Source organism: Streptosporangium sp. NPDC000563, assembly GCF_040299985.1.
Lineage (GTDB): Bacteria > Actinomycetota > Actinomycetes > Streptosporangiales > Streptosporangiaceae > Streptosporangium.
On record NZ_JBEPDA010000009.1, the window covers coordinates 172,984 to 265,288 of the forward strand.

General features: G+C 70.1%; 92 protein-coding genes, 1 pseudogene and 1 riboswitch (1 of these 94 cut by a window edge). Of the genes and pseudogenes, 54 read left to right on the plus strand and 39 right to left on the minus strand.

Going from position 1 to position 92,305, the window contains the following annotated elements; genetic code table 11:
* The 7 genes in view from ABT352_RS22075 to ABT352_RS22105 are tightly spaced (at most 25 nt apart) and all read left to right on the plus strand, a layout consistent with a single transcriptional unit that may run on beyond the window.
* On the plus strand, positions 1 to 1,415 hold the 3' portion of the coding sequence (locus ABT352_RS22075) for a Na+/H+ antiporter subunit A (RefSeq protein ID WP_350946757.1). Its footprint begins 1,378 nt before the window's first position; 1,415 of the gene's 2,793 nt are visible here — the last part of the coding sequence; its start codon lies off the left edge, out of view; its stop codon occupies positions 1,413 to 1,415.
* A complete protein-coding gene (locus tag ABT352_RS22080) occupies positions 1,412 to 2,233 on the plus strand; it encodes a Na(+)/H(+) antiporter subunit C (protein ID WP_350946758.1) in 822 nt (273 codons plus the stop codon). The genes ABT352_RS22075 and ABT352_RS22080 overlap by 4 nt, the downstream gene beginning before the upstream one ends.
* Positions 2,233 to 3,834 carry a Na+/H+ antiporter subunit D gene (locus ABT352_RS22085; protein ID WP_350946759.1) on the plus strand — a complete coding sequence of 534 codons (1,602 nt, stop codon included), beginning with the start codon at positions 2,233 to 2,235 and terminating at the stop codon, positions 3,832 to 3,834. Before ABT352_RS22080 ends, ABT352_RS22085 begins: the two co-directional genes overlap by 1 nt.
* A complete protein-coding gene (locus ABT352_RS22090; protein WP_350946761.1) occupies positions 3,831 to 4,391 on the plus strand; it encodes a Na+/H+ antiporter subunit E in 561 nt (186 codons plus the stop codon). The genes ABT352_RS22085 and ABT352_RS22090 overlap by 4 nt, the downstream gene beginning before the upstream one ends.
* Positions 4,388 to 4,648 (plus strand): MrpF/PhaF family protein, encoded by a 261-nt coding sequence (locus ABT352_RS22095; RefSeq protein ID WP_350946762.1) that lies wholly within the window; start codon positions 4,388 to 4,390, stop codon positions 4,646 to 4,648. The genes ABT352_RS22090 and ABT352_RS22095 overlap by 4 nt, the downstream gene beginning before the upstream one ends.
* Positions 4,645 to 4,977 (plus strand): monovalent cation/H(+) antiporter subunit G, encoded by a 333-nt coding sequence (gene mnhG, locus ABT352_RS22100; RefSeq protein ID WP_350946763.1) that lies wholly within the window; start codon positions 4,645 to 4,647, stop codon positions 4,975 to 4,977. Before ABT352_RS22095 ends, mnhG begins: the two co-directional genes overlap by 4 nt.
* A 25-nt stretch (positions 4,978 to 5,002) precedes the next feature.
* Positions 5,003 to 5,902, plus strand: a complete 900-nt coding sequence (locus ABT352_RS22105; RefSeq protein WP_350946764.1) for a hypothetical protein — start codon at positions 5,003 to 5,005, stop codon at positions 5,900 to 5,902.
* A gap of 8 nt (positions 5,903 to 5,910) precedes the next feature.
* Here ABT352_RS22105 and ABT352_RS22110 read toward each other — a convergent pair whose 3' ends face one another.
* Complete coding sequence (locus tag ABT352_RS22110; RefSeq protein ID WP_350946765.1) at positions 5,911 to 6,894, minus strand: MBL fold metallo-hydrolase; 984 nt, start codon at positions 6,892 to 6,894, stop codon at positions 5,911 to 5,913.
* Between the two features lie 307 nt (positions 6,895 to 7,201).
* A complete protein-coding gene (locus ABT352_RS22115) occupies positions 7,202 to 8,083 on the minus strand; it encodes a serine hydrolase (RefSeq protein ID WP_350946766.1) in 882 nt (293 codons plus the stop codon).
* Positions 8,084 to 8,371: 288 nt separating this feature from the next.
* On the opposite strand from ABT352_RS22115, the gene ABT352_RS22120 reads away from it, so the two are divergent.
* The 3 genes from ABT352_RS22120 (at position 8,372) to ABT352_RS22130 (ending at position 11,298) form a co-directional block, all read left to right on the plus strand.
* The gene (locus tag ABT352_RS22120) at positions 8,372 to 9,370 is read left to right on the plus strand and encodes a LysR family transcriptional regulator (protein ID WP_350946767.1); all 999 of its coding nucleotides are present in this window, start codon (positions 8,372 to 8,374) and stop codon (positions 9,368 to 9,370) included.
* 404 nt (positions 9,371 to 9,774) lie between these two features.
* The gene (locus tag ABT352_RS22125) at positions 9,775 to 10,227 is read left to right on the plus strand and encodes an ATP-binding protein (RefSeq protein WP_350946768.1); all 453 of its coding nucleotides are present in this window, start codon (positions 9,775 to 9,777) and stop codon (positions 10,225 to 10,227) included.
* 372 nt (positions 10,228 to 10,599) lie between these two features.
* On the plus strand, positions 10,600 to 11,298 hold the full coding sequence (locus ABT352_RS22130; RefSeq protein WP_350946769.1) for a DsbA family oxidoreductase: 699 nt from the start codon (positions 10,600 to 10,602) through the stop codon (positions 11,296 to 11,298).
* A gap of 27 nt (positions 11,299 to 11,325) precedes the next feature.
* Here the strand turns inward: ABT352_RS22130 and ABT352_RS22135 are convergent, their stop codons facing one another.
* Positions 11,326 to 11,958 carry a thymidine kinase gene (locus tag ABT352_RS22135; protein WP_350946770.1) on the minus strand — a complete coding sequence of 211 codons (633 nt, stop codon included), beginning with the start codon at positions 11,956 to 11,958 and terminating at the stop codon, positions 11,326 to 11,328.
* A gap of 235 nt (positions 11,959 to 12,193) precedes the next feature.
* Positions 12,194 to 12,832 carry an SRPBCC family protein gene (locus ABT352_RS22140; RefSeq protein ID WP_350946771.1) on the minus strand — a complete coding sequence of 213 codons (639 nt, stop codon included), beginning with the start codon at positions 12,830 to 12,832 and terminating at the stop codon, positions 12,194 to 12,196.
* Positions 12,833 to 13,167: 335 nt separating this feature from the next.
* On the opposite strand from ABT352_RS22140, the gene ABT352_RS22145 reads away from it, so the two are divergent.
* The 5 genes from ABT352_RS22145 to ABT352_RS22165 all read left to right on the plus strand — a co-directional run bounded on the left by ABT352_RS22145 (position 13,168) and on the right by ABT352_RS22165 (position 19,167).
* Complete coding sequence (locus tag ABT352_RS22145) at positions 13,168 to 13,614, plus strand: hypothetical protein (RefSeq protein ID WP_350946772.1); 447 nt, start codon at positions 13,168 to 13,170, stop codon at positions 13,612 to 13,614.
* A 209-nt stretch (positions 13,615 to 13,823) separates the two neighbouring features.
* Entirely contained in the window at positions 13,824 to 16,013 is a 2,190-nt protein-coding gene (locus ABT352_RS22150; RefSeq protein ID WP_350946773.1) for a hydantoinase/oxoprolinase family protein, read from the plus strand.
* The gene (locus ABT352_RS22155; protein WP_350946774.1) at positions 16,006 to 17,925 is read left to right on the plus strand and encodes a hydantoinase B/oxoprolinase family protein; all 1,920 of its coding nucleotides are present in this window, start codon (positions 16,006 to 16,008) and stop codon (positions 17,923 to 17,925) included. The genes ABT352_RS22150 and ABT352_RS22155 overlap by 8 nt, the downstream gene beginning before the upstream one ends.
* A gap of 278 nt (positions 17,926 to 18,203) precedes the next feature.
* The gene (locus ABT352_RS22160) at positions 18,204 to 18,407 is read left to right on the plus strand and encodes a cold-shock protein (RefSeq protein WP_350946775.1); all 204 of its coding nucleotides are present in this window, start codon (positions 18,204 to 18,206) and stop codon (positions 18,405 to 18,407) included.
* A 112-nt stretch (positions 18,408 to 18,519) separates the two neighbouring features.
* Positions 18,520 to 19,167 (plus strand): histidine phosphatase family protein, encoded by a 648-nt coding sequence (locus ABT352_RS22165; protein WP_350946776.1) that lies wholly within the window; start codon positions 18,520 to 18,522, stop codon positions 19,165 to 19,167.
* 195 nt (positions 19,168 to 19,362) lie between these two features.
* On the opposite strand, the gene ABT352_RS22170 is transcribed toward ABT352_RS22165, so the two are convergent.
* The gene (locus ABT352_RS22170) at positions 19,363 to 20,241 is read right to left on the minus strand and encodes a phosphotransferase family protein (protein WP_350946777.1); all 879 of its coding nucleotides are present in this window, start codon (positions 20,239 to 20,241) and stop codon (positions 19,363 to 19,365) included.
* A 181-nt stretch (positions 20,242 to 20,422) separates the two neighbouring features.
* Here ABT352_RS22170 and ABT352_RS22175 point away from each other — a divergent pair, with 181 nt between their 5' ends.
* The 6 genes from ABT352_RS22175 (at position 20,423) to ABT352_RS22205 (ending at position 26,283) form a co-directional block, all read left to right on the plus strand.
* A complete protein-coding gene (locus ABT352_RS22175) occupies positions 20,423 to 20,596 on the plus strand; it encodes a hypothetical protein (protein ID WP_350946778.1) in 174 nt (57 codons plus the stop codon).
* 249 nt (positions 20,597 to 20,845) lie between these two features.
* On the plus strand, positions 20,846 to 21,178 hold the full coding sequence (locus tag ABT352_RS22180; protein WP_350946779.1) for a hypothetical protein: 333 nt from the start codon (positions 20,846 to 20,848) through the stop codon (positions 21,176 to 21,178).
* Complete coding sequence (gene mads3 / locus ABT352_RS22185; protein WP_350946780.1) at positions 21,175 to 22,542, plus strand: methylation-associated defense system AAA family ATPase MAD3; 1,368 nt, start codon at positions 21,175 to 21,177, stop codon at positions 22,540 to 22,542. The genes ABT352_RS22180 and mads3 overlap by 4 nt, the downstream gene beginning before the upstream one ends.
* Before the next feature lie 145 nt (positions 22,543 to 22,687).
* A complete protein-coding gene (mads4, locus tag ABT352_RS22195; RefSeq protein ID WP_502992889.1) occupies positions 22,688 to 23,281 on the plus strand; it encodes a methylation-associated defense system protein MAD4 in 594 nt (197 codons plus the stop codon).
* Positions 23,282 to 23,546: 265 nt separating this feature from the next.
* Complete coding sequence (locus ABT352_RS22200) at positions 23,547 to 24,737, plus strand: CaiB/BaiF CoA transferase family protein (protein ID WP_350946783.1); 1,191 nt, start codon at positions 23,547 to 23,549, stop codon at positions 24,735 to 24,737.
* 49 nt (positions 24,738 to 24,786) lie between these two features.
* Positions 24,787 to 26,283, plus strand: a complete 1,497-nt coding sequence (locus tag ABT352_RS22205; protein WP_350946784.1) for a carboxyl transferase domain-containing protein — start codon at positions 24,787 to 24,789, stop codon at positions 26,281 to 26,283.
* A gap of 124 nt (positions 26,284 to 26,407) precedes the next feature.
* Here the strand turns inward: ABT352_RS22205 and ABT352_RS22210 are convergent, their stop codons facing one another.
* The 6 genes from ABT352_RS22210 to ABT352_RS22235 form a co-directional block, all read right to left on the minus strand.
* Positions 26,408 to 26,839, minus strand: a complete 432-nt coding sequence (locus ABT352_RS22210; protein ID WP_350946785.1) for a hypothetical protein — start codon at positions 26,837 to 26,839, stop codon at positions 26,408 to 26,410.
* Entirely contained in the window at positions 26,836 to 27,297 is a 462-nt protein-coding gene (locus ABT352_RS22215) for a hypothetical protein (protein ID WP_350946786.1), read from the minus strand. The genes ABT352_RS22210 and ABT352_RS22215 overlap by 4 nt, the downstream gene beginning before the upstream one ends.
* A 10-nt stretch (positions 27,298 to 27,307) precedes the next feature.
* Positions 27,308 to 28,102, minus strand: a complete 795-nt coding sequence (locus ABT352_RS22220; protein ID WP_350946787.1) for a carbon-nitrogen hydrolase family protein — start codon at positions 28,100 to 28,102, stop codon at positions 27,308 to 27,310.
* A complete protein-coding gene (locus tag ABT352_RS22225; RefSeq protein ID WP_350946788.1) occupies positions 28,099 to 29,088 on the minus strand; it encodes a DUF418 domain-containing protein in 990 nt (329 codons plus the stop codon). The genes ABT352_RS22220 and ABT352_RS22225 overlap by 4 nt, the downstream gene beginning before the upstream one ends.
* Before the next feature lie 89 nt (positions 29,089 to 29,177).
* Entirely contained in the window at positions 29,178 to 30,533 is a 1,356-nt protein-coding gene (locus tag ABT352_RS22230; RefSeq protein ID WP_350946789.1) for an extracellular solute-binding protein, read from the minus strand.
* Positions 30,534 to 30,640: 107 nt separating this feature from the next.
* Positions 30,641 to 32,656: a vWA domain-containing protein gene (locus ABT352_RS22235; RefSeq protein ID WP_350946790.1), complete on the minus strand. Its 2,016-nt coding sequence runs from the start codon at positions 32,654 to 32,656 to the stop codon at positions 30,641 to 30,643.
* Between the two features lie 475 nt (positions 32,657 to 33,131).
* On the opposite strand from ABT352_RS22235, the gene ABT352_RS22240 reads away from it, so the two are divergent.
* From ABT352_RS22240 to ABT352_RS22250, 3 genes are all read left to right on the plus strand, one after another.
* A complete protein-coding gene (locus tag ABT352_RS22240) occupies positions 33,132 to 34,331 on the plus strand; it encodes a pyridoxal phosphate-dependent aminotransferase (RefSeq protein ID WP_350946791.1) in 1,200 nt (399 codons plus the stop codon).
* Between the two features lie 117 nt (positions 34,332 to 34,448).
* Positions 34,449 to 34,531, plus strand: a riboswitch (ZMP/ZTP riboswitch).
* 14 nt (positions 34,532 to 34,545) lie between these two features.
* On the plus strand, positions 34,546 to 35,463 hold the full coding sequence (locus ABT352_RS22245; protein ID WP_350946792.1) for a bifunctional 5,10-methylenetetrahydrofolate dehydrogenase/5,10-methenyltetrahydrofolate cyclohydrolase: 918 nt from the start codon (positions 34,546 to 34,548) through the stop codon (positions 35,461 to 35,463).
* A gap of 225 nt (positions 35,464 to 35,688) precedes the next feature.
* Positions 35,689 to 36,189: a ricin-type beta-trefoil lectin domain protein gene (locus ABT352_RS22250; protein ID WP_350946793.1), complete on the plus strand. Its 501-nt coding sequence runs from the start codon at positions 35,689 to 35,691 to the stop codon at positions 36,187 to 36,189.
* Between the two features lie 205 nt (positions 36,190 to 36,394).
* On the opposite strand, the gene ABT352_RS22255 is transcribed toward ABT352_RS22250, so the two are convergent.
* The gene (locus ABT352_RS22255; protein ID WP_350946794.1) at positions 36,395 to 37,984 is read right to left on the minus strand and encodes an MDR family MFS transporter; all 1,590 of its coding nucleotides are present in this window, start codon (positions 37,982 to 37,984) and stop codon (positions 36,395 to 36,397) included.
* Positions 37,985 to 38,064: 80 nt separating this feature from the next.
* Between ABT352_RS22255 and ABT352_RS22260 the strand changes: the two genes are divergently transcribed.
* The 5 genes from ABT352_RS22260 (at position 38,065) to ABT352_RS22280 (ending at position 42,361) form a co-directional block, all read left to right on the plus strand.
* Positions 38,065 to 38,625 (plus strand): TetR/AcrR family transcriptional regulator, encoded by a 561-nt coding sequence (locus tag ABT352_RS22260; RefSeq protein WP_350946795.1) that lies wholly within the window; start codon positions 38,065 to 38,067, stop codon positions 38,623 to 38,625.
* Between the two features lie 109 nt (positions 38,626 to 38,734).
* Entirely contained in the window at positions 38,735 to 39,463 is a 729-nt protein-coding gene (locus ABT352_RS22265) for a thioesterase II family protein (RefSeq protein ID WP_350946796.1), read from the plus strand.
* An 88-nt stretch (positions 39,464 to 39,551) separates the two neighbouring features.
* Positions 39,552 to 40,460 (plus strand): carbamate kinase, encoded by a 909-nt coding sequence (locus tag ABT352_RS22270; protein ID WP_350946797.1) that lies wholly within the window; start codon positions 39,552 to 39,554, stop codon positions 40,458 to 40,460.
* A gap of 27 nt (positions 40,461 to 40,487) precedes the next feature.
* Positions 40,488 to 41,579: a barbiturase gene (gene bar / locus ABT352_RS22275; protein WP_350946798.1), complete on the plus strand. Its 1,092-nt coding sequence runs from the start codon at positions 40,488 to 40,490 to the stop codon at positions 41,577 to 41,579.
* A gap of 218 nt (positions 41,580 to 41,797) precedes the next feature.
* Positions 41,798 to 42,361 carry an SseB family protein gene (locus tag ABT352_RS22280; protein ID WP_350946799.1) on the plus strand — a complete coding sequence of 188 codons (564 nt, stop codon included), beginning with the start codon at positions 41,798 to 41,800 and terminating at the stop codon, positions 42,359 to 42,361.
* On the opposite strand, the gene ABT352_RS22285 is transcribed toward ABT352_RS22280, so the two are convergent.
* Positions 42,282 to 43,301: a cation:proton antiporter gene (locus ABT352_RS22285; protein WP_350946800.1), complete on the minus strand. Its 1,020-nt coding sequence runs from the start codon at positions 43,299 to 43,301 to the stop codon at positions 42,282 to 42,284. The genes ABT352_RS22280 and ABT352_RS22285 overlap by 80 nt on opposite strands.
* Entirely contained in the window at positions 43,280 to 44,272 is a 993-nt protein-coding gene (locus tag ABT352_RS22290) for a hypothetical protein (protein WP_350946801.1), read from the minus strand. Before ABT352_RS22290 ends, ABT352_RS22285 begins: the two co-directional genes overlap by 22 nt.
* A gap of 385 nt (positions 44,273 to 44,657) precedes the next feature.
* On the opposite strand from ABT352_RS22290, the gene ABT352_RS22295 reads away from it, so the two are divergent.
* From ABT352_RS22295 to aroQ, 5 genes are all read left to right on the plus strand, one after another.
* The gene (locus ABT352_RS22295; protein ID WP_350946802.1) at positions 44,658 to 45,440 is read left to right on the plus strand and encodes a prepilin peptidase; all 783 of its coding nucleotides are present in this window, start codon (positions 44,658 to 44,660) and stop codon (positions 45,438 to 45,440) included.
* Positions 45,441 to 45,523: 83 nt separating this feature from the next.
* Positions 45,524 to 46,702: a chorismate synthase gene (gene aroC / locus ABT352_RS22300; protein WP_350946803.1), complete on the plus strand. Its 1,179-nt coding sequence runs from the start codon at positions 45,524 to 45,526 to the stop codon at positions 46,700 to 46,702.
* A gap of 64 nt (positions 46,703 to 46,766) precedes the next feature.
* Complete coding sequence (locus ABT352_RS22305; RefSeq protein WP_350946804.1) at positions 46,767 to 47,270, plus strand: shikimate kinase; 504 nt, start codon at positions 46,767 to 46,769, stop codon at positions 47,268 to 47,270.
* A complete protein-coding gene (gene aroB, locus ABT352_RS22310; protein ID WP_350946805.1) occupies positions 47,267 to 48,343 on the plus strand; it encodes a 3-dehydroquinate synthase in 1,077 nt (358 codons plus the stop codon). Before ABT352_RS22305 ends, aroB begins: the two co-directional genes overlap by 4 nt.
* Before the next feature lie 64 nt (positions 48,344 to 48,407).
* Complete coding sequence (gene aroQ / locus ABT352_RS22315) at positions 48,408 to 48,842, plus strand: type II 3-dehydroquinate dehydratase (RefSeq protein ID WP_350946856.1); 435 nt, start codon at positions 48,408 to 48,410, stop codon at positions 48,840 to 48,842.
* A gap of 191 nt (positions 48,843 to 49,033) precedes the next feature.
* On the opposite strand, the gene ABT352_RS22320 is transcribed toward aroQ, so the two are convergent.
* A complete protein-coding gene (locus ABT352_RS22320; RefSeq protein WP_350946806.1) occupies positions 49,034 to 51,124 on the minus strand; it encodes an ATP-dependent DNA helicase in 2,091 nt (696 codons plus the stop codon).
* 265 nt (positions 51,125 to 51,389) lie between these two features.
* Here ABT352_RS22320 and ABT352_RS22325 point away from each other — a divergent pair, with 265 nt between their 5' ends.
* Together ABT352_RS22325 and ABT352_RS22330 are read left to right on the plus strand one after the other, a co-directional pair.
* The gene (locus ABT352_RS22325) at positions 51,390 to 52,799 is read left to right on the plus strand and encodes a hypothetical protein (protein ID WP_350946807.1); all 1,410 of its coding nucleotides are present in this window, start codon (positions 51,390 to 51,392) and stop codon (positions 52,797 to 52,799) included.
* Positions 52,800 to 53,091: 292 nt separating this feature from the next.
* The gene (locus tag ABT352_RS22330; protein ID WP_350946808.1) at positions 53,092 to 54,675 is read left to right on the plus strand and encodes a Na+/H+ antiporter; all 1,584 of its coding nucleotides are present in this window, start codon (positions 53,092 to 53,094) and stop codon (positions 54,673 to 54,675) included.
* Between the two features lie 75 nt (positions 54,676 to 54,750).
* Here ABT352_RS22330 and ABT352_RS22335 read toward each other — a convergent pair whose 3' ends face one another.
* Entirely contained in the window at positions 54,751 to 55,725 is a 975-nt protein-coding gene (locus tag ABT352_RS22335) for a helix-turn-helix transcriptional regulator (protein WP_350946809.1), read from the minus strand.
* Between the two features lie 88 nt (positions 55,726 to 55,813).
* On the opposite strand from ABT352_RS22335, the gene ABT352_RS22340 reads away from it, so the two are divergent.
* Positions 55,814 to 56,221 carry a VOC family protein gene (locus ABT352_RS22340; RefSeq protein ID WP_350946810.1) on the plus strand — a complete coding sequence of 136 codons (408 nt, stop codon included), beginning with the start codon at positions 55,814 to 55,816 and terminating at the stop codon, positions 56,219 to 56,221.
* Between the two features lie 153 nt (positions 56,222 to 56,374).
* On the opposite strand, the gene ABT352_RS22345 is transcribed toward ABT352_RS22340, so the two are convergent.
* Positions 56,375 to 56,707 carry a ubiquitin carboxyl-terminal hydrolase 14 gene (locus ABT352_RS22345; protein ID WP_350946811.1) on the minus strand — a complete coding sequence of 111 codons (333 nt, stop codon included), beginning with the start codon at positions 56,705 to 56,707 and terminating at the stop codon, positions 56,375 to 56,377.
* A gap of 131 nt (positions 56,708 to 56,838) precedes the next feature.
* Between ABT352_RS22345 and ABT352_RS22350 the strand changes: the two genes are divergently transcribed.
* The 3 genes from ABT352_RS22350 (at position 56,839) to ABT352_RS22360 (ending at position 58,085) form a co-directional block, all read left to right on the plus strand.
* The gene (locus ABT352_RS22350; protein WP_350946812.1) at positions 56,839 to 57,240 is read left to right on the plus strand and encodes a DUF8711 family protein; all 402 of its coding nucleotides are present in this window, start codon (positions 56,839 to 56,841) and stop codon (positions 57,238 to 57,240) included.
* A 163-nt stretch (positions 57,241 to 57,403) separates the two neighbouring features.
* On the plus strand, positions 57,404 to 57,745 hold the full coding sequence (locus ABT352_RS22355) for a YidH family protein (protein WP_350946813.1): 342 nt from the start codon (positions 57,404 to 57,406) through the stop codon (positions 57,743 to 57,745).
* Between the two features lie 7 nt (positions 57,746 to 57,752).
* Positions 57,753 to 58,085: a DUF202 domain-containing protein gene (locus ABT352_RS22360; RefSeq protein ID WP_350946814.1), complete on the plus strand. Its 333-nt coding sequence runs from the start codon at positions 57,753 to 57,755 to the stop codon at positions 58,083 to 58,085.
* Positions 58,086 to 58,192: 107 nt separating this feature from the next.
* Here ABT352_RS22360 and ABT352_RS22365 read toward each other — a convergent pair whose 3' ends face one another.
* On the minus strand, positions 58,193 to 58,567 hold the full coding sequence (locus ABT352_RS22365; RefSeq protein WP_350946815.1) for an aggregation-promoting factor C-terminal-like domain-containing protein: 375 nt from the start codon (positions 58,565 to 58,567) through the stop codon (positions 58,193 to 58,195).
* A 460-nt stretch (positions 58,568 to 59,027) separates the two neighbouring features.
* On the minus strand, positions 59,028 to 59,417 hold the full coding sequence (locus ABT352_RS22370; RefSeq protein WP_350946816.1) for an aggregation-promoting factor C-terminal-like domain-containing protein: 390 nt from the start codon (positions 59,415 to 59,417) through the stop codon (positions 59,028 to 59,030).
* Positions 59,418 to 59,639: 222 nt separating this feature from the next.
* On the opposite strand from ABT352_RS22370, the gene ABT352_RS22375 reads away from it, so the two are divergent.
* Positions 59,640 to 60,125, plus strand: a complete 486-nt coding sequence (locus ABT352_RS22375; protein ID WP_350946817.1) for a glutathione peroxidase — start codon at positions 59,640 to 59,642, stop codon at positions 60,123 to 60,125.
* Here the strand turns inward: ABT352_RS22375 and ABT352_RS22380 are convergent.
* The gene (locus tag ABT352_RS22380) at positions 60,097 to 61,095 is read right to left on the minus strand and encodes a LacI family DNA-binding transcriptional regulator (protein ID WP_350946818.1); all 999 of its coding nucleotides are present in this window, start codon (positions 61,093 to 61,095) and stop codon (positions 60,097 to 60,099) included. The two genes, ABT352_RS22375 and ABT352_RS22380, sit on opposite strands and share 29 nt — an antisense overlap.
* Before the next feature lie 177 nt (positions 61,096 to 61,272).
* On the opposite strand from ABT352_RS22380, the gene ABT352_RS22385 reads away from it, so the two are divergent.
* Entirely contained in the window at positions 61,273 to 62,493 is a 1,221-nt protein-coding gene (locus ABT352_RS22385) for an ABC transporter ATP-binding protein (protein ID WP_350946819.1), read from the plus strand.
* Positions 62,494 to 62,608: 115 nt separating this feature from the next.
* Here the strand turns inward: ABT352_RS22385 and ABT352_RS22390 are convergent, their stop codons facing one another.
* Positions 62,609 to 63,364, minus strand: coding sequence for an SDR family NAD(P)-dependent oxidoreductase (locus ABT352_RS22390; protein WP_350946820.1), 756 nt, complete (start codon positions 63,362 to 63,364; stop codon positions 62,609 to 62,611).
* Positions 63,365 to 63,479: 115 nt separating this feature from the next.
* Between ABT352_RS22390 and ABT352_RS22395 the strand changes: the two are divergent.
* Positions 63,480 to 64,099 (plus strand): annotated as a pseudogene (locus ABT352_RS22395) (transposase); the annotation flags it as partial.
* Between the two features lie 29 nt (positions 64,100 to 64,128).
* Here the strand turns inward: ABT352_RS22395 and ABT352_RS22400 are convergent.
* Together ABT352_RS22400 and ABT352_RS22405 are read right to left on the minus strand one after the other, a co-directional pair.
* Entirely contained in the window at positions 64,129 to 64,593 is a 465-nt protein-coding gene (locus ABT352_RS22400) for a transposase (RefSeq protein ID WP_350946857.1), read from the minus strand.
* A 13-nt stretch (positions 64,594 to 64,606) separates the two neighbouring features.
* Positions 64,607 to 65,227 carry an IS630 family transposase gene (locus ABT352_RS22405; protein WP_350946822.1) on the minus strand — a complete coding sequence of 207 codons (621 nt, stop codon included), beginning with the start codon at positions 65,225 to 65,227 and terminating at the stop codon, positions 64,607 to 64,609.
* Between the two features lie 190 nt (positions 65,228 to 65,417).
* On the opposite strand from ABT352_RS22405, the gene ABT352_RS22410 reads away from it, so the two are divergent.
* A complete protein-coding gene (locus tag ABT352_RS22410; protein ID WP_350946823.1) occupies positions 65,418 to 66,014 on the plus strand; it encodes a hypothetical protein in 597 nt (198 codons plus the stop codon).
* Between the two features lie 556 nt (positions 66,015 to 66,570).
* On the opposite strand, the gene ABT352_RS22415 is transcribed toward ABT352_RS22410, so the two are convergent.
* On the minus strand, positions 66,571 to 67,029 hold the full coding sequence (locus ABT352_RS22415; RefSeq protein WP_350946824.1) for an ATP-binding protein: 459 nt from the start codon (positions 67,027 to 67,029) through the stop codon (positions 66,571 to 66,573).
* A gap of 225 nt (positions 67,030 to 67,254) precedes the next feature.
* Between ABT352_RS22415 and ABT352_RS22420 the strand changes: the two genes are divergently transcribed.
* The 3 genes from ABT352_RS22420 (at position 67,255) to ABT352_RS22430 (ending at position 69,138) form a co-directional block, all read left to right on the plus strand.
* Complete coding sequence (locus ABT352_RS22420; RefSeq protein WP_350946825.1) at positions 67,255 to 68,082, plus strand: helix-turn-helix domain-containing protein; 828 nt, start codon at positions 67,255 to 67,257, stop codon at positions 68,080 to 68,082.
* Positions 68,070 to 68,285: a DUF397 domain-containing protein gene (locus ABT352_RS22425; RefSeq protein WP_350946826.1), complete on the plus strand. Its 216-nt coding sequence runs from the start codon at positions 68,070 to 68,072 to the stop codon at positions 68,283 to 68,285. Before ABT352_RS22420 ends, ABT352_RS22425 begins: the two co-directional genes overlap by 13 nt.
* Before the next feature lie 136 nt (positions 68,286 to 68,421).
* Positions 68,422 to 69,138 (plus strand): ABC transporter permease, encoded by a 717-nt coding sequence (locus ABT352_RS22430; RefSeq protein WP_350946827.1) that lies wholly within the window; start codon positions 68,422 to 68,424, stop codon positions 69,136 to 69,138.
* A gap of 128 nt (positions 69,139 to 69,266) precedes the next feature.
* Here the strand turns inward: ABT352_RS22430 and ABT352_RS22435 are convergent, their stop codons facing one another.
* Both ABT352_RS22435 and ABT352_RS22440 read right to left on the minus strand, forming a co-directional pair.
* Positions 69,267 to 70,361: a bile acid:sodium symporter family protein gene (locus tag ABT352_RS22435; RefSeq protein WP_350946828.1), complete on the minus strand. Its 1,095-nt coding sequence runs from the start codon at positions 70,359 to 70,361 to the stop codon at positions 69,267 to 69,269.
* Positions 70,362 to 70,824: 463 nt separating this feature from the next.
* A complete protein-coding gene (locus ABT352_RS22440; protein ID WP_350946829.1) occupies positions 70,825 to 71,115 on the minus strand; it encodes a hypothetical protein in 291 nt (96 codons plus the stop codon).
* Positions 71,116 to 71,523: 408 nt separating this feature from the next.
* Between ABT352_RS22440 and ABT352_RS22445 the strand changes: the two genes are divergently transcribed.
* Positions 71,524 to 72,813: a sensor histidine kinase gene (locus ABT352_RS22445; RefSeq protein ID WP_350946830.1), complete on the plus strand. Its 1,290-nt coding sequence runs from the start codon at positions 71,524 to 71,526 to the stop codon at positions 72,811 to 72,813.
* A gap of 29 nt (positions 72,814 to 72,842) precedes the next feature.
* Here the strand turns inward: ABT352_RS22445 and ABT352_RS22450 are convergent, their stop codons facing one another.
* Positions 72,843 to 73,520: a response regulator transcription factor gene (locus ABT352_RS22450; protein ID WP_350946831.1), complete on the minus strand. Its 678-nt coding sequence runs from the start codon at positions 73,518 to 73,520 to the stop codon at positions 72,843 to 72,845.
* Positions 73,521 to 73,850: 330 nt separating this feature from the next.
* On the opposite strand from ABT352_RS22450, the gene ABT352_RS22455 reads away from it, so the two are divergent.
* Positions 73,851 to 74,147 (plus strand): methyltransferase domain-containing protein, encoded by a 297-nt coding sequence (locus ABT352_RS22455; RefSeq protein WP_350946832.1) that lies wholly within the window; start codon positions 73,851 to 73,853, stop codon positions 74,145 to 74,147.
* A gap of 15 nt (positions 74,148 to 74,162) precedes the next feature.
* On the opposite strand, the gene ABT352_RS22460 is transcribed toward ABT352_RS22455, so the two are convergent.
* The 3 genes from ABT352_RS22460 to ABT352_RS22470 are packed head-to-tail and all read right to left on the minus strand — an operon-like array spanning position 74,163 to position 75,770.
* The gene (locus tag ABT352_RS22460) at positions 74,163 to 74,558 is read right to left on the minus strand and encodes a hypothetical protein (protein WP_350946833.1); all 396 of its coding nucleotides are present in this window, start codon (positions 74,556 to 74,558) and stop codon (positions 74,163 to 74,165) included.
* Between the two features lie 55 nt (positions 74,559 to 74,613).
* Positions 74,614 to 75,477 carry a methyltransferase domain-containing protein gene (locus ABT352_RS22465; RefSeq protein ID WP_350946834.1) on the minus strand — a complete coding sequence of 288 codons (864 nt, stop codon included), beginning with the start codon at positions 75,475 to 75,477 and terminating at the stop codon, positions 74,614 to 74,616.
* Positions 75,474 to 75,770 (minus strand): hypothetical protein, encoded by a 297-nt coding sequence (locus tag ABT352_RS22470; protein ID WP_350946835.1) that lies wholly within the window; start codon positions 75,768 to 75,770, stop codon positions 75,474 to 75,476. The genes ABT352_RS22465 and ABT352_RS22470 overlap by 4 nt, the downstream gene beginning before the upstream one ends.
* Positions 75,771 to 75,828: 58 nt before the next feature.
* Between ABT352_RS22470 and ABT352_RS22475 the strand changes: the two genes are divergently transcribed.
* The 5 genes from ABT352_RS22475 (at position 75,829) to ABT352_RS22495 (ending at position 81,282) form a co-directional block, all read left to right on the plus strand.
* Positions 75,829 to 76,464: a TetR/AcrR family transcriptional regulator gene (locus tag ABT352_RS22475; protein WP_350946836.1), complete on the plus strand. Its 636-nt coding sequence runs from the start codon at positions 75,829 to 75,831 to the stop codon at positions 76,462 to 76,464.
* Between the two features lie 326 nt (positions 76,465 to 76,790).
* Positions 76,791 to 77,981: a PQQ-dependent sugar dehydrogenase gene (locus tag ABT352_RS22480; RefSeq protein WP_350946837.1), complete on the plus strand. Its 1,191-nt coding sequence runs from the start codon at positions 76,791 to 76,793 to the stop codon at positions 77,979 to 77,981.
* Between the two features lie 309 nt (positions 77,982 to 78,290).
* The gene (locus ABT352_RS22485) at positions 78,291 to 78,701 is read left to right on the plus strand and encodes a hypothetical protein (protein ID WP_350946838.1); all 411 of its coding nucleotides are present in this window, start codon (positions 78,291 to 78,293) and stop codon (positions 78,699 to 78,701) included.
* Positions 78,702 to 78,723: 22 nt separating this feature from the next.
* Complete coding sequence (locus ABT352_RS22490) at positions 78,724 to 80,451, plus strand: DUF4012 domain-containing protein (RefSeq protein ID WP_350946839.1); 1,728 nt, start codon at positions 78,724 to 78,726, stop codon at positions 80,449 to 80,451.
* A gap of 138 nt (positions 80,452 to 80,589) precedes the next feature.
* Complete coding sequence (locus ABT352_RS22495; protein WP_350946840.1) at positions 80,590 to 81,282, plus strand: arsenate reductase/protein-tyrosine-phosphatase family protein; 693 nt, start codon at positions 80,590 to 80,592, stop codon at positions 81,280 to 81,282.
* Here the strand turns inward: ABT352_RS22495 and ABT352_RS22500 are convergent.
* The 9 genes from ABT352_RS22500 to ABT352_RS22540 all read right to left on the minus strand — a co-directional run.
* Positions 81,260 to 82,612 (minus strand): tyrosine-protein kinase domain-containing protein, encoded by a 1,353-nt coding sequence (locus ABT352_RS22500; RefSeq protein ID WP_350946841.1) that lies wholly within the window; start codon positions 82,610 to 82,612, stop codon positions 81,260 to 81,262. The two genes, ABT352_RS22495 and ABT352_RS22500, sit on opposite strands and share 23 nt — an antisense overlap.
* Positions 82,613 to 82,616: 4 nt before the next feature.
* Positions 82,617 to 83,654: a glycosyltransferase family 4 protein gene (locus ABT352_RS22505; protein ID WP_350946842.1), complete on the minus strand. Its 1,038-nt coding sequence runs from the start codon at positions 83,652 to 83,654 to the stop codon at positions 82,617 to 82,619.
* Complete coding sequence (locus tag ABT352_RS22510) at positions 83,651 to 84,640, minus strand: NAD-dependent epimerase/dehydratase family protein (protein ID WP_350946843.1); 990 nt, start codon at positions 84,638 to 84,640, stop codon at positions 83,651 to 83,653. Before ABT352_RS22510 ends, ABT352_RS22505 begins: the two co-directional genes overlap by 4 nt.
* 60 nt (positions 84,641 to 84,700) lie before the next feature.
* Positions 84,701 to 85,666 (minus strand): NAD-dependent epimerase/dehydratase family protein, encoded by a 966-nt coding sequence (locus ABT352_RS22515; protein WP_350946844.1) that lies wholly within the window; start codon positions 85,664 to 85,666, stop codon positions 84,701 to 84,703.
* The gene (locus ABT352_RS22520) at positions 85,663 to 86,844 is read right to left on the minus strand and encodes a glycosyltransferase (RefSeq protein ID WP_350946845.1); all 1,182 of its coding nucleotides are present in this window, start codon (positions 86,842 to 86,844) and stop codon (positions 85,663 to 85,665) included. Before ABT352_RS22520 ends, ABT352_RS22515 begins: the two co-directional genes overlap by 4 nt.
* 251 nt (positions 86,845 to 87,095) lie before the next feature.
* Positions 87,096 to 88,427, minus strand: a complete 1,332-nt coding sequence (locus ABT352_RS22525) for a polysaccharide biosynthesis protein (RefSeq protein WP_350946846.1) — start codon at positions 88,425 to 88,427, stop codon at positions 87,096 to 87,098.
* 3 nt (positions 88,428 to 88,430) lie between these two features.
* Complete coding sequence (locus ABT352_RS22530) at positions 88,431 to 89,519, minus strand: glycosyltransferase (RefSeq protein ID WP_350946847.1); 1,089 nt, start codon at positions 89,517 to 89,519, stop codon at positions 88,431 to 88,433.
* Positions 89,516 to 90,631 carry a glycosyltransferase family 4 protein gene (locus tag ABT352_RS22535; protein WP_350946848.1) on the minus strand — a complete coding sequence of 372 codons (1,116 nt, stop codon included), beginning with the start codon at positions 90,629 to 90,631 and terminating at the stop codon, positions 89,516 to 89,518. Before ABT352_RS22535 ends, ABT352_RS22530 begins: the two co-directional genes overlap by 4 nt.
* A gap of 1 nt (position 90,632) precedes the next feature.
* On the minus strand, positions 90,633 to 92,305 hold a 1,673-nt coding region (locus tag ABT352_RS22540), incomplete at its 5' end, for a hypothetical protein (protein WP_350946849.1).

A 92,305-nucleotide genomic window follows, 5' to 3' on the forward strand; every position in this document is an offset into this window, starting at 1 on the left:
CCGCCCTGTACGGCGGGGCGATGGAGAGCTACACCGACACCTTCGCCGGGCCCGGTCACGGCACCCACCTCGCGCTGTGGAGCGGCGCCCTGGTGCCGCTGCTGCTCTCGGCCCTCGCGCTGGCGGGCGGAGCGCTCCTGTTCCGGTTCAGGGAACCGGTGGCGCGGGTCGGGGAGTCCCTGCACGTGATCGACTCCGGCCGGTCCTACTGGGCACTGGTCCGCGGGCTGGAACGCTTCTCCCTGCAGCTGACCGGCGTCGTCCAGCGCGGCTCGCTGCCCGACTACCTCACGATCGCGTTCGTCTCGGTGGCGGCGGTGGGGGTCTTCTCACTGAGCTACGGCCCCGGATTCGACCTCGGGCTGGACATGGTGGTCTGGGACCGCATCGAGCAGCCCGTCATCGGCGTGCTCATCGTCGCCGCGGCGGCCGTCGCGCTCCGGATGCGCTCGCACGTCGTGCTCGTGCTGCTGGCCGGTCTGACGGGGTACGGCACGGCGTTGCTCTTCCTCGTCCACGGCGCGCCCGACCTCGCGCTCACCCAGTTCCTCGTCGAGACGCTGAGCCTGGTCGTGTTCGTGCTGGTGCTGCGGAGACTCCCCCTCGGGCCGAGGGAGGACCGGGGCCGGCTGTCGTTCGGCGTGCGGCTCACCCTCGGCATCGTGAGCGGTCTCGTGGTGGCCGGGGCCGGCATGTTCGCGATGAACGCGCGGCAGGCGATACCGGTCGGCACGCTGATGGCCGAGGCGGCGCAGGAGGCGGGGGCCGCCAACATCGTGAGCGCGCTCCTCGTCGAGATCAGAGCCTGGGACACCATGGGGGAGAGCTCCGTCCTCGTCGTCCTCACCCTCGGCATGACCGGCCTGGTCTTCCTGCGCAGCCGGGCGCACGCGACGCAGCCCCCGCAGCAGAGAGCCGACGAGGAGAAGCCCAGGACGTACTGGCTGGCGAACACCCAGCCCGAGGGACAGCGGATGGTGATCCTGGAGTTCGTCGCCAGGGTGACCTTCCACACCGTGATGCTGGTCTCGATCTTCCTGCTGTTCACCGGGCACAGCGCGGTGGGCGGCGGGTTCGCCGGAGGCATCGTGGCCGGTCTCGCCCTGGTCCTGCGCTATCTCGCCGGAGGCAGGCACGAGCTGGCCGCAGCCGCGCCGGCCGCTCCCGGGGTGCTGATCGGCCTGGGGCTCCTGCTGTCCACGCTCACCGCGCTGGTGGGGCTGGTCGCGGGCGCCGGGGCGCTGGACATGCTCGCCGCCGATCTGTACGTCCCGCTGGTCGGCAAGCTGCACCTGTCGACGGTGCTCCTGTTCGACATCGGCGTCTACATCACGGTGATCGGCATGGTGCGGGACATCCTGCGCAGCCTGGGCTCGGAGCTGGATCGGCAGATCGACGAGGAGGAGAGCCGGTGACCGCGCCCGTAGTGCCGCTCCTGGTGGTCGCCGTGCTCGTGGCCGCGGGGGTCACGCTGCTGCTGGAGAGAAGCCTGGTCCGGCTGCTCGCCGGCGTCATCATGCTCAGCAACGGGGTGAACCTGCTCATTCTCACCGTGGGCGGGCCACCGGGAGCGCCGCCGATCCTGGGCACGGCGGAGCCGGAGCGGATGGCCGACCCGCTGCCGCAGGTCATGGTGCTCACCGCCATCGTCATCACGCTGGGCGTCACCGCCTTCCTGCTCGGCATGATCCACAGGTCCTGGCAGCTCACCGGAGCCGACGAGGTGCAGGACGACACCGAGGACCGCCGGGTGCGGCTGCGCGCCAGGTGGGGTGAGCTGGGCCAGGCCGTGCTCGACCGTCAGGCGGCCTACCAGCAGCTCGTCCTTGAGCAGCGGGCCGAGCTGGCCCGGCTGGAGGAGGAGCACAACGAGTGGGAGCGCAGGGAGGCCGAAGAACTGGAGCAGCGGATCCTCGACGTCAACGCCGACCTGGGCCGCTGGCTGCAGGCGCACAAGAACGACGAGTTGTCCGCGGAACGGCTCGCCGAGCGGTTCGCCGAGGCCCAGCAGGCCGAAGACCTCTCCAAGGAGGAGCGGGAAAGACGCCTCAGTGAGGTGCGTGCCGAGTTCGCCCGCAGAGAGCGCGAGCAGGCCGCGCGCGAGCGCGAGATCCGCAAGCGGCTCCGCGTCCGTCAGCGCGACGCGCGCAGGCAGATGCGCGCCGCGATCCGGGAGGACCGTGCCCGACAGGCCAGGGCGCAGGATCCCGAGCTCGAGGGGGAGGAGGACTGATGGAGGCACTCATCCCGGTGCCCGTGGTGCTGCCACTGCTCGCCGTCGGCCTCAAGCTGGCCATCGGCAGCAGGCTGCGCAAACTCCAGGCGCTGATCAGCGTGGGCACGCTCGCGGTGGTGCTGGTCGTCTCGCTGGTCCTGCTGTTCGCGGCGGACCAGGACGGCCCGCTGGTGGCCCACATCGGGGGCTGGAGCGCGGAGATCGGCATCGCGCTCGTCGCCGACCGGCTCTCCACGCTGATGCTCGCGGTCTCCTCCGCGGTGACGCTCTGCGTGATGATCTACTCGCTCTCCCAGTCCTGGGCGGACCAGGACTACAAGGCCTCGCTCTCGATCTTCCACCCGGCTTACCTGATCATGGTCGCCGGAGTGTCGGACGCCTTCCTCTCCGGTGACCTGTTCAACCTCTTCGTCGGGTTCGAGATGCTGCTCGGCGGCTCGTACGTGCTGCTCACCTTCGGCGGGACCGAGTCCCGCATCCGGGCGGGCGCCACCTACACGGTGGTGGGACTCGCCTCCTCACTGCTCTTCCTCGTCGCGATCGCGGTGACCTACGGCGCCACGGGCACCGTGTCGATGGCGCAGCTGGCCGAGCGGTTCGCGGTCCTGCCCGAGCACATCAGGCTGCTGATCGAGCTGATGCTCCTGCTGGTCTTCGCGGTCAAGGCCGCGATCTTCCCGATGTCGGCGTGGCTGCCCGACTCGTATCCGACCGCGCCCGCTCCCGCGACAGCGCTCTTCGCCGGTCTGCTCACCAAGGTCGGCGTCTACTCGATCATCCGCCTGGAGGCGCTGCTCTTCCCCTGGGGACCGGTGAGCAACCTGCTGATGTGGGCGGCGCTGCTGACCATGCTCGTCGGGGTGCTCGGCGCGGTGGCGCAGAGCGATATAAAACGAATGCTGTCCTTCACCCTGGTCAGCCATATCGGCTACATGGTGTTCGGAGTCGCCCTGCTCAGCGTCGAGGGCATGGCCGGTGCCGTCTTCTACGTCGCCCACCACATCACCGTGCAGACGAGCCTGTTCCTGGTGACCGGCATGATCGAACGCCGCACCGGCACCACCTCCCTGGACAGACTCGGCGGCCTGGCGAAACTGTCACCCGTGATCGCGGTGCTGTTCTTCGTGCCCGCGATGAACCTGGCGGGCATCCCACCGCTGTCGGGCTTCCTGGGCAAGCTCGGCCTGATCCAGGCCGGGGTGGCCAACGGTGGTCCGATGGCGATGACCCTGGTCGCCGGAGGACTGGTCACCAGCCTGCTCACCCTGTACGCGGTGGCCACCACCTGGAACAAGGCGTTCTGGCGGGTGCCGCCCGAGGGAATGGTCACCGAGGGGGGAACCGTGCTGGAGACCCAGGAGAACGGGGACGGAGAGGACCCGAAGGGAGCGCCGGTCACGAACGTGAACGGGAACGAGGCGATCGTCACCTCCGTCACCCTGCCGAAGCTCATGTTCGCCTCCACGGCCGCCCTGGTGGCGCTCGCCCTGTCCTTCACCGTCCTGGCCGGCCCGCTGCACGCCCTGTCCGAGCGGGCCGCGGAAGAACTCCTGGCCCGCGAGCCGTACATCTCCGCGGTGCTCGGCGGTGGGCGATGAGCGAGTCCCGTCCGGCGTTCACGGTGCTGAAGCTGCTGGGCAGGCCCGTGCCGCTGCCGCAGGTGCTCTGGCTGACGCTGATCTGGCTGATGCTCTGGGGCGACCTGAGCGTGGGCAACGTGCTCGGGGGCCTGCTGGTCGGGCTGCTCCTCGTGTGGCTGATGCCCCTGCCGCTCCAGGACACCGGCATCCGGTTCCATCCCCTCGGCATCGCGTGGTTCATCGTCCGCTTCATGCGGGACATGGTGGTCTCCAGCTCCCGAGTGATCTTCTGGGCGCTGAGACTGGGCAAACCACCACCGATCCAGATCGTCGAGGTGAGGTTGCGCACCTCGTCGGAGCCGATGGTGGTGCTGGTGACGGTGGCGCTGTCGGCGCTGCCGGGCAGCCTGGTGCTGGAGGCGAACACCCAGGACAAGAAGCTCCTGCTCCACGTGCTCGGCATCTCCGGCGACCTGGAGACGGTCCGCCGGATCACCCAGGACGACGTGACCCGGCTGGAGAAGCGCATCGTGGCCGCCTTCGGTACCCGAGCGGACCAGGAGGAGGTGCGATGACGACGGTTTACCTGATCGTTCTGGCGATGCTCGCCGTCGCGGCGGCGATGACGCTCTACCGGCTGGTGCGCGGCCCGACGATGCTGGACCGTGCCGTCGCGCTTGACGTGCTCACCGCCGTCGTCATCTGCGCGGTCGGCGCGGGGGCGGCCGTCTACCGGGAGTACTCGGTGCTGCCCGTGCTGCTGGTGCTCTCCCTGCTGGGATTCGTCGGCTCGGTCTCGCTGGCCAGGTTCTTCACGGGACGTGCCCGGTGAGCGCCGTGATGGACGTGGCCGCGGCCGTCTGCCTGCTGCTGGGGGCGACGCTGGCGTTCGCGGCGGGGGTCGGCATGGTCAGGTTCCCCGGCACCCTGGCGCGCATGCACGCGGCGACCAAACCCCAGGTGCTCGGCCTGCACCTCATCCTGCTCGCCATGTGGCTGCGCGACCCCAGCTGGAAGATCGCCGGTGTCATCCTCCTGGTCGCCGTCTACCAGGTGGTGACGGCGGCGGTCGCCGCCTACGTGGTGGGAAGGGCCGCGCATCTCGCCGAGTCGCCACAGGACGACGGCACGGCCGTACCGCACGGCGACACTCGCGCCTAAGGATCTCCCGGCGTACCGTGTCGGTATGCGTGATGCACGTGCGGAGGACGCGAGGACCGAGGCCAGACGACTGATCCGTGATCTCCTGGGCGAGGAGCGGCCGGACGCCGCCCTGCTGCTGAGCGAGGCGAGGTCGGCGCTGGGCGCCGACCGCGTCGCGCGTTCCGTCGAGCTCGCGCGCGGCGCCCCCCTCACCCGCAGGTCCACCGAACTCGCCGCGCTCGCCGGTCTGCTGGTCGGCACCCGCGAGCTCGGTGAGCGGTGGTGGCACCTGGAGCGCGGCGACAAGCTGCCCGCGCCCGACGAGGCGCTTCGGACCTCCACGGCGATCGACCCGTGGACCGACCTGACCGTCCTGGAGATGCTCGCCGCCTGGATCGCCGACGACGCGGCCGACGAGGCCTGGGGCCGTCCGGCCGCCGTCACCGACCTCAACTCCTGGCAGGCCGAGGACCGGGTCGAGCTGCCCAAGGACGCGCACCCCGGCCAGCGGGTCGTGGTCTCCTTCGACGCCGGCGGCCGCCTCGACGCGGTGGTCCTGCGCCGTCCCGACGACGAGCTCGGCTCCAACCTCGACTTCGACTCGCTGCGCTACTCCCGCCCCGCCGAGGCCCAGTGGAGCTGGGGCGTCGCCGCCGGGCTCGGCCCCCACCGGCTGGACGAGCACCCCGACCCGTACGAGCGGCCGGTCGACGCCGAGGCCGCCGCGACCCTGCACACCTGGGCGCTGCGCCACGGCGCCTCCGCCGAGCAGGCCGGTGAGGTGTGGCGCGACAAGGGCGACGTCGTCGCCTCCATCGAGCGGATCGACTGGATGTGGCGCAGCGGCGAGTGGTTCGCCTGGTGGCGCGGGGTTTCCGCCCTGGTCGACGGCGAGCCCGAGCAGCTGGCCGCCCGCCTGGAGGAGATCGCCTCCGTCTCCTGACGCGGACGTCAGCCGAAGGTGTGCGGTGTCAGATAGTCCGGGATCACGACCTTCGTCGTGGGGCTCACCCTGCGTACCGCCGCGACGAACTCGGCGAGGCTCTTCCTCGACTTCTCGTCGGCCTGGGGCGGGTTGCGCAGAGCCACCTCGAAGTTGTCCCAGTGCACCGGCACGACCACCCCCGGCATGTCCAGGGCCTTCAGCAGGCGCGGCACGTAGTCGTACGTGGACGACGAGGAGGTGGTGGGAATCATCGCGACGTCCGGGGCGAGACCGCTGAGGTTACGCTCGACGAAGTCGCTGCCTCCCATGAAGAAAACCGAAGGACCGCCCTTGACCGTCACCTGGAACGCCAGGGTGTCGCCCTCGGGCAACTCGGAGATGTTCTTCGGCCTGCGTTTCGGCCTGGTCGGCCGGACACCGGGAAAGAGCATGGAGTAGTTGGCGTTGCGGCTGTGCAGCGACGCCACCACCTCGACGACGTAGTCGCCGAAGTCCAGGACCTCTCCGCCCTTCACCGGGCTGAGCAGGCTGTCCTTCACGTCGTACGCCAGGGCCAGGTTGCAGGTGGTGGCGGTGCCGACCACCCGCGCCCCGGTCGAGGTCGCGATGTGCGGGACGTCGTTGAAGTGGTCCCAGTGCGCGTGCGTCACCAGCACCACCTGCGGGGTGCCCGTGTGCCTGCGGACGGCCCCGGTGTCGACCTTGAGCGATGTGGCGGGATCGAACTTGCCCGCCGCCAGGCCGGTGTCGAACCGGGTCACGTACGGGTCGACGAGGAGCGTCGACGATCCCACATCCACCCGCCAGCCCGACGTGCCGAGCCAGCGGAACGTCGCGGAGCTCTTCCGCCCACCCTGACCACTCTGGCCACTCGGACGCGGGGTCGCGGCCCCGGTGGGGGACGGGGACAGGAGGGTTCCGGCCATCGGTGCCAGCACGGCCCCCGCCGTCGCGGTACGCAGGAAACCTCTTCGATCAAATCGGGACATGTCTCCCCTTGGGTGCGTGTGAACATACGGCCGTCGTCCGGGTATCCCGGGGACGACCGTCGGCCGCGTGCGGCCCGATGAGGACCCAACCATCGCCGCACCGGCCGCGTCCAAGATTCGCGACCGTCGCCTCCCATAGGCGAACACGTATCGGAGCAGGTGAAACGGGGTCCCGGCGGTCCTCGGGGCGGCAGAAGCCGCCTCGGCCGCGATGTGCCGGCGGCGGGAGTCGCCGGGCTCGTCAGCGCGTCGCCGGGACTTGAGGGGCTCGTCGACGCGGGCTCGTCGACGCGTCGGCGGGCAGGGCTCACCCGGCTCGCAGCGCGTCGACGGCGGTCCGCGCGGCCTGGCCGATCGCCAGGTCGACGTCGAGACGCCGGGTGGGCAACTCCCCGCTCCGGGCGAAGACCGCCACCGCGTACCTCTCCCCGGAGGGATACTCGACGACCCCGGCCTCCATGTGCAGGCCCGGCAGCGTCCCCGTCTTGGCCGCCACCCGCGTACCCGGTGGGAAACCCGAGGCGATCCGCGTCCAGAAGATCTGTCGTGTCAGGTAGTCGCGGACGGCCGCGCACGCCTCCGGCGGCCCCGCCTCGTCGCGCCAGATCAGTCCGAGCAGCCCGGTCACGTCGCGCGCCGTGCTGGAGGTCGTGCGATCGGGGTCGAGGACCCGCAGCCCCCGAACCCGCTCTGGGGACAGCGTCGGGAAGATCCGCGCGAACTCGGCGTCGTCCCGCGCCCTCACGTCCGCGAACATCGACTCCAGCACCTGCCTGGGCCCGCCGATCACGCGCGTGCGCTCCAGTCCCAGCTCCGCGGCGAGCATCCGCACGGTGTCCAGGCCGATCCTCCGCATCAGCAGGTCGGCGGCGGTGTTGTCACTCACCTGTACGGCGAAGTGGACGAGATCACGCAGCGACATCTCCACGTCGTCCGCGCATCCGGCGGTGCCCCACCCGCCGAGCCTGTCCTCCGCCGTCACGAGAACCCGCTCGGCGGGGTCGAGCTGGCCCGCCGCCGCCTGACGGGCGAACTCCAGGACGAGGAGCACCTTGAAGATCGAGGCGATCACTACCTGCTCGTCGGCGCGTACGGCGATCTCACGGCCCTCGGCGATGTCCAGCGCGTGCAGGTGCCCCTCCACCCCCGCGGCCGCGAAGATCTCCGCTATCCGTTGCTCTGGCGACATGCCCGCAACGCTATCCAGTCCCGCGCCCCTGTCCGGACCCGCCGCCGGGTTCCCGCCCGTGCTCGCCCCGGGAAGCACGCCGGGACCCGCCGCCGGGTTCCCGCTCGCGCTCGCCCCGGGAAGCACGCCGGAGCGTGCGGCCGGGTTCCTGCCCGTGCTCGCGCCGGGAAGTCTCCGGGACCAGCCACCGGAGCCCCGAGCCTTCCCGGACCCGCCGCCGGAAGCCTGTTCCGACCTGCGACGCGACGCGGGTGCGCGGGGCCGTGGGCGATCGCCTATCGTGACGCCGTGGACCTCACCCGGCATCTGCGGCACTTCCTCGTCGTCGCGGAAGAACTGCACTTCGGCCGTGCCGCGGAGGTGCTGGGCATCGCGCAGCCTCCGCTCAGCCAGTCGATCCAGAGGCTGGAGCGCGAGCTCGGCGCGGAGCTGTTCGACCGCTCGCGCCGGCAGATCGAGCTCACCATGGCGGGACGGCTCCTCGTCGGGGAGGCCGGACGGTTCCTGGCCGGTGAGGAGCGGCTGCGGACGACGATGCGCCAGGCCGCCGACGGTGAGCTGGGAACTCTGCGCGTCGGGGTGCCCCCGGAGATGCCGGCCGTGACGCTGCACGCCCTGCTGGGACATGTCGGGGAGGAGACACCGGGACTGCACCTGGAACTCCACGAGCTCACCACTCCGGAACAGCTGCGCGGCCTGGCCTCCGCCCGCCTCGACGCGGGTCTCGTGCACCACCCCGTCGAGGTTCCCGGTCTGCGGTCCGGCCCCGTCGTGGAGATCCCGCTGGGCGTGGTGCTGCCACGTACCTCCCCCCTGGTACTGGCGCGGCCGGAGACGCGACGGCCGAGGGGGCGGCCGTGGGAGATCGCGCTGGCCGACCTCGCCGGGCACGACCTCGTCGTCTTTCCTCGCGAGACCTCCCCGGCGTGGTACGACCGGATGCTCGATGTCTGCCGCGCCGGGGGTTTCTCGCCCGTACGCCTCAAGCACGCCCGCAACCCGGAGTTCCTGCTGGGGCTCGTGCTGGCCGGGCAAGGGGTGGCGTTCGAGCAGGAGGCGATAGCCCGCAGGGAACCCCGCCTGGTCTGGCGCCCTCTCGCCGGTAACCCCCTCGTCCGAGGGATCCGCGTCGTCTGGCCGGAGCGGTCGGCGCACCCAGCCGCCGCCAGGTTCGCCACCCTGGCCACCGAGGTCCTCACCCGGGACGCCGCAGGGACACCACGGGTGGCACCCCGGACCTCACCGTCGCCCACGCCCCGCCCCTGGTCCGTCATCTACACCCCCTAGTTTCCTCGTCCCCGGCGGGTCGTGAGGGAGACGAGCTTTACCCGGCGTGCGGAGAATTCCGCATCGCAAAGAATGCTCTACCAGGACAAGACCGTGTATCTGTCGACCCTCAATACACCTGGGTGTAAATACAGATAAATCGATACATAAATGGCGACAAAATCAACGGCGCGTTCGCTCGGGGAGTGTGCTGGAAGATCCCACACCATGTACGGGTCATAGAACGGATGAATGCGGTCGACGACGGAGTTTCCCGGTTACGGTCGGAACCGTCCGCCGCGAACCGGCCGTGCCGAGGGACCGCCGAGGGCCGCTGAGAGGCGGGAGGCGCGGGTGCGTGTCAGGGCGCTGTCGCCGGGAGACGGAAGCGTTCCCGTCCATCGAGGGCTTTTCGGGAGGTCGGCATGAGACTGTTCGTCCATCTCGCCCTCTTCGTGGCCGCCGTCCCGCTGCCTCGGCCCCGCCCCAAGAGAGCGTCCTGGCCGCTCTTCCCCGTCGCGGCCTCGGTGCCCAGGGCCCGGTGGCTGATCGGCGGCCGGCTGGCCCAGTGGGGGATCGACGGCCAGAGCGAGGTCGCCCGGCTGCTCGTCAGCGAACTCGTCACCAACGCGCTGCGCCACGCGTGGGGACCGATCCGGCTCACCATCTCCTACCGGGACGGAACGCTGCGCTGTGAGGTGGGTGACGCCAATCCCGACCCGCCCATCCCACGCGACGCCCACGAGGACGACGAGGGAGGGCGCGGGTTGCAGCTGCTGGAGCTGCTCTCCGACCGGTGGGGCAGCGACCGCACGCCCATGGGAAAGGTCAGCTGGTTCGAACTGGCCGACAGGCGTTCCGGTGGTTCAGCGGCGTGAGAGGGGTAAGAGGGCTTTCGGGGACCCGGCTCACCCGACGCGAGAGGACGCTTCTTCCCCGTGAACGACACGCACGACTCGCGCCGCTCGGACGGCGGTACGCGAGGAGAGAAGCGGGCCATGCCCGCGCACGCACACGAAGGAGTCCCGAACGATGCGTCAGATCCGGATCCGCAGGCGACCGCGACGCCCCATCAAGGGCCTGCTGGACCTGCGGACCCCGTCGGGAAGGCTGCTGCCGTACTGACCCCGCCCCGCCGGGCGTGAACACCCCGTCCGGCGCCGCCTCTCATCCCGTCGCGCGGCCCGCGTCCCCGGATGACGGGACGAATCAGCGGAATCAGCGGCCCCCCGTACCGGTTGCAGCGTTGTGTGAAGGTTGAAATTTACTCAGACGTCGTCTGCCCCTGGTGCTACATCGGCCACACCCGCTTCGCCCGCGCCGTGCAGCGCTATCGGGCCAAGGGCGGTGAGGTGGAGGTCGAGTTCAGGCCGTTCCAGCTCGCTCCGGACGCGAAGTCCAGCGGCGAGCTCACGCGAACCTGGGCGGCGGCGAAGTTCGGCGGGGCCGAGCAGGCCGCCCAGATGTTCGCGAGGGTGAGAGGGGTCGCCGCCGAGGACGGGCTGGTGCTGGACTTCGATCATGCGATCCAGGCCAACACCCTCGACGCGCACCGCCTCATCCAGCTCGCCGGGGAGCAGGGCAAGGGGGAGGAGGCGCTCTACGCCCTCTTCCGCGCCCACTTCACCGACGGTCTCGACATCGGTTCCCGGGAGGTTCTCGCCGGGCTGGCCAAGGAGATCGGCGTACAGGCCGACCTGGATGGGGAGGACGGCGTGGCGGCGGTGAAGGAGGAGCTGGCCCAGGCCCGCGCGATCGGTGTCAGCTCGGTGCCGCTCTTCCTTTTCGAGGGCCAGTTCGCCGTCTCCGGAGCCCAGCCGGAGGACACCCTGCTCGCGGCTCTGGAGGAGGTCGCCGAGCGGACCGGCCAGTCCCCGGCCGCGCGGGCCGTGAAGGCCGCGACGGCGGGTGGCGACGCCTGCGACGACGAGGGTTACTGCCCGGTCTGATGGTTTTTCTCCTGCCCGGCGGAGAGGTCAGCCGGGCAGGCCGAGTTCGCCGGAGCGGTGGTGGCGGCGGCACAGGACCTGGTAGCGGATCGGATCGGCGCCCGTGTCGCCGATGACGACCTGCTCACCCGTACGGACCATCCTGCCGCCGACCACCCGGGCGTTCAGGCGCCCGGGGCGCCCGCACCAGCACAGCACCTCGACCTGCAGGCGGCTGATCTCGTCGGCCAGCTCGAACAGCCGCTGGGCGGCGGGGAACATCTGCGAGCGGAAGTCCGAGGCGAGGCCGAAGGCGTAGACGTCGATGCCGTGGTCGTCGGTGAGATCGGCGAGCTGCTCGATCTGGGCGACCGTGTAGAAGCACGCCTCGTCGCAGATGACGTAGTCGATGGGTTCGTGCGCGCGGACCAGGGCGACCAGGTCGAGGTCGTCGACGACCTCGACGGCCTCGCTGCCCAGGCCGATCCGGCTGGTGACCTGCGGGGCGCCCGAGCGGTCGTGTTTGGTGAGCACCAGCCCGCGCCTGCCCTGGCGGCCGTGGTTGTAGTTCATCTGCAGGGCCAGCGTGGACTTGCCGCAGTCCATCGGGCCGAAGTAGAAGCGCAGCACTCCGTCCCGGGAACCGGTGGGAACGGCGGAGAGGGCAGACAATTCGGTCACGGGGCGCCAGCCTAGTGCCCCGGCCACGCTCCGCGATCTCCACCCCTGACGATCGGTTCGCCGCTCTCGGCTGCCGCCGGGGCGTACGGCGTCTCCCGCCTCGCCCGGCGGGACTGCTCGCGGCCTCGCCGGGCGGAAGCCTCCGGAGTGCCCGGGGGACGGGCCCAGAAGGGGGCCGGGGCCGGCCGAGGGAGGCTCGCCATCCCCGGCGGGGGAGTTTCCCTCGGCCGGTGGGTCAGAGCTCGCCGCTCTCGATCGCCGCCTTGAGACCCGCCTGCGTCGCCTGGTGGGAGGAGACACCGTTCGTCACGGTGAAGTCGAGGAGCAGGATGCTCGCCTCGAAGGTGAGATGCTCGGTGACGCGCGTCCGCCCGTCGCCCAGGTCGTGAAAGACGATCTTCTGGTGCGTGACGACGTTCGGCAGCGTCCAGGTGTCGGTCTCGTAGTAGAGGGCGTCGCGGTGAACGCGCTGCTGCGCGTGCGTGTTGACGGTGACGGGCAGTCCGGCGACCGGGATGTTCTCCACGGCCGTGAAGTTGACGTAGCGCACCCCGGCGTCGGTCCGGTCGGCGTGGGTGACGACCCGCTGCAGGAACGAGTGCGCGCCGAGGTGGTTGTTGATATTCGAGTAGGCGTCGAACACGTGCTCCACCGGCGCGTCGATCTCAATCGAGACGTCGCGCTTGGCCTGGCCGCGTCCCGTGATCGGGAGGGGAGCGGTGAGGCACTCGTAGAACCTGTAGGTGTTCCACGCGATCTGCCACTGGGCGGCGAGAACGGGGTCGGTGTCGGCGCGGGCGGGGGCCGAGAACACGGTGGTGAGGAGGACGACGGCGGACAGCGGGGCCACGAGGAGCCGGAGGAGCTTCGTCACAGATACCTCTGGGAGCCGGACGAGAGTAGTAGATCTCTTGTATCTCGTCTGACCGTGGTTCAGTACGCCGCAGACGGATCGTGATCGCGATGTTTCATGGATGGCTCGTTTTCTTACATCCGTCAGAAAAGAGGGCTATCTCCGCGCGACACTGAGCCGCGCGGTGTATCAGGACGTTTGGGGAGATGATGTCCTGGTAGGGGTGGGTGGTCCCCGGCCGACAAGCGCCGGCCACGCCCCGACTAAGTCCCGACAAGACCTGACATGGTCTGACTTGGCTTGACGGCGAAAACCATGGGAGATTCCTTTTGGTCTATCGAAAAGTGGGAGAATCTGTGACGACCACCAACAACTCCGCTCCACCCCACGGCAAGACCCCGGCCGTCGTGACCTCAGGCCCCTCCAACGCGGAGACCGCCGAGATACCCACGGCCCTCGCGGCGATGATGACCGAGGACGAGGCCGTCGCCGCCCAGGCCGAGGCGGCCCGCTGGCGATACGGGTTCTACGTCGTCATCGTGGGACTCCTGGTCATCCTGATCGGCTTCGTGGTGATCGCGATGCGCGCCGGCGACACCGCCGCGCCGTTCGCCGGGCTCGTCGGCGTCTCCGGCGCCATCATCGGCGCCTACTTCGGCGTGCAGGTCGGCCAGTCCGGCAAGGACCGGGTCGAGGCCGAACTGCGCCGTACGAACGAGATGGCGATCCGCCTCGCCGCCAAGATCCACGCGCACGACGCCGACGCGGTGATCAACACCACCATGGGCCCCCGCCGCCGCTAGAGCCCACCCTTCGACCCTCCCGGCCCGTGACGGCGAGGCCGTCTCCGGGGCGGGAGCGTCGTCGTCGGTGAGGCCGCTTCCCGGGTGGGAGCGTCTCCGGAGAGGTCGCCTGCCACGCCACCCGCCGCCAACACTGCACAAGGAACGGCCACAGCTTCGGCAGGGTCCGCCGATTTGTGGACTCACCGGGACTGGGTAGACACGGGGGCATGCGCAGCGTCCGTATCGGGGTCGACACCGGAGGCACGTTCACCGACGTGGTAGCGGTGGACGAACAGACCGGTGAGATCACCACGACCAAGACTCCCTCCACCCCGGCCAACCCGGCCGACGGGTTCATGGAGGGGGTGCGAAAAGTCCTGCGTAAGGCGGCCGGCGCCGAGGACGTGACGATGGAGGCCGTCTCCGCCGTCGTGCACGGCACCACGGTCGCCACGAACCAGCTCCTCGAAGACCGCATCGCCGACCTCGGCTTCGTCACCACCGAAGGCTTCGAGTTCATCCTGGAGATCGCCCGCCAGAGCGTGCCGGACGGCTACGGCAACTCCTACTTCTGGGTGAAACCACCCCGCATCGTCCCGGTGCACCGGGTCAGGACCGTCGGCGGACGCCTGGACCACACCGGAGCGGAGGTGCGGCCCTTCGACGAGGAGCAGGCCGTCGCGGCGGCCCGCTGGTTCCGCGACCGCGGCATCACCGCGATCGGCGTGTGCTTCCTGCACTCGTACGCCAACCCCGCCCACGAGCAGCGCATGCGAGAGGTCCTCGAAAGAGAGCACCCGGACGCCGTCGTCTCGCTCTCGTGCGACGTGCTGCGCGAGTACCGCGAGTACGAGCGGTCGGTCACCACCCTCGTCGACGCGGCGGTCAAACCGACCATGCGCCGCTACATCGCGAACCTGGCCGAACGCCTGGAGGCGGCGGGGAACACGCGTACGGGAAGCCCGGAGGAAAGCACGCGGCAGGGAAGTGCGGAGAAGGAAAGCGCTGAGAAGGGAAGCGCTGAGAAGGGAAGCGCTGAGAAGGGAAGCGCGCGGCAGGGGAGCGCGGGGAGGGGGAGCGGCATGCCGTTCTCCGTCATGAAGAGCAACGGCGGCGTGCTGTCCGCGGCCGAGGTCGTGCATCAGCCGATCACCACCGTGCTCTCAGGACCGGCCGCGGGCGCGCTCGGCGCCGCCCTCATCGCCGCCACCGCCGGACACCCCTCGGTGATCACCCTGGACGGCGGTGGCACCTCGACCGACGTCGCGGTGGTCGTCGACGGCGAACCATCCCTCACCACCGAGGGCAGCATCGGCCGCTACCCCTGCAAGATCCCGATGATCGACATCGTGACCGTCGGCGCTGGCGGCGGCTCCGTCGCGTGGATCTCACCCGAGGGCACGCTCAAGGTCGGGCCCCGATCGGCCGGAGCCGACCCGGGCCCGCTCTGCTACGGCCGGGGCGGCACAGAGGTCACCGTCACCGACGCGCACGTCTTCCTCGGCCGGGTCCCGCCGCACCTGCTCGGCGGGGAGATCCCGCTCGACGCCGACGCCGCCCGCGAAGGCATCGAGGCACTCGCCGGCAAGATCGGCCTGACCCCGGAACGGACCGCGGCGGGCATCCTGGAGATCAGCGCGTTCAACCAGTCGAACGCCATCCGCCAGATCACCGTCAAACGCGGCCTGGACGTACGCGACTTCCCCATGGTCGCCTTCGGCGGCTCGGGACCGCTGCTGGTCTGCCGGTTGATCGACATCCTCGGCCTGCCATCGGTGATCGTCCCGCCGGACCCGGGCAACGTCTCGGCCTTCGGACTGCTCACCGTGGATGTCAAGAACGACTACGTACGCACCTTCGTCACCCGCGACCTCTCCCTGAAGGACGCCGAGGAGATCTTCGGCGACCTGGAGGGACAGGCCGCCTCCGCCCTGGACCGCGAGGGCTTCGCCGCCGACGCGCACGTCTACGCGCGCAGCGCCGACCTGCGCTACAACGGCCAGGCCTACGAGGTGAGGGTGCCCGCCCCCGCGGGACCGCTCGACGAGGCATGGCGGGCCGAGGTGCTGGACCGCTTCCACACCGAGCACCGCAAACTCTACGGATACGGCTACCGCGACGACCCCCGGCACGGCGTCGAGTGGGTCAACCTCCGCGTCTCCGGCATCGGCCCGATCACCCGGCCCTCCATCGGACGCAGACCCCACGGCGACCCGCGACCCGAGCCCACCGCCTCCCGCGAGGTCTTCTACGACGAGTGGGGCAGCGCCCCCATCCACCGCCGCCGCGACCTGACCGCCGGAGCGAGGATCACCGGCCCGGCGGTGATCGAGGAGTACGGCTCCACCCTGCCGCTCCACCCCGGCTTCACCGCGACCATGGACGAGTTCGGAAACCTGGAGGTACGCCGTGCATGACGCGGATCGGCCGACGATCGCGGACGAGCGAGGAACGGTGAGCGGTGAGCGACCGGTGAGCACGGGCGGGCGGCCTACGAGCGGGGCCGACCCGGTACTGGTGGAGATCGTCGAAGGGACCCTCACCTCGGTGGAGATGGAGGTGGAGACGGCGATCGCCCGCACCGCCCGCTCACCCATGATCCGCGACGCGCACGACTTCCGCGCGGGCATCCACGACGTACGGCTGCGCAAGCTGACCGGCAGGTCCTACTCGGCGCTGGTCCAGCCGATCGTGCGCGACTTCCCGATCGACGAGATGAAGCCCGGCGACGTGTTCTTCCACAACGACGTCTACCTGTCCGAGGGCGGCATCGGCCACCTGCCCGACCTGTGCGTGACGGTCCCGGTCTTCCACGAAGGACAGGTCGTCGCCTTCGTCCAGGCGTTCGGCCACCACGACGACATCGGCGGGGCCGTACCGGGCTCCATGCCGAGCAACGCGCGCAGCGTGTTCGAGGAGGGACTGATGGTCCCGCCGATCAAACTGTGGGACGAGGGCGTACCCAACCGGGCGGCACTCACGATCATGACGCGAAACTCCCGGATGCCCGACTCCCTCGCCGGAGACCTGGACGCCGAGTGCTCGGCCTGCCTGATGGGCGCGCGGCGGCTGGGAGAGCTGTTCGACCGCTACGGGCGTGAGGCGGTCGAGGCGTGCTTCGACGCGATCATCTCCAACACCACCGAGACGTTCCGCAGGGAGCTGCTCGCCAAGATCCCCGAGGGCACCCACGTCTGGGAGGACTACGCCGAACACGACGGCGTGGACGCCCCCCGCCTGCACACCCAGCGGATGACCCTCACCGTCGACCACTCCGCGCCGGTGCCGCTGGTGATCGACTTCACCGGCACCTCCCCGCAGGCCAAGGGCCCGATCAACCACGCCGGCGACTACGCCGACGGGGTCTTCCTGAAGAAGTGGCTCGCACCGATCCTGCGCAACCTGGCCGACACCCCCGAGCGGATGGCCGAACTCGACGTCAACGAGGGCGTCGTCCCCCTCATCGAGATGCGCTTCCCCGAGAAGGGCACCCTGCTCACCCCGATCTTCCCCGCCCCCACCAACGCCCGCACCTTCGTGATCCTGCGCCTGCTGGGCGTGCTGGCCGGGGTGCTGGCCAAGGCGACCGGCGGCCGGATGCCCGCCGACCAGGAGACCATCCGCTACACCGGCGTCTACGGCGACGGCCTCGACGGCACCCCGTACCTGATGAGGGAGGTCCTCGGCGGCGGCTCTGGCGGCCGATGGTACGCCGACGGCGAGGACACCATCCACGTGGTGCCCGACTCGCGCAACATCCCGGTCGAGTTCGCCGAGTCCCGCTGGCCCTTCCGCGTCGAACGGCTCGGCCTGGCCCGCGACTCCGGCGGCCCCGGCCTCTACCGGGGCGGCCTCGGCTACGACAAGCACCTGCGGATGCTCCGCGACGCCTCGTTCATGTCCATCGCCGACCGCTCGATCCTGTCCTGCTGGGGCGTGAACGGTGGCCGGGCCGGGCGCCCCTTCGTCGTGGAGATCGAAGGGAAGGAGATGGAGGGCCTGGTGGACGACTCACCCGTCCGCGCGGGCGAGATCATCCGGGTCCGCACCACGGGCGGAGGCGGCTGGGGCTCCCCGCTGGACCGCGACCCCGCCCTGGTGGCCGCCGACGTCCGCGACGGCAAGGTCTCACCCGAGGGCGCTCGCGACGACTACGGGGTCGTCCTGAGCGGCGCCCCCGACGACCCCCAGGCGGACACCGAGGCCACCGAGGCCCGCCGCGCGGAACTGCGCACCCTCGCCCCCGCCGACGCGCCCTTCTTCGACCGAGGCCCCGGTTTCCCCACCCTTTCTGGCGGCCTGCCGTACGCGGAGGTGGACCTCGTGTGACGCTCCGTGGGGTGCCCATCCCCGCCCGCTCACGCCGTCCGCCGGGCCTGTCGCGACGGCGGCCCGGCGGCGGGGGTGGACTCGTGTGATGGTCCGGGCAGGTGCTAGCCTGGACGTAGTTGCGGTTGTGGTACCCATGAAACTTTGTGTGCACCTGACGGATGACCCTTCAGGTGCATTTTTGTTTTCCCGGTCATCTCCGGATGGGCTCATCGCGGCGACGCGGGTTCCGCGCGGTGCGGATCCCGGCTCTGCCCCCTGTTCGAAGGAGAATGATCATGGCAACTGGAACCGTCAAGTGGTTCAACTCGGAAAAGGGCTTCGGCTTCATCGAGCAGGACGGCGGCGGCGCCGACGTCTTCGCCCACTACTCCAACATCGCCGCCCAGGGCTACCGTGAGCTGCAGGAGGGCCAGCGGGTCTCCTTCGACGTCACGCAGGGCCAGAAGGGCCCGCAGGCGGAGAACATCGTCCCCGCCTAGTAGCACCTGTACTTCACGGGCCGGGGCCCGCACCTTTCCAAGGTGCGGGCCCCGGCTCGTTTCGTGTCCGGCGTTTCTTTCCCACTGATCGAGAAAGTGTTTTCATACGAGAATGCCACTGACGATCACTGTGGTTCGACATGGCCAGAGCGAGTCCAACCTGGCCTTCGAGGAGGCTTTTCACGCGGGCAGGGCGGTCGTCCTGGGCCGCCCCGATTCCGAGGTCGGGCTGACCCCGCTCGGCAGGGAGCAGGCCACCAGGCTGGGGCGGCACCTCGCGGCGGGGGATCCGCCGGAACTCGTCCTGTGCTCGCCGTACCTCAGGACCGTGCGGACCTGGGAGCTGGTCGCCGCCGAGCTGGACGCGGACCCCGAGGTCCGGCTGGAGCCGAGACTCAGGGACCACGACATGGGGCGGTGGTCGGGGATGAACGCGTTCGCGATCAGGGAGAGGTTTCCGGACGAGTCGGAGAACCTGGTCGCGCGCCTGTACGGCGGCTTCCGGCCCCCGGAGGGGGAGAGTTTCCCGGACCTCGCCGCTCGGATCCGCGAGGTGGTCGAGGAACTGCGTGCCGGGCACGCCGGCCGCCGGGTTCTCGTCGTCGCGCACGACTCCGTCGTGCTGATGTTCAAGCACGTGATCGAGGGCGTCCCGATCGACTCCGTCGAGGCGTCCGGTCCGGTCGGCAACGCCTCGGTCTCGGTGTGGCGCGACTCCAAGCCCGAGATCTTCAACGAGACAGGCCATTTGCGGGGGTAGTTCTCTGAGTGGGCTCCGCAGAGAGCTTGAATGACGCATGAAACCGAACCCTGGCGCGAGGTGCCCGTGAGGAAGATCCCCGGGTTTTCGACTCCAGGGATCCCGATCCTTGACCGGGGAACCGTCCATACGGGCAGGGACCAGTGATTTCCGTTGACGCTCAGCTCTCCTGCCAGGTTCACGCGGGCGGCCCGGTCAGCTGGTGCGGTACTCCACCCACACCCGGCACGCCGCCGCAGTCCTCGCGCGCTTCGCCCGCAGATGCTCGGGGCCGACGTCGGCCAAGCGGGCGGCGAACAAGGCTCGGGTGGCGGCTAGCGCGGTCACCGCGTCCATAGGTGCCGAACTCCACGCGGGTACTTGGGCGGCGGCAGCCTCAGTCTCAGCAGGTGTGTGGCCAGCGTCGATCAGGCGGGAGATCAGCAGGGCCACGTCCACCCAGGCGGCACCCTGGCACGCCATCGACCAGTCGATGATCCGGCACTGGTTGCCGTCGACGAGCAGGTTGCCCGCGTGCAGGTCCGCGTGCAGCAGTGTGGTGCCGGTGAGCTCGTCGAGGTCGAGGGCTTTGACGAGCGGTCCGTACCGGCCGGCCTCGGCGGGTGTTTCGGCCAGCTGCTCCTCGGCGACGCGCAGCAGGGCGGCGGCCTTGCCCGTGATCGACGGTGCCCCGGGCCATGAGCAGGGCACAGGGATGGCGGAGATCGCGTCCAGGACAGCGGGCAGGTCCGAGGAGCCGGGCGACAGGTTCGCCTCCCGGCCGGCCGCGTGCTCGAACAGCAGCACATGCCAGCCGTCGACGTCCGTGGTCCACAGCAGGCGGGGAGCTGGGATCTGCGCGGGGAGGGCTTGGTTGGCGGCGCGCTCGCGCAGCAGATGCCCGGCGACCGGAGCGGCGGCGGGGGCCGCCTTCGCGAAGAACACGGCCTCCTCGGTGGTGAGGTGTGCGGCGACGCCGGAGGTCAGCCCGACCTCGGCTGATCGGACGCCAGTGACTGGGCCGATCTGCTCTTCGACGGCCGCGCGTGCTTGTTCGGGCAGGTCAGACCACTGCCTTCTTCGGTGAATCGGCACACCCCGCATAGCACTGGTTGCAATTGCCGTTGCTGCACTCGGCGGAAGTCGGCCACACCACCGGATCCACCCGGTAGCCGGCCGCCTCCATCGCCTGGATGGTATCCGCGAGGCTGCCGCCCGTCCCGGAGGGCGGTTTCAAGGGGGCGTCGCAACTCCTCAGATCGAGATGTTGCGAGAGGTGATCGAGAAGCTGACCGCCCGGTGCCGCCGACTGGAGGACGACCTCGGCCCCGAGGTCGTGCTTCCCATGGTCGACGCCCAGCGTGAGCTGGTCGCAGGTCCACTGCACAGTGAAACGCTGCTTCCCGCGCTGTGCGACCGCCTCACCCATGCCTACGCCCAGCTCAGCTAGCTCGCCGGCTCTACGGCAGGCGCGTACCCGGCTCCAGCCGTGGGCGGACAACAAGCACGTCCGTCATCTCGACGAGGAACTTCGCTCCCTGGGCATCGTTTCCCAGGTCAAGGCATGAATCGAGCGGATCGCCGTCGTTTCGTACTCGAAGCATCAGCCCTGGCGGCTAACGTGATCTCGTCGTGAAGGGGGCGGCCGATATCTCGGCATAGGCTCTTTACCTGGCCATAGGATTCGAGCCTGCCGAGCTTGGCCGCCGCCACCCACGGAGCGGCGACGCTGGGAACGGATACGAGACGCAAGGGCGAGGTCGCGAGCACGATGGAGCAGGTCAGCCTGGAGACCGGCAAGATGAAGAAGATCAAGGGAGAGGCGAACGCCGTGCCGCGCTCCCTGTGTGCTGGGGAGAGCATCGGCTTCGTCATCGGCGAGCGGATCAAGCTGAAGGGTAACGAGCCGATCAGGCATGCCGTCGAGAAGATCCTCGCCTACGAATACCGGATTCCGGCTGAACTGCCTGAGAGCGCCAAGGCTTACCGGCGATTCCGGGAGAAGTACCCCCAGCAGGGGAGCCCGCGTTGATCACTCGGATCGAGGCCTACAACTACCGCTGCTTCCCCGCGCTCAGCGTCGACCTGAGCCGTTACCACGTCTTCGCCGGAGCCAACGGGGCAGGGAAGACGACACTGCTTGACATTCCTACGCTTCTCGGTGACCTACTCGGTCGACAGCGGGCGGTCACCGCGTTCCTGGAACGGCAGGAGCACGGCAGGGCCGCCCGAGCGAGTACGCCGACCGACCTGCTCCACAAGGGGCGAGGCGACAGCATCGTCTTCGTCATCGAGGCGAAGCTGGACGACGAAGTCGTGGAGGCGCTGTCCGTGGCCGGCCAGGTCCGGCCGGGCCGCCGTGAGATCCACACCCACCTGCGATACGAGCTCTGCCTGGAGGTCGGACCGCGTGTGCTGAACGTGGCGGAGGAATATCTTTTCCTTTACTCCGACGCGGGGGTACGTCCGGAGCCTGGAACTTTTCCGCAGGGGAGAGTCGGTTTCGGCGGCACCTTGGCACACCCGGACTGGCAGCCGGTGATTCTCCGGGAAGGGCGTGCGCCGACCCGATTCATCCCGGAGACGGCCACGCCGACCGCAGAAATCGATGCGCGGAGGTCGCCTTCCGCCTCCTCGCACCAGGATCTGCCAGGGACGTTCGCTCAGGAAACGGGAATTCCGCCACTCCGGGTGCCGCCGGGGCAACTCGCGCTCGGCTCGGTTCCCGCCGACCCGACCCTCTTTCCGGCCGCGCTCTGGCTCGCGCAGTTGCTCCGCGAAGGTGTGGTCTTCTTCGCCCCTGACTGGGAGGTGTTGCGCCGCCCGGCGCCTCCTGGCGACCCGGCTCGGCTTCTGCCGTCGGGGGTGAACATGCCCTGGCTCGCACTGGATCTACAGCAGTCCGACCCCGACCGATTCGCCTCCTGGGTCGATCATGTGCGCACCGCACTGCCCCAGGTCACCGGGATCAGTGTGGTCGAACGTGAGGAAGACCATCATGCCTACTTCGCGGTGGAGTACGCGGGGGGGTACCGGGTGACCTCATCAGGCCTCTCCGACGGCACGCTGCGCATTCTGGTGCTGACGCTCCTGCCCTACCTGAGGGAGGAGGAGATGCCCAGGCTGCTGGTGACCGAGGAGCCGGAGAACGGCATCCACCCGCGAGCGATCGAGACGGTCGTTCAATCGTTGAGTTCTCTGTACGACTCTCAGGTTTGGATCTCCACCCACTCTCCGATCGTGCTCGCCCATACCGAGCTCGCGGATGTGCTGGCCGCGAGGCTGAACGAGGACGGCAGCGTCAGTGTGATCCCCGGCAACCGCCACCCTCGGCTTCGCGACTGGCGCGGCTCGCTCGACATCGGCACGCTCTTCGCGGCGGGAGTGCTCTCGTGAGCGCTGCCCCAGCGACGGGTGGCGTCGCGTCACCGCTCACTGTCTTCCCCAACGTCGTGGGAGTTCGTGCGTGATCTCATCTTCCCCCCGGTCGTCATCGCAGCGTGACGTTGTCTTCCTCGTCGCCGACGCGGGCATGGAGCAGATGCTCCGTGGGTTCTTCGGGCGTGAGAGGTTCCATCAGAGCCTCCGCTGTGGCCCTTTCTCCTTCGATCCCGCCCTTGACGTCATCGTCGACACCCAGGGGCGAGATCCGGGTGTCTATCTGCGTGCCCATCAGATCCTCAGTGCTTATGAGGGGAGATACGCTCACGCCGTCGTGATGCTGGACGCGGCATGGGAGGGCAGCCCGGGGGCGGTCGCAATCCGCGACGACATCGCCGAGCGGATGAAGGGCAGTTGGGAACGTTTCGCCGTCGTGGTGATCGACCCGGAGTTGGAAGCCTGGGTCTGGCAGGACAGCCCGCATCTCGCCCAGGTGTTGAAATGCCCTCCCGATTTCCGCGCCATTCTTGAGCGCAGCGGTCACTGGCCCGCGAACACGCTGAAGCCACCGGACCCGAAGGCCGCCCTCGATCACCTGCGTCGCCGTTATCGGGTGAAGGCGTTCAACGCCGACTTCGGCAAGCTCGCCGCCAAGATCTCCGTGCGGCACTGCCAGGACGCCGCTTTCAACTACCTCTGTGATCATTTGCGCGCCTGGTTTCCTGCGAACGCCGTCACTTCGGAGCACTCGTGAAACCCGTCGACCTCGCCCTCTGTATCAAGCTCAATAGGACTCTCAGGGGCGAAGTTCTTAGCACGGAATGAACAAGGCGGGGAGTGGTGTAGTTCTTGATCATATCGGTCGAATCCTTGTGGAGATCGTGACCCGCTTGTTTTCGTGGTCCATCCCTGCTCGTCCCGTCAGGGGGCGACATGGGAGATCATGGTGGTTCCCCATCCGGATATCGTGCTAAGTGGTCTCATGACAGGCGGACCGGGAGCACAGTGGCGTCCTTTAGATGGACGCGGCCACCATGTATCGGAGGTTGATCTTGCAGGGAGCACTCGGCGACATCGTCGTCCTCGATCTCTCTCGCGCGCTCGCGGGTCCGCACGCCGCGCAGATGCTCGGTGACCTGGGGGCCCGGGTGATCAAGGTGGAGCATCCCGAGGGGGGTGACGAGTCGCGGGGGTGGGGGCCGCCGTTCGTAGGCCCTGATCATGATATTTCCACGTATTTCCTGGCGGCCAACCGCAACAAACAGTCGATCGCCGTCGACCTCAAGTCCGCCGAGGGGAAATCGCTGATCGAGCGGCTGGTGCGTCAGAGCGACGTGCTGGTGGAGAACTTCCGCACCGGGGTCCTGGACCGGCTGGGCTTCTCCGCCGAGCGGCTGCACGAGCTCAACCCCCGCCTCGTCATCCTGTCGATCACCGGGTTCGGCCATGACGGGCCGGAGGGCGGCAGGCCCGGCTATGACCAGATCGCGCAGGGGGAGGCGGGGCTGATGAGCCTGACCGGCCCGTCGCCCGAGGAGCCGTACCGGGTGGGTGCCTCGATCGCGGACCTGCTCGGGGGCATCCACGGCGCGTACGGGGTGGTCGCCGCGCTGTACGAGCGGGAGCGGACCGGGCGGGGCAAGGTCGTGCGGACCTCGCTGCTGGCCGCGGTGACCGGGGTGCACTCCTACCACGGCACGGCCTGGACGGTCGGCGGGCAGGTGCCCGGGGCGGGCGGTAACCACCACGCCTCCATCGCTCCGTACGGCGCCTTCCGCTGTGCCGACGGCATGATCCAGATCGCGGCGGCGAACGACGTGCAGTGGCGCAAGGTCGCTGCCCTGCTAGACATAGACCCAGATGTCGCGAAATATGCGATCAATAGGGAAAGATTCGCGCATCGGGATGAGCTGATCGCCGACATGGAGCAGGCGCTCACCAAGCATGACAGGGGGCACTGGCTGGCCGCGCTCGCCGAGGCCGGGGTGCCCGCGGGGGCCATCAGGTCCATCGACGAGGTCTACGCCTGGGATCAGACCCGCTCCCAGGGCCTGGTGGTCGAGGTGGACCACCCCGTGCTCGGCACCATCGAGCTGCCGGGACCGCCGCTGCGCTTCGACGGCGACGCCCCCGTGCGCCACACCGCCCCGCCGGCCCTCGGCGAGCACGGCGACGAGGTCCTCGCCTGGCTGGAGGAGCGCGAGCGATGACAGGCAGCCTTCCGGCCCACGCCCGCATGCCGTCTCCCGGAGCGTGGTTATGACCCCGGTACGGCCCGACGCGCGGACGCTGATCGACACCTTTCTCGATCCGGGGACGTGGGTCTCGTGGGACGAGCCGCCCGCCGACCCCGCCGCGCCCGGCTCCGGGTACGCGGAGGAGCTCGCCGCGGCCCGGGCCAAGACGGGGTACGACGAGTCGGTGATCTCCGGTGAGGGCCTGCTCGAAGGGCGGCGGGTGGCGATCGTCGCGTGTGAGTTCTCCTTCATGGCAGGTTCGATCGGGGTGGCCGCCGCCGAGCGGCTCACCGCCGCGGTCGAGCGCGCCACCGCGGAAGGGCTCCCGCTGCTGGCCGCCCCGGCCTCGGGCGGGACCCGCATGCAGGAGGGCGCGGTGGCCTTCGTCCAGATGGTGAAGATCACCGCCGCCGTGGCCGCGCACCGCGCGGCGGGGTTGCCGTACGTCGTCTACCTGCGTCATCCCACCACCGGTGGCGTCTTCGCATCCTGGGGGTCGCTCGGGCACGTCACCGCCGCCGAGCCGGGCGCGCTGATCGGCTTTCTGGGGCCGAGGGTGTTCGAGTCGCTGCACGGCTACCCGTTCCCCGAAGGTGTCCAGGTCTCCGAGAACCTCTTCGCCCACGGCCTGGTCGACGCCGTGGTGTCGGCACAGGACGCCCGGGGGATCGCGGTACGGGCGCTCGCCGTGCTGTGCGCACCGCGCGCGGGCCTGGATCCGAGGGAGGAGCCCGACGGGCGGATTCCCGCGATCGAGGCGTGGGACGCGATCAGCCGTTCCCGCCGTGACGACCGCCCCGGGGTGCGGGCACTGCTCAAGCTCGGTGCCTCCGACGTCACCCCGCTGCACGGCACCGGTGTGGGCGAGAACGATCCCGGGCTGATCCTCGCCCTGGCGAGGTTCGGCGAGGCCCCCGCGGTCGTGCTCGGCCAGGACCGGCGGCACCAGCGGATCGACGCCCCGCTCGGCCCGGCCGGGCTGAGGGTCGCGAGGCGGGGCATGCATCTCGCCTCCGAGCTGGGGCTGCCGCTGGTCACCGTGATCGACACCGCCGGTGCCGCGCTGTCGAAGGCGGCCGAGGAGGGCGGCCTCGCCGCGGAGATCGCACGTTCCCTGGCCGATCTGGTGATGCTCGACGCCCCGACGGTGTGTCTGCTGCTGGGGGAGGGGGCGGGCGGTGCCGCCCTGGCGCTGCTTCCCGCCGACCGGGTGCTCTGCGCGCAGCACGGCTGGTTGTCGCCGCTGTCTCCCGAGGGGGCCTCGGCGCTTCTTTACCGGAGTGTCGACTTCGCGCCGGAGATCGCCGCGGCGCAGGGGGTGAGATCCACCGACCTGCGCGGGAACGGGCTCGTCGACCGGATCATCCCGGAGTTTCCCGACGCCGCCTACGAGCCGGAGGCGTTCTGCGTCCGGGTCGCGCGCACCCTGGAGCACGAGATCGCGGGGCTGCTGAGCCAGGATCCCGCCGACCGCCTCGCCGCCAGGCTGGCCCGTTACCGGCGGCTCGGCACCGGCTGAAAAGGCAGCGGCTGAGAAAGGCGCCGGCCGAGCGGGATACCGGTTGAGCGGGACCCTCGCCGAAGTGGACCTCGGCTGAGAGGGACGCCTCCGAGGAGGCGCCGGTCGAGAGGAGGGCGGCGGGTTACGGCTCGGCGCCCTCCGGCGAGAGGGGGACGGGCAGCCGCTCGATCCTGATGGAGAAGACCTCGTCGCGGGGGACGACGACCTCGTACGCCCCGTGGTCGACCATCCAGTAACCCAGCGCCTCGGCCTTCATCCCGCTGTGCCCGGTGTAGGCGATGTGCAGGCTCTCCTCGCCGTTCTCCTCGGAGACGTCGAGGACCAGGCACGGCTCGCCGCCGAACGCGCCGACCGTGCGGACCAGCACCAGCCAGTCGAGGTCCTCGCGGGCGACGACGAGCCGCCAGTAGCCGGAGGCCGCCTCGAAGCCCTTCTGGGCCTCCTCGTTGAACAGCACCACCTCGGAGGCGCCGGGGCCGAGGGCCGCGGCGTACGTACGGCCCAGGTAGCGGGCGGCGAAGCCCGAGGCCACCGGCTCGATCTCGGCGCTCATGAGGCGGGCCGCCAGCTCAGGCCGTCGTAGAGGCCGAAGGGGCGCTCCTCGCCGGGGACCACGTGGATGATCTCGGCTCCCGCGGGGATCGGCATGGGTGTGGTGTGGAACTGCGGCACGACGTGCTCCCGCGAGGTGGTGAAGCCGTTTCCCGCGAAGGGCGGTGAATCGTTCCAGTCACCGCCCATGTGCGGTCCGTACGGCACGATGTAGGCGTCCATGTCGCGGGCGAACCAGCGCATCAGGTAGATCTCGGGGACCGTCGCGGTCAGCTCCGACCCCTCGAACCCCAGGTCGAGGCCGACGAAGAGCTGCGCGGGGGTGGTCAGCCGCGCGCAGTCCTGAACCCGGTAAACGTATCCGGAGATCACGGTGCGTCTGCCGGCCAGATAGGGCACGAGCAGCCGAGGCGGTATGACCTTCTGCATCTGCGTTCTACGCCCAGGTGGCTCACTCACGATCGGCATTTTACGATCTGCCGAGAGGGAGTCGCCGGTGTTCCAGGCACGGTACGGCATTCCGGGTGGCAATCGTGATCTGCGAGTCGATTTCACACGTCTGTACGGCCGGCGTGGGTCCCATATCGGTGCGTGTCACTCCCATCGGATCGACCAGCATGCTCCGTCCGATCCCGAATCCGTCGCGGGCCTCGGGGTTCGGCGCCTGGCCCACGGCGGCGACCCAGGTGGTGTTCTCGATCGCGCGGGCCCTGACGAGGGTGGTCCAGTGTTCTTCCTTCATCGGCCCCGATCCCCACGCGGCGATCACCGCGAACACCTCGGCCCCCAGGTCGACGAGGGCCCGGGTGAGCTCGGGGAAGCGGATGTCGTAGCAGGTGACCAGTCCCACCCGGAGCCCGGCCAGCTCGACCACGACCGGCGTGTCGCCCGGCGCGACCAGCTCGGACTCGCGGGCGCCGAAGGAGTCGAACAGGTGGATCTTCCGGTAGGCCGCCTCGATCGAGCCCGAGGGGCCGATGGCGACCGCGGTGTTGTACACCCGGCCCTCGACGGGCTCGAACACCCCCGCGATCACGGCAAGCCCGTGCTCCCGCGCCGCCGCGGCCAGTCCGGTGACGAACGGCCCGTCCAACGGCTGGGCGAGGTCGGTGACGCGCTTGCCGTACCGGGTGAGGGTGGCCTCCGGGAAGATCGCCAGCTCGGCGCCGCCCGCGGCGGCCTCGGCGAGGGAGTCGAGGACCCGGCTCAGATTGGCGGAGGGATCTTCGGCCACCGGGATCTGGCAGAGGGCTATGCGCGTCACGGGTGTGACCCTATCCGTCTGTTCGGCACTCGTTCCATCCATGTGAGGCTTCGCCACGCCCATTCCAGCGGGCCGTACCTGAACCTGCCCAGCCACACACGGCTAAACAGCACCTGGAGCGCCAGAACGGCGGCGGAGAGCGCCACACCGGCGAGCCGGGTGGTGTCCGCGACGAGCAGCGGCACGAAGAGCAGGATGATCGGGGTGCTCATGAGGTAGTTCGTGAGCGCCATCCGGCCGAGCGGGGCCAGAAGCGCGAGCAGGAGGTCGCGCAGCCGGGTCCGCAGCAGGAGCAGCAGCCCGGTGCAGTAGGCCGTGGCGGCGGCGAGCCCGGCGGCCGGGTAGACGGACGCGTGGAACAGGGCGGGATCCTTGGCGATGACCACCCAGAGCCAGGTGAGCGTCACGCCCAGCACCGTGCTCGCGACGAACGCGGGGAGCAGCAGCCATTCGGGCGGCGGGTGCTCCATCAGGGCCATGCCCAGCACGAACAGGCCGGGGACGAGGATGATCCCGCCGCCCTGGTACACCGCCCACGTGGTGAGGGCGACGCCCAGCACCACCACCGCGGGCTGCGGGAAGAACGAGGCGGGCAGCAGGACCAGCGCCCCGAAGATCGCGTACGGCAGGAGCACCTCGCCGTGGTTGAAGACCTGGTGGATCGCGCCGAGTGCCGCGAGCACCGCGAGCCTGCGTAGCAGCACGGCCCAGGGGTGCGCGGTCCGTGCGGCCGCCGACCTCAGGAAGAGGACGAAGCTCAGCCCGAACAGGAAGGAGAAGATCGGATAGAACCTGCTCTGCAGCAGGTTGTCGATCGCCCAGTCGACCGCGTTGCGATCGGACTCCCTCAGGTGCTCACGCGTGTGCTGCCAGGTGTTGACCACCATGATCCCGCACACCGCGAAGCCGCGAAGCGCGTCGAGCTCGTGGAGCCGGGGCGGTCCGGTCGGTCCTGCCGGTTCCGCCGGTCCGGTCGGTCGGGTCATTCGGGTCACAGCAAATAGACGTACCACCCCATAATCACCTACGCATAGACGACCCCATCCATAAGCCCTTTTCGGGCTTCCGGTCCGGCTCAGCCGCCGGCCAATGCCTTTCTCAGCTTGAGGGCGAGGCCGGCCGTGAACGTCTTCGCGTCCTCGCAACCCTTCCGCCCGAGCGACCAGCAACTGAGCAGCTCGTGGACCTCGGTGCGGAAGACCCGGCTGAACTCGCTGTAGTACGGGGAGGGCGGACGGAGCCTGGCCTGGGTCAGCGCGCGCAGCAGCGTGTCGGGCCGCACGCTCTCGGACTCCGGTTCCGCGCTTGAGGAACCGGAGGAACCGGAGCGAGGGCCGGGCGGGGCCGCCGGGGCCTGGCCGTCGCAACCGGTCCCCGCCTCCGTGTAGAGGGCTGAGACCCTGGCCGGGGCGAACCCGCCGCACCGGTAGAGCAGTCCGGCCGCCTCCTCGCCGGTCAACGCCGCCACCAGTCGCTGCGCGAGGTCGCGCCGGGGCGTGTGCCTGGAGACGGCGAGGTACTGGCCGCCGAGCACTCCCTGCCAGGGCAGCGGTGCCGCGCGGAAGGCGATTCCGCCCGACCTCCGTTCCCCGGAGAGCACCTCGTGGGCGTAGGGCCAGTGCCTCAGGAACAGCGCGCGCCTCTCGCGGAAGGCGGTCAGCGACTCCGCCTCCGTGCTGCCGAGGGTCTCCCCGGAGATCACGCCGGCCTTCACCGTCTCGATGAGCCGTCCGACGGCCTCCACACCCTCCTTCTGGGCGATCACCACCTGGCCGTCCGCGTCGACCACCTCTCCGCCGTTGGCCCAGATCGCCTCCAGGGCGTTGACCGTGAGCCCTTCGTAGGAGGCGAACTGCCCGGAGAGGCCGAGGGCGGTGGGGTCGGGCCCGGCGCGGCGCGCCTTCGCGAGGTCGGTCATGTCCCGCCAGTTCGCCGGTGACCTCAGGTCGTGGCGGCGGTAGAGCAGTCCCACGTCGGTGTTGAACGGCACCGCGTACTGGACGCCGTGCCAGGCGCCCGCGGACCAGATCTGGGAGAGGAAGTCGTTGGTCCCGCCGTGTGCGGTGGTGTCGATCGGGCGCAGGTATCCCTCCTCGGCGAACTCGGGGATCCACTGGATGTCGAGGTTGTACACGTCGTAGTGCCCGGCCTTCGACTGGGCGGCCGAGATCATCGCGCTGCGCTGCTCGTCCGCGACCGAGGAGATCGCCACGAAGCACGCCCGGGGCCTGCCCTTGACGCCGTTCCAGACGGCTTCGAGCGCCCGTTCGCGGGCACCTCCCGAGACGTCGGCGCCACTGGCGATGCGCAGGACGCAGTCCTGCCTGGGCGGTCCCGGGGGAGGGGTGGGCGCGGTGCTCGCCGCCAGGGAGGGAAAGCAGGCGAGCAGCAGGAGGAGAAGGATCACTCCGCGGCCGGCCGGCTCCGCCACGGCCGGTCTTCCTTGCCCGGCCGTCCCACTTGAGGAAGCCGGTGTGACCCGCCCGCCCGTCCCACCTGAGGAGAACGGCGATGACGGCGGAGGCGGCGTGGGACGGCTCATCCGGTGACCGGCCGGAGTTCGGTGAACGCGTCGTCCAGCTTCTGGTCGGGGTCGGTGCTCGCGTCGTAGCAGGACATCAGGCCCTCGTCCCTGAGCGCGGGCAGCGGGGAGGTCTCGCAGCCGTGCAGGTCGAAGGAGAGCATCAGCAGGCGCACACCGTCGCGCCCTTTGATGTCCTCGCCGCTCAGCCCTCTCGGATTCCCGCCGTCGGTGAGCACGAGCACGACCTTCCGCTCCCCCGGGGCGCCCGTCCTCTCCAACCGGTCGAGAGCCTTTTCGATGATCGGACGCATCGGGGGATCGGGGCGCGAACCGCCTCGGTAGGCGTTCTGGACTTCGGTGAGCCTGCCGGTGAGGGCCTTTCCCTCGTCGCCGACGGGCGCGGGGGAGACGGCGTAGTCGTCATCGGGGAAGAACGTCATGATTCCCGTGGTCCGCTCGCCGCGCTTGGACGTGACGGCGACCTGGGCCACCTGGATCGCCGCCTCCAGCCGTGACCTGCCGTCGTTCACCTTGTTGCGCGCCATCGAGCCGGAGACGTCGACCACGACGAGGACGTGGTCCGCGAGGGGGGTCGTCAGCTTGTACAGCAGCTTGGGAATGTCGGGCTTCCAGTTCGCCGCCACCGGCGCGTCGCTCCTCAGCCGATGTGTTTTCACCGGCAGCCTCTGGACGTCCAGGTGGCCCTCGGCGTCACGGAATCCGTAGCGGGGGAGGGTCTCCCGCAGGAAGTCGCAGAACTCCTCGACCGTCTGCTCGACGGCAGGGGGCCGCCTCAGGTCGGGCCACCGCTTGGAGACGCATTCGTACCGCATGGCGTGGCCGCCCTTCGGGTAGACGGCGACCGGTCGCGGAGGCTTCTTGCCGGCGCTTCGCGGCACGGAGACGGCGCCGGGCGACGGCCGTTCGCCTCCCGCACCGGAAAGGGCGCAGCCGCCCGGTTCGGGAAGCGCGGGGTCGGCGCCCGACAGCGCGACGTCGAGCTCGTAGAACTGCTGCTCGGTCATGACCATCGCGGAGGTGTCGAGGGAGTTCGCGTACCGGCACATCACGTCGCGGACGGTGTCGCCCGGCCGCACCTTCCTGGACAGTCCTTCCGCGGGGCCGGGCGCGGCGGCCGTGGCCATCAGGCCCACGTTGGAGGCGAGCGGATGGGTGCGCACGACCTGCTGCCGGGCGCCGGGCCTGCTCCGCAGCAGGTCGGCCCAGTCGCGCTCTCCGGGATTCCTGTTCGCCTCGGTGAGCTCCTCCGCGAGCCTCTCCGGTGCGGCGATGACCAGTGGCGAGGTCGCGACGACCGTCCGCTCGCCGAACGTCGCCACGCCGTCCGTGTCCCTGTTCACGTAGTCGATCTCCTGGGAGGAGTCGGCGATCCACCCGTCGGGCCGGGCGCCGGGGGGTTTCCTCGCCGTCCGGCCGGCGCCCGGCCCGACGGCCGGTTGGACGGGGAACGTCCAGTCGCTCAGCCGGTCCCGCACCTCGGCGGCGCGCAGCCCGCTGACGTTGATGTTGATCTGCCGGCAGCCCCACAGGTCGACCTTCCCCGCCATGAACTCCCCGGCCGCCCGCTGGACGACAGGGGAGGTCTCGGCGGACGCCAGGAGCGTGATCTCGTCGGGGACCCGGCAGGTCACCCACGGCTCGTCCTTGGGAACGACGGCGAGGGCGGCGACGACGGTGACCGCGACTCCGGTGCAGAGGAGCCACCAGACGTCCCGGCGCACCCATCGGGAGAACATCGTGAGAACGCCGTACGACCGCTCGGGAATGACGCGACGCAGCCATGCGGTGCTTTTCAGCAGGTGGCCTGGGAAGATGGTCAGCGTCGTCAGCGCGAGAATCCCGAGGACCAGGGCGACTTTCGAAGCCGTGGAAATGGAGAGGGCGAGAAGCACGAGAAGTGTCTGGATGAGAGCGTTGGAGAAACCCGTCACCATCTGCCAGGCGCGGTTCGTCGATCCGGCGGTGTCCGACGAATGCGGGGGCTCCGAAGTCTTCTCGCTGTTCACCATCTGTCAGCTGTCTCCGCCGGTGGTTTCCCGCTGGTCCGCCTTCACCCTACGTCGGATCATCACCACCGAGAGATGCTTTCTGTGATCTAGGGAGGGGGATTAACCGCTTTGGTATTTACGGTCGGCCGCATTTGAGGGCGGGAGAGGCCGGGGCATTCGGGCTGGTGTGTTACGTCCGTATCGCGAACTCCAATGGAATGAAGAGCCGACAATCGGGCGACTCGCCGCCGGACGCAGCCGATGTGTGATTGTCGAGGCGCGTCCATGATCGTTGACAGAACGTATTCGGCGTGCTTTCCCGTCGCGTGCTCACCGCTTTTCCGGGCGCTCTTCGTGAATGCCGGCGCGTCAGGCCCCCGTCACCGCGTCTGCGGCGCTCTCGGGACGAGATGTTCCCGGGAAAGGGCGCGCTCGGGAACGAGGCCGGGGCGGAGGCCACGAGGCGGCGGGAAAGGGCGGGACTACGCTGTAGCGCGTGAACGATCCTCTGGTGGCGCGGATGCGCGAGTTCGGTACGACCATCTTCGCCGAGATGTCGGCGCTCGCCCTGCGAACCGGCTCGATCAACCTCGGGCAGGGCTTTCCGGACACCGACGGGCCCGCCGCGATGCTGGAGCGGGCGGTGTCGGCGATCCGGGAGGGCTCCAACCAGTACCCGCCGGGGCCGGGGACGCCCGAGCTGCGCCAGGCCGTCTCCGAGCACCGCAAGGACCACTACGGGCTCGACTACGACCCCGACGGCGAGGTCCTCGTCACCGTCGGAGCCACCGAGGCCATCGCCGCGACGATCCTCGCGTTGTGCGAGCCCGGCGACGAGGTGATCGCCTTCGAGCCGTACTACGACTCCTACGCCGCCGCCGTCGCCCTCGCCGGGGCCGTGCTCCGCCCGGTCACCCTGCGCCCGGTCGACGGCCGCTTCACCTTCGACCCCGCCGAGTTGCGCGCGGCGGCCGGGCCGCGCACCCGGGTCGTCCTGGTCAACTCCCCGCACAACCCCACCGGTACGGTCTTCACCCGCGCCGAGCTGGACGAGATCGCCCGGCTGTGCCTGGAGCGCGACCTGGTGGCGGTCACCGACGAGGTCTACGAGCACCTCACCTTCGACGGGGTCGAGCACGTGCCGATCGCCACCCTGCCGGACATGCGCGAGCGCACCGTGATGATCTCCTCGGCGGGCAAGACCTTCTCGGTCACCGGCTGGAAGACGGGCTGGATCTGCGCGCCGCCCGAGTTCGTCAGGGCCGTGCAGACCGTCAAGCAGTTCCTCACCTACACCGCCTCCGCGCCCTGGCAGCTCGCCGTCGCCCACGGTCTGCGGCACGAGTCGGCCTGGGTCTCCGCCCTGCGGGCGGATCTGGAGTCCAAGCGCGACCGCCTGATGGCGGGCCTGTCCGCGGCGGGATTCGAGGTCTACCGCCCCGCGGGCACGTACTTCGTGCAGACCGACATCCGTCCCCTGGGTTTCACCGACGGCCTCGCCCTCACCCGGGAGCTGCCGTCCCTGGCGGGCGTGGTCGCCATCCCGACCCAGGTCTTCTACACCCACCCCGAGCGCGGGAGCCACTTCGTCCGCTTCGCCTTCTGCAAGCGGGACGAGGTCATCGACGAGGCGGTGAGCCGCCTGGCCGGGCTCGGCGCGGCGGGCGCGGCGCGAGATGGAGGTGGAGGGGGATGATTCGCCTGGCCGGCCCCGGTGGGGCGGGCGCGGCGCGAGGTGGAGGGGGGTGATTCGCCTGGCCGGGCCCGGTGCGGCGGGGGCGGTTCGACCTGGAGGGGGATGATCGGGCATCCTTGGGGATGACGCGACTGGCGGCAAAGGGATGGCATCAACCATCGGGGAGCTCGCCGTGGGAGTCGACCGCCTGGGCGCCCACGCCGGGAGGAAGCGCATGTCCCAGCCCGTATCGAACGGTTCCAGCTCCGAGGGCACGTCGTCGGCCCGGTTGCTTCCCGGCGGCCCGGTCGCCGAGCGGATCCTCGCCGACGTGGCCGAGCGGGTGGCCGCCCTGACCGGCCGGGGTGTCACGCCGAGCCTGGCGACGGTCCTGGTCGGTGACGACGACGCCAGCGCCGGATACATCCGCATCAAGCAGCGGCAGGCCGCCGAGCTCGGTTTCGCCTCGCCGCACGAGCACCTGCCCGCGAGTGCCACCCAGGCGGACCTGCACGCGGTCATCACCGCCTTCAACGACGACCCGGCGGTGCACGGTCTGCTCGTGCAGCACCCCGTCCCCAAGCACCTCGACTACGACCGGGCCCTGCAGGTCATGGATCCCGACAAGGACGTCGACGGCATGCACCCGCTCAACATCGGGCGGCTGGCGCTGGAGCTTCCCGGCCCGCTGCCGTGTACGCCCGCCGGGATCGAGGCGCTGCTCGCGCACTACGAGATCCCGGTGGCGGGCCGGGAGGTGGTCATCCTCGGGCGCGGGGCCACGCTCGGCCGTCCCCTCTCGATCCTCCTCGCGCAGAAGCGCCCGACGGCGAACGCCGCCGTCACGGTCGTGCACACCGGGGTGAGCGACTGGCCGCGCTACACGCTCCGCGCCGACGTCCTGGTCGCCGCCGCGGGCGTGCCCGGGATCATCCGGCCCGAGCACGTCAAGCCCGGCGCGGTCGTCATCGGCGGCGGGGTGCGTTACGAGGGCAGGCGTCTGCTGCCCGACGTCGACGAGTCCTGCGCCGAGGTGGCCGGGGCGATCACCCCCAGGGTCGGCGGGGTCGGGCCCACCACGGTCGCGATGCTGTTCCGCAACGCGATCACGGCGGCCGAGCGCGCCGTGGGCTCCGCCTCCTCGGAAGGCTGAGGGCGCCCGGTAGCCGCCCGGAAGGCGCCCGTACCTCCCTGAAACGCCGGTCGCCGTCTCGTCCACCCGGGACCGATCCCCGTACGTGTACTTTCTGCTGCGGAGAGTGATCGACGGGTGCGTCCGCGGGGTGACGCGCACGGTGCGGAGCGGGTGGGCGGCGGGTTCCTTCCGCCGACGCGCCGCTCTCCACCTCCGTGATTCGCAGGAAGGAGAGCATCGACGATGCGACGGGGATTCAGGGTGCTGGTGTCGGTGGCGGCGGTCGCGCTGGGTTGCGCGGGATTCGTCCCGGGTGCGGCGGCCTCGGACTCGGAGTCCGCCGCCTGGGGGCCCGTCCGCAGTCACCAGAACTGGCGCTGCCTGGACGCCGATCTCGGGACCATCGGCCCGAACGGGACCAAGGTGCAGCTGTGGGGCTGCAACGGCTGGGACAACCAGTCGTGGAGCTACGAGGTCTCCACTCACACGATCCACAGCAAGGAGAACGGCCGCTGCCTGGACGCGGATCTCGGGACCATCAACGCGAACGGCACCAAGGTGCAGCTGTGGGACTGCAACGGCTGGACCAACCAGAAATGGATCTACGACGCGACGAGCCACACGATCTACAGCATGCACAACGGCCGCTGCCTGGACGCGGACCTGGGGACCATCAACGCGAACGGCACCAAGGTGCAGCTGTGGGACTGCAACGGCTGGGCCAACCAGAAGTGGACGCTCTGACGGCCGCCCGAGGGCGGCGCTACGTGCCATGTCCGTCGTTCGCCCGCGCGGGGGCCTGATCCCGGCCGGGGAAGGGGGGCGACTCCCCGTGGCGCCGCCACGAGGGGCCGCCCTCGCCCGGGGGAGGGCCGATGCGCGCGAGGCGGAAATGAGAGGGCCCGGGGCCGGCCGGAGAGCGGGCCGGTCCCGGGCTGCGCGGGGGTGGTTACGGCCTGCCCGCGCCGATCGGCGGGGCGGCGGGGTCGGCGGCCGCCGGGGCGGGGGTCCGCGCCGAGCGCAGCGGGATCTCCTTGATCATCAGGACGGCGAGCGAGGCGAGGACGGCGATCGGGACACCGACCACGAAGACCGCGCTCATCGCCCGGGTGAAGGCCTCCAGGATGATCTCCAGGACGGGCGCGGGGAGGTTGTGGATGGCCTCGGGGGAGCCGAGGCTGGGGACCGCGCCACCACCGCTCAGCGGCAGGTGCGCCGCCTTCGCGAGGGAGACCAGCTCCGCGGTGAGCCGGTTGGACAGGATCGCGCCGAAGGCCGCGACGCCCACCGCGCCGCCGAGTGAGCGGAAGAACGCAACCCCGGAGGTCGCCGAGGCGAGGTTCGCGCGGCTCACCGCGTTCTGGGCGGCGAGGATCAGGATCTGCATGGAGGCGCCGAGCCCGATGCCGAGCACCGCGTTGTCGATGCCGACGATCACCAGCGAGCTGTCGACGTGCAGGCGCGAGAGCAGGAACAGCCCGAGCGCGACCAGCAGCATGCCCACCACGGGGAAGATCTTCCAGCGGCCCGTCCTGCTGACGAGCCGGCCGGTGAGGATCGAGGCGGTGAGCAGGCCGAGCACCAGGGGGAGGGTCATCAGGCCCGATCCCGTGGGGCTCATGCCCTTGACGATCTGCAGATACTGCGGCAGGAACATCAGCGCGCCGAACATCGCCGCGCCGACCAGCAGGGAGGCGACGGCGGTGAGCACGAAGGTGCGGTCGCGGAACAGGTGCGGGGGCAGGATCGGGTCGGCGGCCCTGCGCTCGGCGACGACGGCGAGACCGAACATCACCAGGCTGAGCGCGCCCAGGCCGTAGGTCCACGTGGAGTTCCAGCCGAACTCCTTGCCCCCGAGGGAGAGCAGCAGCATCAGCGCGGTGGTGCCGCCGGTGATGAGGGTCGCGCCCCACCAGTCGACCTTCGTGTCGCGGCGGACGAGCGGCAGCCTCAGCACCCTCTGGATGACGACGAAGGCGACCACGGCGAGCGGTACGCAGATCCAGAAGGTCCAGCGCCAGGACATGTTGTCCACGATGAACCCGCCGAGCAGCGGGCCGGCCACGGTCGAGACACCGAAGACCGCGCCGATGTAGCCGGAGTAGCGTCCGCGCTCGCGGGGCTCGACCACGTCGCCGAGGATGATCTGCGGCAGCGCGGCGAGGCCGCCGGCGCCGATGCCCTGCAGCGCCCTGGCGGCGATGAGCTGGGCCATGTCCTGGGAGAACCCGGCGGCGATGGAGGCCACCACGAAGACGACCAGCGAGACCTGGAACATGAGCTTGCGGCCGTAGAGGTCGGAGAGCTTGCCCCAGATCGGGGTGGAGGCGGTCATGGTGAGCAGGGTCGCGCTGGCGACCCACGCGAGCTGGTCCTGGCCGCCGAGCGTGCCGACGATCGTCGGCAGCGCGGTGCCCACCACGGACGTCGAGATCATCGACGTCAGCATGGCGAGCATCAGTCCGGCCAGGATCTCCAGCACCTGCCTGTGGGTGAAGGACGGTGCGGCCTCGGCCTGGATCTGTTGTTCGGTCAGCATGAACCGCCCCCAATGTATGTACGGTACATGCGAAGTTAGTAGACGCTTGTTTACTCGTCAAATCTGGAAGGATCCCGTAAGTGGATGAGACACGGCATCGCGACAGGGAGGGCACCAGGCGGCGCATCCTCGACGCCGCCCGCCTGCTGTTCGCCGAGCTCGGGTACGACCAGGTGACGATGCGGATGATCGCCGCCGAGGCGGACGCCAACATCGCGCTGATCAACCGCTACTTCGGCAGCAAGCGGGACCTGTTCGCCGAGGTGCTCGCGATGCAGGGACGTTTCCCCGGCGTCCTGGAGGGCCCCGAGGAGGAGCTGCCCCGCCGGCTGGCCGAGTACGTCGCCGAACGGCTCCGCTCCGACCAGGGGAGCGTGGTGCTGGCCGCGCTCATCCGGTCGTCCAGCGCCCCGGAGATCCACGAGATCATCCGCGACCGGGTCAGGACGGCGATCCTGGAACCCCTCTCGGCGCGGCTTCCCGGCCCCGAAGCGGCCTTCCGGGCGATGATCGCCACCGCGCTCGTCACCGGCACCGGCACGATGCGTCAGCTCTACGGCCCCGACGCGGCCGGCGCCCCCGACCGCGAGACCGTGATCGCCCGCCTCACCGCCGTCTTCGAGGCCTGCCTCAGGGCATGAGGTCCGTCGGAGGACATGAGCCCGCCCCGGGACATCGGGGCCTGCCGCAAGACATGAGGTCCGCCTCAGGGCATGAGGCGCCGGGCCCACGCCATGGGATCATGGTCACATGACCTGGTTGCGCTGTGCCTTTCCCCGCCCGGGGGCGACCACGCGGTTGTTCTGCCTCACGCACGCGGGCGGATCGGCCAACGCCTACCGCGCGTGGTCCGAGCTGCTGCCCCTGTCCGTCGAGCTGCACGCGACGCAGCTGCCCGGCAGGGCCGACCGGTTCGCCGAGCCGCTGCCCGGCGACATGGACGCGCTCGCCGACGAGGTGACCGGGTCGATGCTGCCGCTGCTCGACCGGCGTTTCGCGCTGTTCGGGCACAGCATGGGGGCGACGCTCGCCTACGAGGTCACGCGCCGCCTCGAGGCGAGGGGGATCGCCCCGGCGCGGTTGTTCGTCTCCGGCGCGAGAGCGCCGCACGATCCCCGCGACAGGCCCGCGATCTCGGGGTACGCCGACGACGACTTCGTGGCCGAGCTGGCGAAACTCGGCGGCACCGAGGCGGAGGTGCTGTCCCATCGGACGATGCGCGAGGTCGTCCTGCCCTACGTCCGCGCCGACTTCCGCCTGGCCGAGGCCTACCGGCACCGTCCCGGCCCCCCGCTGCACACCCCGATCTCCGTCCTCGTCGGCGACGCCGACCCGGTGGTCACCCCCGCCCAGGCCAAGTCGTGGGAGACCCGTACGAGCTCCGGCTTCTCCCTCACGGTCTTCCCCGGCGACCACTTCTACCTGCAGCCGCGGCGCGTGCCGGTGGTCGAGGAGATCACCCGTACGCTCATGGGGTGAGAGATTGGCCGGTTGTGCCGAAGGACGGGCGCCCCTTGGGCAATGAGTGCCCATGAGGCGAGACGGGCAGGCCGTTAACGTCGGCCAGGTGGGTGAACGAATACTGATCGCGCTCGGCGGCAACGCCATGACCGGGCCCGACGGAGGCGCCTCGCCAGGCGACCAGCACCGCGCGGTCGAGCAGGCGATGCGCCACGTCGTCGCGCTCATCCAGGAGGGTCACCAGGTGACCCTCACCCACGGCAACGGACCCCAGGTCGGCAACCTGATCCTGAAGAACCAGCTCGCCGCCCACGTCGTGCCGCCGGTGCCGCTCGACTGGTGCGGGGCGCAGACCCAGGCCACCATCGGCACCCTCGTACTCAACGCGCTCGACGGCCGCGCCGCGGTCGTGGTCACCCGTACGCTCGTCGACCCCGGCGACCCCGCCTTCGCCGACCCGGTCAAGCCGATCGGCCGCTACTTCAGCGAGGCCGAGGCACGCCGGTTCGAGGAACTCGGCCAGACCTGGCGCCACTTCGAGCGGGGCTGGCGCCGCGTGGTGGCCTCCCCCGAGCCGCTGGAGATCCTCGACGCGCCCGCGGTGGCCGCGCTGGTGGCCGCGGGCTTCACCGTCGTGGCCGCGGGCGGCGGCGGCGTGCCCGTGACCCGCGACGCGCAGGGGCGGCTCGCCGGGGTCGAGGCCGTGATCGACAAGGACCTCGCCGCCGCGGTGCTCGCCCAAGCCGTGCGGGCGACGGTCCTGATCATCGCGACCGACGTCCCCCAGGCCGTCGTCGGGTTCGGCACGCCCCGGGCCAGGCCCCTGGGTCACATCACCGCGGCCGAGCTGCGCGTACTGCACGCCGCGGGCCATTTCGCCGGGGGCAGTATGGGGCCGAAGGTCGAGGCCGCGCTGCGCTTCGTCGAGCAGGGCGGCGACCGGTCGGTGATCACCTCCCTGCAGGACATGGGCGCGGCGCTCACCGGGGAGACCGGCACCGTGGTGCGAAAGTGAACAGGACGCGATCGAAAGGCGGCAGAGATGCCCGAACCCATTGAAGTGCGCAAGGTGCCCATCGAGAGTGTGACCGACGCCTCCGGGCTGGCCAGGCTCATCGACGACGGGGTGATCGAGGCGCACCGGGTGCTCGCGGTGATCGGCAAGACCGAGGGCAACGGCGGCGTGAACGACTACACCCGCATCCTGGCCGACCGGGCGTTTCGCGAGGTGCTCCAGGCCAAGGGGCACCCGTCCCCGGAGAGCGTGCCCCTGGTGTGGTCGGGCGGCACCGACGGCGTGCTCAGCCCGCACGCCACCGTCTTCGCCACCACCGCGAACGCCGAGCCGAGCGACGAGCCGAGGGTGAGCGTCGGCATCGCGATGAGCGAGGTGATCCTGCCCGAGGACATCGGCCGCCCCGCGATGGTGGAGAAGGTCGCCGCCGGAGTCCGCGAGGCGATGAAGATCGCCGGGATCGACGACCCCGCCGACGTCCACTACGTCCAGACCAAGACCCCGCTGCTCACCCTGTCCACGATCAACGACGCCAAGTCGCGCGGCAAGGACGTGGTGATCGAGGACACCGGCCCGTCGATGGACATCTCCAACTCCACCACCGCCCTCGGCATCGCCGTCGCCCTCGGCGAGATCGAGATGCCCTCCGCCGACCAGATCCACCGCGACCTGTCGCTCTACTCCTCCGTCGCGTCGTGCTCCTCGGGCGTCGAGCTGGACCGCGCCCAGATCGTGGTCGTCGGCAACGTACGGGGGATCGGTGGCCGATACCGGATCGGCCACTCGGTCATGAAGGACGCGCTGGACGCCGACGGCATCTGGGAGGCGATCCGCTCCAGCGGCATCGAGCTGCCCGAGCGCCCCCACCCGTCCGACCTCGGCGACCGGCTCGTCAACGTCTTCATGAAGTGCGAGGCCGACCCGTCGGGCAGCGTGCGGGGGCGCCGCAACATCATGCTCGACGACTCCGACGTGCACTGGCACCGCCAGATCAAGGCCACCGTCGGCGGTGTCGCGGCGAGCGTCACCGGAGACCCGGCCGTGTTCGTCTCGGTCGCGGCGGTCCACCAGGGGCCCAGCGGCGGTGGCCCGGTGGCCGCCATCGCCGACCTCGGCTGACAGACGGCACACGCACCCCGGCGCACCGGGCCGGGACACCCCGCCCCCGACACATCGCCCGGGACACCCCGCCCGGGACCCCCCGCCCCCGGTGCCGGGATGCCCAGGCCCGGTGCGCCGCTCCGGCGTACGCGTCACGTCCGAGCCGAGGTCGGGCCGGGGCGGGCCGGGTGGGGCGATCGTCCCCCCTGGCCCGGCCGAGGGTAGGCTCCCGGTTCGTGCCGAGCATTCCGCGACCCCTGGTCCCCGGCGACGACGGTGCCGCCGACGCCGCCGTGACATCCGCGCTCGCCGCCTTCGCCGAGGGAGAGGCGCAGGCCGGCGAGGTCGTCGCCGCGCTGAGCGGGGCCCGGCTGCTCGTGCCGGTGGTCGCCCTGCTCAAGGAGTCGGAGATCGGCGAGCACGGGCTGCGGCAGGAGAAGGAGAGCGAGATGGCCCTCCCGAAGCTCGTCGGAGCCGACGGCCGCGAGGCGGTGCTCGCCTTCACCGGGACGGAGGCGCTGCGGCGGTGGCGCCCCGACGCCAGGCCCATCCAGGCCACGATCCTTCAGGTCTGCCAGGCCGCGGTGCACGAGGGCAGCGCGGCGGCGGTGGTGGACGTCGCGGGCCCGGTGCCCTTCGTGATCGAGGGCGGCCTCCTGCGGGCGCTCGCCGCGGTCGAGTCGGGCACCCTGGACCGGCTGGCATCCGAGGCCCCCGACGTCACAGTGGCGCGGATGGAAGAGATCGCCGAGCCTCCCAGGCGTCGGCGGTTCGGTTGGCCGCCGCGTGGACGAGGTTGACCGTGAGGATCGCCGGGGCGATCACGGCGACGAACCCCCCGAAGTCGCGTTCGAAGACCAGGGCGAGGATCACCGCCGTCACCCCGTTCTGCTGGGCCAGCCCCAGATGCACCCGGTCGATCATCGGCAGGCCGTGGGTGAGGACCAGCGCGGCGACCATCTGCGCGGCGTACGCGGCCAGCCCGAGCAGCACGCCCATCCCCATGTTCGTCCCGCCGACGAGCAGCAGGCCCGTCAGGAACGCCGACAGCGCGAACGCCGCGCTCACCGCCCGGCCCAGCCAGCGCGCGTCGGGCAGGCGCAGGTAGAGCCCGGCGGTCGCGATACCGAGCATGAGGGAGGTCCAGGCGGCCGAGACGACCGCTCCGGCGGCCGTCACGTAGGTCAGCACCGGCGGGGCCTTCCTGATCAGCCGCCACAGCAGATAGACCACGACCGCGAACAGCACGTTCAACCCCAGGTCGGCGAAGTACGAGGCCGAGAGCCCGCCGCCTCCCGAACCGCTCACCAGCGCCGCCGCGTAGACGGCGAGGATGATCGTCACCGGGTCGTCGAAGGAGGACCACGCCCCGAGGATCGTCTTCGCCTGGTTCGACAGACGGCTGTCCCGCATCATCCCGGCGACCGAGAGCGGGTCGATCTGGGCGACCACCACCGCCATGATCAGAGCCCGGGGGTCGCCGGAGACGAGGTAGACGACCCCGGCGATGAACGCGGTCTTGAGCAGCACCCCGACGGTGACCGCGAGCACGATCAGCCGCGAGTGCTCCCTCGCCTCGGCGCGGTCGATCCCGTGCGTGCTGCCGTACAGGCCGATCGCGAGCAACAGGCTGCTGAGCAGCACGTAGGCGCTGGAGTGTTCCAGATCACGCAGGCCGCCCAGGTCGGCGGCGAGCCAGCCGAAGCCGACGACGACGATCAAGAGCCCGATTCGGGCCAACGTTCGCTCCTTGGGATGGATCGCAGGTGCCCCTGGGGTTTCGGGGCGCGTTCTCGCTGGTTGATCGGGGGCAGGGTGAAGTGCCCGCGGATGGTGTCCACGAGCTTGGCCATCTTGTCGTCGGCGACGTCGACCTTCCGCTGGTCCAGGGTCACCCCGATGAGATAGCGGGTCTCGTCGACCCAGTAGAAGAACATGGCCCCGCGCTCCACGTCGAGGACCGTGCGGATGAGGGCGCCGCCCTCCAGCCTGTGCAGCTGCTGGTTGAGCCGCTGGGTCAGCCAGTTGAGCTGGTTGCCCGCCCTGAGATAGATCTTCCTGCGCTCCTCCTGGTCGGTCTCGTGGAAGAAGTGGGCCAGGTCGCCGTCCTCCAGCACGTCGGTGTAGAAGCGGCACCTCTGGTCGCCGAAGTAGGCCACGAAGTGCAGGTCGTCCTGGTCGACCATGGCCACGCAGCTGGCCAGTGCCTTCTCCACCGAGGGGCCGATGTCCGGCATGGTGCGGATCAGGATCTCCGACTCGCCGATCACCCTGCGCTTGGTGGCCGTGGGCAGCGGGCCCATCCCGGCCTCCAGGTAGGGGAGGTAGAGGCCCCGGCGATACTGGACGAGCAGGTAGACGCCGGTGGCCACGGCGAACGCGCTCACCCCCGCGGTCACCAGGCCGTGCAGCTCGCCGGGCACCCCGCCCCGCCAGAGCACGGGGCCGAACGCCGCCACGAACCCCAGGACCGCCTCGCCCGCCGCGGTGACCGTGAGCGCGACCACCATCAGCACCGGCAGCCGCGCCCTGATCCGGCCGAGCACGGTGGCGATGAGGGCGAGCGCGACGATCACCGTGATCACGGTGGCCGCGCGGGCCACGTCGTACTCCTCGCCCTCGATGTACCACGCGAGGAGTTCGAGCAGCACGGGCAGGAGAACGAGTGACGCGATGACCGCGGGCAGCTTGCTGAAGCGATCCGTGTCCACGCGTTCCTGACCTCCGGGGGTAGGTAGGGGTGCCTACAGCCTCCGTGATCATCGCCGTCATCGTCAATGACCTCCGAGGTCACTTCGATCCTTCGGTGTGGACGGGGCTCGGCGTGCGGGGTGGCCACCGGATGCGCGCCGCTCGGGACTCTTTCCGCGGAGCCGGAGACCGGTGCGGGGTGGCCACCGAATGCGGGTCTTCTCGGCCACTCCGGTGGGGGCGGGGCTCGGCGTGCGGGGTGACCACCGGGTCCCCTCGGCGGGAAGGGAGGTCGGTGCGCGGCGCGGTCGCCGGGCGCGGGCCGTTTCGGCACACCCGGCGTGGGAGGGGAGGAGTGCCCGGATTCCCGGCGCGGGCAGAGGACCGCCGATTATGGTCGGCTTCATGAGCCCCCCGGTGACCCTTCTGCCCCTCTCCGCGACGGCGGTCCTGGCGGCTCTGGCCGGACTCGCGATCGGGCGCGGGACGCGGCGCCTGGTGGCCCGTTTCTCGGGGGTCGAGTCGTCGGGGGCCGAGCTGTCAGGGGTCGAGTTGTCAGGAGTGGAGGGGGAGCGGCGGGGCGCCCGGCCCGCGGCCGGGGCCGTGGAGGGGGTCACCGCGGTGGTGCTGGCCGCCCTCGCGCTGCGGGCCCTGTGGCCGGACGCGGCGGCGGGAGCGGCCATCTGGCCGGGAGTGCCGGAAGGGGCGGAGGTCACGCCGGTCGGGAGGGGGGCGGAACTGCTCGCCTTCGGCTGGCTCGCGGTGGTCGCCGTCGTCCTGTCCTTCGTCGACGCCGCCGTCCACCGGCTGCCCGACAGGCTCACCCTCGCCGCCTACCTGGGGACCGCCGCCCCGCTCGCCGTCTCGGCCCTCGCCGACGGCCGCCTCGGGGACCTGCTCGGCGCCGGGCTGGGCGGCCTCGCTCTGGCGGGCTTCTACCTGCTGCTGTTCCTGGCCAACCCGGCGGGCATGGGGTTCGGCGACGTCAAGTTCGCGGCGAGCCTGGGCACGGCCCTCGGCTGGCTGGGCTGGAACACCCTGGTCACCGGGGCCTTCCTCGGTCTGCTGGCCGGAGGGCTCTACGGAGCCGCCCTGATGGCCTCGCGCCGCGCGGGCCGCAAGAGCGAGATCCCCTTCGGCCCCTTCATGGCCGTCGGCGCGCTCGTCGCCGTCCTCACCGCCCTGTGACCGGACCGTCCTGGTGACCGGCGGATGTCTCAACCGGTGAACAAAGGCCATTCCAGTGGGCGGCACGTGGAAGACTTGTCACCATGTTGCGCTGGTTGACCGCAGGGGAGTCCCACGGCCCCGAGCTCGTCGCGATCCTGGAAGGACTGCCCGCCGGGGTGGAGGTGACCACGGCACAGCTGGACGAGGCGCTGCGCCGTCGCCGCCTCGGCTACGGGCGCGGGGCGCGGATGAAGTTCGAGCAGGACGTCGTGACCATCGTGGGCGGAGTCCGCCACGGCCGGACGCTCGGCAGTCCCGTCGCCATCCGGGTGGGCAACACCGAGTGGCCCAAGTGGGAGACGGTGATGGCCGCCGACCCGGTCGACCCGGCCGTGCTGGAGGGCCAGGCGCGCAACGCGCCGCGTTCCCGCCCCCGTCCCGGCCACGCGGACCTCGCCGGGATGCAGAAGTACGGCTTCGACGACGCCCGCCCGGTGCTCGACCGGGCCAGCGCCCGCGAGACCGCCGCCCGCGTCGCGCTCGGCCAGGTGGCGCGGAGCTTCCTCAAGCAGGCGCTCGGCGTCGACATCGTCAGCCACGTCGTCTCGATCGGCGGGGCCGCCACCACCCCGGGTGTCGTCCCCGGCCCCGGCGACCTGGAGGCGATCGACGCCGACCCGGTGCGCTGCGCCGACCCCGCGGGCAGCGCGGCCATGGTCGCCGAGATCGACAAGGCGCACAAGGACGGCGACACCCTCGGCGGCGTCGTCGAGGTGATCGCCTACGGCCTGCCGCCGGGCCTGGGCAGCTACACCCACTGGGACCGCCGCCTCGACGCCCGCCTCGCCGCCGGTCTGATGGGCATCCAGGCGATCAAGGGCGTCGGTGTCGGCGACGGGTTCGAGACGGCCCGCCGCCCCGGCTCCCTGGCCCACGACGAGATCGAGAACACCGCCGACGGCGTACGCCGGATGACCAACCGGGCCGGTGGCGTCGAGGGCGGCATGACCAACGGCGAGCCGTTGCGCGTCAGCGCGGCGATGAAGCCGATCTCCACCGTCCCCCGGGCGCTCGCCACCGTCGACGTGCTGACCGGCGAGGCCGCCAAGGCCCACCACGAGCGCTCCGACGTGTGCGCGGTCCCGGCGGCCGCGATCGTCGCCGAGGCGATGGTCGCGCTGATCCTGGCCGACGCCGCGATCGAGAAGTTCGGTGGCGACTCCGTCGAGGAGGTCGCCCGCAACCTGTCCGGTTACCTCTCCTCGTTGGTGATCAAGTGAGCGGGCGTCCCGGCGAGGCCGCTCTCGGTTCCCCGACGGGCGGGCCGGCGTCGAAGGAGATCGTATGAGTCCCCGAGCAGTGCTGATCGGTCCTCCAGGATCGGGCAAGTCGACCGTCGGGCAGCTTCTCGCCGAGCGGCTCGGGGTCGCCTTCCGCGACACCGACACCGACGTGGAGCAGGTGGCGGGCAAGCCGGTGAGCGACATCTTCGTCGAGGACGGCGAGGAGGTCTTCCGCGAGCTGGAGGCCGACGCCGTACGGCGGGCGCTGGCCGAGCACGACGGGGTGCTCTCCCTGGGCGGCGGCGCGATCCTCGCCGAGGCCACCCGCGCGTTGCTGGCCGGACAGCCGGTGGTCTACCTGGAGGTCGGGCTCTCCAACGCCGTCCAGCGGGTGGGCCTGGGCTCGGCGCGACCGCTGCTCGTGCTGAACCCGCGCAGTCAGCTGAAGAAGCTGATGGACGCCCGTCGCCCCGTCTACGAGGAGCTCGCCACGATCGTGGTGGCGACCGACGAGCGCGAACCCGGCCAGATCGTCGACCAGATCGTGGAGGACCTGAAGCCGTGACGATCTCCAGGATCGGTGTGCCCGGCGAGAGCCCGTACGAGGTGGTGGTCGGCACCGGTGTGCTCGGCGAGCTGCCAGGCCTGCTGGGGGCGGGGGTGAGCACCGTCGCCGTGATCCACCCGGAGAGCCTGCCGGAGATCGCCCGTCCCGTCTGCGGCGCGATCGAGGCGGCCGGGTACGAGGTCGTCGCGCTGCCGGTGCCCGACGCCGAGCGCGCGAAGACGGTCGAGGTGGTCGCGGAGCTGTGGTCGGCCTTCGGCCGCGCGGGCGTCACCCGCTCGGACGCCGTGGTCGGCGTCGGCGGGGGAGCCACCACCGACCTGGCGGGGTTCGCCGCCGCCACCTGGCTGCGCGGCGTCAAGGTCGTGCAGGTGCCGACCACCCTGCTCGGCATGGTCGACGCGGCGGTGGGCGGCAAGACCGGCATCAACACCCCCGAGGGCAAGAACCTCGTCGGGTCCTTCCACACGCCCGCCGGGGTGCTGTGCGACCTGGCGACGCTGGTCTCGGTGCCCCGCGACGACTACGTGGGCGGTCTGGCGGAGATCATCAAGGGCGGCTTCATCGCCGACCCCCGGATCCTCGAGCTCATCGAGGACGACCCGGACGGCGCCAGGCGCCCCGAGGGACGTCACACCCGCGAGCTGATCGAGCGGAAGATCCGGATCAAGGCCGAGGTCGTCGGGGCCGACCTGCGCGAGAGCGGTCTGCGGGAGATCCTCAACTACGGCCACACACTGGCGCACGCGATCGAGCGCGTCGAGGAATACCGGATGCGCCACGGCGAGGCCGTCGCGATCGGCATGGTCTACGCGGCCGAGCTGTCCCGGCTGGACGGCAGGATCGGCGCCGACGTCGTGGAGCGGACCAGGTCCATCCTCACCTCGGTCGGGCTGCCCACCGCCTACCGCCGCGAGGCCTGGCCCGAGCTGCGCGACCACATGCGCCTCGACAAGAAGAGCCGCGGAGCCAAACTGCGCTTCGTCCTCCTGGACGACCTGGCGAAGGTGTCTCCGCTGGTCGACCCGCCGGAGGAGCTCCTGGAGGCCGCCTACCACGAGGTCGCCCGGTAAGTCTGCTGAGTCACGTCGGCCGCCGCGGCAGGCGCGCGGCCATCAAGGAGCGGTGAGTGACCCGATGAGACCCGTCTACGTGCTCAACGGCCCCAACCTGGGGCGGCTCGGCACCCGCGAGCCGGATGTCTACGGCGCGGAGACCTTCGCCGACCTGGCCGCGCTCTGCCGGGACACCGGCAGGGAGCTCGGCCTGTCGGTCGACGTCCGGCAGACCGACGACGAGGCCGAGATGCTGGGCTGGCTGCACGAGGCGGCCGACGGCAGGATCCCCGTGGTGCTGAACCCCGCGGCGTTCACCCACTACTCCTACGCGCTGCGCGACGCCATCGCCCAGCGCACCGCGCCCCTGGTCGAGGTGCACATCAGCAACCCGGCCGCCCGCGAGGAGTTCCGGCACAACTCGGTGGTCGCCGCCGTGGCGACCGGCACCATCGCGGGCTTCGGCCTGCGGTCGTACGTGCTGGCGTTGCAGGCCATCGCCGAGACCGCCACCTGATCCCGGGCCGGTAAGAGGGCCTCGGGCTGCCGCATCGGCCGTCACCTTGAGGTGCCCGGCCGGTGGCGTTGTTCGCCGTGAAGCGGTCCGAGTCGATCGGCGGCGGCCACGCCTCGGCCTGCCGCACCGGCCGTTTTCTGATCCGCGGATCCCTCGGCGACGAGGGACCCGCGAATCCGGCGCCGATGGTCTCAGGAGGAGCTGAGGCGCTTGAGGGCGCTGCGGACCTTCGCCGGATCGTTGGTGGGCCAGAAGGGTGGCAGCGAGTCGCGCAGGAACCCCGCGTAGCGTGCCGTCGCGAGCCGGGGGTCGAGCACCGCGACCACACCCTTGTCGTGCTGGCTGCGCAGCAGACGGCCCGCGCCCTGGGCCAGCAGCAGCGCGGCGTGGGTGGCGGCGACGGACATGAACCCGTTGCCGCCCTTGGCCGCGACGTGGCGCTGGCGGGCGGAGCTGAGCGGGTCGTCGGGGCGGGGGAAGGGGATGCGGTCGATGATGACCAGGCGCAGCGAGGGACCGGGGACGTCGACACCCTGCCAGAGCGACAGCGTGCCGAACAGGCAGGTCGGCTCGTCCTCCGCGAACTGCTTGACCAGCAGCATCGTGGAGTCGTCTCCCTGGCAGAGCAGCGGCACGCTCAGCCGGTCGCGCAGGGCCTCGGTGGCCGCCTTGGCGGCGCGCATCGAGGAGAACAGGCCGAGGGTGCGGCCTCCCGCCGCCTCGATCAGCTCGGTGATCTCCTCAAGGTATGCCTCGGGCAGGCCGTCGCGCCCCGGCTGGGGCAGGTGCTTGGCGACGTAGAGGATGCCGCTGCGCGGGTGGTCGAAGGGGGAACCGACGTCGATGCCGGTCCAACCGGCTCCGCCCTTGTCGCGTTTCTTCCGCTTCCTGTCCCCGCCTTCCCCGCCTTCCCGCGTCTCCTCTTCCACGGGTTCCGCGGCGTCCTTCCCGCCGCCCAGGCCCCACTGGCGGGCCAGGCCGTCGAAGGCGCCGCCCAGGGCGAGCGTGGCGGAGGTCAGGATGACCGTACGGTCGCCGAAGAGCTTGTCGCGCAGCATGCCCGCCACCGTGAGCGGCGCCACCCGCAGCAGGGGAGGACGCCGGTCGGTGCCCGCCTCCAGCCAGACCACCTCGGCCCGGTCGATCTCCTCGGCGTGGCCGAAGGCGTCGAGCATGCGCTGCGCGGTGTCGTGGACCTCGTCCAGCGAGGTGAAGGCCGCCCTGCGCAGCCCCGCGCCCTCCGGGTCGTCCTTGTCGCCACCTCGCGGGCCGAGGGCGGTGATGCACGCCCACGCCGCGTCGCGGGTCAGGGCGAGTGTCATCCCGAGCACCTGGGGGAGCTCGTCGAGGCGCCCGGCGGGGGCCGCGGCGAGCAGGGCCTTGAGGTCCTCGCCGGCCTCCATGAGCCGGTCGGCGAGGTGCTGCTCGATGAGCTTGCCGACCCGCCGCGCGGCGACCGCGACCATGGTCTCCGACAGCTCGCCGCTCACCACCGAGGTGACGCGGTCGACCAGCTCGTGGGCCTCGTCGACCACGACCACCTCGTGCTCGGGCAGGAGAGGGAAGTCCTCCATCGCGTCGATCGCGAGCAGCGCGTGGTTGGTCACGACCACGTCGGACTCACCGGCGCGGGCGCGGGCCAGCTCGGCGAAGCACTCCATGCCGCTCGGGCAGCGGGTGGCCCCCAGGCACTCCCTGGCGCTGACCGAGAACTGGCGCCAGGCCTGCTCGTTGACACCGGGGACGAGCTCGTCGCGGTCGCCGGTCTCCGTCTCGTTCGCCCACTCCTGGATGCGCTGGACCATCCGGCCCGTCGCGTTGACCTCCCGGGGGTCGAAGAGCTGGTCCTGCTCCTCGTCCGGCCATCCCGCGCTCGCCTTGTATCGGCACAGGTAGTTGCGGCGGCCCTTGAGGATCGCGAACGCGGGCTCGTGCGGCAGCTTCGGGGCGAGGGCCTTGGCGAGGCGGGGCAGGTCGCGGTCGACGAGCTGGCGCTGGAGCGCGATGGTGGCGGTGGAGACCACCACGGCGCCCTTGGAGGTCATCGCGTGCCTGATCGAGGGGATCAGGTAGGCGAGTGACTTGCCGGTGCCCGTGCCGGCCTGGACGGCGAGGTGGTCGCCCGACTCGATCGCGTGCTGCACCGCCCTCGTCATCGTGATCTGCCCGGGGCGCTCGACCCCGCCGACCGCCTCGACGGCGGTGCTCAGCAGATCCTCAACCGGGGGAATATCCACCTTTGAGGAGACGTCTTCGGATGGGGCGATGGAGTCGGTCGGCACGACAGCCAACCGTACCCGTTCGCCCCGACAGTCGCGGCTGCTCCGGCGAGTCGCGGCGTGGACGCATACCCGTATTCCGGAACCCGAGGTTCACGTCACATGGCAAACTGGCTGGATCACCCGGCTCATCAATCCTCGTAAGGTCAAGGGAGGGGCTACCGTTTCGGTGCCGCTGAGGCGGAAGATGGGGACGTAAAGACCGGTTCGGTAGGGTTTCCCGAGGTCGAGTGGACGAATAAAGGCTGGTTAAAGCACTATGTCTTCCATGTCGGAAGTTGTCCCGTTGCCGTCGTTCGGTGAGGTGTTCTTTGACGAGCGTGGCCAGGAGCGGGTGCTCCGGGTCACCTGGCACGAAGGCACGCTGGTGCTGAGCCTGTGGCGCGGCGAGATGTGCACCGCGAGTTTCCGCATGCCCATGAGCGATGTGGGACGCCTGGTCGACACACTTGACGAGGGTTTCGTCGAAGCCGGTGGGCAGTACCCCGACGAGGTGGGCGAGCCCGTTCACGCCGAGCAGCCCTCCCAGGACGAGCCGCAGCCCTACGGCGAGTATCCCGGCACCGGTCAGTACGCCCGGCCCCGCCCGGAGGACTACGCCCAGGCGCAGCAGTACTCCGACCCGGCCGGTCACGTCCCCTCGCCGCTGGACGAACCCCGCCAGGCCGCCACCCTCGGTCCGAACGACGTGCTCGTCGCGCGAGGCGCGGTGCCGCCGCCCCCCCTCGACCGCCCCCAGGAGCGGATGCCCCAGGGGTACGGCTCCCCGGACGTCGTGCCGCGCGAGAACATGATCGTGAACGACTCCCTGCCCTACGGGCAGCCGCAGCCGGTCGAGCCGCTCGGCTCGGGCCCCGCCACCGGCGAGGCCGCCTACCAGCTGTCCGGCGACCGCTACCCGCCCGCGCCGCCCGCCCCGTACGGTGCCCAGCAGCCGGACCCCTACGGCGCCCCGCCCGCCCAGCCCGACCCGTACGGCGCCCCGCCCGCGCCGGACCCCTACGCCGCTCCGCCCGGCCGGCAGGCCGCCTACGGCGCCGCCCAGCCCGACCCCTACGGCGCCCAGCGGCCCGATCCGTACGGCGTTCCGCCCCAGTCCCCGTCCCAGCCCGCCCAGCCCGCCGATCCGTTCACGGCCCCGGCGGGCCGCAGGAAGCCGGCCACCTCGTTCACGCCGCGCCTCGACCAGTTCGCCGGACAGTTCGCCGAGTCCGCCCAGCGGCCGGAGCCCGACCCCTACGGGCAGGGACAGCAGAACTCGACCGACCCCTTCGGGTTCGCCGCCCAGCAGCAGGCCGCCTACGACGCCTCCCAGGGCGACTCCTACGGCGGCTACCCGGCCCCCGCGCAGCCCGATCCCTACGCCTACGGCGCCCAGCAGCACCAGGCCGGTCATCCCGCCGACCTGCGCGACCTGTACGGCGCGCCGCCCTCGTACGCCCAGCAGGACGTCGACCCGTCCGATCCTCTGGGCCTGCGAGGTCAGGCCGCGCCCGACCAGAGACTGCCCCGCCCCTACGTCCAGGATCAGCCACCGCACTCCACCGGTGAGAGGCTCCGCCCCGAGCAGCGCTACGACGAGCGGTACGACGATCACCGCCGAGACGAGCGCCAGTACGACGACAGGCGCCGCGAGGGCCGGCGCCGCAGCGACCGGGACGAGCAGCGCGACTGGTGACCTCTCCCCGGGACGCGGCCCCTGCTCGCACGGCCCCGCCGTGTCCCTCGTGAGGTCTGAGCCGTTCCGTCCACTCCGCCACGCCCTGTCGCGGAGCTCTTCGTCCGGACGGACGGTGTGTGGCGTCCGCCGGGGGCGCGACTCGCGCCGTATGGTGGTCTCGGCCCGCCGGGGAGGGCGGTTCGCGAGGCGTGCCGGGGCACGTAGGCTGCTTCGGTGGCCGCTCAGCGGCCGTGCGGTGGCTGCCCGGTGACCGCCGGGTGACCGACCGATCCCTACCTGACGGGGTGGCGTGGAAGAGTCGACGGTGCTGCAGATGCTGGCGGTGTCGGCCGTCGGGATCGCGGTGGCCGCGGTGGCCAGGCGCAGGGGATGGCCGGCGCCGCTGCTGCTCGTGCTCGCCGGTGTGGTGCTGTCGCCGTTCGTACCCGAGTACGACCTCGACCCCCAGCTGGTCCTGCTGGTCTTCCTGCCCCCGCTGCTCTACTCGGCGGCGATCGACAGCTCCTACCTGAGGCTGAAGGACCTGCGCAGGCCGATCGCGCTGCTCTCGGTCGGCCTGGTGCTGTTCACCACGCTGGTCGTCGGGTGGGTCACCCATCTGCTCCTGCCCCAGCTGCCGGTGGCCGCCGCGTTCGCGCTGGGCGCGATCGTGGCCCCGCCCGACGCGGTCGCCGCCGTCGCCGTGGCCCGCAGGCTCGGGCTGCCCCGCAAGGTGGTCACCATCCTGGTGGGGGAGAGCCTGTTCAACGACGCCACCGCGCTCACCGCCTACCGGGTGGCGATCGCGGCGGCGGTCGGGCACGGCATCACCTGGCAGGACGCCGCCCTGGACTTCGCGCGTTCCGCGGCGGGCGGCGTGGCGATGGGCCTCGCGCTCGCCTGGATCCTGACCTGGGTGCTGGTCCGGCTGCGTGACGCGCTCGTCGAGAACACCGTCATGCTGCTCATCCCGTTCGCCGTCTACCTCGCGGCCGAGATCCTGAACGTCTCCGGCGTGATCGTCGTGGTGATCGTCGGCCTCTACATCGGCCACCACATGCCCAGGGCGGGCTTCGGCACCCGGTTGCTCTCGGAAGCGGTCTGGCGGGTCTTCGGCTTCTTCCTGGAGACGATCGTCTTCGCGCTGATCGGCCTGCAGATGTGGCCGATCATGAGGGAGCTGGAGTGGGGCGACAGGTGGAGGCTCGCAGGGATGGCGCTCGCCGTCTTCGGCGCCGCGGTGGTCGCGAGGGTGGTCTGGGTCGTGCCCAGCATCTACCTGCCCCGGATGCTGTCCAAGAAGGTCCGGCAGGCCGAGACCCACGCGCCGACCTGGCAGAACGTGACGATCGTGAGCTGGGCGGGCATGCGCGGAGTGGTCTCCCTGGCCGCGGCCTTCGCCATACCCGCGACCTTTCCCGGCCGCGACCTGCTCCTGTTCCTCACCTTCTCGGTGGTGATCGGCACGCTCCTGGTCCAGGGCCTGACGTTCCCGGCGCTGATCCGCAGGTTGAAGGTCTCCAACGAGCGGGAGATCTACGCCGACAACCTGGCCGAGGCGGCCGCGCAGCAGGCGGCCGCCGCGGCCGCGCTGGCCCGGCTGGACGAACTGGTGGCCGAGGGCGTCGACGAACTCCACAGGGAGGTCGTCGACCAGCTGAGAACCCGCGCCGAGCGCCGTACCCTCACCGCCTGGGAGCGCCTGGGCGGCGGTACGGGACCCGAGGGGGAGGAGACGCCGAGCGGCGTCTACCGGCGGCTCCGCAGGGAGATGCTGATGGTCGAGCGCGAGGTGTTCGTCGGACTCCGCGACGAGCGGCGCATCGACGACGAGGTGCTCCGCAGGGTCCTCCACGAGATCGACTTCGAAGAGGCCACCCTGGAGCGTGACTAGCCGACCCCGGGCAGGTCGGCACCGGAGCGGATCGGGCCGCCACCACCGTGTTCCGCGGTCGGCGGCCCGGCCACCTCAGGGCCGTCGACCGGTGGCGGACTCCCTCCGGGCGGCGTAGCGCTCGGTGAGTTCCGAGCCGAGCCGGGCGAGTTCGGCACGGACGGGATCCGGTTCCTCGACCTCGACGGCGGCGCCCCAACCGGCGAGCTGCTGAGCGATCATCAGTGGCGTCGGGGCGCTGAGGCGGACACGGACACGCCCGTCGCCGGCGGGGCCCTCGACGACGCAGTGGCGCCCGAACTGGTCGCGCAGGACCGGCAGGTGGCGGGCGTCGGCGAGCACGGTCGCCGAGACGCGCGAGCGTCGCCTCTCCATCTCGTCGACGACCCGCTGCCACGCCTGTGACAGTTCGAAATCGTCGGGTCGCTGAGAGGGGAGGTCCGTCACGACCGCTTCGACGATCCGATCGACCCGGAAGGTTCGTTGCCCGTCGTCGGTTCCGGCCATGAGGTACCAGATGTCGTCCTTGTCGATCAAACCCCAGGGGGCGACGAGCCGTCGCCTCTGTTCACCGGCCCGGTTGGTGTAGGTGAGATCGACCTTGAGGTGGCGGACGGTGGCGTTCTGCAGGACTTCGACCGGTTGGGGACGCCGGCGTTCCCGCGCACCCCAGCCGGCCGGGTCGACCACGATGGCTCTCGCCGCGGCCTCGGCGTCGGCGCGGAACGTGCCGGGCAGGGCCCTCAGAAGCTTGCGCAGCGCGGATCTGGCCTCGGGGACGACGGACGTCGCCGGGCCGAGGAGCAGGAACAGGGCCTGGGCCTCGGTCGCCGACAGGCCGCTGAGGTCGGTGCGGGCGCCGCCGACGAGGGACCATCCGCCGCCGCGTCCTGGTTGGGGGTAGACCGGGACGCCGGCCGCCGACAGCGCCTCGAGGTCGCGGCGGGCGGTGGCCACGGATACCTCCAGCTCCTCGGCCAGTTCGGACGCGGTCACTCGGCCTCGGGCCTGCATGAGCAGGAGGACGGCGACAAGACGGTCGGCGCGCATGCTTCCGGTTCTCCAGAAAAGTGATCAGTTGGTGAGCACTTTAGAGCCGAAAATGGTCGGCACCACTGATCGAACGAAGGAAACACCCATGTTGCGAGGACCGGCCACCATCAACCTCTGGGCCGATGACATGGAGGCCGCCAAGAAGTGGTACGCCGACCTGCTGGACGTCGAACCGTACTTCGAGGCCCCCGGTGACGGGCAATCGGCCGCCTACTACGAGTTCCGGATCGGCGACCACCTGTCGGAACTCGGTCTCATCGACCGGCGGTACGCCCCGTCGGAGGCGGCCGCCACCCCGGGAGGCGCGGTCGTCCACTGGCACGTCGACGACGTGCGGGCCACGTTGGACCGGCTGCTGGCGATGGGGGCCACGCCGTACATGCCGATCACCGAGCGCGGCCCCGGTTTCGTCACCGCGTCCGTGGTCGATCCGTTCGGCAACGTGCTGGGGATCATGTACAACGAGCACTACCTGGAAATGCTGGACCGTTGACGCACGGCGTGACCGTCGCCGAGCCTTCGAAGTGGAGGGCTCGCTCGTGAGCCGGGACCGGAGGCCGCCGGACGGCCGCGAGGCGGTGTTCGTCCGGGCCGGGCCGTCATCCGCCGGTCCGGCCCGGTCGGTTGTGGGCGTGGGGCCGACGGGTCAGCCGATGATGTTGTCCACGTAGCACCAGCGCCAGTCCTCGCCCGGCTCGAACGAGGCCACGACCGGGTCGGAGGTCAGCAGGAAGTGGGCGCTGGCGTGCTTGTTGGGCGAGGAGTCGCAGCAGCCGATGTGCCCGCAGGACAGGCACTTGCGCAGGTGGACCCAGCGACTGCCCATCAACAGGCATTCCTCGCATCCCTGGGGTGTGCGCGGCGGCGGGTCCTGGGCTGTCAGGATGTGCTCACAGGTCGGCATGGTCTCCCCCTCGTTCGTATGGCTACTGATCGATCGTACGGCCAGCTCGGCGTCCCGGATTCGGGGCCTCCCCACGTCCCAGCTTCGTGGTCTTCCCGCGCCTGATTCCAGGGTCTTCCCGCCTCCCGCCTCCGCGAGCGGATCCGGCGGGTAACGAGGCGGTACGGCGGCGCCTGTCGCGGCGGCCCGTTGGGTAGGGTCGGGACATGCGACCCCTTCCGCGACGAATTCCCGTCCTCGCCGCCTCCGCGCTGGCCGCAGTCCTCGTCACCACCGGCTGCTCGGAGCTCCAGGAGGTGAGCCAGGGCATCGACAAGGCGCAGGAGTGCGTGCAGGCGACGGGCATCGTCACCGAGACCGTCTCCAAGGTCTCCGGGCTGCTCAACGACCCCGCCGCGATGGAGCAGGCGCTGAACGAGGGCGGCGCCAAGCTGGGCGACCTCGCCGACAAGGCGGCCAACACCTCGTTGAAGGAGGCCGCCGAGGGCGTCTCCAAGACCCTGGAGGGCATCAACGTCACCGACGCCAACAGCGCCGTCGACGCCGCCCAGAAGGTGGCCACCGACTCGGCACGCTGGGTCCAGCAGCTGACGGAAGCCTGCGGATAGTCCTCGCCGCCTGAGTGCGGAGATCACCCGCCGCCGGAGCCTTCGTCCCGGCGGCCGGGCGGGTGAGACCCGGAGGTGTCGGAGCGCACCTCCGGAAATCCCGGGTTCTCTAGGGGGAATGTCGCTGAAATAGCGTCGTTCCTATGAAGACCCAGGAAAGTTCATGAACTCTCCGGACAACGAGCCGGACCCCCGGTTCACCCTCGCCAACGAACGCACGTACCTGACCTGGTTGAGTACGTCGCTCGCGCTGAGCGCGGGCGGCGTGGCGATGGCCGCCGTCTCCGCCGACGTCTTCGTCCCGTGGATGCGCACCCTGCTCGCCGTGATCCTGGTGTCGCTCTCGGCCCTGGCGGCCGCGATGGCCTACCCTCGCTGGCGCCGCGTCCAGAACGCCCTGCGCAGCTCCGCCCCGCTCCCGCCGCCGGCCCTCGCGCCCCTGTTCGGATACGGTGTGGCGGCGGTCGCCGTGCTCGCCCTCGTCCTCATCCTGCTGTCCAGGTGATCCCGCGGTGAACAGGCTCTGGGACGAAGGGCTGCAGAACGAACGGACCCGTCTCGCCTGGGTCCGCACCACCGCGGTGCTGGCCGTCACCAGCCTGGCCGGCGCGGGCGTCGCCCTGCGCGAGGGAACGCCCGTCCTCGCCGTCGTCCCCTTCGTCCCCGCGGTGTTCTGCGCCGTCCTGCTGCTGACCCACACGGGCGTCCGCTACCGGCGCACCCAGGAGGCCCTGCACGGGGGCCACCCCCTCGACAACCGGGCCGACGCCCTCATCGTCTGGATCGGCACCCTCGCCGCCGTGGCCGGGGCCGTCGTCTTCGTGCTGGGAAGGTTCGGAAGGTAGAGGGCGGGGGAGCGGCTCGAAGGGGTGGAAAGGGTGACGTCCGGGGCCTGGGGCCCCAGGCCCCGGACGTCAGGAGAGTTGTCCCTTCCCCTGGAAACTCTCCTGGGTCAGTACCAGTTGCTCGACCGGAAGTGACCCCACGCGCCGCACGGTGACCCGTAGCGGCTCTTGATGTATCGCAGACCCCAGTGGATCTGCGTGGCCGGGTTGTGGCGCCAGTCCTTGCCACTGCCGGCCATCTTGCCCGCGGGCAGCGCCTGCGGGATGCCGTACGCGCCCGACGAGCGGTTGTACGCGCGGTGGTTCCAGTTGCTCTCCCTGGTCCAGAGACTGTCCAGGCAGCGGAACTGGCTGTGCGGCCACGCTCGGCGGGACACCAGACGATAGGCGATCGTCTTGTTCCTGCCCTTGGCGGTTCTCGCGACCGCTTTCACCCTCGGCTTCACCTGGGTGGCCCAGGTGAGCCTGTGCACCGTCCTCATCGTCCCTTTCCTGGACGTCTCGGAGGTGCTTTCAGCCTTCCCCGTCGCCGATGGGCCGACCATCGTCGATGCTGCCAGAACGGTCGCGACGGTGTTGCGCAGAACGCGGTAGCTGTTCACGTGGATCCTTGTCCTCGGGCCGCGTGCGGAAGGCGAGGGAGTGACACGGAGTGTCCTGCCTCGTCCGACGATCCGGCGTCCGTGGCTCGGACGGGGACGTCCGCGCGGTCTCTCCGGCCTGTTTCCGGCATGAGACGCCGCGGCGATCTCTCTAGGCGGCTTTCTATTACGTGAGAGAGCGCCGAACGGTGGATAGGGACACGCGAAGGGGAGGTGTTTGCCCGATCTTCGTGATTTACGGGTGGTTCGAGGAAGGGCCGGTTACGACCGGTGAATCACCCATGCCGGGAGACGGGGTGAAAATCACCCTGCCATGGGGTTTCAGGGCACCGCTTCCTGATCAGTACCAGCCCCGCGCCAGGGAGTGGTTCCAGGCCTGGCACGGTGAGCCGTAGCGCTGCTTGATGTAGCCGAGTCCCCACTTGATCTGCGTCCTGGGGTTGGTGCGCCAGTCGCGCCCCGCGGTGGCCATCTTGCCCGCGGGCAGCGCCTGCGGGATGCCGTACGCACCCGAGGAGCGGTTGAGTGCGCGGTGGTTCCAGTTGCTCTCCTTGCTCCAGAGCTTGCGAAGGCAGTTGAACTGGGTCTTGTTCCAGCCGTGCGCGGACACCAGCGGCTTGGCGACGGCCTGGTTGCCCGCTCGTGCCGAGGACGCCTGAGCGACCGTGGTGGTGCCGAGGGCGAGCACGGAGGTGATCACCAGCACACCGGTACGGCGTAGCGTCGACATGGGACTCCCTTGTGCGTTGAGTACGGGGGAACGGCCGACACGATGCCTCGCCGTTCGGCGGCGGGCCAGTCGACAGCGCCTGTCAGGAGTCCTGTCAAAGATCGGTAAGAGAATGATCAAAGCCTTGGTGAGGGGGGCATCGTCTCACCTGTGGCCTCAGTCACATTTCACTTTATGGACGGCATAACTCCCAAATGTGACAGGGAGATTAGGCTGCGACTCATGGGAATCCGTGATATCGCCATCGACACTCTCGCCGACACGCCCACCACTCTGGCCGAGCTGGCCGGAGACAGGGCCGTTCTCGTGGTGAACGTCGCCTCCAGGTGTGGCCTCACCCCTCAGTACGCCGGTCTCGTCGACCTGCAGCGGACCTACGGCGAGCGGGGCTTCACCGTCGTCGGAGTGCCGTGCAACCAGTTCTACGGCCAGGAGCCGGGCACCGCCGAGGAGATCCAGGAGTTCTGCTCCACCACCTACGGCGTCGACTTCCCGCTGCTGGCCAAGACCGAGGTCAACGGTGACGGCAGGCACCCCCTCTACGACGTGCTGACCGCCACCCCCGACGCCGAGGGCAAGGCCGGTGACGTCGAGTGGAACTTCGAGAAGTTTCTCGTCGGGCGGGACGGGGAGGTGCTGGCGAGGTTCCGGCCCAAGGTCCAGCCCGACGACCCCGCCGTCATCGCGGCGATCGAGAAGTCCCTCTAGCCGCGCAGCTGCCCCTCACGATCAGCTCGGTGGGCAGCAGCACACCCCGCGGCCTCCTGGTGCCGCCGCGCAGCACCAGCTCGGCGGCGCGGTAGCCGATGTCCCTGGCGGGCTGGGCGATCACCGTCAGCGGCGGTGAGCACAGCTCCGCCCAGGGCACGTCGTCGAACATGATCAGAGACAGGTCCCTGGGGATGCGCAGGTCCAGCTCCCGCGCCGCCAGCACGGCCGCCTCGCCCAGCAGGTTGCCCCCGGCCAGCACGGCGGTCAGGTCCGGCCGGTGCTGGAAGAGCCCGGCCGCGGCGGCGTACGCGGAGTCGCGGCTGCCCCGGGCGACGACGATGAGGTCCTCGTCGACGAGAGGGCCCAGCGCCTGCCTGAAGGCCGACAGGCGCTGCTGCTGTCCCGGGCCGCCCAGATAGGCGATGCGCCGGTGCCCCAGCCCCGTCAGGTAGTCGACCGCGGTCCCGACTCCCGCGCGGTCGTCGGCCACCACCGCGGGGATGTCGTCACGCCCGGCCGAGAGCCGGTGTGCGAACACCGTGATCACCCCGGCCCGCAGGGTCGGCGCCCAGCCGTCGCCGTCGCCGGAGGGGATCGCGATCACCCGGTCCACCCCCTGCTCCAGCAGCATGCCGATCAGCTCGGCCTCGCGCTCCGGGTCGTCCCCGGTCGTGCCCACGATCACCGGCTCGCCGGCCGAGCGCGCGCAGGCGAGCACGCCGTCGGCCACCCGGCCGTAGAAGGTGTCGGTGATGTCGGGCAGCAGCAGCCCGATGCCGCCCGAGCGCCGCTGGCGCAGGTTGCGTCCGAGCGCGCTGGGCCGGTAGTCGAGCTGGGCGGCGACGGTCAGCACCCGCTCCCTGGTCTCCGGGCTGGCCGACCCGCCCGACAGCACCCGCGACACCGTGGCGACCCCCACGCCGGCCGCCCCGGCCACATCCTTGATCGTCGTACGACGCATGTTCATGGAAACGATTCCATCATGTTTTCCGTGTTCGTTCCAGTGCGGAGCGAGAACGACTGTCGTGCTGACAGGCCAGAACCGGGCAAACCCTTGACAGGGTTATCCGTTTCCGGTGAGATGCATGAAAACGTATCCAATATCGGGTGAACGCGGGGTTGGCCCGAGGCGACAAGGACATCCATGGCATCCATCGTTCTCAGCAAAGTCGACAAGATCTACGCGGGCGGCGTCAAAGCAGTGAACGGCCTTGATCTTGAGATCAAGGACGGGGAGTTCATGGTGCTGGTGGGGCCGTCCGGATGTGGCAAGTCCACCGCCCTGCGGATGATCGCCGGCCTTGAGGACATCAGCGGCGGCGAGATCGCGATCGGCGACCGGGTGGTCAACCACCTGCCCCCGAAGGACCGTGACATCGCCATGGTCTTCCAGAACTACGCGCTCTACCCGCACATGACCGTCGAGGAGAACCTCGCCTTCGGTCTGAAGCTCCGCAAGATGCCCAAGGCGGAGATCTCCAAGCGCGTCGGCGAGGCCGCCAAGATGCTCGGCCTCGACCAGTACCTCAAGCGCAAGCCCGCCGCCCTCTCCGGTGGTCAGCGTCAGCGTGTCGCCATGGGCCGCGCCATCGTGCGCGAGCCGCAGGCCTTCCTCATGGACGAGCCGCTGTCCAACCTGGACGCCAAGCTCCGCGTCTCCATGCGGGCCTCCCTCAACACCCTGCACGAGCGCCTGGGCGTGACGACCGTCTATGTCACCCACGACCAGGTCGAGGCGATGACCCTCGGCGACCGCGTCTGCGTGCTGCGCGACGGCCTGCTCCAGCAGGTCGACACCCCGCAGAACCTCTTCGACAAGCCGGTCAACCTGTTCGTCGCGGGCTTCATGGGCTCGCCGTCGATGAACTTCGTCAACGCCGAGCTGGTGCGCGGCGACGGCGGCCTCGCCGTCGCGTTCGCGGGCTTCAGGCTGCCGGTGCCGAACGAGACCGTCGCCGAGAAGCGCGCCCTGGAGCAGTACGTCGGCAAGAAGATCATCCTGGGCATCCGCCCCTCCGACTTCGACGACTCGGTCGCCGCCAACGCCTCCTCCTCCGGGTGGGTGCGCCTGCCGGTCCGCGCCGAGGTCACCGAGGAGCTGGGCTCCGAGATCAACGTGCTCTTCCTCATCGACGCCCCGCCGGTCCAGCACCAGGACACCGTGGCCGCCGCCGCCGACGACGGCGACGAGGACTCGGCGCTGCCGCTGGTGGGCGACAAGTCGCTGTGGACCGCCCGCGTCAACTCCCGCAGCCACGTCCGTCCCGGCCAGAACATCGAGCTGATCGTCGACACCCACAACCTGCACTTCTTCGACCCGGTCTCGGGTCTGGCGATCGGCCACGAGGCCGGCGTCCGCGTCTGATCCACCGAACGGGCCGCTGTGAAGGAAGGCCCGTCCACGACCATCACCGCAGGCCGGAAGGGCCCGCGCCACGACCCCTCCCGTGGCGCGGGCCCTTCCGTCGTGCCGGGGCTCGCTACCGGTGGCGGCCGAAGCCGCGCGAGAGCCTGTCGACCAGGGAGACGGGGAGCACCCTGCCGAGGCCGGCGATGACCTTGTAGCGCGGGTCGGGGACGCTCACCCACACGCCGCGGGCCAGATCACGCATGGCGTCGCGGACGACGTTGTCCGCCGACAGCCAGAGGAACCCGGGGATCCCCGACTTGTCGATCGCGGCACGCTCGTGGAACTCGGTGTGCACGAACCCCGGGCACAGCGCCATGACCCGCACGCGACTCCCGGTCAGCTCGGCGGCCGTGGACTGGCTGAAGCCGACCACCCACGCCTTGGACGCGCTGTAGGAACCCCGCACGAAGAACGCCGCCACCGACGCGACATTGATCACCGCGCCCCGGTCGCGCTCCCTCATCCCCGGCAGCGCCGCCAGCGTGAGCCGCAACACCGCCTCGCAGTGCAGCTTGAGCATCTTGCGCTCCTCCTCCACGGGCACGTCGAGAAAGTGCCCCTGGTGGCCGAAGCCCGCGTTGTTGACCAGCAGATCGACCCCCTCGTGAAGCCGCCGCTCCACCGCCTCCAGCCCTTCTTCGGTCACCAGGTCGGCGGCGAGCACCTCACTGCTCACCCCGTACCGCAGGCGTAGCTCCTCGGCGGTGGAGACGAGACGTTTCTCGTCGCGGGCGACCAGGACGAGCGAGAATCCGTCGGCGGCGAGGCGGCGGGCGAAGGCGGCACCGATGCCGGCCGTCGCCCCCGTGATCAGTGCGGTTGGCATACCTGCAGTCTAGGGACGGGTGCGGGCGACCCCGACGAGGCGACCGGCGCGGACGGAGAGTTCTTTTTGCGTTATGTGCCCCCTGGCCGCTCCCTGTCCTCGCGGGGGGAACCTCAACGGCTGGACGATCGCCGAATGGGTAGGTGACCGCAGCCCCGATGCCACCCAGCGACTGCTGAACCGCGCCAGATGGGACACCGCAGGCGCGATGAGCGCCGTCCGTCACTTCGCCGTCGCCCGCCTGGACGCCGCCGCCCGCCCCGCAAGTCTGACCGTCGGGGTGCTGGACGAGTCCGGCCAGGAGAAGAAGGGCGCTGCGACGGCGGGCGTCAAGCGGCAGCACATGGGCTGCGCGGGCGGCATCGACAACGGCATCAACACCGTGCACCTGCTGGACCAAGCCCAGGTCCGCCTGTATGAGGCGATCTTGCGTCACACCGTGCTCGTCATGGCCGCCCTGGCCATCTGCGCGGTCAGCGCGGCCGATGCCCCGGCGCCGCACCGACACCCAGGCCCCGCCGCCCACCAGGCCCGACCAGCGGCCATCCACCGAGCCCGGCATGATCCCGCTGACGGTCGCCGAGATCAAGCGCCTGTTCAACGTCGCTACCACCCGCACATCGTCGCTGGAACACGCCGCCCACTGGGTCAGCCTGGCGACGGCGGCACCAAGCACGCGCCCGCTGGTTCCACCGCCGTGCCCGTCTGGCCACGGCATACTCGCAGCTCAGCTAACAAATGGCGGCTGCCGTACTAGTGGCGCGTCACGCAACCTTGGTGGGGTAACTGGTCCATGAGCGGATCGGGGAACTGGCCGCGAAGCTGACCTTGGGCCGGGCGTGCCGGTTGTGCCAGCGGATGTAGGCGGCGATGGCGGCGTTCTGCTCGGGGTGGCTGCGGTGGTCGGTGCCGTTGAGGGCGAAGTAGCGCAGTGCGGCGAATTCGGACTCGATCCAGTTCAGCCAGGAGGCGTAGGTCGGCAGGAACACCAGCTCGACGTCGTTGGCGGCGGCCCAGGCTTTGACCTGGGGATGCTTGTGCGGCGAGTAGTTGTCCACGATCAGGTAGAGGGTGCCGCCGGGCCAGCGGGTGCGCAGGGACTTGATAAACGACAGGAACTCGCGCCATCGTTTGCGTTCACGGATCCGGTAGTGGATTTTCCCGGTGGCCAGGTCCAGGGCGCCGAGCAGGTGCATGACCCCGCTGTAGCGGTTGTAGGTGGCCCGCAGGCGGCGGGGGTTCTTACCCGGCCGCCAGGCCTTGCCCTTGGCGGGGCTGCAGGTTCAAGGGGCCGAACTCATCCACGCACACCACCCGTCCGCCCTGTGGTGGGGCGTCGTACAGGGCCAGGATGCGCTGCATCTTGGTGACGAAGTCGGTGTCGTTGCTGCTCTTCCACGTCGTGGTGCTCTGCCATGACACCTTGCCGGCCTTGAGGATCCGCGCCAGGTGCTGGCGGCTGATCGAGGTCACCAGCCGCAGCTCGACCAGGTGGGCGGCGAGCTTGGACAGGCTCCAGGTGGAAAAGCCGGTCAGGCCCCACTCGGCGGGGGTCGTCCGGGCGATCAGGCAGATGCGCTCGCGCACCCACTCACTGATCCTGCGTGGACGACCCCCGCTCCATTTTGGGTCCAGAGCCTCAAACCCCCGCTCGTTGAACGCGTGCACCACCTGGCGCACGTAGTCGTCACTGACCTGCATCAACGACGTGATCGCCGAAGCCGACTGTCCTTGTGCGGACATCAGCACCACGATCGCCCGCCGCAGTTTCACCGGATCCTTGGCCGATCGGGTGATCCTTTGCAGGCGCCGTCCTTCCTCCATCGTCAGCGCACGGACGAACACCTCGGGTTTACGTGCCATGACCACCTCCCAGAACTACTCCGGGACCAGGCTGGCCTGCTCACCCGCCGAGATCAAATAGCCCAGCAAGGTTCAGTGACGCGCCACTAGCGATATAGGCGTTCGGGGGAGATATGTATAACTCGACAGATTACGTACCGTGACGTAACGTCCGAATGTCGCGAAAGTCCGCAAGGCAAATGGAGAATGCATGAAGTATGAATGGGTGCAAAATGAGGCGTACGGTCAGGGCGTGTACACGTCGGCGGCGGCCAGGCTCCGCGCGCGCGGGGGAATCACGCCCGGCCAGAACATTGCAACGTTCCATTTCACCCGACGCGAAAAAAACCCGCACCTGTGTTCGCCGGATTTATTCCCCGACCTGGTGCTCCCCGCGACCAGCACGGGTGCTGGGGTGATGGTGGAGTACGGCATTTACGGGAAGAAGGCCAGAGTCAACAACAGTCACTCAGAGTATCAGTTCTTTCATTTCGACGAGAGGCTCGCCGAACTCAAGAAGACCGAAGACTGGCCCAGGATATACGTTCTCGACTGGGTCTTCACCGAACGTCCGGCGTGTGGTGGAGCCTGGGCGGGCGCGAAACGTGTCCAGGCCGGGTGCGCCACCCTCATCGGACACTACGATGAGTACCAGCGAGAGCGCCGGTGGGATAGTGACGGTGGCGGCGACGAGCCTTTCGGCGAGTCCGCGGAGCATGAGATCACCGTCTACAGCATGTTCGGAAAGGACACCGCCACCGCCGACATCCGTACCGCTCTCGCTGAATACAAGAGAACACGAAAGTAATCGCGTCGCCCGAGCACGGAGTGACCTCGGCGGCCGCGCTGGCACTGGAGCCCCGGACCAAGTCGATCTTCCATGATGACTCGTTCGGATACCGGCCCGGACGCGGGCGCTGGATGCGCTGGATGTGCGCCAGCGGCTGGCCGCGCCGATCCTTACCACCGAGGGCAGACTCTCGGAACGAGAACGGGGAACCCCACAGGGGCACCTTCGGCGTACTCCACGTGCGCTCGATGACGTCGGCAGGTCCGCGCCTCTCTATAAACGACGTTGGCCCGAAAAAGATTGTATGCCCCCTGACCGCTTTCCGCCCTCGCGGGGGTTGAGGAGGGACAGTGGTGTGGGGTCTCACCTTGCGGTCAGGGGGCTTTGCCCCCGGTAGGGCACGGTCAGGGGGACTGACCAGGGAAGAATCGCGCCCTACCGGGGGAGTCTCAGGGGGTGCGCCACGAGTCCCGGTGCCGTGGTCGCCACCCGTCGCGTCAGCCCTTCACGAAGAAGACGGCGACGATGATGAAGTCGGTAACCTTCCCGATCGCTTCAGTGATCGTGTTTTCCGTCATGGTCGGCATCTCTCCGCGATGGGCTCGGCGGCCAGCTCGCACCACACGGTCCTTCCCTGGTCGTGGGTGTGGCTTCCCCAGTTGCCCTGCGACAGCCCGTCAACGATCACCAAGCCACGCCCGGACTCGGCGTCGGTGTTCTCCCCATCTGCGTAGGGCGCTTCACAACGTGGGATCTCGTGCGCGGACCCGCGATCGCTCACCTCCACCCGCAGGACCGGACCTTCGCTGAACAAGGCGAGTCTGATCACCGCTCCGATTCCACCTCGATCCGAATACTTGAAAGCATTGGTTACGAGTTCGGAGACGACTAATGCGACGTCGTCTTTTATTGGGTGGTCGTGGCCGATAATGTCTCGTGCCGCTTCCCTGGCCAAACCTGCAGAGGCGGGAGTGCTTTCCAGGATGATTTCTCCTAGGAGCATCCTCCTTTGATGGATATGTCCGGCATTCATCGGTTTCACCTCGCTCGCTAAGAGTTTCCGCTGGTGGCACGCGATCTTCGCCGACCTGTGTGGCAGGGCCTCGATTCAAGGCCATGTTTTCTGTCGGGCAGTTCCCAGAGTGCCTGTAACGAGCTATCTTTTGTGTGGAACCGTTAAGACACCTTCGGACAGATCAGTACTGACCTCGGTGTTACGTGTGTGATCATTGTGCGAACCCGCCGTCACGGAGTCGTTATGCCCGCACCTAAAGAGCTAGATCCACATGCTGGACCTTTGGCCCTATTTGGCTATGAACTACGTAAATATCGGGAATCTTTCGGCTGGTCTCAGGATCAGTTGGCGGACAGAATTCGATTCAGTACGAGCATGGTCGGGCAGGTGGAACGAGCGGTCAGAAAGCCGCCGCGCGTCTTCGTGGAGCGGTGCGAGACGGCACTCGGGCTCAGCGGTGAACTGCTCACACATTGGCCGATCCTCACAAGGGAAACGTCTCCGCGATGGTTCCGCAGCTGGCTGGAGGTCGAGGCGGAGGCAGAGGTCATCCGCACGTGGGAGCCCCTCGTGCTGCCGGGGCTTCTACAGACCGAGGAGTACGCGCGGGCAGTGATCCGGGGCAAACCGGGAGCCACGGACGACCACGTAGCCAAGGCTCTCGATATCCGGATGGGCAGGAAGAAGCTCTTCCAACGCACCAGCCAGCCGATGTACTGGGTCGTGATCGACGAGAGCGTACTGAGGCGGCCCATCGGTGGCCCCGAGGTGATGCGTCGGCAGCTCGCGCACCTGTTGGAAGCGATAGAGTCCCCACGCATCAGCATCCAGGTCGTTCCTTTCGACCTGGGTTCCACCACGGGCCTCTCTGGCGGGTTCGCCGTGGCCCAGATCAGGGGAGCTCCGGATACGGCCTACCTCGAATCACCCGGAGTCGGGCATGTAACCGATCGCTCCGAAGAGGTCGAGGAGATTATCCTGAGATATGAGGCGATTCGAGGGGATGCGCACTCGCAACACGCCTCGACACAGCTCATACGAGAGGTGATGGTGAAGGTATGGACGACCTGACCGCTGAGCTAGAGAACGCCGCCTGGCGGAAGGCCAGAAAATCCAGCTCGAATGACGGCAACTGCATCGAAGTCGCCCCGCTGTCCGGTGGCCGGGTAGGCATACGGGACACCGAAGCACCCGAAAAGGCCCCCTTCGTAGTGAGCGCCGGCGTCTGGGACGCCTTCGTGGACGGCACCAAGAAGGGCGAATTTGATTTTTAGTCTTCTCTCAAGCTGAAAAGGACCTCCGGCTCCATTGCCGGAGGTCTTCTTGTGTGCGGCGCGCTCATGGTCGGCACCTCTCCGAGACGGGGTCGGCGGCACACTACCTGTTGTGCGTTCCTCTTCGTTGATCTCCGTGACCGTTCTCCTGCCGGTGGTCTTGGTCGCCCTCGTCGTGCTGGGTGCGTCGGTGGCCTGGCTCGGCCGGCTCGGACATGGACGAGCGGTCCTTTCCGCCTGCCTGCGGGCGGCCGCCCAACTCGGCGCGGTCTCTGTGCTGATCGCCTGGGTGATCGCCTCCTTCGCGGCCACGGCGGGGTTCGTCCTGCTCATGTACGGTGTGGCCGCCTTCACCGCGGGCCGGCGCATCACGCGCGGCCGGAAGGCATGGTGGGCGGCGGTGCCGATCGCGGCGGGCGCCGCGCCGGTGCTGGCGATGCTGGCCGTGAGCGGGACGGTTTCCCCGAACGGGATCGTCGTGATCCCGATCGCGGGGATCCTGCTGGGTGGCTGCCTGACCGCTACCTCTCTGGCCGGACGGCGGGCCGTTGAGGAGTTGGTCCAGCGACGGGGAGAAGTGGAGGCGGCTCTGGCGTTGGGCTTCCTGCCCAGGGAGGCGGCGCTGGAGATCTGTCGCCCAGCGGCGGCCCAGGCTCTGGTCCCCGCGCTGGACCAGACCCGGACGGTAGGGCTCGTCACCCTGCCTGGCGCCTTCGTCGGGATGCTGCTCGGCGGGGCGAGCCCGACCGAGGCCGGAGTCGTACAACTCGTCGTCCTGGTGGCTCTGCTGGCCGCCGAGGCGGTCGCGATCGTGGTGACGACCGAGATGGTCGCGCGTGGGTGCTTCACGTGAACCGTCTGGCCTGGCGCGTCCCAGTTCGGCGGGGGTGGGGAGATGCTTCACGCTCAGCTTTCGGCCAAGGCGGCAAAAGCGATCTGGACCGGTTGAAGAGACCGTCGCGCCGGCGAGCCGGTCGAAGTTCAAAGATCAAGCCGCGCACCTGGCGTAGCCGGTCGGCGATATGCGTCACCGAGACGGCGAGGGAGGGCTCGTGACGGCGCCGCATGCCGGGCGGGCGGCCGGGTTCCGAACACACTGGCGGCGAGCTTCTGCAGCAGGCTGTAGGCCAGGATCGGCAGGAGGACCTGCGGACGGTGCGCGAACCAGCTTGCGGCCAGGACCGCCGCCGCGCTGGTGTTGTTCATGCCGGTGGCGAAGGTGAGCGAGATGCCGTCCGGAGTGTCGCATCGGGTCCATCGGGACATCCACCTGCCGACGAGGAAGGACAGGCAGCAGACCGCGCCGGCCATGCCGGCGGCCAGGACCAGGAAGTCGGGGTCGGGGTGTGACAGCGCCTGCCCGAGCGCGCCGGAGGCGTTGATGTAGCACAGCAGCAGGATGTTCACGATGTTGACCAGCTTGATGACCGGGGTGCCGCGTGCTGCTCGCCGCTCCCCGAGCATGGCCCGCACGACGACTCCGGCCAGGCACGGCAGCACGATCAAGGCCAGGGCGAACGCGCCGGCGCCCGCCGTCGCGGCCAGCCCGTCGAGCCGCGCCGTGTCATCAAGGCTGCCTGTGCCCGCCGGGCCGACCAGGGCGGCGGACACGGCCAGCCCCAGCGGAACCGTGACAGGACTGAGCAGCGTCGAACCCACGACCATGGCGACCACCAATGCGACGTTGCCACCCGCGTGCTGCCCCCAGGACGCAGCTCCGCCTGCGATCGGCATCGCCAGCACCAGCAGCAATCCGACCGCGAGGCACTCCGCCTCCGCGGCGTCGGGCCAGGCCCGCAGGCATATCGCAGCGACCGGCAACAGCACCACCGGCAGGAGCGCGTTCACCGCCACGCCCGAGGCCGGCCGCAGGGGCCTGCCCGCCACAGCGCACAGATCACGCACCCGCACCCCAAGACCCGCGGTCGACAACATCACAGCCAGCAAAACCATGGGCACCGTGACCGAACCACCCGATCCAAGCACCATCGCCCGCAAAGCCTCGCCCGGCCTTGGCACGACCGCAGCCAGCAGATAACAGACGATCATCAATGCGAGCAGCCGCTGCTGCGCCATGCCCACTACCCGCTTAATCATCCAAGTGACCTATCGATTACTTTCGGTAATTTTGCTGAGTGAAAAGGAATTCGACGCGCCCGTTTTCCCGAGGCAGCCCAGCCAGGCGCGCGCTCGTGGTGGCGGAGGACTTTGTCGCGACGCCGGACAGGCCGACCTCGGCACGCTCCTGTGCCGGCCAGGTCAAAGAGCTTTCCCGTGGCTTCCGTTGCGTCGCCGCGAAGCGACGCTCCGCCCGGCATCGCCAAGCGACGACAAGCCGTGGCGAGACGCCCGAAGCTGCGGCGACGACCGCAGGCGCAGGGCCGAACGCTCAGGAACGAGCCGGGCACCCCGGCACAGCGAGTCTTGGGGTGTCCGGCGCTCGGCTCAGCCGTCCTTGGGCTCAGTCGTCCTCGGGCTCGGAGGCGTCGCCCTTGCCCTCTTGTTTGTGCTGGTCACCCGCCTGGTCCTGCTTGCCCTCCTACCCCTTGTCGTCCTGGCCGTCCTCGGCCTTTTCGCCGGCTGTGTCGTCCTGGCCGTCCTCGGCCTCTGCCTTCCGGCCCTGCTCGTCCTCCGTGGTGCCCTCGTCGGGCTCCGCGCTCTCCGCGGGCGTGGCGGCCTCGTTGTCGGGGGTCTGCTCGGAGGGGGCAGTGGAGGACTGGGAGGAGGGAGCGGGGCTCTGGTCGAGGGAGGAGGCGTACGCGGCGACTCCGCCGCCCGCCACGAGGACGGCCACTGTGGCGAGCCCGGGGATGATCACAGACCTGCGCATTGAAATATCTCCGATGCATTGACGTTGTACTGATGCCCTCAGCCTGCGGAAACGTGGGATAGCGGCAGGTTCGGCCAACGATAACGCGAGGTTAATACTGGCCCGAAACATGAATGCGCACGCTGCCGCGCGCACAGAGGTAAGCGCCGCGCCAACCGAGTGCTGAGCGGGCGCTGTCATGTGCCGGGACGTGCCAGGCCTCGGGACGGACAGGCTCTGGCCGGGCTGTTGCTCCACCTGCCGGTCGACGGTCACCCGCTGGATCGAGCGGGCCCTCCAGCCAGGCCATGACCAGGGCGATGACGCTTCGCCGCCCTTTCATGTCTCCCACGCTGGGAACAGACCGGCAAGCGCCCACTCAGCGACGGGTTAGCGGGACATTTACCTTCCTTCTGCCACCCTGGAAGGGTGACAGCGCAGGGCATGCCGCTGCGGCGGCGGGTGCTGGCGGTGATCATCAGCGTGACCGCCGTGGCCGTCGCGCTCTTCCTGGCGCCTCTGGCGATCGCGGTGAACATCCTCTACCACGCCCAGACGGTGGCTGCCCTGCAACGCGACGCCTCCTGGGTCGCCGCCGCCGTCCCCGACGAACCGCGGGCGCCGTTGAAGCTGCCGACGGGCCTGCCGGGCGACTTGGCCGTCGGCGGCTATACCCTGGCCGGTGCCCGCCTGTTCGGCAACGGCCCTGCCTACTCCCGCCTGGCCACCTCCAGCAAGGACGGCCGTGTCCACGACACGGTGGAGGGCGGCTTCCTGGCCGTGTCCACTCCCGTCCCCTCCGACGAGGGCCCCGCGCTGATCATCCGGGTGGCGACGCCGAACACGCAGGTCGAGCAGCGCATCCACCAGGCGTGGCTGCTCATGGGCGGGCTGGCGACGATCGTGGTCGCGCTGGCCGCGGGCGCGGCCGTACGCCAGTCGGCCCGGCTCGCCGCCCCCCTGGAGCGGCTGACCGCCGCAGCGCAGGCACTCGGCGGCGGCGATTTCAGCGTTCGCGCCGCACCCTCCGGGCTACGCGAGGCCGACCAGGCCGCACAAGCGCTGGAGTCGACGGCGCGCCGCCTCGGTGACGTGCTCGCCCGCGAGCGGGCCTTCAGCGCCGACGTCTCCCACCAGTTGCGCACCGGGCTGACCGGCCTGCTGCTCGGCCTGGAATCGGCGCTGTCCCGGCCTGGCGCGGATCTGGCCCCGGCGGTTCAGGCGGCACTGACCAGGGGGGAGAGGCTGCAGGAAATCCTCGACGATCTCGTACGGCTCAGCCGCGACAGCGGCGCACCCGCCGAGCGCCTCGACGTGGACGCGCTCATGGAGGAGATCCGGCAAGAATGGCACGGTCCGCTGGCCCGCCAAGGCCGCCGCCTGGCCATCACCGTGGAACCCGCACTACCGCCGGTGGCCGCCCAGGCCGCCGCCGTCCGGCAGATCCTGCGTGTCCTGCTCGACAACGCCCTGCGCCACGGCCAGGGAGAGGTCGCCGTCACCGTCTCCGACGTGGGCCCCGGCATGGCCGTCGAGGTGAGCGATCATGGGCTCGGTGTGGCTCACGAGAGCGACCCGTTCATCAGGTCCAGCGGACACAGCCACGGCATCGGCCTGGCCCTGGCTCGGTCACTGGCCGAAGCGGAAGGCGGCAGGCTGGTACTCAGCCGTGCCAGGCCCCCGCTGTTCAGTCTGCTGCTCCCCGGACACGACACCTAGCGGCGGGACATGGGCGGCCGGGGGGCGGGTCACGGCTCGTAGCGGTAGCCGCGCCCCCGCACCGTAACGATCCTCTCCATCGGTTCGCCGTGCTCGGCCAGCTTGCGGCGCAGCGCGAACACGTGCACATCCAGCGTCTTGGTGGGGCCGAACCAGTGCTCGTCCCACACCTCGTCCATCAGCTGCTCACGCGTCACCACCTCGCCCGCCCGGCTGACCAGCGCCGCCAGCAGGTCGAATTCCTTGGGCCGCAACACCACCTCGGCCTGCCCGACATAGGCGCGCCGCGCGGGCAGATCGAGGCGCAACCGCCCAGCGGTCAGTATGCGCTCTCCCGGTACCGGGCCGCGCCGCCGCAGGTGTGCGCGGATCCTGGCCATCAGCTCCGTCAGCCGGAACGGCTTGGTCAGATAGTCATCAGCCCCGGCGTCCAGCGCCACCACGACCTCGAACTCCTGCGTACGGGCCGTCAACACGACGATCACCGTGTCCGGCACCCTCATGCGCAACCGCCTGCACAGAGTCACCCCATCCACATCAGGCAGCCCCAGATCCAGCAGCACAAGATCTGGCTGATGCCGCTCGGCCGCCTGCACCGCCTCGGCCCCGTCCGTAGCCGACTCCGCCTCATAACCCTGGGCGGCCAGCGCCTCGACCAGCTCGGACCGGATGACCAGATCGTCCTCCACGACCAGCACACATGCCATGCGGCCGATGTTACGAGTTGCGCTGCCAAGGCGAGAAAAACCGTCAGTGGTCAGCCCGGTCGTCCTGACCAGGCTTCCCTTCGGAGACACCGATCGAGGAAGAGCCGGCCGGATGTTCGGACACGATCGGGGATCCCGCACCGGCCACAACGAGTGCCTTCCCGTGCCGTACCCGAACTGAGGATCGTCGTCGCTCATGATCCACAAAGCGAGCGAATCGCGACACCACATCCACTCCTGAGGCAGCGCGTCCCGATAGGTCAGCCGGGGCACTCCTTGGCGCGCAGGAGCAGGATCGACCCCTCGATTCTCAGAAGTGACGATACGGCCGTGTGGATGGCCCAACTCGCCACCCCGCAGGCCCAGCCGTCCTGGAGCGAGGAATCCATACTTCTGCTGGATGTCGGTACCGGCTCGCGGGCCGACACCGCACCGGATCCCGCGGGCGGATGGACGGTGTACCAGCATGGGCCGATCAAGCTGTGGGACGAGGTCGAAGAGGCCCTCCTCACCTGGCAGAAGGCTGGATCTCCGCATCAGTCCGGGTTCGGGCTCACCGTCACGAGGGAACGCCAGCGCGTCTGGCTCGGTGACCCCGCAGGGCCGAGCTGGAACCTTCCGGCGTAGCCGATCCCCCGTGGGTCAGGGGAGGCACTTCATGCCGGTGATGCCGTTGGAGATTTCCGCGTCCGACCGGGACTTCACCGAGATCGCGTTGATGTCCCCGGTGTACGCGACCTCGCCCGCGCGCTCGCACAGCTGCCGTGCGGCGGTGGTGTCGTCGTCGCCGAGCGTGGTCTCCACCACGACCAGGGTGCACTGGCCCACGACGGTGACCGAGGTGACGTCAGGGCTGTTCAGGTGGTTCTTGACCGTGTCCGCGGCCTGGTCGCAGGTGGCGCCGGAGGGTTCGGGCGCCTGTGTCGCCGCGCCGGTCGGCGGAGCCGGATCGTCCGCATCGCCACCGCCGCAGCTGGACAGGAGCAGCGCGCAGCCCAGCATCGTCGCCGTCAGAAGCGACTTCGTTCTTCCTGTCAACACATTGACGCCGTTCTGAAAGGTTGATGGCCGTCGAGGTTCGGTCGGTGTGGCTTCACGGTGCCCGCAGTGCCGTGACGAGCCAGATGCCGGCCGGGATCCGGTATCCGCCGGGTCGTTCGCGGAACCGCTCAAGCAGTCTGGCCGTCGCCGCGCGCGCGGCCGCCTGTTTTTCGGCGGAGGTGGCCCGGTAGGCGGCGCCGGCGGGGCCGATCTCGATGAGCCACTTGGCCACCGGTTCGGGTTCGTCGGGTGTGGACATCACCACATCGTGTGGCGTGAGATCGATCTCCGTGAAACCGGCGGCGGCGAGAATCCGGGTGGCGCGGGCCGGTTCGGCGAAGGAGAACGGGCCCGGCTCGTTGCCTATCGGCAGCGGCGGTAGCGAGCCCACGTGCGGTGCGGTGCCGAGTACCGCGAGCGTCAGCCACGGGTTGGCGCCGCCGTCGCGGAATACGGTCGCGGCCAACCGGCCGCCGGGGCGCAGTGCCCGCCGGATCGTGGTGCAGCCGGCCACCGGGTCTGCCAGCAGCATCAACGTCATACGGGAGAAAACCGCGTCGAACGGTGCTCCCGGGATGTGTGCAACGGTCTCGATGTCGGCGGTCACGAAGTTCAGGCCCGGATGCCGATCTGCGGGAAAGCGCGCGGAGGCGGCGCTCACCATCGACTCCGCGAGGTCCACGCCGACGGCCGTGCCCGCCGGGCCGACGGCGAGCGCCATCTCGGCGGTGGTGCCGCCGCACCCGCACCCGATGTCAAGGACACTCTCCCCGGGGCGGGGCGCGAGCCGGTCCATCGCCACGGCGCCGAGCGGTTTGCCGTACTCGTCCTGACGTCGCGCATGGCGGACCCATCCCGGCGCGGCCTGTCTCCAGAACGCGACGTTGCGGGCGCGTAGCGTGCCGACATCGCTCATCGGAACGGCATTTCGGTGCCGTCGACCGTCATGGACCTGAATCCGGCGCTCTTGCCGGCGTCGAACCCTTCCGCCTGAGCGGCCAGCCCCGCCGCCCGCATCAGCCGCTCTGACTGAAAGCGTCGGAACGCCGCCTCGTCCTGCCAGACGTTGATGATCCGCCAGCCGCCCTCGACCGGCCCCGCCACGTGGGCGAGCAGGCCCGGCGGGCGGTCCGGGCCGAGATGCTGCTCGACCAGGCGATATTCCGACTCGCTGACACCGGGCATCTCCTGGAGCACGCCGAACGGCATATGATCACATCCTTTGAATAAAGTTCAACTCTATCCAATAGAGCACTACAGTGAGGCGATGGTTGTCAAGAGGCGGTACGAGTCGAAGCGGCGGCAGGAGCAGGCACGCCAGACCAGGCGCGCGATCCTGGACGCGGCCGGTCGGCTGTTCGTTCGATCGGGCTACGCAGCCACCACGCTGGCCGCCGTCGCCGCCGAGGCGGGCGTCGCGGTTCAGACCGTCTACGCCGTGTTCGGCAGCAAACGGCAACTGCTGTCGCAGCTCGTCGATGTGTCCATCGCCGGCGACGACGAGCCCGTGGACATGCCCAGCCGGTCCTTCGTCGTCGAGATCCAGGCGTTGACCGACCCGCGTGCCAAGCTGGCCCGCTATGCCCGGCACCTTTCCGAGGTCCACGCCCGGCACGCCGCCATAATGATCATCCTGGCCGGTGCGGCCACCGCCGACTCCGACGCCGCCGAGATCTGGCGCAAGAACGTCGAGGAACGCCGCCGCGGCATGACCATGTTCGCCGCCGAGCTGGTCGAGACCGGTGCCGTGCGCGCAGGCCACGACACCGACAGCGTCGCCGACGTGCTCTGGCTCGCCATGGACTTCCGTAACTACGACTGGCTGGTCCGCGAACGCGGCTGGCCGGTGCAACGCTTCGAACGCTGGTACGTCGACACGGTCGCCGGCGCGGTGTTCGACTGAGTCCTGTCGTCCGGCCCCGCAGCCGGCTGTCCGCCGGATGCCATCTCACTGAGCGAGCGCGCGGGGTGAAGCCTCCGGCCGAGGGCTTTCGCCGTCTTGAGCCATCGTGCTCGTGGACGGCATCCAGAGCACCGTGATCTCGCAGACCAGGCTCGCCACCCAGCGGACAGGCCGGGGAAGGCGGCCCGGAAGAATGGATGGATCTGGATGGGGGAGGGCCAGGTGTGCGGGAATCGCGAGGTATGGCCGGAACCTTTGCGGCGGCCGGTGCGTAGACCCGTACAGACGATCATTCGAGCAGGCGAAGAACACAGGAGGCTGAAACCGTGCCGATCTCCCGCCGGACAGGACTGGGCCTGGCCCTGCTGAGTGCGGCGCTGGTCGCCTGCTCCTCCACCGGGACCACCGGGTCCGCCGACTCCGCGCCCGTCCCACCCACCGCCACGGCCTCCCAGACGCAGTCCGCGGGGCAGGCGGCACCGAAGGTCCGCTTCACCGAGTTCGCGCAGCTCGACATGCCGGTGGCGATGGCCCTGCGCAAGGACGACCAGACGCTCTACATCGCCGAGCAGACGGGGCGGCTGCGCGCGGTGAAGGACGGGAAGGTCGCCGAGGCGCCCGTCGTCGACCTCTCCGGGGAGATCAGCAAGGGCAACGAGCAGGGACTGCTCGGGGTTGCCTTCCATCCGGAGGGGGACTTCCTCTATCTCAACTGGACCGACCGCGAAGGGACCACCCACGTCACCGAATGGGCCTTCGCCGACGGTAAGGCGACCGGCCGCAGAGACGTGCTGACCCAGCGGCAGCCGTACGCCAATCACAACGGCGGGCAGCTCGCCTTCGGACCCGACGGATACTTCTACATCGCCCTCGGCGACGGCGGCAGCGGGGGAGACCCGCAGGGCAACGGCCAGAAACTGGACACCTGGCTCGGCAAGATCCTCAGGATCGACCCGCGCGGCACCCCGTACACGGTTCCCGACGACAACCCGTTCGTCGGCAGGCAGGGCGCCAAGCCGGAGATCTGGTCGTACGGCCTGCGCAACCCCTGGCGGTTCACCTTCGACGCGGAGACCGGCGACATGTGGATCGGGGACGTCGGCCAGAACGCCTGGGAGGAGGTCGACTTCGAGCCGAAGGGCGAGGGGGGCCGCAACTACGGCTGGAACCTCAAGGAGGGCACCCACCCCTTCGACGGGGGTGGTGGCGGCGACACCGCCGACGCCGACGACACAGTGGACCCGATCATCGAGTATCCGCTGCGTGAGGACGGCAACTGCTCGGTCATCGCCGGATACGTCTACCGGGGCGAGAAGATCCCCGGCCTGGAGGGACGATTCGTCTACGGCGACTTCTGCGCGGGCTGGGTCAAGGCCGCGCCCCTTGGAGGGGAGGGGAGCGGCGACGACCTCGGCAGGGTGGAGCAGTTGTCGTCCTTCGGCCAGGGCCACGACGGGGAGCTGTACGCGCTCAGCCTGTCGGGACCCGTCTACCGCCTGGAGCCGGGAGCCGGTTAGAACCCGCCCCCCGGACGTTCACCTCGGGAGGGGCGGGTTAGCGATCCCGGCGCACCCTCCGGCTCCGCCCGCCGCGACGGGTGTCCGAGAGCGCGCCGTCGGAGGTCGTGTCGTCTCGTCACGAGGGGGAGAAAAGTCGGTGATTGTTCGACAAACGTGGCGAGGCGGCGTTCTCGCTCCCGGCGATGGTGCATATAACGGATTCCGTGGACATGTTGCCCGAATTACGGGTGCTATTTCCATAGCCTGAAATGCTGCCGCCGGGAGTTTGAAATGGTAAAAAATTATCTAATATCTATTGTTTTGGCGGTGAGCGCCGGGGCCGCCTTGCCCCTCGGGGCCTCCGCGACGGCCTTCGCCGCGACCGTTCAGCCGACGCCTGCGGCCGAGGAGGTGCTGTACCCGCCGGGTCCCAACGAGAGCGTCAACAGCATCAAGCAGGAGAGCGACAACGCCAACAACATCAACCTGAGGGACAGGGAGAACAACCACCAGAGGGACCGGGAGGGCAACGGCGGCTTCTCGGACGACTGTGAGGGGAACGACTGCTCCGACGGCTGCGGAGCAGAGGGCTGCCGGTCGTCGGACCCGGTGGCGGAACTGCCGTTCACGGGAACGCCCGTGGCGACGGTGGTCCTGCTCGGTGGTGGGCTGCTGGCCGCCGGAGTCGTGGTCACGCTGATCTCGGTACGGCGCCGCCGATCCGCCAGTGTCGAATAGGAGACGACGCCGAGTAGTCGTAGTGGGCCTGCCGGTCTCCGCAGCGCTGGTGCTGGCGGGGGGCTGGTCGGCCCATCTCGGTATGCGCGTCCGCGACCACCTGGAGGCCACCGGGACCGCACTGGTCCGGCTGCGCGCGGTGGTGGGTGCGGGTGACCCGCACCCGGCGGTCACCGCGCTGGCCGAGGCCCGGTGGCACGCGGCCGAGGCCCGGCGGCTCACCGGAGGCCCGGAGTGGTGGACGATCGCCCACGTTCCGATCGTGGGGAACGCCGCGACGACCGTGCGCGGGCTCGCCGACGCCGCCGCGGAGCTGACCGACGTTCTCGCCGGCGTGCGGGAGGTCGCCGCCCCCTTCCTGATGAGCGGGTCGCGCTCCCCGGATGACCCGCGCCACCGGCTGGCCGCGCTCGACGCCGCGGCACCGGTCCTGGACGACGGCGTCTCCCGCCTCGGGCGGGCGCTCTCACGCCTGGCGGCCACCCCCGGCGATACCGGCCTGGACCGGCTGGACGAGGCGCGCGGCACGGCACTGGCCGAGATCGGCCGGCTGCGCGGCCTGCTCGGCGACGCCGCGGACGTCGCCACCCTGCTGCCCCCGATGCTCGGTCGCGACGGCCCCCGCCACTACTTCCTGGCCTTCCAGACCAACGCCGAGGCCCGAGGCACCGGAGGGCTGGTCGGAGCCTTCGGCATCCTGAAGGCCGACCGTGGCAGGCTCACCGTCGAGCACCTCTCCGCCAACAAGGGACTGGCCACGAGTCCCGTCCCCGTCGCCGAGCACGGCCCGGACTTCCTCGGACGTTATGGAACGGGTGCGACCAGGATGCTCTCCGTCTCGAACCTCTCCCCGCACTTTCCGTACGCCGCGGCCACCTGGACGGGGTTGTGGGAGCGACAGGGCCGAAGGCGGCTGGACGGCGCCGTCGCCACCGACCCGGTGGGCCTCGCCCACCTGCTGAGGTTGATCGGGCCGGTGACCCTCCCCGAAGGGGGGAGGGTCACCGCGGAGAATGTCGTCGACCTCACCGAGCGGAAGGCCTACGCCCGCTACCCCGACCCCGCGGCGCGCAAGCGGTTCCTCATCGAGATCGCCGGTGCCGTCGGAGAGGCGCTGCCCGCTTCGCTCGCCGCCCCCGCCAGGCTGCTGCCCGTGCTGTCCGACATGGTGGGCGAGCGGCGGATCCAGGTGTGGAGCCGCCACGAGGCGGAGCAGCGGCGCCTGTCGGGCACACCGGTCAGCGGCGTGCTGCCGTCGCGGCCTGGACCGTTCGCGGGCCTGGTGGTCAACAACTCCGCCGGTGGCAAGCTCGACTACTACCTGGAGCGCGCCCTCGACTACGAGCTTGGCCCCTGCCGGGGCGGGCTGCGTTCCTCGACGGTGCGGATCGGGCTCACCAACGATGTCCCGCGGCGGACACTGCCCTCCTACGTCACCGGACGGCTCGACGATCCGGGGCACCGCCACGTCCCCGGTTCCAACCTGCTCTGGGTGTCGCTGTACGGCGGACTCGGCGCGAGGATGACCGCGGCCCGCCTCGACGGCGACCGGGTGGCGGTCATCAGGGAGACCGAACGCTCCCACCCCGTCTACTCGGTCCTTCTGGAGTTCGCCCCCGGACAGTCCAGGACGCTGGAGTTCGATTTCACCGAACTCGCCTCCGGCGAGCCGCCGCGGGTTCCGGTGCAGCCGCTCGTTCGTCCCCAGCGGACTCGCGTCACCCAGGACCCGCGGGGTTGCCCACCCTGAGGCCGAACTTTCCGGTGGAGGACCGAGGGCGCCACCGGGTGGGCTCCCACGCCGTATCGCCTGTTCGTATCGGCAGAAAAGAGCAAAGAACCGCGCGTCACGGGCGGCGGCGCACGGGGGGCGATCTACTCTCGCGCCATGAAGGCTTCACCGCGGACCGGTGGGACCGCACAGGACGCCGCGATCCCGGGGGAGAGCGTCCCGCCCGGGCACGAGGGCTGCGGGCAGCGCTGCTGGCGGGATGTCCGGGAGGTACGGGAGGGTGTCCGCTTTCGTATCCTCTTCGTGTGCACCGGCAATGTCTGCCGCTCCCCGCTGGCCGAGCGGCTGACCCGCTCGGCCCTGGGTCCGTGCCAGGCGGTCCAGGTGATCAGCGCGGGCACCCGCGCCGAGCCGGGACGGGAGATGACCGAACGCGCCCGGCGGGTTCTGGTACGGCTCGGCGGCGATCCCGCCGGCTTCGGCTCCCGTCCGCTCGTTCCCGCCCTGGTGGCCGCCGCCGATCTCGTACTCACGGCCACCCTCGGGCACCGCGCGGAATCGGTGGCCATGCACCTCTCGGCGGTCACGCGGGCCTTCACCATCGCCGAGTTCGGCACGCTGGTGCGGGCCGTGCCGCCGGAGGAGATCACCCGTCACCGGGATCCCGTGCGGCGGGCCCGCGCGCTGGTCGACCAGGCGCGGGCGCTGCGCGGGCTGGTCCGGATCGACCGGTTCGACATCGCCGACCCGTACGGGCGCTCCCGGCTGGCCTACCGGGCGGCGGGACGGGACATCGCGAGGTCGCTCGCCGTCCCGCTCCGGCTGCTCACACACTCACCGGATTCTTGACCTCGGACTCGTAGCCGTAGTACATGCCGCTACCGACAGGGACGAAGTTCAGGACGCCTCCCACCACACGGGCGTTGATCGACGCCAGCAGTTCCGAAGCGCGGGCCATGTGCTCCCGGCGGGTCTTGCCGTACCGGGCGACGAGCAGCGCGCCGTCGCAGAGCGCGGTGATCGTCGCCGCGTCGGTGACGGGCAGCAGCGGGGGCGCGTCGATGATCACCATGTCGTACGTCCCGGTGAGCTGGGCGAGCACCTGACGCATTCCGTTCGAGCCGAGCAGCTCACTCGGGTTCGGCGGAATCTGACCGCTCGGCAGGACGGACAGGCCGGCATCGCCCCAGACCTGGATGACCTCGTTCAGGCGCGCCTTGTCGATCAGCACGTCCGTCAGGCCCGTCGCCCCCTCGATACCGAGGTAGGAGGGAATGCTGGGGCGGCGCAGGTCGCCGTCGACCAGGATGACCCGCCAGCCCGCCTGGGCCAGCGTGATCGCGAGGTTGGCGGAGGTCGAGGACTTCCCCTCGCCGGGCAGGCAGCTGGTGACCACGAGTGACTTCGGCTGCCGGTCGACACCGATGAACTGCAGGTTGGTCCGGAGTGCGCGGAACGCCTCGGACCGGGACGACCGGCCACGGTCGCGCAGGATCAGGGGGTGGTGCCGCGCGTCCCGCTCGTAGCCGATGACCCCGAGCACCGAGCTGCCCGACGCCTCCCGTAGCGCCTCGGGGGACGTGAGGGTCGTGTCCAGGCGGTCACGGAGGATGATCACGGCCATGGTGGCGAGCAGCGCGATCAGTACGGCGACCGCCAGGTTGACCAGTGGCCTGGGGCTGACCGGTTCCCGGGGGACATCCGCCTTGTCCACTATCGTGATCTTGATGGTGGGGCGGCTGCCCGGAGTGGGCCGCTCGATCTGGTCGATCAGCTTCGAGAAGCGGTCCCCCAGGGCGTTGGCCAGCAGGGAGGCTCGCGCGGGGTCGGTGTCGGTGACCGTGGCACGCAGGAGCACGGTGCCGGGGACGGCCTCGGCGCTGATGTTCCTCTGGACGCGCGCGATGTCCTCGCCCTCGACGATCTGGCCGACCACCCGGCGGCTGGACAGCAGGTTGGCGTAGGACTGCACCCGCTGGGCCGACAGCATGCCCGCCTGGTAGGCGGTGGAGAGGCTGCCCTCCCTGTCGTGGCCCGACACCAGCATGGAGATCGTCGAGACGTATTTCGGCGGCATGTTCGCCGTGACGGCGAGCGCCGCCCCCACCGCCAGGATCAGTGAGAGGAGGATGATCAGCCAGTTCCTGCGCACCAGCCGTGCGTAGTAGAGCAGATCCACGGGATCAACGCCGCCTTTCGTGGGTTTTCTGAGGGATCCGAGGGGGGTGGGCCGGCGGGTGGGCCTTCGTGTCCCGTAGCAGGCCGGCGAGAGTGACGGCGATCGCGCCCGCCACGACCATCGCGACGAGTGGTGACAGCTGGCCCGAGACCGTCGTCAGGCAGAGGGCGCCGGTGAACGCCGTGATCGCGCCCAGCGTCGTGGCGACCGCACGGGTTCCCAGGCCCATACGGCGCAGCCGGTGCGACACGTGGTCGGTACCGCCCCGCAACGGCGGGCGGTTCGCCAGCAGGCGGGAGAGGAGGACCATGCAGGTGTCGACGGTCGCCATGAACGTCGGCAGGAACAGTCCGGCGATCACCCCGTCCGGGGACCGTCCCATGACCAGGACGGTCGCCGAGCAGGCCACCGTGAATCCGAGGAACAGCGACCCGGAGTCCCCCATGAACATTCTCGCGGGCGCCCAGTTGTGCGGCAGGAAGCCCAGGCACGCGCAGGCGAGCGCGCACAGGAGCACCGCGAGCGAGGTGTGGCCCTGGAGCAGGGCCGTGGCCGCGAGGAGGCCGGCGGTCACGGTGGTGACGGTTCCCAGCGCGCCGTCCATGTTGTCCAGCAGGTTGAAGGAGTTCGTCATCACGATGATCCACACCACGGTGAGGACGCTGTCCAGCCACGTTCCGGTGACGGTCGCCTGGACGCCGGAGAACACCACCCCGATCGCCACCGCGGTCTCCACGATCAACCTGGTGACCGCGGGCAGGGGGGTGATGTCGTCGATCAGGCCGAGGAGGGACACCGTGGCGGCGGCGAGGAGGATCGCGATGATCTGCAGATCGGCGAGGCCGAGCACGATCACGGTGGGCACGGTCGTGCCCACCGTGATCGCGACACCGCCGAGGTACGGGGTCGGGCGGGTGTGGGCCTTGTGCCCGCCGGGGCGGTCGGTGAGATCCCACCGCAGCGCCAGACGCCCCAGCGGCACGGCGGCCGTCGCGCTGAGCAGGAAGGCCGCTCCCGCGACGAGGGCGATCGTCCCGCTCACCGCGGGAACGCCGCCGGATCGCCGGAGGCCTCGCCGATGATCTCGGTGAGGATCTGGTCGAGAGAGCGCCGCGGAGTCCAGCCGGTGAGCGCGCGGAGCTTCGCGGTGTCCGGAACCCTGCGGGTCATGTCCTCGAATCCTCGCTCGTAGGCCTGGGAGTAGGGGATGAGATCGACCCCGGAGGTGGATCCGGTGAACTCGATGATGAGTTTCGCCAGTTCCATGATGCTCACCTCGTCGCTGGAGCCGATGTTGAAGGTCTCACCGACGGCCCTGTCCTCGTCGAGCAAACGCAGCAGCGCGTCGACGATGTCCGAGACGTGTGCGAAGCAGCGGGTCTGGGTCCCGTCGCCGAAGACCGTCAGGGGCGTGGCCGACAGGGCCTGCCGGACGAGGCTCGGGATCACCATGCCGTAGGTCGGGCTCTGCCGCGGTCCCACGGTGTTGAACAGCCGGACGACGATCGTCGGCAGGCCGCGCTCCTTGTGATAGGCGTTGGCGAGGATCTCGTCGACGGCCTTGGCGGTGCTGTAGGCCCATCGGACCACCGCGGGGCTGCCGAGGATGCGGTCGGCGTCCTCGCGCAGCGCGCCGGAGGAGTTCTTGCCGTAGATCTCGCTCGTGCTGGTGACCAGGATCTTCTTCCGGTATCGGTGCGCGGCCTCGATGACGATCTCCGAACCCCGGATGTTGGTCGTCAGCGACCGCAGCGGTTGCTCGACGATCAGCTTGACGCCGACCGCGGCCGCCATGTGGACGACGACGTCGCATCGGTGGACCAACTCGTCGACCATGAGTTCGTCCAGGACCGAACCGTGCACGAAACGCAGGGCCGGATGAGGGCGCAGGTTCTCCAGCCGTCCCGTCGAGAGATTGTCCAGGGCGATGACGGAGTCACCGCGCGCGAGCAGCGCGTCGGCCAGATGCGATCCGATGAATCCGCTTCCGCCTGTTATTAGATATTTAGTGCTTGATGTCGTGCTCACGGGGTTCTCCTCGTCACGTTCATGGAGGGAGATCTCTGTTGGCGGGAAGGAGGCGGTGGATCACGCGTAGCCGGCGACCTGCGCCCTGATGGCCGGGGCCTGAGTTCTCTCGAACCAGGCCACCGTCGTGCGGAGCCCGTCCTCAAGCGGGACGGGACACACACCGGGGAACAGTTCGCGCAGCCGACGGGGAGAGGCCTGGGACTGCCGGATGTCGCCCGGCCGGGGTGGCAGGCAGGTCTCCTCGACGGGGCGGCCGAGTATCTCGGCCAGGACGCCCATCAGGTGCCGGAGGGAGACGAGGGTCCCGAACGCCAGGTTCACCGGCTTCGTGCTGGTCATCCGGCGCGCGGCCGCGTCGGCGAGGACCTGGGTCACCGAGCCCACGTAGGTGAAGTCCCGCGACTGGAGGCCGTCGCCGTGCAGCGGGACCGGCTCGCCCCGCAGCGCGGCGGAGACGAACGCCGGGATCACGGCCGCGTACGCGTGTCCGGCGCTCTGCAGCGGGCCGTAGACGTTGAAGAAGCGGAACGGCAGGACCGGCAGGCCGTAACTGTGCGCGTAGGCCAGTGCGTACGCCTCCGCGGCGAGTTTGCCGGCTCCGTACGGGCTGAGCGGTCTGGTGGGCAGGTCCTCGTGCTTGTGGGATTCGGGACTGTCGCCGTACACCGAGGACGAGGAGGCGAGGATCACGTGCGGTCTGCTCGCGCGACACGCCTCCAGCACGTGCAGGGTGCCGGTCGCGTTGACGGCGTGCGAGGCCAGCGGGTCGGCCAGGGAGCGGGGCACCGACGGCCGGGCGGCGAGGTGGATCACGTGTGTGGCACCGGCCACCAGGTCCGTCAGCAGGTCTCGGTCCAGGATGCTGCCCGTCACCACCGTCGCCTCGACGCCGTCGAGATTGGTGAGATCCCCGCTGCTCAGATCGTCCAGCACCGTGATGTGCCCGACCTCGGGCCTGGCGGCCAGCGCCCGGCACATGTGCGCGCCGATGAAACCGGCGCCGCCCGTCACCAGCACTCTCATCGTGCGTTCCCCTCCGCCACGAGCCGGCGGCCGCCCTTCCCGCACAGCGACCGGTAGAGGTGCTCGGTATCGGAGACGAGGCGATCCACGCCGAACGCGAATCGTGTCCACTCCTGGGCCGCCTCGCCCATCTGGCGGGCCAGGCCCGCGTCGCGGAGCAGATGGACGGTGTGCGCCGCCAGTTCGGCCGGGTCGGTCGAGGCCAGCAGACCGGTGTGGCCGTCCCTGACGACCTCGGCGACGCTTCCCACCCGGGTGGAGACGACCGGCGTACCCGCCATGCCGGCCTCGATGAGGCTGAGCGGGGTCCCCTCGTTGTCGGAGGTGAGCACGACCACGTCGGCGGCGGCGTAGACGGTCTCCACGTCCTTCCTCCAGCCGAGCAGGTGAAAGGAGTCGCGGACGGGCTCGACGTCCCGGGTGACCTGCCGCTCCAGGTCGCCGCCCCCGCATACGACGAAGCGGCAGCCGGGGATCTGCCTGGACACGGCGTCGGCCACGGCGAGGAACCGGTCGGGCCGCTTCACCGCGGTGAGGCGGCCCACGTACGCCACGATCGGCGCGTCCGGAGGCAGTCCCAGCGCGGCGCGTGCCGTCCCGCGGTCGGGGATCGGTTTCAGCCGGACACCGGGAGGGATCACCACGTACTGCGAGGGGCGCCCGATCCCGGCCTGGAGCAGATCGTCCCTGACCTGGGCCCCCACCGTCACGAGCCGGTCCGACACGGAGGCCAGGAGCCGTTCCGACCGCACGTAGAGCTCGCGCCTGACCGGGGAGAAGTAGCCGTGCAGGAGATGTCCGTGGAAGACGTGCACCCGGGCCGAGCCGACGCCGGCCAGGCGGGAGGCCACCCTGCCCAGGGCGCCCGCCTTGGCCGTGCGGGTGTGGACGATGTGCGGACGGAACGCCCGCATGGCGCCGATCAGCCAGAAGAGCGCGCGGTAGTCGTCTCCGGGTCTGACCGACCGGCCGAGGCCGGGGACCCGCTGGACCTGCGTCTCCGTCCCGTGCAGCCGGAGGTGGTCGCACTCCTGGCCGTCGACGTAGCCGGTGTAGAGGCGGTGGTCGAATTCCTTCGCGTCCAACCCCTCCGACAGCCCCGACACCTGCGTGGCGGGGCCGCCGACGTTCATTCGGGCGATGATTTCCATGACACGAATCCGGCCGTCCGGCTTCATGCGGGCTCCTCGGTGACAGGCCTGGTTCACGTTGGAGAAACTAGTTCGCTCTTTGGGTTGTTCGCCGACACCATCACGGTGATGGCGCGATGTTTTTCCTATTCCCTACCTAGGCATGATCTAGCTGGGTCGTCCCAAGTGTTCGCAGTCCGCCCGATGATCCCTATCGGGTCCGATGGCTTTGCGAGTGGCCGCGCGGGAAATATGGGCGAATTAGCCTTTTTGTATTTCTGCGTTTCGATGCCGGAAGATCACTCGCGCTCTGGACAACCGAGGTCGGTGATACGCCGCAACGACCCGATCCAGAAAGCCGTGCCGAGCGTGGCGACGGCGAGCGTTCCCCACGCGAAACAGAGCGACGCCTGGAACGGGCCCGAGGTGGTCCGGCTGCCGACGAGGAGCACGCCCAGGAGCATGCCCCCCTCCGCCAGGAGGTACGCGAGCCGCCGGCCGGGCCTGCCGAGGGCGAGGGGGAGCACGTTGGACCAGCAGACCGCTCCCTTCACGCAGGCGGCGCCCAGGAGCACCACGGCGACCACGCCGAGGTGGGCGTAGCCGGGGCCGTAGGCCATGCCGATGACGGCGTCGGTCACCGGGAGCGCGACGGCGATGGTCACCGCCCCGGCCGCAGCGAGCAGCAGGGTGGTGCGCGTGACGTCCCGGATGATGGCTGCCCTTCCCGCTCCCGCCGTGGCGCTCCGGATGATCCGGGGATAGAGCATCGCGGCCACCGGGATCGCCAGGTTGGCGTAGAAGCGGCCGGGGGCCGATGCGATCTTGAGGATGGTCACCAGGGTCGGTCCGCCCAGCAGGCCGGCCAGAGTGAGGATGCCCGAGTCGGAGATTCCGGCCACGCTGGTGCCCATGGATGTCTTCACGGTGAAGGCGACCATGCCCGAGGGCGGCCGGACTCGTGCGACCGCCGGTCCCATTCGTGCGAGGAGCCCTCGGGTCGCCAACAGGTAGAACACCACCGCCATCACCAGCGCACCCGCGGCCTGCCCCCCCAGGTAGAGAAGGGGCCCTCCAAGGAACAACCCGCCAAGGGACAGCCCGAACGACAGGACCGCGCATCGCGTCCTGAGCGTGCCCAGAGCGCGCAGCCGGTCTGTCAGCGCGAAGGCCGCGCCCGCTGTGCCGTACGACGCCATGGACCCGCGTGTGACGATCGCGAGAGCGAACATGAGCGCGAACTCGTCCGACAGGGAACCCAGCAGACGCGCGGCCAGCACCGCCACGAGACCGACACAGGCCGCGGCCACGCCGATCGCCACGTCCCAGTGCATCAGGCGCATGAACAGCGAGGAGCCCTGCCCGCTCCGTTGCTGCTCGATGGGGACGAATCGCTGGGCGGCGTTCTCCAGGCAGGGGTCGCACAGGAGAAACCAGACGGTCGCCACAGACTGGGCGAAAATGACCTGACCCGATGTCTCACTCCCCGTCAGGCGTACCAGGGCGATCAGGCTGAGAGTGGGAAGAACCGCCTCGCCAAGGCCGGCGGCGGTCAGCGATGTGAAGGTCCGCAGATGGCGCCCGCCGGGTGGGCGCATCCGCTGGACGGCACGTCCGAGAGTGGTGACCATGTCCTACGAGCAGACCTCGTCGTAGAGCCTGTCGAACCAGGCGGCCGCTCGGCTGATGTCCACGAGCTCGGCGCTTTCCCGCGCTCCTTCGCGAAGGCGTGCGTGGATCTCCGGTCGCGTCGCCCGCAGGATGCCCTCGGCGAGGGCGGCGGGGTCCCCCGGCCTGACGAGGAGGCCGTTCCTCCGGTCCTCGATCAGATGGGGCACCCCGCCCACGGCGGTGGACACGACGGGCACGCCCGCGGCGAGAGCCTCCATGACGACCACGGGCAACCCCTCGTACGAGGAACTGAGCACGAGCAGATCGGAGGAGGCGATGAGCCGGTCGGCGTCGGGCACGTGACCGAGCAGGCGCACGTTGCCCAGGCCGAGATCCTCGACCCGGCGAGCCACCCGCGCGTGCAGGGGACCGGATCCGGCGAGCAGGAACACGGGACGGGGGTCTCGCTCCCCGACCCTCGCCGCGGCTTCGACGAGTAGCTCGTGGTTCTTCTGCGCGCGGAAGTTGGCGACGTGCACGACCAGGAAGGAGTCCGGGGAGACGTTCCACTCTCGCCTCGTCTGTTCCGATTGAGCCGCCCAACGGCGTTGTTCGGCGACGTGGACGCCGTGCACGCGAACGGACAGGCCCCGCGAGCGCCTGCCGGTGCGAGCGCGGGCGACCTCGGGGGAGACGGCCACGGTCCGGATGTCCAGCCATCCCGTCGCCCGATCGAGCAACATCGTCGGCAGGCGGTAGCGCACGTTGTGCACCGTCGAGACCAGGGCCGGGCGAGGACTCAACAGCTGGGACACGGGCCGCAGGAGCGACGCGGGAAGGGGCGAGTGGATGTTGAGAACGTCGGGTTCGAGCCTTCGCACCACGTACGCGAGGCGGGCCAGGCGGAGCCAGCGCGGGCACGAGGTGAGGTCGACGACCCGGATGCCCGCCGATCGCAGCCGCCCGCTCAGTTCGTGGGTGGAGGCACGCAGGCATACGACGGTGTAGCGCTTGCCCGTCGGGGGAGCGGAGAGCAGCCTCTCGACGAGCAGGACCTCCGCGCCGCCCACGTCCAGCGTCTTGATCACTTCACAGACGTGCAGGCCGCTCATGACGCGCCCGCCTGGGCGAGGGGGCGGTCGGCGATGAGCGTCTCGTACCATTCCCCGATGCGGTCGCCCACCATCCGCCAGTCGAGGTTCGACACGGCCCGCACGCCGCGTTCGGTCATCTCAAGGCACAGCGCCTCGTCGTCGAGGACCGATCGCAGGTGCGCCACCAGGTCGTGCACGGATCCCGACCGGAAGACGCGGTAGGCGGAGCCGTCCGCCACGACCGCGCCGAGTGAGGCGTCGGACGAGACGATGACGGCGGTGCCCAGCGCGAGGGCCTCCAGGAGGGCGAAGGGAATGCCCTCGCCGATGGCGGGAAGCCGCTGGGAGGCGTGCACGACCACCTGGGCCCGGCTCACCAGCGAGTACACGTCGTCGGCGGGGATGTGCCCGGTGAACTCGATTCCCTGCCCCGTCCCGGCGAGCCGTTCAAGCCGGGCGCGTTCCGGGCCGTCACCCGCGATGACGAGGCGCGCGCCGGGGTGGTCGGTCCGTAGCCGGTGGAAGGCCTCAACGGTCAGCGCGTGGTTCTTCACCTTCACCAGCGAGCCCACACTGACGATCAGTCCTGGTTCGACCGGATGTCTCTCCCGGAATCCGGCGAGGTGATCGAGGTTCAGGCCGCCGGGTATGACCCGCATCCGCCGCTCCGGCACGCCGGCCGCCAGCAGGTCCTCCCGCGGCCGTTCTCCGGCCACGATGAATCCGTCGGTGTGCCGGAAGGCCCACGGCATGATCCGCCGGTGACGCACGGTGAGGGCACCGTGGACATGGATCAGGAGGGGGATCCCCGCTCGCCGTGCGGCGGAGCCGAGGCCGAGTGCCTCGCGGTGGTCGCCGTGCGCGTGCACGATGTCGATCCGGTGTGCCCGGCGGAGCGTCCGCGCGCACTCCATGGCGAAGGCGATCACATCCGACCTCCTTGAGACGGCGCGGCTGGCAGCGGTCCGTGCCAGCGGAAACGCCTTCGCGCCGCCGGGGACGTCGCCGCGCCGGTGGGCGACGACCACCTCGTGCCCGCGCAGCATCTGCTCGTGGCTGAGGCGCTCGATATAGCGCTCCTTTCCTCCCGGCTCGGGTGGAAGTCGGTATCCGATGTGCAGAATCCTCATGTCAACCTCCCTGATGGGCTCGGTGTCCTTCCGGCCCGGCTCGCCGGGCCGACGCGTCGTCACCCGGTGGGTCGTCGTCGGCGCCTGGGGAGACCTCGTGCTCCGGGATCCGGTAGACGGCGCAGTCGCCGGAGCGGAACCGCAGTTCGGCGAAGTCCCCGATCCTGGAGGTCCGGCCGGTGCGGCGCTCGTCGGCGAAGAGCCAGCGCACCCCGTAGCGCTCGCGCAGCCGCCCGATCGTGGCCGCCGAGGGGGCCTGGAAGGCGGCGTCGTTGAGGGCGAGCCGCTCGCCGTCCCAGAACGGCAGGCGCTCCGGCAGGGACCCCGGCCGCCAGCGGCTCGTGTTCGCCGCGGTGTAGGTCCATCCCTCGACCAGCACCCGCCGCTCCGACAGGGCGGCCACCCAGGACTGGCGGCTGTCGCACGGGTTCTCGTACCCCCAGCGGCAGTGCGCGTTCGTGGCGACCAGGTCGTCGGGGTCCGAGTGGGCGCGCAGCCACCGGCCGGCCTCCAGGGCACCCAGAGGGACGGGTGAGGCCACCGGCCTGACCGGGGGAGAGCCGTTTCCGATGAGGCGGTCCATGACGGAAAGGACACGCGCGTGCCCGTAGGCGGGCAGGCCGATGGCCGCGAGCATGATGGTGACGAGGGCACATCCGCGAAGGCCGCCGCACCTGACGACCAGGACGGCGGACACCAGGACGACGGCCACCGCAAGCACGATGTACGGCCGGTAGAGGACGGTGTCCCCCTCACCGGGACCGAGGGGGATCCTGACGCCGCACAGGACGGGAATCGCATAGGCGGCGACCGCTCCGGCGCCGGCCGAGCACATCGCCACTCCGGGTGAAACCCGTGCACGCCGCAGGAGGACGAGGATCCCGTAGACCGCGACGATCACCAGGTAGGGATAGGCGCCCCAGAGGAAGAAGAGCTGGCTCCTGCCCGGGTGCCCGAGCAGGAGCGCCGCGCCCATGCCCGCCGCGCCCATGCCGAGCAGGAGGACCACCGTCGGCCGCAGGAGCAGTCTCGGCCTGCACAGCAGCCCGAGGATCCCGCACCACGCGACGGCCCAGCACAACAGGTAGAGCGACGCGACGGCGAGCACCGAGGCCGACGGAGGGCTCACCTGCTCGCCCAGGCCGGTCAACTCGCCCCACGCGGCTCGCGCGAACGAGAGGGGGTCGACGACCAACCCTTGCCGCACCCGGCCGAACAGCGTCACCTGCGCGCTGAGGAAGCACACCGCGGTCATCCCGAGCGCGACGAGCGCGGGCCACGGCACCCGGCGCCGCCTGATCACCTCGACCGCGACCACCGCCAGCAGGCCCGCCGCGAGCAGGGGCAGGTAGACGGCCTTGGCTCCCATGACCGCCACCATGAACACGCCGAGCAGGAGCCATCTGCCGACGTCACGTCTGCGTCCTTCGAGGAGGTCGACGAGCAGCAGGACGACCGGGGCGAACAGCAGAGCCCCGAACGCCTGGGTGGGGCTCGTCCATGAGGCGTCGGGAATGCCTCCCCAGGTGAACAGATCGCTGCTACCCAGGTAGAGGCTCGCCGCTCCGACCGAGATCGAGCCCGTGATGGCGAGGAGTGTGGCGGGGTGGGAGCGGGTGAGGCGGTGGGTGATCATGGCCAGGAGGATGGTCAGGGTGAACATCATGGGGAGCA

What these genes read in the sequence shown, in the direction of transcription:
- ABT352_RS22085 (WP_350946759.1), top strand. Translation starts at nt 2,233, where the DNA reads ATGGAGGCACTCATCCCGGTGCCCGTGGTGCTGCCACTGCTCGCCGTC.
- ABT352_RS22090 (WP_350946761.1), top strand. Translation starts at nt 3,831, where the DNA reads ATGAGCGAGTCCCGTCCGGCGTTCACGGTGCTGAAGCTGCTGGGCAGG.
- ABT352_RS22095 (WP_350946762.1), top strand. Translation starts at nt 4,388, where the DNA reads ATGACGACGGTTTACCTGATCGTTCTGGCGATGCTCGCCGTCGCGGCG.
- ABT352_RS22105 (WP_350946764.1), top strand. Translation starts at nt 5,003, where the DNA reads ATGCGTGATGCACGTGCGGAGGACGCGAGGACCGAGGCCAGACGACTG.
- ABT352_RS22110 (WP_350946765.1), bottom strand. Translation starts at nt 6,894, where the DNA reads ATGTCCCGATTTGATCGAAGAGGTTTCCTGCGTACCGCGACGGCGGGG.
- ABT352_RS22115 (WP_350946766.1), bottom strand. Translation starts at nt 8,083, where the DNA reads ATGTCGCCAGAGCAACGGATAGCGGAGATCTTCGCGGCCGCGGGGGTG.
- ABT352_RS22125 (WP_350946768.1), top strand. Translation starts at nt 9,775, where the DNA reads ATGAGACTGTTCGTCCATCTCGCCCTCTTCGTGGCCGCCGTCCCGCTG.
- ABT352_RS22150 (WP_350946773.1), top strand. Translation starts at nt 13,824, where the DNA reads ATGCGCAGCGTCCGTATCGGGGTCGACACCGGAGGCACGTTCACCGAC.
- ABT352_RS22160 (WP_350946775.1), top strand. Translation starts at nt 18,204, where the DNA reads ATGGCAACTGGAACCGTCAAGTGGTTCAACTCGGAAAAGGGCTTCGGC.
- ABT352_RS22165 (WP_350946776.1), top strand. Translation starts at nt 18,520, where the DNA reads ATGCCACTGACGATCACTGTGGTTCGACATGGCCAGAGCGAGTCCAAC.
- mads4 (WP_502992889.1), top strand. Translation starts at nt 22,688, where the DNA reads ATGCTCCGTGGGTTCTTCGGGCGTGAGAGGTTCCATCAGAGCCTCCGC.
- ABT352_RS22200 (WP_350946783.1), top strand. Translation starts at nt 23,547, where the DNA reads ATGGACGCGGCCACCATGTATCGGAGGTTGATCTTGCAGGGAGCACTC.
- ABT352_RS22205 (WP_350946784.1), top strand. Translation starts at nt 24,787, where the DNA reads ATGACCCCGGTACGGCCCGACGCGCGGACGCTGATCGACACCTTTCTC.
- ABT352_RS22210 (WP_350946785.1), bottom strand. Translation starts at nt 26,839, where the DNA reads ATGAGCGCCGAGATCGAGCCGGTGGCCTCGGGCTTCGCCGCCCGCTAC.
- ABT352_RS22225 (WP_350946788.1), bottom strand. Translation starts at nt 29,088, where the DNA reads ATGACCCGACCGACCGGACCGGCGGAACCGGCAGGACCGACCGGACCG.
- ABT352_RS22235 (WP_350946790.1), bottom strand. Translation starts at nt 32,656, where the DNA reads ATGGTGAACAGCGAGAAGACTTCGGAGCCCCCGCATTCGTCGGACACC.
- ABT352_RS22245 (WP_350946792.1), top strand. Translation starts at nt 34,546, where the DNA reads ATGTCCCAGCCCGTATCGAACGGTTCCAGCTCCGAGGGCACGTCGTCG.
- ABT352_RS22250 (WP_350946793.1), top strand. Translation starts at nt 35,689, where the DNA reads ATGCGACGGGGATTCAGGGTGCTGGTGTCGGTGGCGGCGGTCGCGCTG.
- ABT352_RS22255 (WP_350946794.1), bottom strand. Translation starts at nt 37,984, where the DNA reads ATGCTGACCGAACAACAGATCCAGGCCGAGGCCGCACCGTCCTTCACC.
- ABT352_RS22265 (WP_350946796.1), top strand. Translation starts at nt 38,735, where the DNA reads ATGACCTGGTTGCGCTGTGCCTTTCCCCGCCCGGGGGCGACCACGCGG.
- bar (WP_350946798.1), top strand. Translation starts at nt 40,488, where the DNA reads ATGCCCGAACCCATTGAAGTGCGCAAGGTGCCCATCGAGAGTGTGACC.
- ABT352_RS22295 (WP_350946802.1), top strand. Translation starts at nt 44,658, where the DNA reads ATGAGCCCCCCGGTGACCCTTCTGCCCCTCTCCGCGACGGCGGTCCTG.
- aroC (WP_350946803.1), top strand. Translation starts at nt 45,524, where the DNA reads ATGTTGCGCTGGTTGACCGCAGGGGAGTCCCACGGCCCCGAGCTCGTC.
- ABT352_RS22305 (WP_350946804.1), top strand. Translation starts at nt 46,767, where the DNA reads ATGAGTCCCCGAGCAGTGCTGATCGGTCCTCCAGGATCGGGCAAGTCG.
- aroQ (WP_350946856.1), top strand. Translation starts at nt 48,408, where the DNA reads ATGAGACCCGTCTACGTGCTCAACGGCCCCAACCTGGGGCGGCTCGGC.
- ABT352_RS22325 (WP_350946807.1), top strand. Translation starts at nt 51,390, where the DNA reads ATGTCGGAAGTTGTCCCGTTGCCGTCGTTCGGTGAGGTGTTCTTTGAC.
- ABT352_RS22335 (WP_350946809.1), bottom strand. Translation starts at nt 55,725, where the DNA reads ATGCGCGCCGACCGTCTTGTCGCCGTCCTCCTGCTCATGCAGGCCCGA.
- ABT352_RS22340 (WP_350946810.1), top strand. Translation starts at nt 55,814, where the DNA reads ATGTTGCGAGGACCGGCCACCATCAACCTCTGGGCCGATGACATGGAG.
- ABT352_RS22350 (WP_350946812.1), top strand. Translation starts at nt 56,839, where the DNA reads ATGCGACCCCTTCCGCGACGAATTCCCGTCCTCGCCGCCTCCGCGCTG.
- ABT352_RS22355 (WP_350946813.1), top strand. Translation starts at nt 57,404, where the DNA reads ATGAACTCTCCGGACAACGAGCCGGACCCCCGGTTCACCCTCGCCAAC.
- ABT352_RS22365 (WP_350946815.1), bottom strand. Translation starts at nt 58,567, where the DNA reads ATGAGGACGGTGCACAGGCTCACCTGGGCCACCCAGGTGAAGCCGAGG.
- ABT352_RS22370 (WP_350946816.1), bottom strand. Translation starts at nt 59,417, where the DNA reads ATGTCGACGCTACGCCGTACCGGTGTGCTGGTGATCACCTCCGTGCTC.
- ABT352_RS22375 (WP_350946817.1), top strand. Translation starts at nt 59,640, where the DNA reads ATGGGAATCCGTGATATCGCCATCGACACTCTCGCCGACACGCCCACC.
- ABT352_RS22380 (WP_350946818.1), bottom strand. Translation starts at nt 61,095, where the DNA reads ATGAACATGCGTCGTACGACGATCAAGGATGTGGCCGGGGCGGCCGGC.
- ABT352_RS22385 (WP_350946819.1), top strand. Translation starts at nt 61,273, where the DNA reads ATGGCATCCATCGTTCTCAGCAAAGTCGACAAGATCTACGCGGGCGGC.
- ABT352_RS22390 (WP_350946820.1), bottom strand. Translation starts at nt 63,364, where the DNA reads ATGCCAACCGCACTGATCACGGGGGCGACGGCCGGCATCGGTGCCGCC.
- ABT352_RS22405 (WP_350946822.1), bottom strand. Translation starts at nt 65,227, where the DNA reads ATGGCACGTAAACCCGAGGTGTTCGTCCGTGCGCTGACGATGGAGGAA.
- ABT352_RS22410 (WP_350946823.1), top strand. Translation starts at nt 65,418, where the DNA reads ATGAAGTATGAATGGGTGCAAAATGAGGCGTACGGTCAGGGCGTGTAC.
- ABT352_RS22415 (WP_350946824.1), bottom strand. Translation starts at nt 67,029, where the DNA reads ATGAATGCCGGACATATCCATCAAAGGAGGATGCTCCTAGGAGAAATC.
- ABT352_RS22420 (WP_350946825.1), top strand. Translation starts at nt 67,255, where the DNA reads ATGCCCGCACCTAAAGAGCTAGATCCACATGCTGGACCTTTGGCCCTA.
- ABT352_RS22425 (WP_350946826.1), top strand. Translation starts at nt 68,070, where the DNA reads ATGGACGACCTGACCGCTGAGCTAGAGAACGCCGCCTGGCGGAAGGCC.
- ABT352_RS22435 (WP_350946828.1), bottom strand. Translation starts at nt 70,361, where the DNA reads ATGGCGCAGCAGCGGCTGCTCGCATTGATGATCGTCTGTTATCTGCTG.
- ABT352_RS22440 (WP_350946829.1), bottom strand. Translation starts at nt 71,115, where the DNA reads ATGCGCAGGTCTGTGATCATCCCCGGGCTCGCCACAGTGGCCGTCCTC.
- ABT352_RS22450 (WP_350946831.1), bottom strand. Translation starts at nt 73,520, where the DNA reads ATGGCATGTGTGCTGGTCGTGGAGGACGATCTGGTCATCCGGTCCGAG.
- ABT352_RS22465 (WP_350946834.1), bottom strand. Translation starts at nt 75,477, where the DNA reads ATGAGCGATGTCGGCACGCTACGCGCCCGCAACGTCGCGTTCTGGAGA.
- ABT352_RS22470 (WP_350946835.1), bottom strand. Translation starts at nt 75,770, where the DNA reads ATGCCGTTCGGCGTGCTCCAGGAGATGCCCGGTGTCAGCGAGTCGGAA.
- ABT352_RS22475 (WP_350946836.1), top strand. Translation starts at nt 75,829, where the DNA reads ATGGTTGTCAAGAGGCGGTACGAGTCGAAGCGGCGGCAGGAGCAGGCA.
- ABT352_RS22495 (WP_350946840.1), top strand. Translation starts at nt 80,590, where the DNA reads ATGAAGGCTTCACCGCGGACCGGTGGGACCGCACAGGACGCCGCGATC.
- ABT352_RS22515 (WP_350946844.1), bottom strand. Translation starts at nt 85,666, where the DNA reads ATGAGAGTGCTGGTGACGGGCGGCGCCGGTTTCATCGGCGCGCACATG.
- ABT352_RS22520 (WP_350946845.1), bottom strand. Translation starts at nt 86,844, where the DNA reads ATGAAGCCGGACGGCCGGATTCGTGTCATGGAAATCATCGCCCGAATG.
- ABT352_RS22525 (WP_350946846.1), bottom strand. Translation starts at nt 88,427, where the DNA reads ATGGTCACCACTCTCGGACGTGCCGTCCAGCGGATGCGCCCACCCGGC.
- ABT352_RS22530 (WP_350946847.1), bottom strand. Translation starts at nt 89,519, where the DNA reads ATGAGCGGCCTGCACGTCTGTGAAGTGATCAAGACGCTGGACGTGGGC.
- ABT352_RS22535 (WP_350946848.1), bottom strand. Translation starts at nt 90,631, where the DNA reads ATGAGGATTCTGCACATCGGATACCGACTTCCACCCGAGCCGGGAGGA.